General features: G+C 39.3%; 89 protein-coding genes (1 of these 89 cut by a window edge). 7 read left to right on the top strand and 82 right to left on the bottom strand.

What is annotated here, in order from left to right:
- The 3 genes in view from F4694_RS15120 to F4694_RS15110 are tightly spaced (at most 18 nt apart) and all read right to left on the bottom strand, a layout consistent with a single transcriptional unit that may run on beyond the window.
- Positions 1-18, bottom strand: partial view of a 2-keto-4-pentenoate hydratase gene (locus tag F4694_RS15120; protein ID WP_179599363.1) — the 5' end (the start) only. 765 nt of this gene lie to the left of the window's left edge; only the first 18 of its 783 coding nucleotides appear in the window; its start codon is at positions 16-18; the stop codon falls past the left edge of the window.
- Between the two features lie 18 nt (positions 19-36).
- Positions 37-813, bottom strand: a complete 777-nt coding sequence (locus F4694_RS15115) for a 2-keto-4-pentenoate hydratase (RefSeq protein WP_179599361.1) — start codon at positions 811-813, stop codon at positions 37-39.
- Between the two features lie 16 nt (positions 814-829).
- Positions 830-2,293, bottom strand: coding sequence for an aldehyde dehydrogenase (locus F4694_RS15110; protein WP_179599352.1), 1,464 nt, complete (start codon positions 2,291-2,293; stop codon positions 830-832).
- Between the two features lie 237 nt (positions 2,294-2,530).
- Here F4694_RS15110 and F4694_RS15105 point away from each other — a divergent pair, with 237 nt between their 5' ends.
- Complete coding sequence (locus F4694_RS15105) at positions 2,531-3,307, top strand: IclR family transcriptional regulator (RefSeq protein ID WP_179599350.1); 777 nt, start codon at positions 2,531-2,533, stop codon at positions 3,305-3,307.
- A gap of 23 nt (positions 3,308-3,330) precedes the next feature.
- On the top strand, positions 3,331-4,269 hold the full coding sequence (locus F4694_RS15100) for an amidohydrolase family protein (protein ID WP_179599348.1): 939 nt from the start codon (positions 3,331-3,333) through the stop codon (positions 4,267-4,269).
- Positions 4,270-4,530: 261 nt separating this feature from the next.
- Here F4694_RS15100 and F4694_RS15095 read toward each other — a convergent pair whose 3' ends face one another.
- From F4694_RS15095 to F4694_RS15070, 6 genes are all read right to left on the bottom strand, one after another.
- The gene (locus F4694_RS15095) at positions 4,531-5,286 is read right to left on the bottom strand and encodes a cyclase family protein (protein WP_179599346.1); all 756 of its coding nucleotides are present in this window, start codon (positions 5,284-5,286) and stop codon (positions 4,531-4,533) included.
- Positions 5,287-5,336: 50 nt separating this feature from the next.
- A complete protein-coding gene (locus F4694_RS15090) occupies positions 5,337-6,107 on the bottom strand; it encodes an SDR family NAD(P)-dependent oxidoreductase (protein WP_179599344.1) in 771 nt (256 codons plus the stop codon).
- A 291-nt stretch (positions 6,108-6,398) separates the two neighbouring features.
- Complete coding sequence (locus tag F4694_RS15085) at positions 6,399-7,304, bottom strand: fumarylacetoacetate hydrolase family protein (protein ID WP_179599342.1); 906 nt, start codon at positions 7,302-7,304, stop codon at positions 6,399-6,401.
- Between the two features lie 91 nt (positions 7,305-7,395).
- Entirely contained in the window at positions 7,396-8,340 is a 945-nt protein-coding gene (locus F4694_RS15080; protein WP_179599340.1) for a VOC family protein, read from the bottom strand.
- A 35-nt stretch (positions 8,341-8,375) separates the two neighbouring features.
- Positions 8,376-9,482 carry an alpha/beta hydrolase family protein gene (locus tag F4694_RS15075; protein WP_179599338.1) on the bottom strand — a complete coding sequence of 369 codons (1,107 nt, stop codon included), beginning with the start codon at positions 9,480-9,482 and terminating at the stop codon, positions 8,376-8,378.
- A 59-nt stretch (positions 9,483-9,541) separates the two neighbouring features.
- Positions 9,542-10,672, bottom strand: a complete 1,131-nt coding sequence (locus F4694_RS15070) for an FAD-dependent monooxygenase (protein WP_179599336.1) — start codon at positions 10,670-10,672, stop codon at positions 9,542-9,544.
- 548 nt (positions 10,673-11,220) lie between these two features.
- Here F4694_RS15070 and F4694_RS15065 point away from each other — a divergent pair.
- Entirely contained in the window at positions 11,221-12,570 is a 1,350-nt protein-coding gene (locus F4694_RS15065; protein WP_179599334.1) for an MFS transporter, read from the top strand.
- Between the two features lie 56 nt (positions 12,571-12,626).
- On the opposite strand, the gene F4694_RS15060 is transcribed toward F4694_RS15065, so the two are convergent.
- Together F4694_RS15060 and F4694_RS15055 are read right to left on the bottom strand one after the other, a co-directional pair.
- Complete coding sequence (locus F4694_RS15060; protein WP_179599332.1) at positions 12,627-14,378, bottom strand: sigma-54 interaction domain-containing protein; 1,752 nt, start codon at positions 14,376-14,378, stop codon at positions 12,627-12,629.
- A gap of 15 nt (positions 14,379-14,393) precedes the next feature.
- Positions 14,394-16,151, bottom strand: a complete 1,758-nt coding sequence (locus F4694_RS15055; protein ID WP_179599330.1) for a sigma-54 interaction domain-containing protein — start codon at positions 16,149-16,151, stop codon at positions 14,394-14,396.
- A 264-nt stretch (positions 16,152-16,415) separates the two neighbouring features.
- On the opposite strand from F4694_RS15055, the gene F4694_RS15050 reads away from it, so the two are divergent.
- Positions 16,416-16,610, top strand: a complete 195-nt coding sequence (locus F4694_RS15050; protein WP_179599328.1) for an H-type small acid-soluble spore protein — start codon at positions 16,416-16,418, stop codon at positions 16,608-16,610.
- 428 nt (positions 16,611-17,038) lie between these two features.
- Here F4694_RS15050 and F4694_RS15045 read toward each other — a convergent pair whose 3' ends face one another.
- From F4694_RS15045 to F4694_RS14985, 13 genes are all read right to left on the bottom strand, one after another.
- Complete coding sequence (locus tag F4694_RS15045; protein ID WP_179599326.1) at positions 17,039-18,151, bottom strand: CapA family protein; 1,113 nt, start codon at positions 18,149-18,151, stop codon at positions 17,039-17,041.
- 39 nt (positions 18,152-18,190) lie between these two features.
- Positions 18,191-19,555 (bottom strand): amidase, encoded by a 1,365-nt coding sequence (locus tag F4694_RS15040; protein WP_179599324.1) that lies wholly within the window; start codon positions 19,553-19,555, stop codon positions 18,191-18,193.
- Positions 19,556-19,666: 111 nt separating this feature from the next.
- A complete protein-coding gene (locus F4694_RS15035) occupies positions 19,667-21,430 on the bottom strand; it encodes a M28 family peptidase (protein ID WP_179599322.1) in 1,764 nt (587 codons plus the stop codon).
- Between the two features lie 154 nt (positions 21,431-21,584).
- Positions 21,585-23,645 (bottom strand): sigma-54 interaction domain-containing protein, encoded by a 2,061-nt coding sequence (locus F4694_RS15030; protein WP_179599320.1) that lies wholly within the window; start codon positions 23,643-23,645, stop codon positions 21,585-21,587.
- Positions 23,646-23,770: 125 nt separating this feature from the next.
- Positions 23,771-24,874, bottom strand: a complete 1,104-nt coding sequence (locus tag F4694_RS15025; RefSeq protein WP_179599318.1) for a zinc-binding dehydrogenase — start codon at positions 24,872-24,874, stop codon at positions 23,771-23,773.
- A gap of 36 nt (positions 24,875-24,910) precedes the next feature.
- Positions 24,911-26,266: an amidase gene (locus F4694_RS15020; protein WP_179599316.1), complete on the bottom strand. Its 1,356-nt coding sequence runs from the start codon at positions 26,264-26,266 to the stop codon at positions 24,911-24,913.
- A gap of 16 nt (positions 26,267-26,282) precedes the next feature.
- A complete protein-coding gene (locus F4694_RS15015; RefSeq protein ID WP_133368720.1) occupies positions 26,283-27,734 on the bottom strand; it encodes a sodium:solute symporter family protein in 1,452 nt (483 codons plus the stop codon).
- Positions 27,735-27,913: 179 nt separating this feature from the next.
- Positions 27,914-29,158: a M20 family metallopeptidase gene (locus tag F4694_RS15010; protein WP_179599314.1), complete on the bottom strand. Its 1,245-nt coding sequence runs from the start codon at positions 29,156-29,158 to the stop codon at positions 27,914-27,916.
- Positions 29,159-29,366: 208 nt separating this feature from the next.
- Positions 29,367-30,794 carry a sodium:solute symporter family protein gene (locus F4694_RS15005; RefSeq protein WP_133368722.1) on the bottom strand — a complete coding sequence of 476 codons (1,428 nt, stop codon included), beginning with the start codon at positions 30,792-30,794 and terminating at the stop codon, positions 29,367-29,369.
- 108 nt (positions 30,795-30,902) lie between these two features.
- Positions 30,903-31,586, bottom strand: a complete 684-nt coding sequence (locus F4694_RS15000) for a hypothetical protein (RefSeq protein WP_179599312.1) — start codon at positions 31,584-31,586, stop codon at positions 30,903-30,905.
- A 107-nt stretch (positions 31,587-31,693) separates the two neighbouring features.
- Positions 31,694-32,893 carry an MFS transporter gene (locus tag F4694_RS14995; RefSeq protein WP_179599310.1) on the bottom strand — a complete coding sequence of 400 codons (1,200 nt, stop codon included), beginning with the start codon at positions 32,891-32,893 and terminating at the stop codon, positions 31,694-31,696.
- A 4-nt stretch (positions 32,894-32,897) separates the two neighbouring features.
- Positions 32,898-33,983 (bottom strand): mandelate racemase/muconate lactonizing enzyme family protein, encoded by a 1,086-nt coding sequence (locus F4694_RS14990; RefSeq protein ID WP_179599308.1) that lies wholly within the window; start codon positions 33,981-33,983, stop codon positions 32,898-32,900.
- Between the two features lie 125 nt (positions 33,984-34,108).
- Positions 34,109-34,891 (bottom strand): aspartate/glutamate racemase family protein, encoded by a 783-nt coding sequence (locus F4694_RS14985; RefSeq protein WP_133368726.1) that lies wholly within the window; start codon positions 34,889-34,891, stop codon positions 34,109-34,111.
- 100 nt (positions 34,892-34,991) lie between these two features.
- Between F4694_RS14985 and F4694_RS14980 the strand changes: the two genes are divergently transcribed.
- A complete protein-coding gene (locus F4694_RS14980) occupies positions 34,992-36,245 on the top strand; it encodes an MFS transporter (protein WP_218895675.1) in 1,254 nt (417 codons plus the stop codon).
- A 46-nt stretch (positions 36,246-36,291) separates the two neighbouring features.
- Here F4694_RS14980 and F4694_RS14975 read toward each other — a convergent pair whose 3' ends face one another.
- From F4694_RS14975 to F4694_RS14760, 45 genes are all read right to left on the bottom strand, one after another.
- A complete protein-coding gene (locus F4694_RS14975) occupies positions 36,292-38,037 on the bottom strand; it encodes a M28 family metallopeptidase (protein ID WP_179599304.1) in 1,746 nt (581 codons plus the stop codon).
- 18 nt (positions 38,038-38,055) lie between these two features.
- Positions 38,056-39,198, bottom strand: a complete 1,143-nt coding sequence (locus F4694_RS14970) for a M20 family metallopeptidase (protein WP_179599302.1) — start codon at positions 39,196-39,198, stop codon at positions 38,056-38,058.
- Between the two features lie 25 nt (positions 39,199-39,223).
- Positions 39,224-39,682: an Lrp/AsnC family transcriptional regulator gene (locus tag F4694_RS14965; protein ID WP_179599300.1), complete on the bottom strand. Its 459-nt coding sequence runs from the start codon at positions 39,680-39,682 to the stop codon at positions 39,224-39,226.
- 240 nt (positions 39,683-39,922) lie between these two features.
- Complete coding sequence (locus F4694_RS14960) at positions 39,923-40,909, bottom strand: ROK family glucokinase (RefSeq protein ID WP_179599729.1); 987 nt, start codon at positions 40,907-40,909, stop codon at positions 39,923-39,925.
- A gap of 125 nt (positions 40,910-41,034) precedes the next feature.
- Positions 41,035-42,222: a levoglucosan dehydrogenase gene (locus tag F4694_RS14955; protein ID WP_179599298.1), complete on the bottom strand. Its 1,188-nt coding sequence runs from the start codon at positions 42,220-42,222 to the stop codon at positions 41,035-41,037.
- Between the two features lie 130 nt (positions 42,223-42,352).
- A complete protein-coding gene (locus tag F4694_RS14950) occupies positions 42,353-43,174 on the bottom strand; it encodes a sugar phosphate isomerase/epimerase family protein (RefSeq protein ID WP_179599296.1) in 822 nt (273 codons plus the stop codon).
- Positions 43,175-43,631: 457 nt separating this feature from the next.
- Entirely contained in the window at positions 43,632-44,432 is an 801-nt protein-coding gene (locus F4694_RS14945) for an SDR family NAD(P)-dependent oxidoreductase (RefSeq protein WP_179599294.1), read from the bottom strand.
- A gap of 148 nt (positions 44,433-44,580) precedes the next feature.
- Positions 44,581-44,874: a putative quinol monooxygenase gene (locus tag F4694_RS14940; protein WP_179599292.1), complete on the bottom strand. Its 294-nt coding sequence runs from the start codon at positions 44,872-44,874 to the stop codon at positions 44,581-44,583.
- Positions 44,875-44,912: 38 nt separating this feature from the next.
- Complete coding sequence (locus F4694_RS14935; RefSeq protein ID WP_179599290.1) at positions 44,913-46,193, bottom strand: MFS transporter; 1,281 nt, start codon at positions 46,191-46,193, stop codon at positions 44,913-44,915.
- A gap of 72 nt (positions 46,194-46,265) precedes the next feature.
- Positions 46,266-47,237 (bottom strand): sugar phosphate isomerase/epimerase family protein, encoded by a 972-nt coding sequence (locus F4694_RS14930; protein WP_179599288.1) that lies wholly within the window; start codon positions 47,235-47,237, stop codon positions 46,266-46,268.
- Entirely contained in the window at positions 47,234-48,412 is a 1,179-nt protein-coding gene (locus tag F4694_RS14925) for a Gfo/Idh/MocA family protein (RefSeq protein WP_179599287.1), read from the bottom strand. Before F4694_RS14925 ends, F4694_RS14930 begins: the two co-directional genes overlap by 4 nt.
- Before the next feature lie 427 nt (positions 48,413-48,839).
- Positions 48,840-49,847, bottom strand: a complete 1,008-nt coding sequence (locus F4694_RS14920) for a LacI family DNA-binding transcriptional regulator (RefSeq protein ID WP_179599285.1) — start codon at positions 49,845-49,847, stop codon at positions 48,840-48,842.
- Between the two features lie 519 nt (positions 49,848-50,366).
- On the bottom strand, positions 50,367-50,489 hold the full coding sequence (locus F4694_RS32205; RefSeq protein WP_257029268.1) for a hypothetical protein: 123 nt from the start codon (positions 50,487-50,489) through the stop codon (positions 50,367-50,369).
- Positions 50,490-50,740: 251 nt separating this feature from the next.
- Positions 50,741-52,189 carry a purine-cytosine permease family protein gene (locus F4694_RS14915; protein ID WP_179599283.1) on the bottom strand — a complete coding sequence of 483 codons (1,449 nt, stop codon included), beginning with the start codon at positions 52,187-52,189 and terminating at the stop codon, positions 50,741-50,743.
- 165 nt (positions 52,190-52,354) lie between these two features.
- The gene (locus F4694_RS14910; protein WP_179599281.1) at positions 52,355-53,395 is read right to left on the bottom strand and encodes a M29 family metallopeptidase; all 1,041 of its coding nucleotides are present in this window, start codon (positions 53,393-53,395) and stop codon (positions 52,355-52,357) included.
- A gap of 15 nt (positions 53,396-53,410) precedes the next feature.
- Positions 53,411-54,232, bottom strand: coding sequence for an alpha/beta fold hydrolase (locus F4694_RS14905; RefSeq protein WP_179599279.1), 822 nt, complete (start codon positions 54,230-54,232; stop codon positions 53,411-53,413).
- Positions 54,233-54,310: 78 nt separating this feature from the next.
- The gene (locus tag F4694_RS14900) at positions 54,311-55,822 is read right to left on the bottom strand and encodes a 4-hydroxyphenylacetate 3-hydroxylase N-terminal domain-containing protein (protein WP_179599277.1); all 1,512 of its coding nucleotides are present in this window, start codon (positions 55,820-55,822) and stop codon (positions 54,311-54,313) included.
- Positions 55,823-56,016: 194 nt separating this feature from the next.
- Positions 56,017-56,892, bottom strand: a complete 876-nt coding sequence (locus F4694_RS14895) for an FAD synthetase family protein (protein WP_179599727.1) — start codon at positions 56,890-56,892, stop codon at positions 56,017-56,019.
- Positions 56,893-57,009: 117 nt separating this feature from the next.
- Positions 57,010-57,669, bottom strand: a complete 660-nt coding sequence (locus F4694_RS14890; protein ID WP_308806349.1) for an isochorismatase family protein — start codon at positions 57,667-57,669, stop codon at positions 57,010-57,012.
- 67 nt (positions 57,670-57,736) lie between these two features.
- Positions 57,737-58,225 carry a flavin reductase family protein gene (locus tag F4694_RS14885; RefSeq protein WP_179599273.1) on the bottom strand — a complete coding sequence of 163 codons (489 nt, stop codon included), beginning with the start codon at positions 58,223-58,225 and terminating at the stop codon, positions 57,737-57,739.
- Positions 58,218-59,012, bottom strand: a complete 795-nt coding sequence (locus F4694_RS14880; RefSeq protein ID WP_179599270.1) for a maleate cis-trans isomerase family protein — start codon at positions 59,010-59,012, stop codon at positions 58,218-58,220. The genes F4694_RS14885 and F4694_RS14880 overlap by 8 nt, the downstream gene beginning before the upstream one ends.
- A gap of 56 nt (positions 59,013-59,068) precedes the next feature.
- Positions 59,069-60,574, bottom strand: a complete 1,506-nt coding sequence (locus F4694_RS14875) for a 4-hydroxyphenylacetate 3-hydroxylase N-terminal domain-containing protein (protein ID WP_179599268.1) — start codon at positions 60,572-60,574, stop codon at positions 59,069-59,071.
- Positions 60,575-60,805: 231 nt separating this feature from the next.
- A complete protein-coding gene (locus F4694_RS14870; RefSeq protein WP_179599266.1) occupies positions 60,806-61,573 on the bottom strand; it encodes an isochorismatase family protein in 768 nt (255 codons plus the stop codon).
- 333 nt (positions 61,574-61,906) lie between these two features.
- Positions 61,907-62,029, bottom strand: coding sequence for a hypothetical protein (locus F4694_RS32200; protein WP_374757427.1), 123 nt, complete (start codon positions 62,027-62,029; stop codon positions 61,907-61,909).
- Positions 62,026-62,256 (bottom strand): hypothetical protein, encoded by a 231-nt coding sequence (locus F4694_RS14860; RefSeq protein WP_218895674.1) that lies wholly within the window; start codon positions 62,254-62,256, stop codon positions 62,026-62,028. Before F4694_RS14860 ends, F4694_RS32200 begins: the two co-directional genes overlap by 4 nt.
- Before the next feature lie 263 nt (positions 62,257-62,519).
- Positions 62,520-63,347: a hypothetical protein gene (locus F4694_RS14855; protein WP_179599262.1), complete on the bottom strand. Its 828-nt coding sequence runs from the start codon at positions 63,345-63,347 to the stop codon at positions 62,520-62,522.
- Between the two features lie 31 nt (positions 63,348-63,378).
- The gene (locus tag F4694_RS14850; RefSeq protein ID WP_179599260.1) at positions 63,379-63,651 is read right to left on the bottom strand and encodes a ferredoxin family protein; all 273 of its coding nucleotides are present in this window, start codon (positions 63,649-63,651) and stop codon (positions 63,379-63,381) included.
- A gap of 2 nt (positions 63,652-63,653) precedes the next feature.
- Positions 63,654-64,952, bottom strand: coding sequence for an FAD-dependent oxidoreductase (locus F4694_RS14845; RefSeq protein WP_179599258.1), 1,299 nt, complete (start codon positions 64,950-64,952; stop codon positions 63,654-63,656).
- A complete protein-coding gene (locus F4694_RS14840; RefSeq protein WP_179599256.1) occupies positions 64,945-65,928 on the bottom strand; it encodes an electron transfer flavoprotein subunit alpha/FixB family protein in 984 nt (327 codons plus the stop codon). The genes F4694_RS14845 and F4694_RS14840 overlap by 8 nt, the downstream gene beginning before the upstream one ends.
- Positions 65,929-65,953: 25 nt before the next feature.
- Positions 65,954-67,903: an oxidoreductase gene (locus tag F4694_RS14835; RefSeq protein ID WP_179599254.1), complete on the bottom strand. Its 1,950-nt coding sequence runs from the start codon at positions 67,901-67,903 to the stop codon at positions 65,954-65,956.
- A 35-nt stretch (positions 67,904-67,938) separates the two neighbouring features.
- A complete protein-coding gene (locus F4694_RS14830; protein WP_179599252.1) occupies positions 67,939-68,940 on the bottom strand; it encodes an ABC transporter permease in 1,002 nt (333 codons plus the stop codon).
- Positions 68,941-70,437 carry a sugar ABC transporter ATP-binding protein gene (locus F4694_RS14825; RefSeq protein ID WP_179599250.1) on the bottom strand — a complete coding sequence of 499 codons (1,497 nt, stop codon included), beginning with the start codon at positions 70,435-70,437 and terminating at the stop codon, positions 68,941-68,943.
- A 68-nt stretch (positions 70,438-70,505) separates the two neighbouring features.
- A complete protein-coding gene (locus F4694_RS14820) occupies positions 70,506-71,621 on the bottom strand; it encodes a sugar ABC transporter substrate-binding protein (RefSeq protein WP_179599248.1) in 1,116 nt (371 codons plus the stop codon).
- A 222-nt stretch (positions 71,622-71,843) separates the two neighbouring features.
- Positions 71,844-73,319: a sugar ABC transporter ATP-binding protein gene (locus tag F4694_RS14815; protein WP_179599246.1), complete on the bottom strand. Its 1,476-nt coding sequence runs from the start codon at positions 73,317-73,319 to the stop codon at positions 71,844-71,846.
- Positions 73,320-73,459: 140 nt separating this feature from the next.
- Entirely contained in the window at positions 73,460-74,269 is an 810-nt protein-coding gene (locus F4694_RS32835) for an AraC family transcriptional regulator (RefSeq protein ID WP_179599244.1), read from the bottom strand.
- A 149-nt stretch (positions 74,270-74,418) separates the two neighbouring features.
- Positions 74,419-75,597, bottom strand: a complete 1,179-nt coding sequence (locus F4694_RS14805) for a substrate-binding domain-containing protein (protein WP_179599241.1) — start codon at positions 75,595-75,597, stop codon at positions 74,419-74,421.
- Between the two features lie 218 nt (positions 75,598-75,815).
- Positions 75,816-76,661, bottom strand: a complete 846-nt coding sequence (locus F4694_RS14800) for a sugar phosphate isomerase/epimerase family protein (protein ID WP_179599239.1) — start codon at positions 76,659-76,661, stop codon at positions 75,816-75,818.
- A 168-nt stretch (positions 76,662-76,829) separates the two neighbouring features.
- A complete protein-coding gene (locus F4694_RS14795) occupies positions 76,830-77,864 on the bottom strand; it encodes a zinc-dependent alcohol dehydrogenase family protein (protein ID WP_257029250.1) in 1,035 nt (344 codons plus the stop codon).
- A gap of 37 nt (positions 77,865-77,901) precedes the next feature.
- On the bottom strand, positions 77,902-78,873 hold the full coding sequence (locus F4694_RS14790) for a sugar phosphate isomerase/epimerase family protein (RefSeq protein ID WP_179599237.1): 972 nt from the start codon (positions 78,871-78,873) through the stop codon (positions 77,902-77,904).
- Positions 78,870-80,048, bottom strand: a complete 1,179-nt coding sequence (locus F4694_RS14785) for a Gfo/Idh/MocA family protein (protein WP_179599235.1) — start codon at positions 80,046-80,048, stop codon at positions 78,870-78,872. Before F4694_RS14785 ends, F4694_RS14790 begins: the two co-directional genes overlap by 4 nt.
- A 225-nt stretch (positions 80,049-80,273) precedes the next feature.
- Entirely contained in the window at positions 80,274-81,254 is a 981-nt protein-coding gene (locus F4694_RS14780) for an ABC transporter permease (RefSeq protein ID WP_179599233.1), read from the bottom strand.
- Complete coding sequence (locus F4694_RS14775; protein ID WP_179599231.1) at positions 81,235-82,731, bottom strand: sugar ABC transporter ATP-binding protein; 1,497 nt, start codon at positions 82,729-82,731, stop codon at positions 81,235-81,237. Before F4694_RS14775 ends, F4694_RS14780 begins: the two co-directional genes overlap by 20 nt.
- Positions 82,732-82,790: 59 nt before the next feature.
- Entirely contained in the window at positions 82,791-83,963 is a 1,173-nt protein-coding gene (locus F4694_RS14770) for a substrate-binding domain-containing protein (RefSeq protein ID WP_179599229.1), read from the bottom strand.
- Between the two features lie 208 nt (positions 83,964-84,171).
- Positions 84,172-85,167 (bottom strand): LacI family DNA-binding transcriptional regulator, encoded by a 996-nt coding sequence (locus tag F4694_RS14765; protein ID WP_179599227.1) that lies wholly within the window; start codon positions 85,165-85,167, stop codon positions 84,172-84,174.
- A 202-nt stretch (positions 85,168-85,369) separates the two neighbouring features.
- The gene (locus tag F4694_RS14760; RefSeq protein ID WP_179599225.1) at positions 85,370-86,086 is read right to left on the bottom strand and encodes a LytR/AlgR family response regulator transcription factor; all 717 of its coding nucleotides are present in this window, start codon (positions 86,084-86,086) and stop codon (positions 85,370-85,372) included.
- A 190-nt stretch (positions 86,087-86,276) separates the two neighbouring features.
- Here F4694_RS14760 and F4694_RS14755 point away from each other — a divergent pair, with 190 nt between their 5' ends.
- On the top strand, positions 86,277-88,841 hold the full coding sequence (locus F4694_RS14755; protein WP_179599223.1) for a substrate-binding domain-containing protein: 2,565 nt from the start codon (positions 86,277-86,279) through the stop codon (positions 88,839-88,841).
- A gap of 379 nt (positions 88,842-89,220) precedes the next feature.
- Here F4694_RS14755 and F4694_RS14750 read toward each other — a convergent pair whose 3' ends face one another.
- The 11 genes from F4694_RS14750 to F4694_RS14700 all read right to left on the bottom strand — a co-directional run bounded on the left by F4694_RS14750 (position 89,221) and on the right by F4694_RS14700 (position 108,502).
- Positions 89,221-90,258, bottom strand: coding sequence for a cytochrome d ubiquinol oxidase subunit II (locus F4694_RS14750; protein WP_179599221.1), 1,038 nt, complete (start codon positions 90,256-90,258; stop codon positions 89,221-89,223).
- 12 nt (positions 90,259-90,270) lie between these two features.
- Positions 90,271-91,632: a cytochrome ubiquinol oxidase subunit I gene (locus F4694_RS14745; protein WP_179599219.1), complete on the bottom strand. Its 1,362-nt coding sequence runs from the start codon at positions 91,630-91,632 to the stop codon at positions 90,271-90,273.
- Positions 91,633-91,761: 129 nt separating this feature from the next.
- The gene (locus F4694_RS14740; protein ID WP_179599217.1) at positions 91,762-92,253 is read right to left on the bottom strand and encodes a DUF6803 family protein; all 492 of its coding nucleotides are present in this window, start codon (positions 92,251-92,253) and stop codon (positions 91,762-91,764) included.
- A 255-nt stretch (positions 92,254-92,508) separates the two neighbouring features.
- A complete protein-coding gene (locus tag F4694_RS14735) occupies positions 92,509-94,254 on the bottom strand; it encodes an alkaline phosphatase D family protein (RefSeq protein WP_179599215.1) in 1,746 nt (581 codons plus the stop codon).
- Positions 94,255-94,608: 354 nt separating this feature from the next.
- On the bottom strand, positions 94,609-99,072 hold the full coding sequence (locus tag F4694_RS14730; protein ID WP_179599213.1) for a coiled-coil domain-containing protein: 4,464 nt from the start codon (positions 99,070-99,072) through the stop codon (positions 94,609-94,611).
- Positions 99,050-99,796 (bottom strand): DUF6063 family protein, encoded by a 747-nt coding sequence (locus F4694_RS14725; protein ID WP_179599211.1) that lies wholly within the window; start codon positions 99,794-99,796, stop codon positions 99,050-99,052. Before F4694_RS14725 ends, F4694_RS14730 begins: the two co-directional genes overlap by 23 nt.
- Positions 99,796-101,307 carry a hypothetical protein gene (locus F4694_RS14720; RefSeq protein WP_257029258.1) on the bottom strand — a complete coding sequence of 504 codons (1,512 nt, stop codon included), beginning with the start codon at positions 101,305-101,307 and terminating at the stop codon, positions 99,796-99,798. The genes F4694_RS14725 and F4694_RS14720 overlap by 1 nt, the downstream gene beginning before the upstream one ends.
- A complete protein-coding gene (locus F4694_RS14715; protein ID WP_179599207.1) occupies positions 101,298-102,362 on the bottom strand; it encodes a Wadjet anti-phage system protein JetD domain-containing protein in 1,065 nt (354 codons plus the stop codon). The genes F4694_RS14720 and F4694_RS14715 overlap by 10 nt, the downstream gene beginning before the upstream one ends.
- 302 nt (positions 102,363-102,664) lie before the next feature.
- The gene (locus F4694_RS14710) at positions 102,665-104,143 is read right to left on the bottom strand and encodes an MFS transporter (RefSeq protein ID WP_179599205.1); all 1,479 of its coding nucleotides are present in this window, start codon (positions 104,141-104,143) and stop codon (positions 102,665-102,667) included.
- 144 nt (positions 104,144-104,287) lie between these two features.
- Positions 104,288-106,081 (bottom strand): beta-glucuronidase, encoded by a 1,794-nt coding sequence (uidA, locus tag F4694_RS14705; protein ID WP_179599203.1) that lies wholly within the window; start codon positions 106,079-106,081, stop codon positions 104,288-104,290.
- A gap of 126 nt (positions 106,082-106,207) precedes the next feature.
- Entirely contained in the window at positions 106,208-108,502 is a 2,295-nt protein-coding gene (locus F4694_RS14700) for a glycoside hydrolase family 3 C-terminal domain-containing protein (RefSeq protein ID WP_179599721.1), read from the bottom strand.
- A gap of 211 nt (positions 108,503-108,713) precedes the next feature.
- On the opposite strand from F4694_RS14700, the gene F4694_RS14695 reads away from it, so the two are divergent.
- Entirely contained in the window at positions 108,714-109,961 is a 1,248-nt protein-coding gene (locus F4694_RS14695) for a helix-turn-helix domain-containing protein (RefSeq protein WP_257029249.1), read from the top strand.
- 77 nt (positions 109,962-110,038) lie between these two features.
- Here the strand turns inward: F4694_RS14695 and nasC are convergent, their stop codons facing one another.
- Entirely contained in the window at positions 110,039-112,189 is a 2,151-nt protein-coding gene (gene nasC, locus F4694_RS14690) for an assimilatory nitrate reductase catalytic subunit NasC (RefSeq protein ID WP_179599199.1), read from the bottom strand.
- A gap of 41 nt (positions 112,190-112,230) precedes the next feature.
- A complete protein-coding gene (nirB, locus tag F4694_RS14685; RefSeq protein WP_179599197.1) occupies positions 112,231-114,597 on the bottom strand; it encodes a nitrite reductase large subunit NirB in 2,367 nt (788 codons plus the stop codon).
- Positions 114,598-115,343: the final 746 nt, after the last annotated feature.

Below are 115,343 nucleotides of genomic sequence, written 5' to 3'. Positions count from 1 at the left end.
TTCCTTATATTGACTCATTAAAAATTCTCCTCCGTTCTAAAAATGGACACTTACCTGCCCAATGTGTGCGAATCTTGCCGTAAATGTATCTCCAGCACGCGCTTCTACCGCTGCCGATAAGGCTCCTGAGAGAATCACTTCACCAGCGCGCAATGGAATATCAAATTCTGACAGCTTATTGGCGAGCCAAGCAACACAATTTGCTGGATTGCCTAATGCGGCCGCTCCAACTCCTGTATTGACTAACTCACCATTTTTATAAAAAGCCATTCCGATTAGTTCAAGATTAGCGTCTTCAACCTTAACCGGCTTGCCTCCAAGAACATAAAACCCAGACGAAGCATTATCTGCAACTGTATCTGCTAGCTTTATCTTCCAATCCTTTACTCTACTATCGACGATTTCAAGCGCTGGAACAATATACTCGGTTGCCTGAAGAACATCTAGAGCAGTAAGATTCGGTCCACGTAATTCCTTTTTTAAAATAAAGGCAATCTCCGCTTCTACCTTTGGCTGTAACACTTTATCGGTGGAAATAAGACCTCCGTTTTCAACCACCATGCTGTCTAATAGGTGTCCATAATCCGGCTCATCCACACCTAATAGATTCTGCATGGCAAGGGAAGTTAGTCCGATTTTTTTTCCTACGATTTTCTGTCCCTGTTCTACCTTTTTCTTTATATTTTCTAGCTGAACATAATAGGCTTCCTTTAGGGTCAGCTCAGAATCAATGGAAGTAAGCGGTACAATTCCAACTCGAGTGGACTCTGCTTCCGCCAGGTTTCTTGCAAACTCTTCTATTTTACTTGTCAAATGTCTTACACCCTTTCTACAGTTTAATCGTTATATTTGATAATTCTGAGTAGAAATCAATGCTATGCATGCCGCCAGTTCTTCCGATACCGCTATTTTTCATTCCGCCGAATGGGGTACGAAGATCGCGTAAGAACCAAGTATTGACCCAGATAATTCCTGCTTCAATTTGATGAGCAACACGGTGGGCACGTCTTAAATCATTGGTCCAGATGGTCGCACTTAATCCATAATGGCTATCGTTTGCTTGCACGATCACTTCTTCTTCCATATCAAATGGCATTACCGTCACGACAGGTCCAAATATTTCTTCACGAACACAACGGGAATTGCGGTCCAAACCAGTAATAATCGTTGGCTCTAAATAATAACCTTTCTCGAATCCTTCTGGACGTTTACCGCCTGTAAGAATGTTCGCACCATCATTTCGAGCAATCTCAATATAGCTATTTACACGATCATAATGTTCCTTACTGATTAATGCGCCAACCTTTGTATCTTCATTTTCCGGTTGACCAACTTTTAGTGTTTTTACTTTTTCAACAAATTTCTTTAAAAATTCTTCATAGGCTGGGCGTTCCACATAAATACGTGAACCGCATAAGCAAACTTCACCTTGGTTAATAAAACTGGATTTAATCGTCGTTTCAACGACTTCATCAAGGTCTGAGTCGGCAAAAATAATATTTGGATTTTTACCGCCTAATTCAAACGATAGTTTTTTCAATGAACTGGATGCTGCTTTCATAATCGCAGAACCTGTTCCTGGTTCACCAATAAATGAAATTGCATCGATATCTGGATGTTCTGAAATCGCTCCGCCTGCAGAATTTGGACCAAACCCATGTACAAGATTGACAACACCATCTGGTACTCCAGCTTCCTTACAAATCTCCATTAACACTGTTGCTGTCATTGGCGTCCATTCAGCTGGCTTAATCACAGCTGTGTTCCCCATCGCAAGACAAGGTGCTAATTTCCAAGTAAGTAATAGTAATGGCAGGTTCCAAGGTTTAATAATGCCAACAACCCCAACAGGACGGCGGTACGAATAATGAATCGCCTGGTCATCCTGTTGATTGGCATCCGTGTTAACAGAAATCATATAATCGGCAAAAAAGTGGAAGTTGTACGCGGCACGCGGGATATCGACGCTATTTGCCAGCCAAAATGGTTTGCCGGTATCCAATGATTCTAAACGGGCTAATTCTTCTTGTCTTTCCAAAATTAAATCACCGATTCGACGAAGAATTTTTGAACGTTCTCCAGTTGTGATATTTTTCCACTTTCCGGTTAATGCTCTGCGTGCAGCTGCTACTGCATAATCTACTTCTTCTTTTCCACCTTCAGCAACCGTTCCTAACACTTCTTCTGTGGCTGGGTTAATATTTTCGAATGATTTTTTATTTTGAGATTCAACGAACTGCCCATTAATGAAGTGTAAGCAATTAATCGCTTTTACTTTTGTTTCTACTTGCATGTCCTGATTCCTCCTAATTGGAAAAATTTTATTAATATTCACAATTTGATGGTAACGCTTCCCAGTTTCACATACAACGCTCGTGTTGCTCTATATGCAACAAGTATGAAGAATTTTAAAATAAATTTTAATAGTTCAAATTATTTTAATTTTCCCTTTTCTTTTAAAAAACTTTCTGCTATATTGCGTACTATAGAACAACATTGTTTTCTATTTTGAAACAAGGATGTGAGTCACTTGGAACTTAAAAATCAAGAGGATCAATATCTTTCCTCTGTTAAGAATGCGCTAAGAATATTAAAAAGCTTTACGATGGATGAGCCTGAAAAAAAAGTTAGTGATATTTCGACCTCACTTGGACTTAATAAAAGCACGGTTAGCCGAACGATGGCAACACTGGCTAGTGAAGGCTTTGTTCACAAAGACCCTGAAACGAAAAAATATAGTCTTGGCCTCTCACTTCTATCGTTAAGCAGTATCGTTAATAGTAATACAGATGTTTACCGAGAATCTTACCCAGTTTTAAACCGGCTTGTTGAAAACCTTGGTGAAACCGCTCATATTTCTGTTATAGATAAACTAGAAGTTATTTATTTACAAAAAGTAGAATGTAATCATCCCGTAAGATTCTTAACCCATGTTGGCCGAAGAAATCCTCCACACTGTACAAGCTCTGGTAAAGTGCTGCTTGCCTATGCAGATGAGGAACTGGTTAACGCAGTCCTCGAACAAGGCTTAGAAAAATACACAAAAAATACGATTACAGACCCCATTAAACTCCTTGCTAATTTAAAAGAAATTAAGAAAAATGGTTATTCTACTAGTTTTGAAGAGCTAAATGAAGGAGTGAATTCCATTGCTGCACCCGTTTACGATTATAGAGGTAAAGTGATTGCAGCCTTGTCAGTTGTCGGGCCGAAACAAAGAATTCAATCTCATAAGGTTCAAGGTTTTGCCAAGAAAATAATAGCCGCGGCAAAGGAAGTCTCTGATCGAATGGGATACAGAGGCTAATTTTATAAAAAGGAGCTTATCATATGCATGACTTTCATACTCATTTTATCCCATCTGATGTTATTACCTGGCTAAAGGATAACAAGAAAAAAGTAAATGCCAAATGGATTCGAAAAGAAGAAAACAAAGATGAGTTTTTATTTATAAACGAAAAATGGGGCTTTGAACTAAAAAAAGCCTTTACTGACAGTGAAATCTATTTAACCGAACAAGAGAGCGCCGGCGTAATTCATTCTGTCGTTTCTCCTATCCCACAGCTTTTCCTTTATGATTTTCCTGATGAAATTGCAACCGATATTTCAAACGTTTACAATCATTCATTGGCACAGTGGTCTAAATCAGCATCCCAGAGAATCTCAGCATTAGGCACCGTACCCCTTACGAACCCAGACAAAGCAGCCCAAGTCTTACAAAATGCCATGAATCTCGGATTAAAAGGAGTCATTATCGGTCCTGGCCTTCCTGGTCAGATGTTATCAGATGATTATTTCACACCATTTTTTGAAGAAGCAAATCGCCAAAAAGCAATCGTCTTTATCCATCCATTGTTGTGTGAAGACCCTCGATTAAATAGAAGAATGATGCCCAATTTAATTGGGGTGCCCTGGGAAACGACTGTTTGTGCGACGGATCTTTTATTAAGCGGACAAATTGACAGATACCCAAACGTAAGAATCCTTTTTGCCCATGGCGGAGGTTTCTTACCTTATCAGATTGGCCGGCTGGACAAAGGGTATGAGCAGTGGAAACTTGTATCCTCCAACCTTACTGCACACCCGTCTGAATACTTGAAACGCTTTTGGTATGATACTGTATTGTGGAATAAAGAAAGTCTCGAATTCCTGGTAAAAGCAGTTGGTGCAGACAGAGTTGTTCCAGGATCTGATTATCCATTCGACCTTTCTGTATGGCCGCCTGAAGGAAAATTCCTAAACGGCGTAAATTCTTTATTAGATAGATAAAATGAATGACTAAAGGCACTGGAATAGATAAATTCTGGTGCCTTTAGTCGTTCATAGACTTCTAGTTTAGATAGTGGTGTTGATAGCAGAATCTTCTGAAATCTTAGGCGAAACTTTTACTGGTGCAGTTTCCTTAAGTAGGAACGATAATAAGAAGAAAATTATAAAAAGTATAGGGCAGTATGATTTATTAGAGAAATATACAATTTCGTTTACAGTGATATCAATACTATATATATTCAAATCATTTATAGAGTCGCTTTAATCTAATATAGCTACTGCACGGGTCCAGCCTCCGCTTGCACCCTTAATTTTCACTGGGAAAACCGAAACCTTAAATCCATATGGTGGTAATTGATCCAAGTTTGCTAGTTTTTCAATTTGGCAATATTCTTTCTCTTTACCAGCATAATGAGCTGCCCAAAGTACACCTGGGCGTGGATTTTCCTTATAATCCGCTGCTTGAATGGACAGTGGAGTATCCCAGCCCCAGCCGTCTGTCCCCATCACTTTTATGCCTTGATCAATTAGCCAAAGAGTGGCCTCAGCCGATACCCCTACATGTATTTCACTATAATTGGGTTCGTATCTATTTTTATACGCATCACAGCGAATCATCACAATATCAAACGGCTTTAATTGATATTCTATTTTTTGTAATTTTTCCTGAAGGTCCGAAATGGTTACTGCATAACCAGCAGGCTTGTCGGTAAAGTCAAGTACAACCCCATCATTGAAAAACCATTCAAGTGGGAGCTCATCGATGGTCCTTGCAGGTTTCCCTTCTGCTGTTGGCCAATAATGCCATGGTGCATCGACATGGGTGCCGGCATGGCTTGTTAGAGACAGAAACTCCCCGGCAAGTCCCTTTCGCTCTGGAAAATCATTCGGTGTGACACCAACCAGCTTTGCTCCAAATTCAGCACCCTCTTCATGCGTTTCATATCGGATTGAAAATGGAAGTGGATCTTTTAACTCTTCTTCGATTGAAACACTTAAATCTATTATTTTAGACATACGTCGCCCTCCGTTTTTGTTAGCTATTTATTAATGAGGATTTTGTTCTACTATGCAAATGCACCGCCATCAACCGGCATGGCATGGCCGGTAATAAAAGACGATTCATTCGAACTCAACCACAAAATGACATCGGCTACCTCTTTAGGCTGACCCATCCTCATCATCGCCTGCTCATTTGTAAACTTTTCTCTTAATTCCTGGTTACTTCTTAAATTCAAACGGCCATCCATAATCATCGGTGTGTCAATTGCGGTTGGACAAACAGCATTCACGCGAATATGTTTCGTTGCATATTCAAGTGCGGCTGTTTTCGTTAACCCAATCACGCCATGCTTCGTGGCTGAATAAGGAACATTATTGGGATGTCCTTTTAAGCCGGCAGCAGAGGAAACATTAACAATTGTTCCTCCACCTTGTTTCAGCATTTGGTTTAATTGGGCTTTTACGGAATACCACATGCCGGTGAGATTCACCGCTAACACTTGATGCCAGCGATCCTCCGGATACTCATGTGTTGGAATACTTACACCACCCGTTATCCCTGCACAATTTACCGCATGATCCAGCCGTCCAAAATGCTCCACAGCTGCTTGAACCATCGCATCCCCATCAGCACTTTTTGAAACATCACTTTTAATAAAAAACGCATCTCCACCAATTGATTCAATAGAAGCTAAGGTTTGCTGCCCACCTTCATCATTAATGTCAGCTACGATAACTTTTGCTCCTTCCATTGCAAAAGAAATTGCTGTTTCCTGTCCGATTCCTGAACCCGCACCACTGACTAAGCAAACCTTACCTTCAAATCTTTTGGGCATTGAGTCTCCCCCTCATACAAGATAAAATGAGACCTTACCAATTAAGCATTTATGCCGATTGATGTAGTACGTTTTTTTCATGGGGCCTTTACCTGTCAAATTTTGAACAGATTGGGCTTCATGAACCCCTCATGAGGACCATTTCTACGAAACTCCCGTGATGTTGGGTCTCATGAGCCTTCCATGAGGACCATTTTTATCAAATCTCCAATATATTGGACCTCATAAGCCTTCCATGAGGACCAATTCTATCAAATTCCCCTATTCTTCCCCACCTACCATCTCCTACAATTAAACAATCCTGCTTTTTAATACGCCAAGTCCCGTAATTTCCAATTCTACTTCATCACCAGGCTCAAGCCAGCGGTACTTGTCAGTTCCCAATTCTAAAACGCAGCCAAACCCGACGGTTCCTGAGCCGATGATGTCGCCGGGATACAAGGTGACGTCCTCGGAAGCCCGCTCGATCATTTGACCGAATGAATAGTAAATGTTTTTAAAATTCCCATGTGACCACTTTTCTCCGTTTACCTTAGCCGTCATTTCCAGGTCAAAGACATCATCAATTTTATATGGCTCCAATTCATCTTTTGTAACAATCCATGGACCTATAGAAGTAGCAAAATCTTTTCCCTTTGCTGGACCGAGTAAAACCTTCATTTCCTGAGCCTGCAAGTCTCGGGCAGACCAATCATTCAAAATCGTATATCCGAAAATATACTCCTCAGCTTCACTTGCTTTAATGTTTTTCCCTTCTTTTCCGATGATACAAGCCATTTCTAATTCATAATCCAATTTCACACACTTCTTAGGTCTTGCCACATCTTCACCGGGTCCCCTCATGACATTCGGGTTTGAAAAATAAAAGATTGGTACTTCATACCATTCTGGGGCAACCGTGTTTCCATGTGTTGCGGCTGCGTTTTTTACATGTGTTTCAAATGCAACATAATCCCGGAACGTGCATGGATTTGGCAGCGGCGCAAGCAATTCTACTTCTTCAATTGAGTAGGTTGGATGAACCTTTTTTTCTATTGATTGGATAACTGGCATATAGGCACCTTGGTGTTCCAGCAATTCGCGAATACTAGCTGGTAATTTCCCTTGACTAGCAAGCTGCATATCCACTACTTCCTCGCCGCGCAGCCATCCAGCACGTTGTTCACCTTTTGGATTTCGAAAAGTAATAAATTTCATATTCCACATCTCCTAATCTATTAAAACTAATAAAGGACATCTACTTAGACGTCCTTTATTACGTTCATTGAACCTCTAAAAAATGATAGATTTAAGCTTTTTCTTTGATACTATCAAACTGTGCAGATTCAAAAATATTGACTTCATCCCACGCATCGTTCGGATTTTCCTCCACCTTCCACATCTTAGGACCGTAATCTGGGGCAAAGTACAGTGGAGAACCGCCATAGATTTCAATCCGATTGCCGCCTGGTTCAATCGCATATGTCGTAAACGCCTCACCTACAGCATGTTTAAATGGTTTCATCTCTAACCTGTAACCGTTATCAACAACGTAATCAGCAGTCTCAAGCACTTGATCTCGATTTTCCACTGCAAAACATAAATGGTTCAGCTGTCCATGTTCCTTCCTAAAATCAGCAAATAAGGCAATTTCATGTGATAAGCTTGAAACAGCTAGTAAAGAACCAACCTCTGTACCATTAGGAATAACAATTCCTTCATTGTGTTTAAAACCTAACTCTTTATAGAAATTTGTGTGACGTGTTACATCACTCGTCCATAGTGTCACATGGTCTAATCGTCTTACAGAGGCGCCGCGGCTTGGATTTTTTTGCGGACGCGATCTCCATTTACTTTTCAGATGATCTGGGATTTCAGCTAGCTCTACATCCCAAAAAATTTCTTCTAAATGTCCATCTGGAGAGTAATATTGATAGGCTCTTCCATGTCCGAGGTCTCCATCAATCCAGCCTTTACCGCAACCCATGTTCTCGATGTATTGAACGGCATCCAGTAAATCTTCATCACTTTCCGCACGCCAGCTAATATGTCCAACCCCATTCGTTTTTGCTTCTGTTATCTTTAAACTGTGATGAAAAAACTCCCCCCATGCACGCATGTAAACAGATTGACCAATTCTACCGGATTCCTCCATTCCCAATATATCCTTGAAAAATTTTACAGACTCTTCTGGTTTTGGACTTAAAAGTTCCACGTGGGCTAATTGAGAGATAAAGTGATTTCTTTTTGGCATGATTTTTTTCCTCCTAATAAATGAAAATTATTTTTTTAAGCGTTCAATTGAAGTTTGAGCCAATCGTACATCTCGTAAGTCTCGGTAACGTTATCCACCTGGCAATGAGCGGAACCCGGATTGCTTTTAGCGACAACCTTCAACCATCTTGGGCAGGTTAAATCATTGTATAGATTGTAAGCATTCTCGACAGAGACCTGACGATCATCTTCACCATGAACAATGTAGGTTGGCATACTAATTTTTTCTGCTACCCCTCTAAGGTTAAAGAGGTCTAACTTTTTCCGTGCCTCTTCCATTGATTCGGTACCGACAACATGCTGAAGAATCTTTGCTAACGGATGGTTATCCGGGCGCCTTGCCCATACTGATTGATAATCATAAACAGCACCCCAAACGGCACATGCCTTGAATCGTGGTTCAAAGGCTGCTGATCTTGCTGCCATATATCCACCCATTGAAACAGCCATGATTCCAACTCGATTTGGATCGATATCAAGGTTTTCTGTAGCCCATTCATATGCAGCAGTACCTGCGACATTGTAATCGTAGCGAGATGAAATATGGTTTAACCTTAATGCTCCTCCTTGACCTGGACCATCAATTGCAAGGAGAGCAATTCCCCGTTCATTTAACAGCTGTGCAGGACCAAAATAAAGTTCCTCTGCAGTCGAATCAAGTCCGCCAAACATAATCACTAATGGTGATTCTTTTTTGCCTGGTACAGCGAAAAAGTATCCTGGCAGAAAAGAGTTTTCATAGGGAACTTGTACTGCCTTTGGCGGGTTTTCAAGCATCTCCGCTCCTTTTCTAAAGGATTCCACACCTTTTAAATAGGTTGGTATTTTTCTAGGATCATCCGGCTGAAGGAAAAACTCAGCGGTTCTGATATAGTTGGAAGCCCGCAAATAGGCCGCTCGGGCTGTTTCAATCTGTTCTTTGTCCTGGGCTTCATTTGCCACAGCAAGTGTCCGATTGCCAGCTCCCATCCATGCATAATGGAAACTATCCGTATCACCCAGCGTAATATTTCCGGCTGCTTCTAGAATTTCGTTCACTTCGCCGCCTCCAAAATGGGCTTGGCTAAACATCCTTACAATTTGATAAGACCACATATAATGTTCAGGAAAATAATGCCACATAATTACTACACTCCATACTCTTTATAATTTTTTGAGTCCTTACGTTGTTCTGAAGTCTTCTAGATGACCTCTGTCATTCTAATTAGACTTTGTGCCACAATGGCGTTCGGGTTGTTCTCTTTTGGCAGTCTGCCTTCTAATTGCAAAAGTTCCCAATTAACCAACGTGTTGGAATTATCAACAACAAATTTACAGCGTTCATAACGTCTTTCCATGAATTCATTTAAAACATCTACTACTGGTTCGTCTTTTTGCAGCAATTCCGATAAAACGAGGGCATCCTCAATTGCCATGGCAGCGCCTTGTGCTAAATGGGGAACGGTTGCATGGGCTGAGTCACCGATTAATAAAACCCGGTCCCGATACCAAGGTTTCTCGACAATAAGGGTTTCAAGCGGACGATACACCACTTCCTTCGGATCTGTAATTTGTTCGCTTAATTCTGCGATTAAGCCGCCAAATTCCTGGAAGGCCTCACGCATAAGAACATGCAGCTTTTCCTCTTGCTTCCATGGGTTTCCTGGTTCCGCGGTAACAACAAAAACATAGCAACTATCCTTTGTCATAGGAACAATACCAGCTTTTGCTTTCTGCCCATAAAACATCGTAATGTTCTCGAGGTCAGCCGGACGCTTTAGGGTATAACGCCAAACAGCTTGTCCGACAAATGTTGGTTCAATATCACCAAACACCATATTACGAACCTTCGATCTAACACCATCAGCCCCAATCACAAGGTCATATGTGCCTGAGGTACCATCGGTAAACTTTGTATAAACAAAGCTGTCTGCATTTTCAATCATCTCAACAGTAATGCCCATTCGTATCTTTGTTCCATTTTTAAGGGCAGCTTGAAGCAATATTTCGTGAAAGTCTCTACGCGGTATACCTCCTGTCATATTGAACTGCCCGGATGGATGAATAGGTGCATCAAATATCATATTTCCCTGAGAGTCCCGGATATGTAAGGCAGAGTGTGTTGTTCCCACCGCTAATAAATCTTCTGTAATCCCAAGTGCATCAATTGCCCTTAGTGCATTAGATTGAAGGATGATACCAACACCATAAACATTCCATTCCCTTTGCTTCTCAACAATCTCTGTTTCAATACCAACTTTTTGCAACGCGATCGCCGTCGCAAGCCCGCCAATGCCGCCTCCAACAATAAGAACCTTTTTTACTTTCGACATGAAAACCCCTCCTTTTATATGTCTTTAGGATTCAAATATAACTGCGTCAAAAAAATTAATCTTCACACTGTGTAGATAGTAAAAAGGTGTGTGAATCCTATACCAACTAACATTGCAAGAAGCGTGCCAAAACAGAAAACGCTGTCATTTGTAATATTTCAAAAAATGAACAGTCAATTTGTCGTGATTTTTTGTCCGAAAACACTACACATGTGTTTGAATTGTCCGAAATCAGTACAACAAACCAACACAGGGATCGTTAATTTTTATTAATGCCCGAAGATTGTACTTACGCCCATCCAAAAAAGAAGCCGGATAATCCCCGCTTTTTTTGAATTTTTGATGGTTCAATGGAACTAATTTAGTATTAATATTCCGAAAAGTTTAAATTATTTATTGAAAATAAAACTACGAATGTTTATAATCTCTAATTAGAGAACTATATTAACTATAAGTAAAGTGAAAATAGTGTTAACCGACAACAAATACGAATTCACTTTTACTTTCGTAAGCGTTATCATTTCATTTTTTTAAAAAGGGGAAAAAATATGACACCGATTAATTCTACTGAAGTTATTGCTAACAGCAAATTTAACCGCTTTCATTTAGGGTTACTATTCTGGAGTTTTATCATTATCTTGTTTGATGGCTATGATCTGGTGGTCTATGGAACGGTTTTACCAAGCTTGATAAAGGAATGGAATCTTTCATCGGTGGAAGCAGGAGCCATTGGGACCTATGGGTTATTTGGGATGATGTTTGGAGCAATCTTTTTCGGTACTCTAGCTGACCGAATTGGCAGAAAGAATGTAATTGCTATAACATTAGTACTGTTTAGTTTATTTACCTTCCTATGCGGCTTTGCCAAAACCCCTACTACTTTCTCAACCTTTCGTTTCATAGCTGGCTTAGGTTTGGGAGGAATCATGCCAAATGTTATCGCTTTATTAACGGATTATGCTCCTAAAACGATGAGAAGTATGATTGTAAGTATCGTATTATGTGGGTATTCTGTTGGGGGAATTCTTGCTCCCTTAATAGGAATCTTCTTAATGCCTACATTCGGATGGGAATCAATCTTCTGGTTTGCGGGACTCCCTCTAGTATTTTTGCCTATCATGTATAAACAGCTGCCCGAAACAGCCAGCTATCTTATCCGTACAGGTAAAAAGGAAAAATTGATTGCAACGCTTGCTAAGGTAAGCCCCGAATCGCATTTTAGTTTAAATGATGAGGTTATTGACTTAAAAACACAAGAAACAAAGGTTCCAATATTAGGATTATTTAAGGAGAAGCGTGCCTTCAGTACGGTGTTGTTTTGGACAGCGTTTTTCAGTTGTTTATTAATGGTTTATGGTTTGAATACTTGGCTTCCAAAATTGATGATGGAAGCAGGCTATGGTTTAAATTCAAGCTTAGGCTTTCTTATTGCACTCCAAGGCGGAGCAATTATCGGAACACTCATAATCGGAAAACTTTGTGATAAATACGGTTCAAAAAAAATGCTCGTTCCCATGTATGCCTCAGGTGCTGTGGCTCTGACACTCCTAGGATTTGGAGGAAATACATTAGTAATCTATCTGTTAGTAGCCGTCGCCGGAGGTGCAACCATTGGTGCACAAAATATTGTTCAGGCTTACGTTTCTCAGTACTATCCGCCATCTATTAGATCTACAGCATTAGGGATGGCTTCAGGAGTAGGCAGGACCGGCGGAATGCTGGGTCCCCTTTTAGGAGGATTTCTATTGTCAGTTTCTTTACCCATTCACTTAAACTTTATCGCCTTTGCGATCCCAGGCTTGATTGCAGCAGCTGCCCTCTTTATGGTTCCATTAAAAAATGCCTATCAAAATGATAACGTTGCCAAAGATGAATCTATTAAAGCACATGTAAGTTAATACATTAAAAGAGTCTCCCTTGTAAATGGGAGACTCTTTTAATGTTTTATGGAACTCTAAAGTAATTTATACTGATACATTTTTTCATATAAGGTCGATCTCGCGATTCCGAGCTGTTTGGCAGCTTTGCTTTTGTTTCCATTTGACGCTTTAAGGGCGCTGATAATTAATTGCTGTTCCATGACAGTCTTAGGCTTTTGTGCTGTCTGATTAACAACATGTTCGGTCTGAACAGGGATAGAAGACACATTTATATTTTCTAGCTCCAACAATCGCTTTGGCAGCTGTTGATAGTCAATTTCTCCATTGGCAAGGATTACGGCACGTTCCATAGTATTTTCCAATTCTCTAATATTCCCCGGCCATTCATAGTTTTCAAGAACCTCCATGACGCGGTTCGACAGATGGGGTACTTCCCTTTTTTCTCGTTTCGCTGTCTTTTCCATCAATTTATGTATAAGTAATGGAAGATCTCCTTTACGATCACGTAACGCAGGCACAAATAAATTAATGACATTTAGACGATAGTATAAATCATGTCTGAAACTGCCTTCTGCCACTTCATGCGCCAAATTTCGATTTGTAGCGGCAATGATCCTGATATTAATCGGTATCGGTTCATGTCCGCCGACTCTCGTAATCGACCTGCTTTGAATGACACGAAGGAGCTTAGACTGAATCTCTAACGGCATTTCTCCAATTTCATCAAGGAAAACGGTCCCGCCGTTGGCTCGTTCGAACTTTCCCATTCTTCCCCCTTTGTGTGAACCGGTAAAGGAACCTTCTTCATAGCCAAATAATTCACTCTCCACAAGATTCCGGGGGATAGCGGAGCAATCTATGACAATAAACGGCTTATTTGAACGGTTGCTGTAATTATGAATAGATTGCGCAATGAGCTCCTTCCCGGTTCCACTTTCACCTTCAATTAAGATACTCGAGTCCTGTAATGCCGCTTTTTTCGCTAATTGGATTAAGTCCTTCATTTCTTCACATTGATATATTATATCGTCAAAGTGAAAAAAACTCTTTGTATTCACAATCATTTCTACTTCTTTTCTAATATCCTTAAAATGAAAAAGAACTCCGATCGGATCATTCAAATTATCATAAAGGGGTACGGAAGATAGAAGAAAATAATATTGACCCTTATTAATTTTAATTTTGATTTCTCTGTCTAGGATTGGCTTTCTTGTATTCAGGACGTTTAACGAGAATGCCTGATTATCCAAAACCTCAAATATTGGTTTTCCTAGTACTTCTTCTGCTGTTACACCAAGCATTTCCGCTCCCACTTCATTAAGTAACAGAATGGTCCCGAATTTATCGACGGACAAACTGCCTGCGCTTACCGTTTCTGTAATTTGTTTCATATGATCGTTCTTTAAAAAAATTTCTTGAAGTTTTATGTGAGTTTCAAGCCGTGCGCTTATAAAACTGGCCAACAATTCTAAAATAAGAAGCATCAATGAATCTTGTTTAGCAGTGGAGGTACAAACAAGTAAGTATTTCAGTTCTGATCCCAGAATAATCGGTGAGGAGTAAAGATATTCTAATTGACCATCCCTATGTACTCCGATGTCCCGGTCATCATAGCATATCGTTTTATGGATTAAGGGTAGCTTATTGGGCAGGTTTACTGCACTGCCACTATCTACTACTACCTCCTCTAAAACAGGGTCATAATGACAAATATAAGAATAATCCAAGCCGATAATTTCGAGCTTTGAATCTATTTCATTATCGTTTTTAACTTGCTCAAAAACCTTTTTAACCTCTTCCACCACAAGGCTGGCCTGAATATTCATATCGCAAACACCCCCTTATTGAAATTCATTCACGCATTCGATTTTATATTTAGCTATTTTTTCATATAAGCTCGATCGTGAAATCCCTAATTTTCGTGCAGCCAAACTTTTGTTTCCATTCATCTTCTTTAGCATATTAATAATTAACTCCTTTTCCATCTCTTTAACAGAAACCGCCCTTTTATCCGTAAGACTTATAGGTTCAAACATTCTCTTTTCACTTATCTGATCTGCATGAAGAATATATTTTGGCAGGTGGTCAGGCTCAATCACATCGTGTGCAATTAGGATTGCCCTTTCAATGACGTTTTCTAATTCTCTTATATTTCCGGGCCATGAATAACTTTCAAGTATGTTCATTGTTTCCAATGAGATGATTGGTGAATAGCGGTTCGTTCGATTTGCTGCAACTTCAACCAATGTTTTGGTCAATAAAGGAATATCGCCTTCTCTTTCTTTTAATGGCGGGACAGTGAGCTGCAGGACATTTAAACGATAATAAAGGTCTAAACGAAAATTTTCATTTTCAACTTCAGTCTCGAGATGTCGATTCGTCGCAGCGATAATTCTTACATTGCATGGGATAGGATCATACCCTCCAACTCGTGTAATCGTACGGGTTTGAAGAACACGCAGCAGCTTTACCTGAATTTCTAAAGGCATTTCCCCAATTTCATCGAGAAACACAGTTCCTCCATTTGCTACCTCAAACTTTCCAAGCCTGCCTCCTTTACGTGCACCTGTAAAAGCACCATCTATATAGCCGAATAACTCACTTTCTACTAAATCTCTTGGTATCGAGGAACAGTCAATAACAATAAACGGTTTACCTTTACGCTGGCTATGATTATGTATGGCCTGGGCAATTAATTCTTTCCCCGTCCCGCTCTCACCTTCTATTAAAATATTGGATTCTGTTTTAGCAGCGACTTTTGCGGTCTTTACCAATTCCCTCATGGAGCAGCTTTTATAAATTAAATCCTCAAATTGAAATATAGGATTGATGCTGACAAAACTCTCTAACTTTTTCATGATGATTTTCATTTCTCTAAAGGTTACGACAATCCCAACAGGAAGTCCCTTTTCAAATAAAGGAGTGACTGAAAAGATAAGATGAATCTTTCCTTTCGGCAAATCAAAAAAACCCTCCCGATTAACCCAATTTTCTTTTGTGTACAGCGTTTCAAGGGGTGAGGGTTTAAAATTAGAAAGAACATCGACAAGAAGCTGGCCTATGATTTCATTTTCACCAATACCAAGCATATTTGACCCTGTTTCGTTTATAAATGTGATGATTCCTTTTTTATCAACAGTCAAATATCCTTCATCGATAGTGTTCGTGATTTGCTTCTGATATTTACTCTGTAAAAATAGGGATTGAAGATTAGGCTGGGTCACTAGTTGATAACTTAGCTGTTTTGCAAGGATGTCTAAGATGAGAATGAGTTTCTGATTATCTTTTTCAGGATATTTTACCATTAACATATATTTATGTTCACCATTGTGTGAAACCGGACAGGTATATATCCATTGGGATTGAGATTCCTCGTAAGATATATCATCTGAATGGATGTATTCTTCCCACTTTACCTGATTCACCCTATCACTCTGATTTTCATCAACTATGATTTTTTTCTTCAGGATATCGTATTGGCAATAGTAGCCATCAAGGTTAGTCAGCAGGAAGATTTCCGTAAGTCCTGTTTCAAAACTTCCGATTGATCTGCAAACTTTCTGAAAGCAATCTATTAAAGGCTGTTCTATGGTAATCATTCTATATTCACCGCCTCTTGCAATAGTTTTTCGGGTTGAGGACACTTAAAGTAAACGCTTTCAAATAGTAATAATTCCATATGCACGAAAGAAGTATATCATATAATCTGACTATTTTGAAATATCATTAATCTATCAAAGACATTTGAAAATGCCTTGGCCTTCATTTTCTATCTCTAATGAGAATTTTCTTCGAGTTAACTCCTACCTAAAAATTAGAATATAAAATTGCTCTATCGGAAAGGATAGTTTTGAGGTGTTCATATGAATGTAAATCGTGCCAAAGAAATCCTATTATCCGACCAAGAAATTGCTGTTCACTATCATGGAATTCCAGTCTGGATTGAGAACATAGATGAGACGTCAAGCAAGTCGGTTGTATCCGAAAGAGGAATACATAGTGAAAGACAAATCGTGCAGATTAATGATTTGGAAGAAACAGGAGAGTATTATACTTGAATAGGTACGATTTCAATGAAGATTAAAAAAATGGAACATTCGAACCAGAAGTTTGAATGTTCCCTCTTTAGCATTTAGTTTATTATCCGTTCCCTCATCGTAGGAATATTGTTTTCCCACTTGTTGAGAAAACCAATAGGTTTGACCTGTTTTGTACCATCTCAACCATGTTTAATTTGGGGCTTATTTTAACCCCAGCTGCTTTCTTTGTTTGTCTTTCCAGCTTGTTTCATCTTAATCACTTCCCACTTTATTTCTTCTGGGTAATGAACTCTCGTGCTCATAGAAAAACACCCTCCTAAGAATCATATTGTATAAATACGGTTCAGGGGGGTGTTTTTTCCTTGTGTCATTTATCTGAGTCTCTACAAATCATTAGTCGGTTGGTTTTTATATTAGACATCATGCATTCAAATTTAGGCAGTGTTTTAATTATTGCTATTCCAGACAACTTTATTATCTTCAATTATGGTTACCGTACCACGCTGATTATTAAACTCATTTAATCGATTGGCAATGTCTAAACAATCTTGGATGCTAGTTTCAATTGCTTCACCAATTTCACTGATTACTGCTGGATGGATCGTAACCCGTTCAACACTAAGTCTTTTATTAGAAGTAGTTAGTTTGATTTCTGCAATACAGCTTTGGCGGTTTTCTGGGAGCTTAGGAGGGAATTTAATGGTACAGGAAGACATATCCAGCCCTACTCCTGAGTATTCGTAATGAGAAATGTAGTTTCCAAGACTGTAAAGCACAGGCACTTCTTTTTTATCTTTGCCTTTGAATGCTTCCATTCCATATGGAGCATGTGCATGGTGCCCAAGTATAATATCGACACCAGCATTGGCTGCACGCTGCGCAATGATTGGTTGATATTCGGCAATCACACCTTGATATGGAACACACCACTGAGGCGGTACACCCCAATGAAGAGCTAATATAACGAGATCTGCTTCCCTATTCGCCTCCTCAATCACTTTTTCAAGTAATACTAGATCTTCCTCAAACGGTACTGATTTAATATACGGAGCTGTTCCAGGCTGCTCCAAATCAAGACTTGGTCCTAATTCATAGAAGGATGTAACCCTTACACCCGCTATACCTGGACGATTGTGCATGGCCTGGAATCCTGGTGACAACGTAGTGGCCCAAGATAGGAATGCAATTCTATGATCGCCTGCTTGAAAATATACAGGTTTGATGGCTTCTTCTAGATTCCGGCCTCCTCCAGCATAGCTTACGCCAATTCGATCCAGTTCTTCTTGTGTTTGAAAAAGTCCCTCTGGGCCCCAGTCCATCGTGTGATTATTAGCAATCGAAACGGCTGTAGGATTCAACTCTTTCAGCCATTCCCCTGCTTCTATTGGCTGTTGCAATCGAAATTGCTTATCAGCGGGAGCACCCGGTGTATGCATGATTGGCGACTCCAGATTTCCAATTCGAATATCCGCAGCATCCCATACACCCCTAAATAATTCCTTTCCAACTTTCTGCGATAGAGTAATATCACCTACAGCAGCAATAGTGATTGATGACATATGGACAACCCCCAATATTTATTTTTAGAAAAATGGCCCTTAAATGAGCGGCCGTTTATATCCTCCATTGGCTGTTTGGAATGTATCGGCGATACGATAAATGGTTGCTTCATCATGGTGACGCCCGATGAACTGAAGACCAACAGGTAAGTTTTCAGATGCCGTAAGGCCGGCGGAAACCGTTAATGCAGGATTACCCGCAATGTTAAACGGAATGGTTCGTTGGAGATAATCATATGTTGTATCTTCAAATGATGGATCACGTTCCGATGCAGGACTTGGTGAGGTTGGGCATACAAGTACATCGAAACGATCGAATAGACTGTCGATTTTTTCAGCAAACTTTCTTTTCTTAGCAAGTGCTTCTACATAACTTACAGCTGGTATCTTGAATCCTTCTGCCAAAACGATCTTGGTTCCTTCTGCGTAATCGACTGCACGTTCTGGATACCACTTCTTATGATGGAAGGATCCTTCTGACATCAATATTGGAAGAGCGATTTCGTCTATGTTTGCAATTTCAGGTATTTCGATGTCCACGACTTCAGCACCTAATTCATCAAGCTGATTAATCCCGGCATTCACCAGTACTCTTACCTCTGGATGAATGGCAGATAAGTCGATTAAAGAACGGATAACTCCTACTTTCATACCTTTAATCGAACCGGTAAAAATAGAATTAAAGTTTACTGGGATAGAAGAAATACATTCCAATACAACGGCATTATCGCGAACGGTTCTCGTTAACGGCCCAATATGATCCAATGAATGGGATAAATGGAATAATCCCTCACGCGAAACTCTATCATAGGTAGGCTTTAAACCGACAACCCCACAAAATGAGGATGGCAGGCGAATTGAGCCCCCTGTATCGGTTCCAATCGAGGCGAACCCAATTCCGGCGGCTACCGATGATGCTGAACCCGTACTTGAACCTCCGGAAGTTCTATTGACATCCCAAGGGTTATTACACTGACCATAATCAGGATGAACAGAACCATAAGCAAATTCAAGCATATTGTTTTTACCAAAAATAATCGCACCCGAAGATTGTAGCGCTGTATATAGATACGCATCCTCATCTGGAACATGGTTTTGTAGTATTCTTGAGCCTAATGTCGTTTTGATTCCCCTAGTGCTAAAGATATCCTTAATTGATACAGGCACCCCGTACAATTTGCCGACAGCTTCTCCCTTAAGAAATACTGCTTCTGCATCTTGAGCTTTCTTTAGGGCTGCTTCTGCCAACACTGTAATAAAAGCATTTAACTTAGGCTCGAGTTCATCCAAACGTTCCAAAGTTGCTTTTGTTACTTCAACCGGTGATACCTCCTTACGGCGATACAACGTTCCAATTTCATCGATTGTTTTAAATAGTAAATCTTTTGCACTTGTTATGGCCATGTCGGTTTCTCCTCCATTTGTCAGGCAGGTCTGGACGAGCCTTAAATGCTACATTCTTTCTCCTAAAAAGGAGTGTCAGCAAGCTCCTGACACTCCCAGCAGCAGACACTCTTAAGATAGTAATTCCCGGGCTTGTTGAATGGCCCAAATGACACGGTTTTGGCCGCGAGTTAAATGAGTTTTTAAAACCTTATACTCATGAGTTCCTTCTTGTACCTGTTTAAAGTTTAAGGCAGGTGCAATGTCTGGCAGGGCTGGAACATTAAGAGCAGGATCATGCCAGAATTTCCCACGCTTTGTGAAGTTGATTGGAACCAAGATTCTCGCTAATTTTTCAATGACTTCATTTGCTTGTTTTACTACAGGGTTGCTGATCTCCAAACCTTTTAATGTGTTTGCTTTGTCATAGAATGCTAGTAAATCTTCGCGAAGTGCAGACACTTCATTTAATGCTAGAGTAAAATCAAAATTGGAGCCTGCTGCGTCCTGATAGGATTTAATCGTATTCTTAAACTCATCCGCGGTCTTCACAAAATTAAATGGATGAATCGTGCTATTAACTGCACGTAACACCCCAGTAATATAGACTTTAATGTCCTTTACAAGGATATCTAAATCCGCTACATGCATTAAATCTTCTTCTGTGTGCCATTCAATGTTTGCTCCACACCCACCTACAGGATAGTAGCCTTTTTCTTTTAGAAGCTCCTCTGGAATGCTGGAAGAAAGCATAAAGAAGGAAGTAATACCAACGTTGTTAAATGAATAATCACCTGCACGAAGTGGTCTTGATCCTTTTGAAGGAAGATTGACAGCATCGGTAATAACATCTGTACAGAATTCATCGACTTCGCTCATCCACATCATATACTCATAAGAAGTAGCCCAGCGGCATCCTGGAGAGTCACAGTTCACCTGTGCAATACAATTTTTATCTAAATCTAATCCGAATTGGTCAACGAACCAGCTCGAACCGGCATATCTGCCCGTTGAATGACCTGTCCAAACTGCAATTCGCACACTTCTCTTTAACTTGTCGCGGTGCTTATAAAAAATCCGTGCCATTTCTAGTAATGCAGCATTCCCGGTAGCATTATCTCCGATTCCTTCATGCCAAGAATCTAAATGGCCATGTAGGAGAACATATTTTTCTGGTTCTTCTGTTCCTTCTATAAAAATATCGATTACTGGACATTCCATCCAGCCTTTTTCAAGATATGTCTTGAATTCAATCGTTAGGCTTTCTTTTTCAATTAATGCTTTTAACTCATCGCCATCGTTTTTATTGATCGCAAGGACCGGGATGGTTGGTTCGTTATTCATGTTTTCTAAATCCGGTGCTCCCCAGATTGGTGTACATATGCCCTCGTGAATGTTTTTGCCAGGGTTGATGAAAATCATCGCATTTACTCCCTTTTCGGCAAATTCCCTTACCTTTCCTGGCATCGCATACCCTTCAGTAAGGACAATTTTTCCTTGTAAATCTCCTAAGTCGCCATCTACTGCCGTTCCAAAAATATCATTAATGCCTTTTGCATATCCAGTAGCTATGTAAACAAGCTCGCCACTGACCGAATTATCACCGGTTGCAACTGAGAAAGAAGGTGTTTTAACTCTAATTTCTTTTTCAAAGGGAGCCGTTACTTTTAGATAAGCCTTTTTTGGAACGCTTAAATATAATTCAGGGTGATGGACCTTATGAGGTACACCCCATTCTTGTAAATAATTCGTTAAGAAGTCAGCGGCAATTCTTTCATCTTCACTACCAGATTCACGAATTAACGTGCTGAATCTTTCCAGGACGGCTTTGGGAACCTCCATACTAATTTCATCAAATAAGCTTTTCTCATGAGCAATATTTGTAACAGTTGACATTGATTTTATCCCCTTTCTTGGATACATGGTTTCATATACTATTAATGCAAGTATTGTGCCAATTTACCAAATTACAAAAGTCGTAGAAATAAAGAACTCACCTGCGACAAAGGCTGCCTATTTAGGGTCTAATAGGCTAAAAAAGGCTGTCCTATTAGGACAGCCTTTTCATAACTTTTTCGTTTTCAGTTATGATTCTTTGCATTTGTTTCATGGTACTCATACCCATTTGGGTTAATCTGCTCCCCTGGCCTTTTGTTCCAGATTGAATAAATCCCAGATCCCTCAATGTTTCCATTCTGCGCCGAACTTGTTGATCCGTTAAGAGGACTCCTTTTTCCTTAGCATACGAAACGATTTTCCCTCTGCCTATGCTCTTCCGCTCCTGCATGGCTTCAAGTAAACTACATAGTATTGTATGAAAGTCTACCAAATCTCCTTCTTTAGTCAACTGCAATAAGGTATCATCTATTTTAACAGTTGGTCCTGTCCGGTGAAATTGTTCCGGTAAATCAAGATGAGTGATAAAGTTATTTTCCATCACCGTAATCATGTATTGAACAACACTTGCCAACTCCCTTACGTTACCAGGCCAATTATAATTAACTAACTCATTCAAGACATCATCCGATATAGCGGGAATAGTGGGACAAAACTCTTCAAAAAAATGAGTGATTAATTCCGGAATATCCTCTTTTCGATCTCGAAGAGGCGGTATGCGCAGCGGCAATACAAATAACCGATAATAGAGATCCTCGCGAAAGCTTCCTTCTTCGACCATCTTTTTTAGGTCCTTATTTGTTGCGGCAATCACACGGACATTGACTGGGATAATACTTCTCCCCCCAACCCGCATCACTTGTTTCTCTTGTAAAACGCGTAAGAGCAGAGTTTGCAGGTTTTTAGGAGCGTCCCCTATTTCATCAAGGAAGATGGTACCATTATGTGCTAATTCAAAAAGTCCTTGTTTACCACCTTTTACTCCGCCAGTAAATGTCCCTTCTTCATATCCAAAAAGTTCACTTTCCGCTAATGATTCAGGTAGCCCGGCAAAATTCACGGGAATAAATGGGCCGTTATGACGGGATGATAGTTGATGAATAGAATGGGCAAACAATTCCTTTCCAGTTCCATTTTCCCCTAATATTAATACGGTCCGGTCTGTTTTTGCCAGCTTGTTAATAATATGCAAGATATCCTTCATTCGCTGACTTTTACCAATGATATCTGATATCGAATACCTTGAAGAAAACCCCTTTTTTTGTATCTTCTTTCTGATTTCCTGCTCCAAAGCCTGAATCCGTGTTACATCCTGAAAAGCTGTGACGTCTCCACTATTTTTTTGATCCACTACAATGGAACTATTATTGATAATTAATTTTCTTTCGTTAAAGGATATAACATGGTTTTTTTGCGATAAATCATCATTTATGTAGGAATCCAGCTTCAATTTTGGAAGTATTTCTGAAACTTTCTTTCCAATGATCTCATTCTCTGAATGATGCATACCGAGCATTGATTTTGCGGATCTGTTTATTTTTATAATCTTCTTTTCTGCATCTGTCGCAAGAATTCCATCATGTACAGTGTTTAAAATCGCATCTAATTGATGATTGAGATGGGCAACCTCTTTAAAGGAATGTGAAAGGTTTCTGCTTAATTTTATGATTTCTTGAATGTATCTGGCTGACTGAATATTGGCTCGATCGATATTGATGTTTAACTTAAGTGAAAGTTCAATGAGGGTTGAAAAATCTAATGGGCGCAACCCGATATCGATCATTCTTTTTATCCCTTTTGGAACCATTTCAAGTGCCTCAGGAATAATGGCGACCTCTACTTTTTGATACGTTTTGATTCCAGGGTAATAGGGATAGAACTTTAATTCAAAACCGAGGTTTTCCAAAATTTCGATCGTTTCAGAGGCAGTGGAGGCTAAGTTATTCACTACAAGGCATTTAGTTCCTGCCGGCAAAGAGATTAATTCTTCTAGTCTTGCAATATTTATCGTCCTTCTAGCAATTAAGACTTTTTCTTCGGGGTACTGGTCGTCTTGAAGCTCTTTATTAGAGAGCAATATGATATCAACGTTTTCATGATCTTGACATTGCTCGCGTGATAAAATGGTCACTTTTCCATTAAAAAAGTCAGAAATTTGATTAAAAAACAATTTATATGTACGATTATCTTTCGTGACCGCTAAAATCTTAGGCAACCTATTCTCCCCCTAATTCAACCTATCTTAAAGGATATTGTAAAGTTTTTTGATTTTTTAGTCAATGAAGACTATTCAAAAAAATAAAAACAGCCAAGCGGCTGTTTTTACCATTACAATTTTTATTAACTTATCTTTATTACTATTTTTCCAAAATGCTTTCTCTCTTCCAACTCTCGCTGTGCCTCAGCAATTTCCTCGAAAGGATATACTTTATGAATAGTTGGGCGTAATTTTCCGTTCCAAATCAGGTTCGTCACCTGCAAGAAATCTTCCCAATTCCCCATCGGTGCGCCTAATATTTGACGGTGACGCTGATAAATTTCTCTTATGCTTAAATCAGGCGAATCACCAGCTGTTGCTCCAGATAGGACGATTTTCCCACCCATCTCTAGGCAGCGCAAGCTTTTCCTTATGGTAGGGGCCCCTACAGCATCAAAAGCGGCACTGACCCCCTGTCCATTGGTCCATTCCATTACTTCTGCTTCCCAATCACCATTTGAATCAAACACCGCGACAGCGCCTTTTTGACGTGCTTTTTGACGTTTCTCTTCCGTACTGGCAATTCCGATTACAGTGGCGCCTGCTGCTGCGGCAATCTCCACCTGGGCCGATCCCAGACCTCCAGATGCTCCAACTACAAGGACCACGTCTGATGGTTTTACCTGGGCAACCGTCATAACGGCTCTCCATGCAGTAGTGTAAACAACTGGAGCAGCTGCAGCTACCTCAGATGGAATGTGAGCAGGTACAGGTATAATATTGCGTGCAGGGGCCACTACATATTCAGCCAAACCGCCCCAAAAGTGTTCCCCCAATATTTGATAGTCATGGCACATACTTGGTTCTCCACGTCGGCAAAAGCGGCATTCATTACAACCGATAGCTGGATTGATGATAACTCTTTCTCCTATGGCAGGTTCGCCTTTCTGTCCAGGGAGCCCTTTCCCATAATATTCAACGGTTCCTACAATATCTACACCCGATATATGCGGTAATGTGATTTCTGGGACCCCAGGTCCTTTTAAGCCCTCTCTTACAAAAATGTCAAGGTGATTTAATGCAGTTGCCTCAACTTTAAGTAATACCTCTCCAAGCCCCGGCACGGGAGTTGCGATTGATTCATACTTTAGTACTTCCGGTCCGCCATGTTCCTTGATGACAACAGCTGTCATGGTATCAGGAACATGGTTAGGTTTTGTGGTATTAATTGAATCGTTTTTTAACATGGTATCCCCTTCTTCCGCCTTATCCATTTCTCTCATCTAAAGTGGAGGCTGCTTGTAGCCGCCTGTAGATTGTTGGAAGGCATCACCTACACGATAAATGGTTTCTTCATCAAAGTATCGTCCAATGATTTGCAGCCCCACCGGCAGATTTTCTGAACCAGTATTTCCTGCTGACAGAGATAGAGCCGGATGTCCACTCATATTAAATGGAATCGTACGCTGAGAAATATCGATATTTCCATCCTCAAAGGAAGGGTCCTTTTCAGTAGCAGGATATGGGACCGTTGGACAAATCAGCACATCCACCTGTTTTAATACTTGATCAACTGCTTCTGTGAACGCCTTTTTCTTCTCTAACGCTTCCAAATAGCTTACTGCTGTAACCCTATAGCCTTCTCTTAGGTTGGCATAGGTGTTTGGAGAATAATCTTTTTCCCTCGAATCAAACCATTTTTGATGATACGTCGAAGCTTCTGCAAGGACAATAGGCAAGGCAGCTTCTTCGATTGATTCAATTCCTGGAATCTCTACATCGTAAAGCTGAGCACCTAATTCCTTAAGTTGCTGAATGGCAGATACCATTAACGCAGATACTTCCGGATTCATAATAGAATCGGTTAATGATCGGATGACGCCCACTTTTATCCCGCGAATCTCTCCCCAGGAATCGAAATTAAAGCGGCGGGAAGAAATGTGCTCCAGAACAATTGCATTATCTCGGACAGTCCTAGTTAGCGGCCCGATATGGTCTAAAGAATGAGATAAAGGGAACAACCCTTGTCGAGAAACCGTTTCATAGGTTGGCTTCAGCCCAACAATACCGCAAAAGGAAGATGGAACGCGGATGGAGCCTCCTGTATCCGTTCCGATTGAGGCATATCCAATCCCTACGGCAACTGACGCGCCTGACCCAGTACTGGATCCACCAGCTGTACGGCTTACATTCCACGGATTATTGCATTGACCATAATCTGGGTGTACGGACCCGTAAGCAAATTCAAGCATATTATTTTTCCCAATGATGATGGCACCATTATCCTGTAATGCACTATAAACAAAAGCATCTTCTTCTGGAACAAAGTCCTTCATAATTCTTGATCCAAGTGAAGTACGAATCCCTTTTGTCATAAAAATATCCTTCAATGATACAGGTATCCCAAATAACTTACTGGCATTTTCCCCTTTTACGAAAATCGCTTCAGCTTTTCTTGCTTTCGCCATAGCTTGCTCACCAAGGACCGTAACAAATGCATTTAGCCTTGGCTCCAATTCCTGTAAGCGGTCTAAAGTTTCTTCCGTAATCTCGACCGGAGATACCTCTTTTTTTCTATATAATGTACTGATTTCTTCAATTGACTTATAAAGCAATTGCTTCGTATCTGTTGAAGGCAATGCAATTTCCTCCTTTTTATCCTGCTATTGTGTTTCCAGACTCCGATGCTTGGACATCTTTAAAAAATGGTTGTAATGCTTGTTTTGATACCGGCTTCGTTAGTAAGCTGACAAACACCATTCCTAATAGACTTACCGGTACACTGATATAAACAGGATCCAATCCAAATGGGTTGCCAAGTGATAACCAAAGTATAGCGCTGCCTATTCCGCCAACCATGGAGGTAATAGCACCAGCTTTTGTTGCCCGTTTCCAGTACAACCCTAACAAAATAGAGACTGCGAAGGATGAACCAATCAGGGCAGCTGCATTAATCCAAATTTGCTGAATTAATGGCAGCGGGTTTAACGCAAACGGTATTGGTAAAATCCCCATAATCAATACCACTATTCTGGTAATCTTTAATTGTTGTTTGTCGCTTAATTTTTTCTTCATTACATTTTTCATAATATCATGAGAGATTGAACTTCCAAGCATCAACAAAACGGCACTTACAGTAGACTGAATCGCGGCTAAAATCGCAGCTAAAAGCAATCCACCCAATACTGGCGGCAATAGATCCATGGCGATTGTAGAGCTGGCTAAATCAGGTGAAGTTAAATTAGGATATAAAACTCTTGCACTAACCCCAAGGATGGCGATAGAAACCGCTACAATTGCCTGAAAAATAAAAGATATACCTACTGCACGGCGGATAGTTTTATTATCTTTTATTGAATAAAAACGAACAGCAATAATAGGATATCCGATCATCATGATAAAGAATGACAGAGCGACTGCCGTTAAAGCCGATGAAGGCATTCCGGTGGCAACAAGATTCGGATCAATCGAAGATAATGTTTCATTTAATTTACTAAAGCCCCCCGCCTTTGATACTGCAAAAGGCACCGCAATCGCAAATCCTAGAGCAAAGACAATCATTTGGAGCACGTCTGTATAAGCAATGGCAAATAACCCGCCCATTACAGTGTAAGCAATAAATATAAATGCAATAATTAATACACCCCATGTAATAGGGATATCGAAAACAACATTTAATAAATACGATCCTCCAACTAATTCAGCTACTACTGTCATCCCGTAACAAACTAATAGAATAAGAACAGAAATCACTCGGATGGCATTACTTTCATAGCGGGTTCCTAATAGGTCGGGAATGGTTAAGGCCTTATTAGAATTAAAGAATGCTTTCATTTTAGGTGCAATAAAGATGGCCATGATGACCCATGAAGCCCAAATGGCTGGCCAAATCCAAGCAAAATTATAGCCTACTTGATAGTGGAAGCCCACCGTTCCAATGGCTGTACCGGCACTCATCTGAGTGGCTGCAAGCGTCATACCTCCAACCCAGACCCCTAATTTCCCACCAGCCGCTAAGAAATCCATTTCATTTTGGATGCGAGATTTCATGTAATATCCAATCCCAATAACAGCGAGCATATAAGCGACAAGAACAGCGATAGCCATTATTTTTTCTCCTCCTTTTTAGTGATCGCTTCGGTGACAACAAAATAGGCGATAATGAAGACACCCATTGTGATCCAAATAAACCAATTAGATGCCGATAACCCCAAAAATGTACCCATTCTTCCCCAACCCCTTTTTGTAATTATTTCTATATTCCGAAAAATTAGGATATAATTCTGCTATTCCGTGACGAATTCTTTTGTTCCACAAAAATTTTTAGCAAGAACCGTTAAGATTTTTGTCGTTTGGATTAAATCCTCGATTTCCATGAACTCATCATAACCATGGAGATTATTGTTGTTTGTACCAGGGCCATAATTAATACCTGGGATTCCATTTTGAATAAACCAGCGTGTATCTGATTGCCCCAACATTCCTACTACAGGAAGTGTGGTTCGTGATACCTCTTGAATGGCCGATTGCAATTCCTCAATTAGAGGTGAATTCGCTTCAGTTACGGTTGGATTGGTTTGAAAATCCGGCACTCGCTCTACCTGGATGTTCATCTCTGGATCTTCCATCTGAAGCCTTTCGATCATAGTAGATACCCGATTATAAATATCATCAAGGGTTTGTTCTGGAATCACCCGAAAGTCCACCTCAATCTCACAGGTCCCAGGGACAACATTCACCTTGGTTCCCCCATTGATAACTCCAACATTGACGGTTGTATAACTCATTCCCTCAACTTCTGATGGTTCATTTTTTAATTGTTCTTGCAGGTTAGTTAATTCTAGTATGACTTTTGCCATTTTTTCAACGGCATTTATTCCCTTCCATTTGAAGGCTGCATGAGCAGGACGGCCTGTTGATTTAATTCTTAACTGAAGAACTCCAGCCATAGCGCGAACGATATGATTGCTGTAGCCTTCCACGACCACCATATCACCGGTAACTAATCCTTGACCAGTGACATAACCTGCTCCTAGAACACCGCCAGTTTCTTCATCACAAGTAGCTGTGATCACAATATCACCGTAAAAAGGAATTCCGGACTTCTTTAACGCCACAGCAGCCATAATATAAGCGGTTAATCGCCCTTTGGAGTCTGTTGCACCTCTTCCATATACCTTACCATTAGCAATGGCTCCTGAAAATGGCGGGTAGGTCCATTGTTCCAAGTCTCCTGCTGGAACTGTATCAATATGAGAGTTAAAAATTAAATTTTTCCCTCCTCCATTCCCCTTCATGACAGCAATAACATTTTTCCGAGGTGTTGGCAGATTTAATTTCCTCGTCTCTTCCTCAGGCACATTGACTACCTTTACCTCAAATCCTAACGATAATAGTTCCTTTTCTAGAAAGTTACAAATTTCCTCATAGTTTCCTGGTGGATTTTCACTAGGAATTTGAATCATTTTTTGCAATAGAGATACGATTTCATTACCCATCGAATCTACTACTTTTTCAATTGCTACATTCATGGTTGCACCCCTTTCTCTTTACAACAATATTAATGCAAGTTCTGTGCCAATCTGATAACAAGGTTTTTATTATTATATATTAAAGTTTCGATAGGAATTAGGTTCATTTAGGTGAGGATTCACGGCCTACTTTTTAACCTAAACGAACTTATATTTGTTTCAAATGACAATTAAAAAAGGGGAAAGAATAACTCCTCCCCTCATGCATTTACTTCACATCGTCAAAGAATGGCTGAAGCGCTTCTTTCGGCACAGGTTTCGTAACTAGACTGACAACAATAAATGAGATGAAGCTGACCATGACTCCAGGTATAACCTCATTAATCCCCAACGGATTACCTGCTAAATACCAGAACAATGCTGTGAAAAAGCCGCCGATCATCGAAACAATTGCACCCGCTGCTGTACCTCTTTTCCAGTTAAGGCCTAGAATTACCGTTGCAAAGAAAAAGCTCGCTGTTAAGGATGCCTGGAGAACGACTATGAATTGAACAATGTCCAACTGTCTTAAGGCCAAGAAAATTGGGATAATTCCTAGTACTAGTACCGCAATTCGGTTTACCTTCATTTTTTCACTGTCACTGGCGTTAGGCTTGATCATCGTGGCATAGAAATCATGTGAAAACGCGGAAGCAGATACCATCATAATTCCGGAAACTGTACTCATTATCGCTGAGAGGATTGCTAAAATAATCAAGGACCCCACAACTGGCGGAAGTATATTAATGGCCATGATGGTAGAAGCAATATCAGGTGTAGGCATATATGGGAAGAGTGCTCGAATGGCCATGCCTGCTGCTGCTACAGAAATACCAACAACTGCTTGGAAAATAAATGAAAAGCCGATTGCTAATTTAACGGTCTTCCTATCTCTTAATGTATACATTCTTGCTAACTCATATGGCGCTGCGGCCATTGCAAACCCAAAGGCTGCACCAAAACCAAGCAACTCCTTAAAACCGAAATGCCAGCTTAACATATTAGGACTAAATTCGGCTAAGAAATTCCCGACAAATTCTGTTCCACCTGCTTGATTAAAGAGCAATGGAAGGGCAGCAAAAAAGCAGCCAGCCATGATAATCGCCTGAACGAAATCACTATAAGCCGTTGCCCTCATTCCGCCAATCATCGTATACAGTAAAGTGATTCCAACGGTTATGATGGCTCCCCAGATGAACGGAATTCCGAATAGTGTCTGAAAAATATTTCCTCCAGCTTGGTACTGTGCAGTTAGGTAAACGGTATAGGCTACTAATATTAAAAGGGCTGATATTCCCCGAGCCGCTTTACTATTAAATCTAGTACCTACATAGTCAGGTACCGTTAACCCTTTAAAAGCTTGGAACTTAGGTCCGACCAGGGTAGCCGCAATTAACCAGCCGAACCAAAGACCAGCCCAAATCCAAAGGAAGCTCCCGCCAGTTAAGTAATGAATACCAAGTGTTCCAACAAATGTACCTGCACTCATTTGTGTTGCTGCAAATGCAGCACCACCTACTAAAGGCCCAATGGATCTCCCTGCTACCAAGAAATCCTCTGTTCCTTTGTTCTTGGTTCCCGACCAAATTCCGATACCAAGAATGACAGCAAAATATAAAACCAACACCACATAAAACGTCGTACTTACTTCAAACATTCACGATCCCCTCCTTTTAGTTATTTTTCACTTTTAACAGCCCATAGGAAATATCCAGCAATCCAAACAACGGTATAGAGGACAAAAAAGGTAAAGGGAGCACCAAGATTAAACATTTACTACTTCACCACCCTTACTTTTTCTTTCACTGATGATCCAAGCCAAAATAATTCCCAAGATGACAGCCAATCCGAAAAAGGTATATAGATTTGAAGTTGTAAATAACCCTGCAGGGGAAGAACCTGTTCCAAGATTTACGTAACTTGGAACGTTCATCATATCTTCTTTGACCATCCCCGAATCTCCAGAATCAATGATTGGGAATGATTCATGCAGATATTTCCCCTTTGGCAGATTGATACTTAATGAGACTACATTACCATTTCCAGCTGTATTAACAGCCGGTACGACAAGTGGAATTTTCTCATTTCTCGTATCTGAAAATTGATAACTTACCGTATAGGTAAATTCTCCTTTACTGCCTTCAGGAAGAGATACTAGTACTCTATTAACAGAATTTCCTTCGTTTAACTCATAGGTAAGCTCTTGATCCTCTCCATTAATCACTAAATCTTCAAACCGCGCACCCCCGATTTTGGTTACGATATGCTCTAATGTTCCCTCAGGGATTGCTTCGGAGTTGGCGATTGTTATTTTTTCCGTTACTTTGATAACATCTTCATACATAACTTCAAGGTTGGCGCTTTTTAAAACCGGCGTTGCTTCTTCTGCCGAAACGGTATTAATCGAAAGCAGCATCACGCCAAATAGCAACATGATTATTCTTTTCATTTCACTTCCCCCTTCATTTCGCTTTTGATCGTTTCAAGAATCCTAGTATCTTTTCTTGACACTAAATTCTGTTAGTTATGAATAATCTGGAAACTAATTCTAAAAAATTAAATACTAATTTCTTTCTCTGATTCTATGACTTGATGATTTTCAAGCTCACCGAAAGTGAACATAATTCGAATCAGACAAGCAATAAAACTGACAATCCAGATTATTTGGAAACTCCCGAACGTATCATAGAGCATACCAAATACATATCCAGAAATCGCTGATCCTAATTGACCAACCGTGTTCATGATACTAATAAGCGATCCCGCGCTACTAATATGAACCATTTCAGTGGCGAGAGTCAGCATCGGGGCTAAAGACCATGAAATAGCGATGCCAATCACAAAAGCTGTACAATATATCCCCGTGTCGTTTAGGAATATCAACCATAAACAACATCCTGCCGCTAAGATCGAACCGATGATGAGAGTTGATTTTCTTTGCCCTACTATATCAGAAAGTTTACCTGAAAGAGGGGCTCCGATGATTTGAGCGATCATCATAATGGCCATGATCAGACCGGTCTCTTGCTTCGTATATCCCATAGCCGCTTCCAAATAGGTGGGCATCCAGGCCAGAAAGCCATAAAGTCCAAATAAGCCAAAAAAGGAAATTCCCAAAAGACGGTGGATTTTTTTATCTTTAAACAAATTCAAGAAAACCCTAGGCTGGACTTCTTTCTTTCCCTGTATTTCTGATGTGTTTTTACCCTTTGGCACCTTTAGGAATAGCAGCAATGTTGGCAAAAGGAGAATAGATAACATAAGAAATAATGTGTTCCATTCTACATAGATTGATAGAATCGGAAAAACAGTTAAAGTTAATAACGATCCAGCAGCTGCGGCACCTTCTAGTATGCCAATGCTTAATCCCCGTTTTTCTTTAGGGCTATGGATTGAAATTAGTTTTATCGCTGGAGAAAAGATCATGGCTGCTGAAGCCCCCATAATAAACCTTAAAATAAGGGCAATATAAAGTGAATGCGTCATTGAAAAGATCATCGATGAAATCATCATTAGAGACAATCCTAGCACGATTAACGATACAGGTGAATATCGGTCTGCAAGAGTTCCTGCAGGAATTTGGAAAATTGCGTATCCAAGCAAAAAGGAAGATAAAAGCCCTCCTACTTGAGTAAATCCTACATGATACATATCTTTTAGATCGACCAGAAAAGGAACGACTTCCATTCGATGAGATAGAGCTAAAAAATGAATAAAACTGACGAAACAGACCATGAACCATTGAAATTTATTCAAGGTACTACTCCTCCATAATCTCATCGAAAATATCTTCCATCCCGAATCCGTTACCCTTCGGTATATCCATCACTCCCTTAATCTCTACCACTCCAAAAGGGTCGTCCTTTAAATAATAAGGACCAACCATTTCATGCGAGTAGTTCCCAGGTAAAATAGTGGAAAGATGGAGACTTGCATAGGTTCCAAGCAGAGTATCCCATGGACTGATTAACACACATTGAAGACCTATTGCTTCTGAAAATTGCGCGATTTGAACAGCTGGTGTGATACCGCCGCATTTGATAAGCTTAATACCGATCAGGTCGATGGCTTCCTTTTTTGCAAGCTCATACACATCCTTTAACGTATGGGCACTCTCGTCGGCCATGATTGGAATAGATGTTGCACTTCTAATTTGTCTTAATCCATCATGATCCCATCCGGGGACTGGTTGTTCAATGTAATCAATCTTATATGGTTCGATTTCTTTAATCACCTGGACGGCCGTTTTCACTTTATATCCCTGATTTGCATCAATTCTTAAATGAATGGCTGGACCTATTGCCTGTCGAATTTGTGAAATGGCTTCGATATCTTTTCGAAAGTCGCTGCCAATTTTAATTTTCAGCGTATCAAAACCAGCTTCCGCCATTTCTTTTGCGGCTCTTGCCATTTCCTCCGGGAATTCATCCCCTAATACGTAGGCCACTCTGACAGGCTGTTTCCTTTCACCACCTAAAAGCTCATATACGGGAGTTTTCAACCTTTTTCCTTGAACATCCCATAAAGCAATATCAATAGCCGATTTTGCACCAGTTGCATTCCCGAGAATGATTCCCATTGAATGGTGTATTTCTCTTAACGCATAAACCGGTTTTCCAATAATGGCAGGGCCAAGTTTTTTTTCCACTAAGGCCTTCATTGTTTCAACAGTCTCTCCAGTGAAAAAAGGTAATTCGGATGCTTCCCCAAGACCTGTCAATCCTGTGTTGGTGGTGATTCGAACAATAAGATGGGATTGATATGGAGGCATTTTCCCATATGTCATTTTAAAAGGGACATTAAAGGGTGTTCGTACGATCTTTGCCTCTACCTTTGTAATGTACAAAAAGCTCCCTCCTTCCTCAGAAATGGAAAATGTAAAATCATGATCTTTTATTTTGGTGCATTAGGTTGTTTTAGGGTTGATTAGACTTTTTAACAATAACCTTTTTCTTGAATAAGGGTATTCCATTATTGGACGATTTTGTTTTTCTTCACAAGCAAGCCTTTAGAAGAAGTAACCGTTCCTGTTGAAATCTTCGGCGGTGTAAGGTAGGCAAGCTTGGAGTGTGATAGCCCTGCTCCAACCAATGCTTCCGCCATCTTTAATGAGGTTTTGCCAGGATTGATAACAGGCACACCTAGTGCTTTAGACATTTCTTCTGCAACATTAAGGAAGCCCATTGACATACAGCCTAATACCAACGTATCTGCCCGGTCTTCCTGAATCGCTTTTTTTCCCTCTTCAATTAGCTTTTGGATCGTTCTTTCACGATCGTTGGCAAGTTCGAGAACAGGTGTATTTATGGCACGCACGGAAGCTAGCTTCTTACCAACCCCTGCTTTTTCCACTAGGTGATGCAGTGGATTTATAATGCTATTTGTAACGGTTATGATTGAAAACCGGTAACCACACATTGCTGCTGCCATTACACCCGCTTCACCAGGTCCCACTACCACCATTTTGCCCGTTACTTCTCTAACTGCGTCCAAACCTGGGTCTCCATAACAACCTAAAATGGCTGCATCATACCCTTTTTTCTCCATCTCCAACATAAGATCTACAGTATTCGGTATACTTAGGTATTCCTCATAAAGAGATTCAATGGACGCGGGGCCTTCATCTACATCGACGATATCAACATGTGTACCAGGCGCTGCATAGGAGCGCAGGATTTCTAATCTTCTCTCCATTTCTTGACGTCCTGGTTCCGTCCTACTTATCGGTCCTGGCAGTACATAAACTATTTTCATAGTCATTCCTCCTTTTTCGTTTTCGTTAGTAATACTTGCAAGTTCTATGCCAGTTTTAGGACATCAAGTTCGATTGGCATAAAAATTGCATTTTAATTTAATGAACAGTACAAATATAAAGGTTGTGAAGCACATGAAACAAGATCTCAATTTCTATATCAAGGAAAAAACAAGCCAATTCTGGAAGGCTACTATAGCACTAAGTTTCGGTTCTTTCCTCGTATTTTCAAATTTACATTTTACACAGCCGTTACTTCCGTTAATATCCAGAGAATTTGAAGTTTCTCCCGCAATGGCAAGTTTAACCGTTTCGCTTGTAACATTGTCATTGAGTTTGTTTTTATTATTAGTTGGCCCTTTTTCTGACCATATCGGCCGAAAAAACTTAATGTCTTTCGGGCTTTTGTCATCATCTTTATTTTCCCTTGCGATCTTTTTTGTTACCGACTTCTGGTTCCTTCTATTTTTACGAACACTCCAAGGGGTCACATTAGCTTGTTTGCCGGCTATTGCTTATGCCTACATTGCAGAAGAATTTGAAAAAAAAGCCATAGGAGTTGCAATCGGTCTTTATATTAGCGGAAACACCATTGGGGGAATGGGCGGGAGAATCATCGGTGGATTCACTTCTGATTTATGGGGATGGCGATACGCCTATCTAACAATGGGGTTGATAGGTATTTTCTGTTTTCTGTTATTTGTTTTTTATTTACCTAAATCAAAACATTTTTCCCCCAACTCTTTGGAGCTTAAGGAAGTTTTAGGGCATCTTATTATCCATCTAAAGAATCACGAACTAAGATCGGCGTATTATATTGCTGGAATCATCTTTTTTATTTTCATGGGGTTGTTTAATTATTTATCCTACCATCTGCACGGGGCACCGTATCATTTATCTTCCAGCATAATCGGTCTATTATTTCTATCCTACCTTGCCGGAACATTTAGCTCGACATTATCCGGGAAACTGGATGCCGTTATGAGTATTCCTATTCGGATGTGTGCAGGTTTCCTCATTATGTTAGTGGGTGTTTTGCTAACGCTTTTTAGTTCGCTTTTAATGATTTTAATCGGCCTTATCATTGTCTGTTTTGGTTTTTTCTTCGTACATGCAGCCGCAACAAACTGGGTAAGTATCCTGGCGAAAGAGGCAAAAGGAAGTGCCTCCTCTCTCTACCTATTTTTCTATTATGCAGGAGGAAGCCTGGGGAGTTATGTCTTAGGGTTTGTTTGGGAGTATTTTGGGTGGTATGCGATTGTAACGGTTACTATCTTGTTACTATTGGTTGGTTTAAAAATTACACTTGGTATGGTTGCGGTACAAAAGAAAGAAAAATTAAAAATGACTATGTAAAAAGGGAGAAATGGATCGACCATTCTCCCTTTTTTTTATACAATATTTAGTTATTTATTTGCTCAACGGCGAGGTTAATGGTCCGGATTGCTTCTAATAGGGCAAAGTTTACTTTATTGAGATTGCGTTTTAATTCGGTTAGAACTAAATGATATTGATGACTTCCTACCTCCAAGTCTGCTAATTTCTCACAATTCGCTAGTAACGGGATTGGAGGCTGCTTTAATGCTGTATCATGGTTGAATATGTCCCCTTTTACATAATTAAGGGGAACTAAAATATTGGAAAGTTGTTTTAATGTTTTGTTAGCATGAGTAACTTGTGGGTCTGTATGTGTCGCTAGCAAACTGCCAAACTGTGTTAAGTTATCTTTCAATTCCTCGATCCGGTTATTTGTAATACTAAAATTCAGGTGGCCATTTGTTTTGCTTTGATAGTCCTTCAGGCATGTTTCCAATTCTTCGACCGCTGCCAATTGGTTAATGGGCAAAATCTTATTAGTACATGCTTCATACACGATAGATAAATAAATTTTGCAATCACGGGCAAGATTTTCTGGAGAAATCTTGTCAAGTGTATCTTCTGTTGTATGCCACCACCAGCCAAATCCGCCGGCTTTTCCTGCTCCAAATAATTGAGAAAACGCTTCTGATGCTGGATTATTGGACTGAGGCTGTTCAGATAACCCCATAAAAAGTGACGGAACACCAGGCCCCCAGAAGGATTGATCCCCTGCTCTGCCAAATCGTGATCCTTCAAACTCATCTCCGGTTAGTTCCTTAATTGATCGTTTAGCAAGATCCCTAGTCTCAGCCATACAATTAGCCTCTGTTAATATCGTTGCTCCTTTGCCGCCAACTGAATCAATATTAATATGAAGAACACAATTTTCGTGAAGGTCTTCCCAATGTTCATCACAATACAAAGCAGAACCTGCATAACGGCCATGCGAGTGGCCTGACCAGAAGGCAAGCTTTAAGCTGCGACGAAGATTGTCTTTATTTAGGGCAAGTATTCGTGCAACTTCCAACATCGTTGCATTTGCTGTTCCATTATCCATTACCCCATAATGCCATGAATCAATATGGCCGCTAAATAATACAAACTGATCATTCTCGTCATTACTTGGAATCTCAGCAGTTAAAGTGGGAATTTTTCTCCATCCTGTATCAACCTTAGTTTTTAGCCATCCTTGACAATTGGTGTGATTTTTTACATTGCTTTTCATCTTTTGTCCATCATGAAAATTGACCGATACAACTGGAATCTTTGGCAAATTGTCATAAGTATGAGGTGTTGGGTTTCCCCATACTGGTGAAACGATCATTTCATGCGTATATTCAGCATTTATAAAGATAATTGCTTTTGCTCCTGCTTGCTGAGCTTGAAGTACCGCTCCTGGAATAGCGAGACCATCTAGCAGGACTATTTTTCCGCTAACTGGATTTTTTTGATAGTCTACACTTACTGACTTACCTGAATACACAATTTCCCCTTCTAACCCTGTTTCATCCGTAGAAACGGCCATTGAATGAGTAATGGCAGGAAAGCTTTGACCGTTAACCTTTAGCTCCGTTTTTCCTGGAAGACTAATGTAGGCATCATTAAATGTTAACTCTGTTGTTAAGCCAAATTCTTCAAGCTTTGATTTTGCATAATAAAAGGCACGGAGCTCTTCCTCCGTTCCTGATAGACGAATTTCTGAAGCAACGTTTTGAGTATATTCCATTAATAGATCCTGATTTACTTCCCCAAGCATTTGGCTTTTAATAGATTCTAAATTGACCTTCATCAAAAATCCCCCTATTGGTTAATTTGCTAACTCCTTAATCAACAAAGCTAATAATGCACTTCTTTTCGGCATTTGAGAAATAATGAGATGTTCATTAAGAGCATGTGCCCCGTCACCAACTGCACCTAAACCATCCAGGGTTGGAGCAAATGGTGCTGTAAAGTTCCCGTCACTTCCTCCACCTGTTTCTTTCTCTTCCAATTTAAAACCCAGATTTTCCTTGGCCACTTTCTTTGCCATGTTAAAAAGTGAAATAACTTGATCTGTTCGTTCAAATGGAGGTCGATTAATACCGCCGGCTACTCTAACTTCTACACCAGCCATACTTGGCTTCAAATTTTTGATGATTGGTATGATCCGGTCAAATTCTGCTTTCGTTTTTACACGTAAATCGATATCTGCTTCCGCTTCTGCTGCAATCACATTCACGGTTGTTCCACCTGTGATTTTACCTACATTGACGGTGGTTCCTTTGCTATAATCAGTTAATTCATGTAAATAAGTTACTTGTTTGCTTAATTCAAGAATAGCGCTTATTCCTTTTTCAGGTTCCACTCCGGCATGAGCTGCTTTACCTTTAACATTTAGTTTGAATATTCCTACACCTTTTCTAGCAGTCTTTAATGCGCCTTGCCTCGATATTGCTGGTTCTAATACCAACACGTATTTACTTTTTTTTGCTTCTTCTTCTATTAGTTTTTGAGAGGATGGGCTTCCCAACTCTTCATCAGATGTACATAGAAAAACGACCTTTTTGTTTAATTTTGCATTTGTATCTTTTAGTGCTTGCAGTGCATATACCCCCTGGACAATACCGCCTTTCATATCAAAGACTCCCGGTCCATAGGCAATATCTCCTTCAGTTTTAAAAGGAATTTTTTCCAAAATATCCCCTTTTTGCCAAACTGTATCATAATGTGCCAGGAGCAGAATTTGTTCGTCGCCATGTCCAAATTCCCCTCTGACATGATTACCAAAAAGCTCATTTTGAATAATGGATGATTTCCCAGAAGTTAATTCTTCAAATAAGTCAGCAATGAAAATCGCCAGTTCATCAGCTAATTCTTTATCACGAGTAGGTGATTCTTTTTCTACTATTTGTTTTAATGTCTCAAGCATCTCTGCTTGATTTTCCTTTAGAATTTCGACGAGCTCGTTCATAGTAGCCCCCTTTTCTGATTCTAATTTATTGAGAAGATTGTGAACCAACATCCCAATCATAGCTCTGCTTAAAGATTTCCAAAATCAACGAAGACTCTATCGATTCAATACCATCGATTGCGCTAATGCCATTCTTCATAACCCGATAAAGTTCCTCATTCGAGGACGTAATTACTTCCACATATAAGTCATAGACACCCGTTGCGGCGGCTACAAAGCGGACCTCTGGAATCGCAACTAGTTTTTTTATAACATGGTCTAATTTCTGATGACGCACCTTCATTCCAAAGATGGTCACACTAGGACTTCCTGTCTTAAACGGATTGACTACACCTACAATTTTAAGAATTTGGTTTTCTATCAGTCTTTGAACTCTGTTTCTTACGGTCCCGACAGTAACACCTAGTTCCTCTGAAATGTCAGTATAGGAAGTTCTACCATCCGTTTGTAACCTTTTAATGATGTCGAAATCTAGTTCATCCAAATTCAGTGGGGCTTCTTCAACCTTTTTAATGGAACTCAGCCTCCTTTAAAAATTCAAAATTTTCATTTAATTACATAATAAATTATAAATTTTTCAATATCAATTATTAATTTTTTATTATTTTCAAAAAAATCAGCTCCAAAAACTAGAGCCGATTTACTATTTTCATATGTTTTAAGGGGTTTGTTCATTTGATTTCAATAAAACTACCCCCTATTTATTCCGACTAATCCTTGCACATTATTGGAGTTTAGACGTATTAAATAGTTTTTCTTTTGCCAACCATGCTCCCCCAATCACCCCTGCATTATTGCCTAGTGTGGCAATAACAATCTCTACACCTTGTGCCACTCTCGGAAACGCAAATAAAACAAATTCCTCTTTTAAAAGTCCCAACAATGTGTCACCCGCTTTCGAAACACCGCCTCCAATGACAATTTTTTCAGGATTCAAGCCATTAGCTAAATTCGCCAGAGCCAATCCTAAATGATAGGCAACCTGATGAATGACTCGCTTGGCGAATTCATCCTCTTCGTTAGCAGCATCAAAAACTTGTTTTGCAGTTATCGTTCGATGATTCTCATAATAATCTCGTAATGGACTTATAAAATTGGCAGAAGTTAACTCCTCTATTGCTAAGCGGACAATGCCTGTTGCGGATGCTACAGTTTCCAAACATCCCGATTTCCCGCAATTACACGGTGAACCGTTTTTAGGAACAGATGTCATATGACCAATTTCACCACCGGCTCCATTTACACCATGCACAATCTCTCCATTAACGATAATTCCGCCTCCAACACCCGTTCCTAATGTTACACAGATTAAGTTTTTAGCCCCTTTGCCAGCACCTTTCCACATTTCACCTATTGCTGCAATATTAGCATCATTGTCAACAACTACCGGCAACGATGTTTCCCGCTCGAGAATAGCTTGTAAAGGGAAGTGCTCCCAGCCCAAGTTAACAGCCACTTCAATGGAACCGTCCTCCGCATTAACAGGACCCGGGGCTCCAATTCCGATACCGATTAGTCGGTTTTTGGTTTGATTTAATTCTGTTAACTTTTGATCTATCGATCTTGTAATAGAAGTGGGGATATGTCGGCCGCTATCTCTTTTGTCAGTATCGATTTCCCAGCTATAAAGGATATCGCCATTAAAACTGATAAATGCGATTTTAATTGTCGTACCACCTATATCAACACCAACTAACCATTTTTCTTCCATAACCATTCACTCTCTTCCCCTTTATATTTGTGATTTTCTTACCCTAAAAAGTACCTAATTTATAAGATTCTTTATTTATTTCTACAAAAGAGGCTCCTCAATTGAGAAGCCTCTTTTCATATATTTTATTTTGCAGTTACTGCTGTTTTTTCAATATTTACCCATTGACCTTTTTCAGCTGATTCAAGGATTGCATCTGCAATTAATTCAATTTGGTAGCCATCATTGAAGTTTGGTGAAAACTCTGTATCTTCAGCAATTGCTTTAAACAAATCATATGTTTCAATGATTTTTGTTTCACCGTAACCAATACCTAGAGCAGGGATTGGCCATAATCCTTCACCATAAGGAGTGGCAGGTCCTGTATAAACCGTTCTGAAGCCTTTTGCATCGCTTGGATCATCAGCGAAGCAAACTTGAAGCTCGTCACGGCGCTCATAGTTAAAGTATAGAGAACCTTTTTCACCGTGAATTTCAAAGGTTAGGAAGTTGTTACGCCCCCATGCATTACGTGTTGCTTCAATCGTTCCAATAGCACCATTATCAAACTTAACCATGGTAATCACTTCATCGTCTACATCGACTGCCGCTTTTGGTACATCATTTCCACCGTTTTTCACTGTACCTAGTTTATCAATACCGCCAGTTTGAACTGGTCTTTCTGGAATCCATGTTCTTGTCATCGCATTTACATCTGTAATTTCACCAACAAGGTAACGGGCAAAATCAACTACGTGTGTTCCGATATCGCCTAGAGCACCAGAACCAGCGATTTTCTTTTGGAAGCGCCATGATAATGGTGAATTTGGATCAGCAGACCAGTCTTGTAAATACGTTCCACGGAAGCTTAGAACTTTTCCAATTCTTCCTTCTTCAATATATTTTTTCGCAAGCGCAACCGCCGGTGTTCTTCTGTAGTTGAAGGCAACTGCATGTTTTACACCTGCTGCTTTTACTGCTTCTAACATTTCCTTCGCTTGTTCAGCACCTAATGCCAATGGTTTTTCGCAGATAATATGTTTACCTGCTTTTGCTGCTGCAATTGCAATTTCAGCATGCGTATTATTTGGAGTAACAATATCAATAACATCAATTTCCGGATCGTTAACGACAGCTCTCCAATCTGTCGAATAATTGTCAAATCCTAATCTTGCTGCTGCGTCTTTTGCTAATTGTTCGTTAACATCTACTACTGTATGACGGTGAGGGATTGCTGGTGCTGGCCAGAAAAACATTGGCATTCCTGCATATGCAAGAGAATGCGCTTTCCCCATAAAGCCTCCGCCAATCATACCTACGTTTAATTTTTTCATTTTAAGTTCCTCCCTAGATTAATAAAATTTTTATAATAGTGCTGCAGAAATGGTATGTTTCTGCGACTAATTTTCTCTAAGTTTTATTTAGCTGTCTTATAATTCTGTATCACGACATTAATTATTAATATTAAGCTTGATTTACTTTTTCAAATTGAGTTAAATAGCTGCGGCTGATTTTAGCCCCTTGTTTGGGATCTGCATAGCTGTCTAACTCTACTGTAATCCAGCCATCATAGTTTGCTTCTTCTAATATTTTGATCATTTCAGCAAATTTTTGATGACCTTCCCCTAAAGGTAAAAACTCTCCATTTTTATAATCTTTAAAATGTACATATTTAATACGATCTACATATTTTTTGATAACTGAAACAGGATCTCCACCACCTGCTTCAATATGCGCTGTATCTGGGCAAAGATTAATCTTTGTTAAAGGCATTAATTTATCTAACTGTTCAGGAGCCTGAACGTTGGTTCCCAAATGAGGGTGATAACTTGCAATAAGATTATATTTTTCAGCAATTTCTACTACTTTATTAAGAGCATGACCAAGAGCTGTATAATCGCTTTCAAGGATTCCGTTTGTACGCACCGCTCCGCCGCCAACAACAAGATGCAGAGCACCTACTTCTGATGCGAATGCAGCTACACTTTCAATTTTCAATATCTCTTCTTCTAAAATATCAGGAAAAATAAAATTCCCGCCTGTATATACGCCTACCAAAGTTAAAGAATGATCATTCATTAATTTTAATAACTCATCTTTTTTATCCTTATATTGCATAAGATTTCCGTCAAAAATTTCAAAACCAGTATATCCTGCTTCTGTTATATCCTTTAATGCTTCTTCTGTTGATCCATTGGCAAGGTAGTAAAGATCCTTAACAGAAGTAACACCTGCTGGGTGACCAACTACGCCGCCCCATGTATTTGTTTGATATCCTAATTTCATGCGATTACCTCCAATATGTTGGAATTTAGTATGCCATATTTTATAGTAGATAAGTCGAAGCAAGTACACCTCTGAGAATAGTAATCGATTACATTTTTTGATAAAAAAATGTCTTTTCTTTTTTTAACAATTATAACACTAGGCTATTTTTTGCATTTAATAACAAACTATTAAACACTTAATAATGTAATCCATTACATTTTTCTTTACAGATTAGCAACTGCCTTCTAAAGGGAACAATGAATTATTCTCGCTTTATTTAAAGCAACCAATCACCTGAAAAGAACAAAGATTTTTGCATCCCTTACATGAATAAGTGTAATCGATTACAGTCAAAAATGCAACCCTATATTTCAATTGTCACACAATGTTCACCAAACGTTTATTAGGCGGCTTTATTCCACCACAGTTGTCGTTTCTCTTCCTTCTTCAGCAGGGTCTAATGAAACTTTTTATCTTAGAGACTTGCAACTGATCCACCATCAACTCGAAGGTATACCCCATTAATAAAAGAAGCCTTGTTTGATGCAAGGTAAACAACAGCAGATGCAACTTCCTCAACTGTTCCTGGGCGTTTCACTTCAACATGCGGACGATTTTTCTTTAGAAATTGTTGAATAGCTTCATCGTAGCTTATATTCAGCTTTTCCGCGTTACCTTTTAACAAGTTCTCCAGCATAGGTGTCATAATAAATGCCGGCGATACCGTATTAACGAGAATTCCATCTGCAGCATACGCCTTTGATAAGCTTTTCGTAAAATTATTAAGTGCCGCTTTGGAAGCATTATAATGTGGTATAAACGCATCCGGCTGCTCTGCACTTTCAGAAGAAATATTGATAATTCGTCCGTATTTTACCTTTTTCATATAAGGGATAACGGCCTTCGTCACTCGTACGCTGCCAAAAAGATTGACTTCAAAAAGCTTCTGCCAGTCCTCTATTTCTAAAGAATGGAAATCATCAAATCGATTGACTACACCGGCATTATTAACAAGAATATCAATTGTTTTGTAGCGTTTAATCGCTAAAGAGACAAGATTATCCACATCGGCTTGTTTTGTTAAATCCGCTGGAACAGCGAGCACACTCCCGCCAATTTTTTCAATATCCATCGCAGCTTCATTCAGAGCTACTGCCTCACGGGCACAAATAATAACATTCGCACCTTCTTCCGCCAACGCTATTGCAATGGCTCTCCCGATACCTTTACTACCGCCTGTCACAAGTGCAGTTTTATTTTTTAATTCCAGATTCACTTATATCCCTTCCTTGCTAGGTTGACTTATTATGATAGAAACTAATTTTAGTTTATATTCCGACGCTAAGCATAAACGATTTACATGACCAATTAAGGATTAACTCGAACTGATACTCGGCTGAGTTAATCCTTCACTTGTCCACTATTTATTTTTTAACTGATGCCTCAAACAATTCTACATGGATTGGTTCAGAAATTAATGTTTCAATTTCCTTTACAAATTTCTTAAAGTGAGACGTTTCCTCATGCTGTTGAATCGCTTGTTCATCCTTCCATTTTTCAACAAAAATAAAGCTATTAGCCTCTTCCGGATCCTCATAGTAATGATAACTAATATTTCCAGACTCAGCTTTAGAAGGTTTTGTTACAAGTCTGGCCTCTTCAAGAAATGCTTCGCGATGCTGCGATTTTACTTTAATGTTTGCATGAATGATAATCATGGTTCATCCCCCTTAACTTGTTCCTTTATTCAAAATGATTAACCTGCCTGTTTCTCTAATAGAATTCCTTTTTCATTTTGTTTCTCTTCAGAAGGAAGCTTCATAAATTTCATTAAATAGGCACCAAGAAAATACGTGCCTGCGAAAATCCAGATAACTCCTTCTGCACCGATAAGTCCGATAAATAACCCAACGATTGCCGGTGCAATAAAGTAGGACATTCCAGCACCAAAGCTTACAATCGCCATCGCAGACCCTTTTTTCTCAGGTGCCAACGATGCTACCAAAGCTGAAAGTGGGACGAAACCACAGAGAACAATTCCCATGATAATACCAACAATATTCAAGGCCAAGAAACTGCTGCCAAAAACTTGCGGCGTGTAAAGCATAACCAGTAACATGACACCCATACCAAAGCTACCAAGCCATTGAATCGTTTTGCGCCATCCTAACCATTTATCACTAATGTAAGGAATGATTAGGTTAAATATGATATTTGCAAACCACATGGTTCCCCACATTTGCAGAAACTGTTCAGTGGTGAATCCATGTTTATCAGACAAATACATCGGGAAAAAGATAGGCAGTGCACCGATACCTGTCGAATTGATAATCCGAACCACTCCACCTATGGCAACTTTCGGTTTTTCTTTACAAATCGTAAATCCACTCAATAAGCTTTTTAACTTTTCCTTTGGATCTCTTGTTTGTTTTTTTATTCCCTCGTCTTTCACCACGCTAATGCCAATAATTCCACCAACTAATACCCAAGCTATTGCACTCCACATCAACCCGATATATCCGATCTTTGGAAGCATGTAGGCTGGGAAATAACTTCCCACTACATACAGACCGCCGCTCCAAGCTGCCCAAAACAGACCAACAGCTGTAGCCAAAATGCGATCCGGACTGCGATAAGTGACCCATACTAAGAAAGAGTAGCAAAATAAAGGATAACCCAAGCCGCGAATACCATAAGTTGGTAACATAATAGCGTAACTGTTTAGCTTTAAACCGAATTCAATAAATAGAACTTGACCAATTAACCAAGTGACCAATCCGATAATCATTACTTTCCTTGGTCCCCACATCTCTGTGAATACACCAGAAAAGTAAGATGCGATCGCCAACACCGCTCCATACACTGCAAAAATAGTAGCAGATTGTTGAACAGTCAAACCCTTTTCGATAAGATATGGTGACAACCATGCGTGTTCAAGACCGTCACCAGCCATAAAAATTAATGTTGCAACAAATCCCCAAACCACTCCCATAGGAAGGCCGCCGAGAGTACGTTCCCCACCCACAACCGCTTTCATTTTTAACACCTCTATTTTTATTTTTTATATTGGGCGATTAAGAGGAGCCCCCTCCTAATCATGTTTTCGAAATTATGCCCACCACATTTCCGTTAATTGCTCTTTAAACAAGGTTCCCTTCAACAGCGTGATTGCTTTCATTAAGCCTTCATCGATAGATGCAAGCATATCCTCGTGTTCAATAGAGAGAACATAATCGTATCCAACAGCACGCAGAGCGCTTACAATATCCTTCCAAACTTTTTCATTATGACCATACCCAACCGAGCGGAATGTCCAAGAACGATCCAAAACCTTACTGTAATGTTTTGTATCTAATACACCATTCACCTTGATATTCGATTGATCTAAGTAGGTATCTTTCGCATGGAAATGGAAGATGGCATTTTCCCGGCCAAGTTTTTTAATGGCTTCAACCGGATCAATTCCTTGCCATACAAGGTGACTTGGATCGAAATTGGCGCCGATGCTTGATCCTACATTCTCTCTTAGTTTTAGTAATGTTTCCGGGTTATAAACAACAAAGCCCGGATGCATTTCAAATGCAATTTGATTGATTCCATGAAGCTCTGCGAATTTAGCCTCTTCTTTCCAATACGGAATCACAACTTCATTCCACTGCCAATCAAGGACTTCCGCATATTCAGGCGGCCAGGAACAGGTCACCCAGTTTGGATACTTAGCACTTAGATGATCTCCTGGACAGCCGGAAAATCCATTAATTACTGGTACCTCCAACTGCTCGGCCAGCATCACCGTTTTTCTCCAAACGGTATGGGCCTCTCTGGCAATCTTTACATCAGGATGAAGAGGGTTCCCATGGCAGCTTAGAGCACTAATGGTTAATCCCCTGCTTTCAATGGCCCGTTGGAACAATTTGATTTTTTCAGGGTTATCTAGTAGTTCGTCCGGATTACAATGGCTGTTCCCAGGAAAATTACCTGTCCCTAACTCGACGGCTTCAACTCCCATTTCTGACAATTTATCGAGCATAGCCTCGAAAGGAAGGTTTTGATAGAGAACAGTAAATACACCTAGCTTCATACTAATACCTCCTGATTCGCCTGAACTTTCACCCATTTTTGCTGCTCATGACTTTCTAGAATAGCGTCCGTAATGGCCATTGAAATATGCCCGTCTTCAAATGTTGCAAAATTAGCTTTATCCTTCAAAGGATCTTTGCCTTCACGAATGAACGTATAATAATTGAACATCATATTTTTCAACGCATCCGGCCACCCTTCATTATGTCCGCCTGGATGATGAATCGCATGTTTTGCTTCCGGTGAAAACAGGGCTGGATCAGCTAGAAGTATTTCATTTGGCTTATCCCTGTGTCCCATCCATAATTTTTCAGGCTCTTCTTGATTCCAAAAAGCAGAGCTTTTGCTTCCATTGATTTCAAAGTTTAGTCGATTTTTTCGTCCGGCACTTACTTGTGAAACGGTAAATACTCCTCGTGAGCCGTCCTCAAACCGAACAAGAACGGATGCATAGTCTTCTGTATTGATTGGAACATCCTCATACTCTGTTACTTCAGTGCTTTGCGCACCGAAAGTAGCGACATTTGCTTTTGGTTTCTTTCTTACCGGAATAACAGTTGCTAAATCGGCAAATACTTCAACTATCTTTTTGCCAGTAACAAATTGAACGGTGTCACACCAATGAGAACCGATATCTGCGACAGCCCTTGATTTGCCTCCCACATCCGGTGCTAAACGCCAGTTATAATCTGTCTCATACAATAACCAATCCTGCAAGTAGCTTCCGTGTACCAAGTTCACTTTCCCAAAGTCACCGTTAGCGATTTTCGCTCTTAGATTTTGTACACTTGCATGCTGTCTGTAATTAAAGTTCACACCATGTACGACACCTTGTTTTTGAGCTAAAGCCAACAATTCTGCTGATTCCTTGCTGTTCATCGCCAGTGGCTTTTCTGATACTACATGCTTACCTGCTAAAATGATCTCTTTATTAATCGCAAAATGAAGATGGTTTGGTGTGCAATTGTGAATAACCTGAATTTCAGGATTCTGAAGCATTTCGCGGTAGTTGCCGTAGGCTTTTGAAATTCCAAGTTCAGCAGCCTTTCTATCGGCTTGTTCTTGGCTAGTCTCGGCTAAGCCAACGACTTCCACGAATCCAAGTCTTCTGATTGCTTCAATATGTGTCGGGCCGATAAAACCTGTCCCTATGATTCCTACATTTATTTTTTTCATTTTATTTCATCCTCCGAAATCGAATATATTTAAAAGCCGTGCGAACACTGTAATCGATTACACTTTTGAGTAAAAAAATTAAGATTTTTATTATTAAAACCATTCAACAACTGAAACTTTCATTAGTTAACATATAAATTAAATGTAATCCATTACATTTATGTCGAAAAAAATCCTCTTATTTGCTGTTTACATACGGATGTTTGACTCTTTTTTCGACATCCTTATTGTAATCGATTACAGAATAGATTTCAATATTTTTTTTTAAAACTTCCTTGATTCTTTTTTGAAAGAATCTATTTTGGAATGATTTAAATTCGTTTCCCATACTATAATAACGATGAAAAAGGAGTGATCCTTTTCAAGAATTACTCCCCATTTGCTTTTCATTAAATTTTATTTATTGCTTCTAACAAAAATCAAAGAACTACCCATCTATGGTAAGTTCTTTGCATGAGTTACGGACAATCAGTTTGTCAGAAAGAATGAATTGATTTTTTTCTAATTCTTCATCATTAATAATTTTTAGCAGTAAATGCATCGCTTTTTGTCCCATATCGAATGTTGGCTGTGCAATCGTTGTAAGGGCAGGTTCAAAAATCGATGCAAATTTAATATCATCAAAGCCAACAACAGATAAATCTTCAGGAACTCTTACACCTTTAGATTTAGCGGCTTTAACTGCTCCCATTGCCATTTCATCATTTCCGGCAAAAATAGCTGTCGGGGGTTCTTCAAGTGACAAAAATTTCATCATTAAATTAAATCCACTTTCAAAAGAAAATTCGCCTTCCTGTACCAAACTTGGATCTACTGATAGGCCATGCTTTGCCATCGCTTGATGAAATCCTTTACATCGGTCCCGGCCAACGACAACATTTAAGGGTCCAGAGATATGTCCTATTCTCTTGTGTTTTAAGCTAATTAAATATTCTGTTGCCTTTCTTGCACTGCTAACATTATCAATTGAAACTGTAGGCAGCTGGGTGCCCTCATAGTATTCACATGCCAATACCACAGGGTAATCATGGGATAATTCTTCTAATATCTTTTGATCTGTCCTTGCTGTTAATAAGATCAAACCATCTGCTTTTTTCTGACCTAAAATAGTTAAATAACTGGTTTCAGTGTCCACATTGTTTCGAGCATCTCCAAGAAGAACCTGATATCCGTTTTCGATTGCAACCGATTCAATTCCCCGCAGCACCGCAGAAAAAAAAGTATTGGTTATGTCAGGAACAACAACAAGAATAGTTTCTGTTTCAGATCTTCTCAATTGTCTTGCCAGCATATTGGGTTGGTAATTTAGTTTCTTAATTGCTTCTAAGACCTTTTCAGCTGTTTCTTTTTTTACAGTCCCTGTATTACTTATCACCCGGGACACTGTGGCTGTTGAAACATTTGCCATTCTTGCAACATCCGCAATTCTCACCATGCATTTCTTTCCCTTTCAGTGTTTCTTTTACATTTATTGTAATCGATTACATTAAAAATTACAATAATTTTCGTAAATCAGCCATAAAACGGTATCATTTAAAAACATTTTTCCCCAACAACCTGAACTTAAATGTATATCAGCCTATAAAAATTGGGCTTGCACAACATAAACATCTGCATTGTATAAAAAAATCGCGATTAGACCCTACTAAGGGTAAGCCTGTATTATTATCAATGTTTTAAAAAAAAACATTGTAAAAGGCGGTAGTTTTACAATGACTAAATTCCTGCTCTTTTTCTTATTATTTGGGTTAAGTATAGCCTTTGCTTTCCTAATTAATTCTTCTGATGGTAGTAAAAGTTTCCCTGGCCATATAAAAGAACCTTTTCTTTTATGACATTACCTGAATACCTCATTTCGTTCGCCTTTCTACTTACCATGATCATTCCGCCCATTTTATCTTTTTTTTTAAAAAAGAGAGACACAAGAAAGGCATGATTTTTACTTGTTGGGTTTTTAGTTATGATAGCAGTCAATCCGCTCAACATTGTTGAGGTCCCAGCCTCCACCTGGAAGGCTGAAAGGGTCTGCCCCCATCTCACTGCTGCCCTGGACGCTTGAGTGTCCGTGAAATGGCATCAATCCGTTATGCTTTCGCCCGATATGTCACCGCAGCAGCGCCAGATTGGCCACCTATGGAATTGGACTGACCCAGTGTTTTGGTGCAGGGACTTTTGAAATTTTTTGCGGCACCGGATGTAATGTTTTTCCGATTCGCTTACCTCCTTGAAAATATTCCAATAAAAAACAGAATCATCCCTAATAAAAACGAACTCCTTTTAAAAAGGAGTTCGTCTACCATCATAAAATTAATGGCTTCCCTAAATAATTTAGGGTACTATATTCTCAGCAACTTCACTAGATACTTCTCTTGAACGATATGGAAACAAAGTCGTTAAAGCGTAGTATACAATTGCCCCAACAAGCGCAGATGAAGTAAAACTTAAATCAATGCCGCCGACGGCAGATACGAATGGACCGGTGAAAATGCTGGTGCTTGTAAACAACAATCCCACAATCAATCCAATCGTCCATGAAATAACAGCAGGAATATTAAATCCGCTAGAGTACCAATAGCTGCTTGACTTAGAACTATTGTGTAAATCTAATGGTTTATAACGCCCTTTCACCAAGTAATGTCCGACAAGATTGATCGCTAACCAAGGTGACACACCCACGATAATGATAATAACAAACCCGTCGATTAGGTGTATCATATTGGACACATCCTGAACTCCGATGAATACCAAGAGAAAACCGACAATTGCCATAATTATGGTGGTTGTTACCCGTTTAAGCGTCCATCCGAGGGACTCGAGAGAAAGTCCGGCACTGTATAAACACAAACCACCGTTCGGCAGAGCACCAAATATCCCTGCAATTGTAATTGGAGCGATCCACCATGATGGAGCCCCCCCAATAATTCCTGTTACGAATGGAGTAGATAAATCCTTCACCGTTGACATCATAAATGATGCTGGTACCATTGCTAACCAACACCCGACAAACATTCCCAGGGATGTGGCCCCTGCCAATTTCGTCGAACTATGACTATTGGGAATATATCGACTATAATCCCCAACAAATGGTGCATACGAAATAGGTACCGAAGCAATTACCAGCATAGCGAGCGCCCAAGTCGGCCAAAAACCTCCTAATAAATAATGACCACCTTCGTAACTAACGTTGAACTTTGAAGCAAATATAAACACAGATAGAATGACAATACTTCCTACCAGGTAGGTTCCTATTTTTTCAAACAAAACTACTACTTTATGACCCATTATTGCTACTATTGCGGTTATGACACTGACAATGATACAACCTATCAATAATGTACCGGTTCCTTCTGACCAGCCAAACAACCGGTGACCTCCCGCGACGAAGGCTTGAGCCCCTGTCCAAACCATAAGAGCATAGAAACCAATCGCTATTACAATATTAAGAAGCGAACCAATAATTCGGCCCTTTACCCCAAAATGTGCTCCACTTGCTAGTGCTCCATTCGTACCTGTTCTCTGTGACAAAATGGAAATCGGTCCGATTGCAATGGAGCCAATCGTAAGCCCCACCGTCATTGCCCAGAATGCTGCCCACCAGCCAAGTCCGAACACAATCGGTAATGAACCGATTGCCATAATGCCAAAAGCAAACTGCGAACCACATAGGACATAAAATACATTGGATGCCTTTGAATTCCGCTCATTCTCCGGAATCATATCGACACCACGTATTTCAATTGAAGAATGTTCTTTCATCTTAACCGTTTGGTTGCTCAAAATACATACCTCCGTTTAATGGTCATAATTTCTTTAAAAAGTACCATCTCTCGCAAAGAAGTTGTATTAAATCGCAGTAGAGTGATTCCATCTTTATTCAGTTTTTTCAATATTCAATGATACAAAATCATCCTTTTACCGTAAGGGAATAATGAGTTTAGTCAATCAAGCCAGCTGTGGTTTAACAGCTTTCATCTCATCGATCACAATGTCTCCATCTTTTACAATTAATTTACCGTCTAGATATAAGGTACAATTTTTCATTGGTAAATCAAGATGGCACGGGGTATCGTTGTTCCCCCCTAATTCGGAGTTTGGACCTAACGAGAATAAGACATTTCCATAAAAAGCACGCCCATCCATCCCAAACACTTGATCATCGAATGCGAGACTATGCCATTGTGCTCTTTCGTTAAGCCCCCAGCCAATGTGAGATATCGCGTAAGCTCGCGGGTCATTAAAACTTTCGATATAATCCCTCATCAGCATGGCGTCAAAACCGCCTTCAATGTCCGTAACAAATCCACCTTTTATCGTTAACTTTACTTGGTCTTGAAAATATCGGTTAAACGGGAAAAATATGTCCCCTTTATCCAAAACTACTACCCCGTTAACTCCGCCATCATTAGATGTCGCAGCAGAAAAACAACTTGGCAAGTGGTCCCATCTGCCTGGTTCATCAGCAAAACCGTATTCCGTAAGGATTGGATATTGACCTAGCTGATAGGTAACATCGCTGCCCGCCTTATTGGTGAATCTTAATTCTTTTGCATTCCTTAATAATTGAGTTGCATATAGCACTCTCTCTTTGTCGCTTTCCTTTGGAAACATTCTTTTAATTACATCGAAAGGTTCGACAACCAGCAGAATTCTTACTCCTGCATCCTGCAGTTCCAATTGTTCTTTAGAAAAAAGGAGGAGAACTAAGTCAATGACAAGGTCGGCCTTCTTCAAGCATTCAACTGCAACTCGGTTATCGGTTAACGGTGTAATGCCAAACGAACCAGAAGCTCCTTGTTTAGCTGGCGGCAGTTTCAATTCAAAGGCGTTCGCCCCGATCTCGGAAGCTGCTGTCAGGAACGCTTTCGCATAATCTGCTCTAATCTCGCCAGAAGTTAATACCGCCATCGTTTCTGACCGCTTTAATTTACACAATTCAAGTTGTTTTTTAAACAGGGAAACCATTTCTTGAAATTCAACAGTCATTTATTAACACCTCGTTTATTTTTTTGTAATTCCTTCAATAAATGAAACAATATAATCAACTGTTTGTTCTGGTGCATCTTTATACACCATGTGGCTTACTCCTTTAACCCTTTCAACCTGCATCGAAGTGTTGATCGTTTTCAAAACCTGAAGTTCGTTTTCACGAATGGTATCTCCATGTTCTGCCGCTAATAGGGATGCAGGGACTGAAAGCATTTTGATATATACTTGAAAAGGCTCCAATAACAGAGATTGGTAGGATTCAATAATCGCTGGCAAGCTATTGTTTCGATATTCTTCCGCTCTTTCAGCTATTTGTTCTTCTGTAAATGAAGGAAAGAAGCTGCGGAATAATTCCATATCCCCTTGATCAACAGCCTCCTTTTGTTTTAAAAACATCGACAATGGATTAGGATAGATCTCTCTCTGTCCTGGTCCGTTAATAGGAGGATCGATTAATACGATGCCGGAAATGAGAGACGGATATTGGCTGCCAAATGCAGCCGCAATCCGTGCTCCCATGGAGTGGCCAACCAATACGGGAGCAATGGGATTATCTATTAAAGCGTTTACAATATTCAGTAAGTCCTCTGTATAATCTTTTAATAGATAGCCTTCCTTAGGACGATCGGACAGCCCTCTGCCCCTGGCATCCATTGATAAGGAATAGTAGTTTTCAGGCATTAAATTTAGGACTTTTGCAAATGAAAGGCTGTAACTAGTAATTCCCGGCAAAAAAATGACGGGGGTACCGGCCTTATCTCCTTTAGTAATGAGGTGAATTTTTGCATTCAGACCGTTTACAAAAAGGTCCCCAAAAGAATGATTTTGCTTCATATTTATATCTCCTCTCAGGCGAACGAACCTAAATTAAGCTCTATTCTTCTATCAAGCGACTTCCATTTTCACTAGTGATTACACTTCATATGGAAGACCAATAGATTTACGTATTTGGTCCATAAAAGGTGTTCGGTCGTATTCATGATATAGACGCTCACGAAGCAATGGAGCTGGGAGTGCATTGACGTTTTCAAAAAGTCCAACACGACCTGCATGAGAATCTGTGGTAATATCCCAAATAAAGTTCATCAATAAGTTTTTCTGCTTGGATGTTAAATCCCGTCCAACGAGAAGTTCCTCCAGTTTCCCGCCAATAAATGGATGATCATAGTCTTTTTCAGAGAATCTCATGACCAATCCCTGTCCGCATAATTCCTGAAGATGATGGATAATCCGCGGATAGTGTGTAATACCATAAAGTCGCCCGGCGGTAAGCATATTGACATCTGGCCACATCACGTCATCTTCGGTTAGTTTAGCTAGTTCCTCTGAGGCCAATACATATGCTCTCAAGGTTTGAGCATACTGAATCACTTCTGATACGATAGAACGTACACCTGGAATCTTCCCTGTTCCCAAAGCATCAACAATCAGCTGGGCAGCTCCGGCATACATTTCCGCTTTGGTTGCCAATCGAGAGAGAATATGCCAGTGCGCTCCTAATACAACCCCTCCATATAATTCATTAAGTTCTGGTACTCCATAGTTAAAAATTCTCCACTTTTCCACGAAAACGTTATCAAAAATCAAGAAGGAATCCATTTCTTCTCCTCGTGATTTAACCGGGTGATCATAGGTACTTGCCGCATCGCAAGAGACTGTTTCACGACAGACAATGTGAATGCCTGGTGAATTTATCGGTACTGATAACCATAATGACTCTTCAGGTAACAAACCAGGACGCATCAGATTAGAGAGGATCATCTCATTTCCTTGGGACGAAATGGAACCTACCGCTTTCGCTCCGCTAATATAGATTCCTTCTTCCGTTTCCCTCACCACCCGGAGTAAAGCAGGAGTAGAATCGCCGCCTTTTATTTGGCTCCCCAATTCAACATCAAACAGGCGGGCACCAGCTGCCGCGGCTTTTGAACGGTCATTTTGAGGATCAACTAATACCTCAGGACCCATCAAGTTATTTTTTTGAGCATAGTCAATATAGTGGAGGACATTATCTGCATATTCAGGCCTTTTGCTGCGGAACTTTGAAAGATATGCCGCCATTCCCACAGGCACGAGAGGCGCCAAATCAAACGGGCGGCCAAACACCCCGAAGGTTTCCTGAGCAATATAATCCGTTAATTCCCTTCGGCTCTTCAAATCTTCTTTTGTTCTAGGAATCATCCAGGCTTTGGTCACTCGTTCCCCTATGTCTGACCTGATGTACGTAAGCTTATCTTGTGTTTCTGGGTTATGCTGGGCATCAAAGATGTTAGCCATAATATTTATACCACCGCTAGTGGCTGGGTGAGTGGTTACATCCTGAATCAATTCGCCCTTATAATAAACGGTCCTGTCATCACGAAGACTCTCCTTATACATCTCGCCTGTTTTTAAATACTTTGAAACTACCGAAATCTTTTCCATCCTTCTCCCCCTAAAAAATATTTACGAGAATCCTTGCCGATCAAATTTGAAGTTATCGAAGTTTAAACAGCTTATTATATTAGCCTCAAGTTGTTAAACTTGTCGAATTTATCATAGATAAAGTCTAAGGTGAGTATCAAAAAGTGTCAATATTCTAATAAATTCTCACAATATAGTATAATGAAATGAACAATTTAATTTAGTATAGAATGACGCTGGTTAGCTATTTCTAATTCAATTTCCTCAGGAACTGCTGTAGACACAGACTGAAGAAACTCTACCGTAACCTTATCTTTAGAAAAACAATTAATCGCAGCCTGGTCTAAATTTATTTCAATAAATTGATTGGTAGGGAAAATAATTGCTTTAGTAAAGTATTTGTTAGTAGAATTTTTCAAATTGACCCAATACTCCCCTGCAGGCGGCAGAATAAGGGCTGCATCTGGCACAAATAGTCCTCTATAATCATTCAACCTCTGGACAATCCTGCCGCACATTTCGTGTTGTTTACCCATAAGATCAGAAGCAAGCTTAAGATCACCATTATTTATCGCCTGGCGCACTCTAGTGCTGGAGATACGCTCATCAGCCAAATGAGTAAATTCGAAAATATCCGTCTCAAATCCCAATCTGGCACCTGTTTGTTTTAAAACTTCGGGGGTTCCTGAACCTTTAAAGCCAAACCTAAAGTCCTTTCCAACAAAAAATTTTTTAGGGTTTAAACCCAATAGAACGCTGTCAACAAAATCATCGGAGCTAATGGTTGAAAAGCTATTATCAAAAGTATATTCAATGAGGATATCGACTCCAAGAGCAGCTATTCTCTCCGCTCTGATGTGCGGACTGGTAATAAGAGACGATGGTAATTCAGTGTTGCTAAAAAAGGTTTTCGGTAGAGGATCAAATGTTATGACAATCGTGGGGTAGTTATTTTTTTGCCCCTCCCATACAGTGCTTGAAATTAATTGCTGATGGCCTTTATGTACGCCATCAAAGGAGCCAATCGTTATATAAGAGCCATGTTCTAATTCTGTTAAATGCGGGTTGAATAGATTTTTATAATATTTCAGGACTTTCCCTCCTCACTATCTATTGTTTTAGTTATAAGGGAATCCAACCTGGCCTTCTTTTTCATCAATCAAAACGTTTAAGGCCAAAAGCGTTGATTGAAAAATTTATTCTTTTATTTAAGCTGTAAATGAACCCTTGGGATATTTAGCAGATACTGTTGTTATGATTTTCTCGGTAGTTAATACATCGGCATATTTCTGGCGCATATCGATAAGACTTTGTTCATGGGATGCTAATGAACGATCCCCTACCGCATCCTCCACAACGATTGGTCTGTATCCGTATTGCAGCGCATCAACAGCTGTAGCACGAACACAGCCACATGTTGTACAACCTACAATTATCACAGTATCAACATTCTGTGCATTTAGACGTGCAATTAAATCGGTCCCAAAAAATGCTGATGCATATTTCTTAACAATTAAGCCGTCACCATAACGAAAATCTAATCTGGGATCGACATTCACTGCACTGGTACCTGCTTTTAAAGTCTTTAACCCCTCCATCTTTTGGTACCATAATCCTGAATCAGCAAATGTATCATCATCATAAGAAATGGTAGTAAAGAATACTGGTAGATCCTTATTACGGATAATTTCCAAAAGCGCATTTACTTTATTTATTTGCGGGGTTAAATCGGAACCCATAGGCATACTAGGATCAGTAAATCCTTCAATCATATCAACAACGATCAACCCTGGTTTCTTACCAAAACCCAATATTTTTCCAAAACCTCTTTCTTTATAAAAATCCTCATCACCTTGCTGATGCACCACAACAACGCTCCCTCCACAACCCTCCAAGACTAGTAACATACCAATCTTGGAAAGTCATTCACTTGAATTAGTTCCTTACAGCTGTATTAAATTCTCCAAATTGTCTATCAAAATGAAGCAATGGTGATTTAGATTCACCTAATATCACATCTTCCACGAACCCGATAAAAATAGTATGATCACCAGCTGTCACTGTTTGTTCAACTCTGCAATGAACACTGGCTAGAGCATTTTTGACATCATAATTAAAACTGCCCTTACTTTCTGCAAACTCCTCAAAAAACTTTGGTGCACCTGCTTTTGCTCCAGATCTTGCTACTTCAATTTGATCCTCGGCAAGCACGCTGACACTGAAACGTTGGTTATTAATTATCGCTTGTGTACTAGCTGCTTGTGTAGCTAGGCTTATTAAAATTAGAGGCGGCTCCATTGAAATTGAACAGCACGCACTAACAGTTAAGCCCCAAGGCCGGCCCTCGATTTCAGTCATGACAATTGTTACTCCAGTAGCAAGCCGGCTCATCGACTCTCGAAATTTATTTTTTACTTCATCCATTATAATTCTCCTCCTTAATTGGAAGTTTAGAGATGATATCCCCTGATAGCAGCTTACCTGCATTTGGCACATACGGGTGCAGATCAAGAGTTTTAAGAATGTTGTATACGGTCGCAACAGCTGCTGAAAGCACTGGTTTTCCGATTTCATTCTCAACAAGCTGAATTGCTTCTAATGAAGGCATCTGAACACAAGCAGATAAGACAACCGCATCAGCTTGGCTAATATCTAATTTTTTTACAATCTCTAGCAAACGCATAGGGTCTTGACGTCCAACTTCTAAATTATCAGGTATTTCCAGACTAATCGAATCTGTTACTTGTATGCTGCTTGCCTCAATATAGTCAATCACCTGTTTCGTTAAAGGCTTCATATAAGGGGTAATAATAGCGACTTTTTGAGCTCCTAATGTTTTAATGCCATCTACCAGAGCACCAGCACTGCTAATAACCGGTGTAGCTGCTCCATTTTCTTTTGTTGCATTAAATAGGCGCTGTTCAGACTCCATATGATAACCGGGCCCCTGGCACATAATAGCGACAAGGCATGCATACGCAAGAACATCGCATCTGGCATCCGAAAGTTCGACAGCACAACGGTCACTTTCTACATCCATTGCTTTTAATTCTTCTTTTGTAACATGTTTCATTCGCATCCTACTTGAGTGAAAAGTAAACGACAAATTCGGATCAACTTGTTCTCTCCAACGAAGCATTGCTGGAATTTCCGTTTCCATCGTTGTATTGGAACTAGGAACAACTAATCCTATTCGGTAATTTTTTTTCATTTACACGCCTCCAAAATAGATAGAACCTATTAAGCTATTGTTCTTATAAACTTCACCTACAAAGGAAGTCCGATCGACTTACGAATATGGTTCATAAACGGTGTTCGATCATATTCATGATACAAACGCTCACGAAGCAGCGGTGCCGGCAAAGCATTAACGTTTTCAAATAGAGCGACGCGGCCTGCGTGGGAATCTGTAGTAATATCCCAAATGAAGTTCATCAACAAGTTTTTCTGCTTCGAAGTTAAATCGCGTCCAACCAGTAATTCCTCTAATTTTCCTCCAATAAAAGGATGTGCATAATCTTTTTCAGAGAATCTCATGACCAGTCCTTGTCCGCATAATTCCTGGAGATGATGGATAATTTGCGGATAATGCGTGATACCATAAAGGCGTCCAGCTGTAAGCATATTTACATCCGGCCACATAACGCCATCTTCAGTCATTTCAGCTAATTCTTCCGAGGCTAGAACATAGGCTCTTAACGTTTGAGCATATTGAATAACTTCCGATACGATAGAACGAACTCCTGGAATTTTTCCTGTTCCAAGTGCATCTACGATTAGCTGAGCAGCACCGGCATACAATTCAGCTTTGGTAGCTAGACGGGATAACACGTGCCAGTGTACTCCTAATACAACGCCGCCGTACAATTCATTGAGTTCTGGGACACCATAATTGAATATTCTCCATTTTTCTACGAAAACGTTATCAAAAATTAAGAAGGAATCCATTTCTTCTCCTCGTGATTTAACCGGGTGATCATAAGAACTGATAGGTTCTGAAGAGACCGATTCACGGCAGACAATGTGAATTCCTGGTGCATTGATAGGAACAGCTAACCATAGAGATTCTTCCGGTAACAGCCCTGGACGCATAAGATTGGAGAGAATCATTTCGTTACCTTGGGAAGAAATCGAACCTACTGCCTTTGCACCGCTAATATAAATCCCCTCTTCAGTTTCTTTCACTACCCGGAGCAAAGCAGGTGTAGAGCTGCCTCCTTTTATTTGGCTTCCTAATTCAACATCGAATAGGCGGGCACCCGCAGCGGCTGCTTTGGAACGGTCATTCTGAGGATCTACTAGTACTTCTGGACCCATCAAGTTATTTTTCTGAGCATAGTTGATATAGTGAAGAACATTTTCTGCATATTCTGGCCTTTTACTGCGGAATTTCGAAAGATGTGCCGCCATACCCACTGGAACAAGAGGAGCTAAATCGAATGGTCTGCCAAATACGCCAAAGGTTTCCCGAGCTACATAGTCAGTCAATTCTCGGCGGCTCTTAAGGTCTTCCTTCGTTCTGGGAATCATCCAAGCTTTACTGACTCGTTCACCTGACTCTTGATTGATATACGTTAGCTTATCCTGAGTTTCCGGGTTATGCTGAGCATCAAAGATCTTAGCCATAATATTGATACCGCCGCTAGTAGCTGGATGAATGGTCACATCTTGAATTTTTTCACCCTTATAGTATACTGTCCGGCCATCACGAAGACTTTCCTTGAACATTTCACCCGTTTTCAAAAACTTTGATACTACCTGAGTATTTTCCATTTGTACTCCTCCTAAAAATAATAGAAAATCATGAACACCGATAGTTTGAAGTTATCAAAGTTGTATTATTTCACCAAAAGTTGCATTAAGCTACCAAACTTACCAAAGCTTTCATAGTTTTATTCTATCTCACGGCACTATTAGTGTCAATATTCAATATTATTAAATTTTTCTAAAAATAAAAAAACCATGATTACCTGAGGATAATCATGGTTTTATTCAAATGCGCTCTCATGGTTTCATACCTTTAAGAACCTTATCCAGATTCATTACATCTGCATACCTTGCGTTTAAATCTACTAATGTTGAGTTCTGTAAGGTTTGATTTCGATCTCCTACAGCCTCTTTAGGAATGATAACTCTATAACCTCTTTGAAGAGCATCTACTGCAGTTGCTCTTATACTCCCACTTGTAGTAGTCCCAGCTAATATTAATGTATCAATTTGTCTGTCTTTCAAGAAATCATCTACTTGATCATCGTACAAAGAAGATATATATACAGTCGCGTTAATCAAATCATATGGATAGTCAGATAAATCTGGATGAATATTGACCCATGTGCTTTCGCGGTCTAAAATTTGAAGCGAGGGGAATTTTTCACACCATAATCTAGAAACCTTATTTTTAGTTTCATAAATCGTTTTACTAAAGATTATCGGAATCTTATCGTTAAGAGCTTGTTCGATAAGTTGTTGGGTGGCAGTGATTTGATGATTCATTTTAATAGCTAATTGGGAATGCGGTTCAGTAAATGCTATGGTAAAATCACGAATTAACAGAGCAGGTTTTGTACCAAATCCAATTTGTCCAGAAAACCCCTGATTAGAGAAAAGCTGTTGAACCTCATCAAGAATATATCGTCTTTGACCGCCAGGGGTATAAATAACCTTTAAGCCATATTCTTCAATATTTCCAGTTTTCTCCATCCGCCTTAATGTACTCGGCGACACTCCCAATAGCTTGGCAGCGTCAGATATATTTAACAGGTTTTCAAACATATGTAATCCTCCCGGCTTAAGTCAGCAATAAACTTTCTAAAGTTACAATAAATTATCCATTATGTATTAAACTTACCATCATTATAGCATAGCAAAATAATCACTGGAACTTATTCCCTATAAATAGTAGAATATTCTTGTGTTTTTCCTGCGATGCGTTTGCTTACTAAAATATTTTCACTATCTCTTATAACTTATGAACACATAAGAGGCTTCTCACAATCTTGTGAGAAGCCTCTTAATTCGGGGAGCTTTTATCTATCCTTTGTTATTTTCTAATTTTAATTTTTGCAATTGCTTTGGATCTCAAGATTCACTATTTGCCAAGTGAAATTAATACAGCTTTCGTGGTGTTCCGAACCCCCCCATAAGGGTTGGCGTGACAACGATTGAGTCCCTGAAAAGCTCTACAGTTTCAGCAGCGAGTACTTCAACCATGACAGAATCGGTTATCAACGGTAAATGTGGACCATGCTGCTCAATCGCCCCTTTGGGGTTAATCTGACCGCTCCATTATCTTTTGAAACCTCCATGGCCTCCGACGACGTTAGAAACCTAATAAAAGTCATGATGGCTGCTTCGCCTGCAGATTCTATCGCTCGATTTCCAGGAATAACTGCATCATGAAAAGTGATTTTCCCTGCATTGCGCTTTTCCTCTGCATACTCACCGCGATTGATCAATTGGAGTCGCATACGCTCCCTACAAATCATGCCTATTTCGTTTGTACTATGATCTCTCTCTTGTAATCGGACACATTTTGACCTTTAATAATTTTCCATAAATAAAACTAACACCATTAGGAAGCTCCGAAACCAAACTATCTTGCTAATATCATATGACTATCTTGAATACCTAAAAAAAAAGCTCTAACCTTCCTTCTTTTTGGAAAATTAGGCTTTTTTTCGTTAAGGATTACAGAAGCTTCTTTTAGTCTCGAAACCTTTTATTTAGGGATGATTTCCTCCTTTTTTAAAAAGTTAATAAATTGCTGTGCTATTTCTTTTGGTTCTCCTACTAATCGATCCAAGTTTCGTTGCTTTACCCCGCCAGATAATATTTGTTTAAGTCTGTTGCTTGCCCCGCCCTTACTATCAGGCATAAAGATTTTTTTGGGTCTCGGGCTTGGAATTTGAAGTGTTAACCGTTCTGATTTATTAGGAATTCTAAACTCATGTTCTTTAATCCTGATTTTAGCTCCACTAAGTAAATGGGGAACCGAAGAAACTTCCTCAATATTCATGGTACCATCACACATCACAAATGCCGGGAAAGTAAAGGTAACCTTTTGTCGTTGACCTCTGCCAAGAGTACGTGTAGCAACACCGGTGCCATCTTTTAGTTGCTCAAGGAAAATGGCAGCTGTTATTAAAGTTGCACCTGCTAGAGAGGCAAGAGTCGCCCCTGCACCATTTGTACCCGCACCCTGTTGTCCCGATAAAATCAGATCAAATTTTTTCTCACTCATCAATTGATCAATCAACTGCACAATCTCAAACATTTGCTTACCATCTTTTAACTTTATCAATTCTGCTTGATCCGCCCCTAAAGCTAATACACTCCGCAGCATATATTGATTATTACCTATATAAAATACGTGAATAGTAGAATTAGGATTTTGATTTTTCAGTTTAGCTGCTGTCTTCATAGCTGCAAGATCTGAATCATCTAATGATAGAATCTTATTTAAATGGCTTATTGTTTTGTTATCTTCTGAAAAAATTGGATTTCCAACAGGATCTATTTTTTCCCGAATTAAGACAGCGATATTCAATCTTAATCGTCCTTTCTCTATGGCATGATTTTTATCCCAGCCGGAAACGTACCCCAGCTCCCCCGCGTGGATAGGACCAGGTAACTGCTCCAGTGTCACAAGAAATGCGGCAAGCACCACATTCTAAACAGCCATCAACAACAAATCTTAATTTTTCTGATTCTAACGTAAACCGTTCAGCCGGGCAGATATTAAGGCAAACTTTCATGCTGCATGTTGTGTCACAAATCGAGGTATTGACTTTAATATGCGGTGTTTCATCTGTAGAAAAATTAACGCGTAATAGTTTTTCAGTTATATCCATGTTTACATGTACCTCCAAACATCAAATCCGTCTTTCATTAACTGCCATGTGGATACATTATTACCTCGTATAGTACTTTTTACGGCTTCCGCTATATTTGGTTGAATTTCATCATCAAAGCCAAACAACTTTTTTGCGATCCCTTCCATAACGGCAGGATATTGATTGCCCATTCGTGGGTTCCCTAAGACTTTATGGGTTTTTCGATACTTTTTAAGATTTTTACCGACAAACGATTTATCGATTTTAGTTTTATAAGAGGCTAATTGTTTTGTTGATACATCTCCCGTTCTTATCGCCTCTACTGCCGTTTTCCCAGCTTCTATTCCGGAAGCGATCGCATAGTTCATCCCCTGTATGCTGAAACCATTATTAACGACAAATCCTGCTGCATCCCCCGCTACTAAAATTCCATTACCATATAAATCAGGAACCATATCTAGGCCAATCTCGGGTACCAAGTGTGCACTATATTCTACTAAACTTGCTCCTTCAATTAGTTTTTTAATTTGCGGCTGATTCTTAAAATTTTCTAAAATGGATCTGGCATTTGTTGAAGTATCGCCCACGGAACCTAAATTCACCACAACTCCAATAGATAAAGTATCTCTGTTGGTATAGAGGAAGGCCCCTCCAAATACTCCATTTAAAAAATTACCGACAAACTCGTAAGCGCATCCTTCGTTTTCTCTGATTCCAAAACGTTCATTAATCGTATTGACAGGCAGTGACACAATCTCCTTAATTCCTAAACCAATTTCCTTTGGTAATACATCTCGTTTTCTCAACCCCGCCTTTTTTGCAAGTAAGGAATTAACCCCATCCGCACAGATAACAATATCAGCTTCTAAGTAACCATCAGAGTGGTGTGTTTTAACTCCTTTTACAAAACCTTCTTCAATAATGAGATCTTCAACCAAAGTATTTGTTAATAAAGTGGCTCCCGCTTCTTCCGCCTTTTGGGCAAACCAGCTATCAAATGCATTTCTATTTACCGTAAAAGCTTTTTTATCCTCTAATTCTTTTTCTACTTCAAACTGCATTAAGGAAAGAGATTTCTCCGAAACCATCCCTAATCCTTTTTTGGCCACCCACCGTTCAATCGGGGCTTCATTTTTCCAATCCGGAATAAAATCATCGAGGACACTAGAAAATAATACACCGCCTGTTACATTCTTTTCCCCAGGGATAATGGCTCGTTCGATGATACATACAGCTAATCCCTCACGTGCGATTTCGATAGCCGCAGCAATACCTGCCAACCCAGCACCTACAATGATGACGTCGAATTTATTAGACAACCTGTTCACCCCCTAGTTCTTCAATTAATGCAGGTAAGACTTCATAAGCATCACCTATAATCGCAATATCCGCAGCTTTTAATAAAGGAGCGTTTGGATTTGCATTAATTCCCACTATAACCCCCGACTCCTTAATACCAATGAGATGGTGCGGTGCTCCAGAAACACCAACCCCTATATAAATCTTAGGAGCGACAATACTCCCTGTTAAACCAATGAGCCCGCTATGCGGAAGAAAGCCATTGTCCACTACTACACGACTTGCACCGAGCGTGGCACCGATAAGCTTAGCAAACTTTGAAACCAGCTTATATCCTTTTTCGGTCGCAATGCCGTCACCCATCGCAACGATTAATTCGGCTTCCGTTAGGTTAATTTCTTCTGGGTTCGCCTTAAACAAATCCACAATTTTAGGGGCAATGGCACCGCTCATCTCTTGTATTTGCTTGGGCTCGACTTTTTTATTTCGACCAAGTGGGCTTTTTCTGCCCGTACCACTTGGGATAATCGTTGCTAAGCAGACGGCTGTTCCTCTCATCATGGTGCGTATTTCATCTACCTTCCCGGAATAGGTTGTTTGATGAATTTTAAATATATTTTTATCAATTGATACTTGTCTGCAAGAATGAAAAAATATACCGTTCAAAGTGGCAGCCGCTGTCCCCAATAAACTTTCACCAAGCAAATTATTAATAGCTAATATAAGCCCAACTTTTGAGCATGTTCCTATTTCCTTAACTGCTTCTCCTGCTAACTGTCCACATGGATCCTCATACTTTGTAAAGGGAATCTCCCAGTACTCATCCACCCCCGCAGAGTTTAATTGCAGCTGAGAAATCGTTTCACGGTAGGCGGTACCAATTAAGGTACCACCTAATTGATCGGATAGTTTTTTAGCATCCTTCAGCACATTTTTACTGTCTTCCGTTATTTTTCCTTCTTCCCCTTCGAGAAAAACAAGGACATTATTCATCATCGTAATCTCCCCTTATGGCAGTCCTTTAAAGTGCGCGGCCGAGCTCCTCTGCTTCCCAAATGACTTGTTCAATCATCCTTGGAGAAACACTATCGCCAACACGGTATACTTCTGGGCATTTGCCTTTAAGTGCAAAATACAACTCAGCAATAGAAGAATTATGGTTCGCATAAACAAATGTATCATACCCATCAATTGTCACTTCTTCTTCGGTATAACAGTTTTTAATGGTTGCGCTATCACCTTCGATGGCTGTTACTTCATAGTGCGGTGTCATTTCTACATCCAATGCCATAATGCGTTGATAAAGCATAACCCTATTGCCTGGTTCTAAATTTTCACCAACAAAGGACATTGGTGTAACAACATTTACATGTTTGTCTTGTGTTGCCAGCAGTTCTACTACTCCTGCCGCTTTGTAATGCCCGTTATAATCGATAAATAATACTCTATCGCCTACTTCAGCATTACCTTCGATCACATCATATACATTGTAAACATTTTCTTGGTCCGCTCCAGGTATATCTAAACCCAATGGACGTGACCCAGTCGCAATGATGACGGCATCTGGATTAAGATTCATTACTGTATTTTCAGCTGCTTCAGTATTGTACATAATCTCCACACCAAGTGATTGAACACGCTTGATTAAATGAGAGGTAACCCCTTGGAATTGATCTCTGAATGGGAGCTTACTTCCTAATAGCACTTGCCCGCCCAATTTGTCATTTTTCTCAATGAGCGTCACCTTATGGCCTCTTAACGCAGCAATTTCACTCACCTTCAAGCCGGCTGCACCACCGCCGACAACCACAATTGATTTTTTCTTATCCGCTTGCAGCAACGTTCCGATTCCAAGTTCCCGTTCCTTGCCTACTGCCGGATTATGAATACAACGAATTGCCTTGTCCTGCATGACTTGATAGATACAACCATCATTACAAGCAATACAGTTTCGAATGTCTTCTACCTCACCTTGCAAGGCTTTGTTAGGAAGCTCCGGATCGGCGATTAATGCCCGAGCCATACCTACCAAATCGGCATGTCCGTCTGCTAGAACCTTTTCTGCTTGAATCGGGTCATTGATACGTCCAAAAGCAATTATCGGCAGATTAATCACTTCTTTAAGGGCTGCTCCCATATAGACAGCAAATCCAGCAGGTACAGAAGCAGGAGGAATTTCCATATAAAAACTAGAGAAAGTGCCTGCATCAGTATTGATATACGTAACTTGTCCTGTTTCCTCAAATGCTTTCGCCAGCTCTATACCATACTCGAGGTCATATCCCCAAGCAGTGAATTCATCCAGACAAAGGCGAATGCCAAGCGGGAAGTCATTCCCTACTTCATTCCTAATGGCTTGGATGATTTCCATCGGTAACCGAAGCCGATTCTCAAAAGAACCGCCATATTGGTCGGTACGACGGTTGAAATACTCGGAAACAAACGAGCGTAAGAGACCATCATGGGCTACTTTTATTTCTACTCCATCAAAACCAGCTTGCTTAAAGTGAAGTGCGGTTTTCGCAAAACCTTCAATTACTTCTTGTATATCTTCCAATTCCATTTCTTTTGTATTGAACGGGCTGGAAGGCTCAGGCATTTGTGTTGGGGCCATTAAAAGTTGCGGCGGATTCACTAAAGTCGTATGACCGCCATGGTTGATTTGCCCAAAAATTTTCGAGCCATGTTCGTGAACAAGGTCTGCGTATTTACTTAATGCAGGAATAATTTTCGGATCCCATCCGTGAATGAACCGTTCTGACATTTTTCCTGAACGGGTAGCAGCTATCGCATACATGATAATTAATCCAGCACCACCCTTCGCGCGCTCAGCAAAGTAGTACGCATCCCGTTCTGAAGGCATTCCATCTTCATTACATAGAGCATTAAAATGCGGTAGGAAGACGATTCTATTTTTTACGGTCACGTTTCCAATTTTAAATGGTGTAAATAGATAATCAAACTGACTCATTACAAAGCCTCCATTTTTAAAAGTGTTAGAAACTCTTAAGCTTCTTCTCTACGAACCCAAATATCTAAGATGACCGCCAATCCAATAATCGCACCCTTAATCATCAATTGATAGGCATAGGTCATACCTAATAGAGTTAAACCATTACTTAGTACGCCAATGATAAGGGCACCGCCGAGAGTTCCAAGAACAGTACCTTGACCTCCGCTAAACTTTGTTCCTCCCAATACGACTGCGGCAATCGCATCAAGTTCCCAGCCTGTACCGGAATCCGGAAGACCTGCTGATAGACGCCCGGATAAAACAACCCCGCTAAATGCTGATAGGAAACCGCAAATAACGAAAACCATAATTTTTACTCTACCAACATTCACTCCAGCTAGTGAAGCTGCAATCGGACCGCCGCCAGTTGCATAAATATGTCTCCCAAAAACAGTTCTGTTTAAAGTGAAATGGGCCATAATTAGAATCGCAGCAAGATAGATTAAGACAACCGGGATCGGTCCAATATTCATGGTTGTTAAATCAACATACGTAGACGAGTTAATCGTAATCGGTGCTGAACCAGGACTTGACGCTAACGAAAGCCCCCTTAATACAGACATGGTAACTAATGTGGCTAAAAAGGCTGTAACCCGAACCTTTACGACCATCATCCCATTAAATAACCCAATCAACGCACCTAAAACAAGAGATAAAGAGATTACCAGAATGGGATCCATCCCTTTTTGAAGTGTGATCGCCGCAAACATTCCAGTAATTCCAATAATGGATCCAACTGATAAGTCAATTTCTCCAGCAATGATGACATACGTCATCCCAAAAGCCACAATTGCAATCATTGCCATTTGACGAATGATATTCATAAAATTACTAAAGGTCAAAAAATAAGGAGAAAGATAGCTAAAGACAAACGCTAGTATTATAAGCCCTATAAATATAATGGCTTGTGATGAGGTTAACATTTTTCCTATCTGTAAAGCCTTTTTGTTATTCGTTTTTGAATTGATGGATTGTCTTTCTACTCCTAAACTCATTTAAACCCCCCCAGTTGCATAATATAAAATATTTTTATCCGTAATCTCTGAATCTTTCAGTACCTTCTTTACCTTTCCGTCATAGAGAACGATCGTACGGTCGGCCAGTGACACAAGCTCTGGTAATTCGGAAGAAACCACGATAATGGACATGCCTTGTTCGGTTAATTGACGAAATAACATTTGTAATTCTGTTTTTGCTACAATATCAATTCCTTGAGTCGGTTCATCAAGCAATAGAATTTTTGGGTTCAGATTTAAACATCTGGAAATGACCACCTTTTGTGCATTTCCTCCACTTAACTTCCCAACCTTTTTCTTTGGATCACCAGGACGGATGTTTAAATGATCAATGTTTTGTTTGGCAATCCTGTCCTCTTCCCTAAATTTAATGACACCTTGTGGGAATAGGTGAGGAAGATTGGTCAAGGTAACATTTTCTTTTATTGACATACCAGGAATGATTCCTTCATTTCTTCGATCTTCTGGGACCATAATAATCCCTAATCGAATAGCATCATGAATCGACTTTATCCTTACAATCTCACCATTTAATTGAATGGCTCCTGAGGTGATTGGATCGATTCCTGAAATCGCCCTTAAAATCTCCGTCCTGCCGCTGCCTAATAACCCGGCAATTCCTAAGATTTCACCTTTAAATAGATCAAAACTTAAATTGCTGAATTTTTGTCCTGACAGATTGTTTACCTGTAAGACAGGACCTGCCTCTTTACTGATTTTTTTGCTTTTTTCTGATGTATCATAAAGCAACTCATTATCGCCTATCATCATGTTAATGATTTGTGTAGTGCTAGCCTCTTTAGTTGGTATGGTGTGAATTTTTTTCCCATCTCTAAGGACGGTCAGCCGATTGGATATTTCAAAGATTTCATCCATGCGATGTGATACATATATAATGGCTGTACCTCTAGAGGTTAACGTTCGAATAATCTCAAAAAGCTTTTCCTGTTCATCCTGCGTTAACGCTGTAGTGGGTTCATCCATGACAATTATTTTTGCATCACTGGAGATAGCTCTTGCAATCTCGATTAGCTGCCTTTCCCCCATACTTAAATCCTTTACAATCTGGGAAGGGGATAAATTCATTCCTAGACTTTCAAGAAGCGTTTGTGCCTCTTTTTCCATTTGTTTATCGTCTAATCTGATATCCTTTTTCTTTTCTCTTGATAAAAATAAATTTCCGGCTACAGTTAGATTCGGCAATATACTTAACTCTTGGAAGATCATGGCAATTCCCTGTTCTTGAGATGAACTTCTTGAGTTAATATGTACTTGCTTTCCATCTATTAAAATACTTCCGTTTTCAGGGCGATACACTCCTGCAAGAATTTTCATTAAGGTTGTTTTCCCTGCTCCATTACCACCCAGCAAAGCATGAACTTCTCCTTTTCTCAGGTCAAAGTCGACATTATCGACAGCCTTAAAACCCGAAAAAACCTTTGTTATTTGTTTCATTTCAAGGATATTTTGAACCAAGAATTACCCCTCCTAGAAATGTCTCTGGGTTAGATCTTTTCTAACCCAGAAACAAAGTTTTAACCGAATTACTCAGCTAAAGTTTTTTGAAATACTGTCTTATATTGTTCTTTCACATTCTCTGGTGAAGTAGGTAATGTTGGAACGGTTACATATTTAGGAACTTCGCCGCCTGCAAGTTTCTTTAACAAGGCTAAAGTCTTGTATTTTCCTTCTGCATACAAGTCTTGAGAAGATGTGAATACCACAATCTTATTTCCCTTTTCCATACCTTGAGCTAAATGGTCACTTAAGTCATGTGTTACGACAAAAACATCATCACGTCCAGAAGTTCTTACCGCTGCTTCCATCCCTATTGCCGGTGTTTCATAAACGCCAAATCCTCCGACTACATCAGGGTGTGCAGTTAAGATATTTTCAAATTCTTGCTGAGCCTGGTCTGCAGTATCTGACTGACCCCTTGCCACAATGTTATATCCTTCTTCACGAACGGCATCTTCGAACCCTCTTACTCGTTGTTCACAAGTTAGAATATAGGCTCTTAAACCCATCGTTGCTAAGGATTTACTTTTAATTCCTTCTTCCTGCAGCTTTTTCACTAAAGCTTTTCCTGCTTCAAATCCGCCGCCATATCCATCTGGATCTACTAAACTAGTAAATTCACCTTGGTTCGGAGGCCCCCCGCCAAGGACAATCGGAATCTTTGCTTCATTTAATTTCTTAACTGCTGGTCCAAATGCAGCTGTATCTACCCCAATCGCTACGACACCATTTACTTTTTGAAGGATTAAGGATTCAACGTCACTCATTTGCTTATTTAAATTTCTTTGTGCATCCGTTTGAACATATTTTCCGCCAAAAGATTCAACAGTCTCTTTAATCGCCTGGCCAATTACCTTCTCTGACGCAATGTCCCCAAAGTGTACAGAATAGCCAATAAATGGTTTCATCGCTTTAATTTTCTCAATTTCCTCTGGTGTTAATTCCAGACTTTCTACACCTGCTGCCTTTCCTAATACCTTTTCTTCCTTTAAAGGCGGCAAAGCTGCTAACCCATTAGCGGCTTCCTTTTGTGCCGCCGGAGTTTCTTTCGCTGCTTCTTGATTTCCCCCACAACCTGCTAACAAACCAATCATCAGTAATGAACTCCCTAAAATTGATGCAAATTTTTTTCCTTTTTTCATTTTATATCTCTTCCCCCCTGAAAAAATAATGATTACTACAATTTCTATAGTACAAGGAATGGAAATGATAAAAAATTAATAAAATTGCGAATAAAAATACATATTATTGTTAACGCTTTCATAAGAAATAGCAAGTGCCCGTTTAGCAGCGTATGGGCTGGAGGGCTTCTTGAAATAAAAAAAGCCTCTCCATAATTTCTAATGGAAAGACAAAAAAGTTTTTTATTGAATAGCAATTCTCCTAATTCTTTCTTCAGATGCTTGGGTATGATGAATCTCATCAACAATTTGCCCATCACGCAAAACTAAGATTCTATTGCACAAGCCGATTAGTTCGGTAATGTCGGAGGAAATAACCATGATCCCCTTCCCTTTCTGTGCAAGATCATGAATTGCTAAATATAATTCACATCTTGATCCGATATCAATCCCTCGAGTCGGTTCATTTAATAATAGCAATTCACTGTCTGCGACCAACCATTTCCCTAGTATTACCTTTTGCTGATTTCCGCCGCTTAAATATTTAATTTGACCATGGATATGTTTTAATTTGATATCTAGTTCCATTACTTTTTCTAATGCAGTATCTTGCTCTTCATTGATCTGAATAACTTGCCATCTATTGAATTTATCCAAACTTGGCATGGTAAGGTTTTGTGATATATCCATATTCGTCAAAAGACCCTCTTCTAGACGATTTTCGCTAACGTATCCAATATGCTTATCTACAGCCTCGTAAGGATGCTCTAGTTTAATTTTTTTACCTCGCCAATAAATATGGCCTGAATCTTTTGTCACTTGTCCAATGATGATTTTAGATAACTCCGTTCGGCCTGATCTTGATAAACCCGTTATTCCAAGTATTTCGCCTTCATATAACGAGAAGTTAATATTTTTTAATACCGGAGCCCGTGACAAATTCTCAACCTGCAGCATCTCTTCCCCTTGATGATCGAAAATAGGCGGGAAATAATGACGAATATCCTTTCCGATCATTCGTTTCACCATTTCGCGTTTATTTACGGTTTTGATTTCGTTCGTACTGATATGCAGGCCATCTCTTAAAATAGTCACCCGGTCACTTATTTTTATGACTTCATCCAATTGATGGGAAATAAAGATAATTCCTATTCCTTGCTTTTTAAATTCTTTGATTAGGTTATACAATCGGTTCCGTTCTACTTCATTTAAGTTTGCCGTTGCTTCGTCCATAAGTAAAATTTTTGATTTCTTACTAAGAGCTCTAGCAATGGAAACGATATATCGTTCACCAGGATCTATCGAAGAAACAAGTTTATTGGGGTTCATTGGGCACCCAAGAAGTTCTAATAAGCGCCTTGCTTCATTCTTCATCTTAATAAAGTTTGGAATAAATCCAAATAGTTTAAGATAGTTGCCTAAAAAGATGTTTTCAGCAATACTCATACTTCGAACTAACATTGGTTCCTGGTAAATCGTTGAAATACCTAATTTTTGTGCTTCCTGAGTGGAAGAAATTTTTACCTTTTCTTCATTTATATAAATCTCTCCCTCATCAGGGGAATAAATGCCGGCAATCATTTTAATTAAGGTGCTTTTACCAGCTCCATTTTGTCCGATAATCGAATGGACTTCACCTGCTTTTAATTCAAAGTCAATTCCATCTAAAACTTTTGTACCAAAAAATGATTTATGAATATTTTTCATTTCTAGAAGCATAAATCCACCTACCAACTTAAATACATATTTAATTACCAAAAGTTTACATGATAAAATAACAAAATATAATTAAAAATATTGCGGAAAAAACTACATATTTTTACCTTGAGCAACACTATATTCAAATTACAACCATTTATCTATACTTTAATCTTTCTATATTTTCCCGGCGGACTCCCTGTAATTTTTTTAAAAAGCAGATTGAAATAATTAGCATTTTCATAGCCTATTAACGATGCTATTTCTCTCACAGAAAGGTTAGAATGCTCTAGTAACCTTTTTGCTTCTTCTATACGGCACTGAATCATGTATTGAATTGGTGGTAACCCCACTTCTTCTTTAAAAACATGAGATAAATGGTAGGGGCTTACATAAACTAAATTGGCTAAATCGTTTAATGTCAGTTCTTGCCGAAAATTTTCTTCTATATATTTTTTTACTTCTAGGCACACTAAAGAAAGGGAAGGATGATTGGCATTTTTCAATAGACGAGTAACTTTAATTATAACGGTTTGTAATATAGAGGATATAATATCTTGATATCCAGCATGTTTCGTGTCATATTCACTTAAAATAGCGTTTAAGCAGTTATTAATCTCCACTTTTTCTTCTTGCAAATGAATAATAGGAATATCAGTAGAATCAGATAGACAACCTTTTTCAATACCATTAATGTGCAGATTTGAAAAACTGACAGATATCCCTTTAAGAGGGTTGTCAACGCAAGATTTTCCTTCGGTATTACTAAAAGGATTAAAAATGATAAGATCTCCTTCTTGTCCGACAAAATGCTTTTCTTCAAAAATAAAATGTCCAATACCCCCTTGGATGTAAATAATCTCCGTATAGTCAGTATCGTAATGTTTTTTATACCAATTAGGACTGTTGTGATTGATTTCATTTGTAGCAATAAATCGAGGAGCATTTAAAATAATAGAGGATTTCCCCACGAGTATGTCCCCTTTCAGTATAAAATGAGCACCCTAGGTAGTCCATTTATGACCAAAGGTACACTCCGACTGCTTTATTTGATTAATTAGGAGCTTTTATTAGTAAAAGAGGCTCTAGAAATTGAGCCTCTTTATTTTATAGCTGGTTGTTATTTTGCTGCGCCTTGAATGGATTCAGGTGCCTCTTGATGGTAAACAAGTTTCCAGGCATCCAATACATTTTCCTTCGTTACATTTAACGCCGGGACAGCTACATATGACGGGGCATCTTTACCAAGTAAGGCATAACCGGCTAAAATCGCTTCTGAAATTCCCTGATCATATGGCAATTGAGCACCCAGCCCTTTAATCATTCCGGCTGAAGCAATATCCAATGCAACGTTTGTCCCTAAATCAATGGTTGTAATCACAAAATCTTTCTTTCCTGCCGTACGCGCTGCTGCCAAAGCACCTTCAGCCGGAACGTCCCAAACGACAAACATTCCATCGAGATCACGATTTTTGGTCAGCATTCCCGATGCCACTTTCTCACCATCGTTAGGTCCTATGATGCCGCCTCGTTCCACAATTTTGATATTCGGATATTTTTCCTTGATTGTTTTTTCAAAGGCTTCTGTACGCTGTTTTGTTACAAAGTAATCAGCATCATGATAAATGACACCGATTTTTCCTTTTTCACCGAGTTGTTTGGCCATGATATCTGCTGCTTGAACACCATTTCCGTAGTTGTCAGCAGAGACTACACTCACATAATCCTTGCCAGCTTCTAATCCTTGTGGTTTATTATCCATAAACACGACTTTCACTCCTGAATCCGCCGCTTTCTTAAAAGCTGAGGCAGTTGAAACAGGATCTACTGGAATCCCAACAATAATATCTGGCTTTTTAGCTAAAACAGTTTCAATATCGGATACTTGTTTCTCAGCCTTGAACTGAGCATCTGTTACTGCCACTACTTTAATTCCCATTTTTGCAAAAGTTGCTTTTAATCCTTCGATTTGAGCAGTTGCCCAGTCATTACCAGCATAGTGCATGACAATTGCCGCTGTGTATTTACCTTCTTTGATCTTTTGTACTTCTTCTTCCGTAAGCTGCAATGTTTTCGCTGAAACTGCAGCTTCTCCACTAGGCCCTTTACTTAGGATTTCTTGATCAGGAATCTCTTGATTTATGGTGATTGGACCTGAACTAGCAGTTGTTTCTTCTGTTTTAGTGTTTTCTGCCTCTTTACTTCCGCCGCTAGTAGTGTTGCTATCCTTGCCGCATCCGACAAGTGCGATACTAGTAATAAATAGAATCATAGTGATAAAAGATACTATCTTTTTCATGATTTTCCCCCTTAGGTATATAATTTTTTTACACTTTGATAGAAGTATCGAATGCTTATTGCTTTTATGTATCGCATCCTCTCCTCGGGTGTAATCGATTACATTTTTAGTTAAATAAAATACATGCATTCTTATCTATAAGTAAAAATTCACTGGGCGAATCAGCAATTCTTCATACCCTTAGTTCGCCCAGTATTCGCTTTTAACTTAGAGTTATTTTACTCCCAGCCAATTTCTTTCATTTTCTCTTTTAAGTATTTAATCGATTCTTTCGCAAACCAATCTGGTTCAGACGCTCTCGCATTGAATCCAACTTCCATTGCTAGATATCCATCATAATTGATATCTTTTAACGCTCTTAATACCGCATCATAATCACATTTTCCTTGTCCAGGAGGCAGGCGGTCGCTGTCAGCGATATGAACATGATGGAGCTTATCTTTCATGCGGTATACATAGTCACTTGCTACTTCATTTCGATATAATGCATGGAACGTGTCAAACATGACCTTGACATTATCCATACCTGACTGCTCTGCTAAAAGAAGGGCATCATCAGCTGTTTCAATTAAGTTGCTGTCTGCAGGAGTTGGTTCAACCACAAGTGTCACACCAAGATCCTTAGCATATTTGGCTACTTCAATTAAGCCTTCTAAACTGTAGTTCCAAGCTTCTTGCTGTGAAGTTCCAAAAACCACCCAGCCTGCAATCCACATAACGGTTGGGCATTCCCATTCATGCGCTAAACGAACAACTTCCTTATAATGTTTAATCGTAAATTCTCTTTCTTCCTTTAAAGGAGAGCTTGGGTTCATCCCTGGACCGCCGCCTGGTGCGGGAAGCATCGATGAAACCTTTAAGTTCTTTTCCTTAAGCAATTTTTTGATTTCTTGTCTTCTTTCAGGTGATAAATAGTCTGGCCAGGCATGCGGGGCTGCACAGCCAATTTCAATCGCATCGTAACCAAAAGAAGAAAGACGGTTGATAACTTCCTCTAATGGATAAGAAGAAAGCCAGTTTGGAAAACTACTATAAACCCATGTATTAAATGAAATTCCTTTCATAGTGAACAGCTCCTTTTATAAGTAATCGCTTTAATGACAGCCTATCCGACAATATGGGCAGCTGATTCGACAGTAATGCCCTGCCATCCGACAGTAATATCTCTTTGTGCGATAGTAAGGACGAATTATCCGACAGTAACGCCCACCTTCTATCGCTTTCCCCTTTTCTTACTCCCAAACAAAGACCGCTTTTTCAGTTTTTCTTTCATCAAACATACGGAATGCTGTTTCTGCTTCTTCCAATTTAAATTGATGTGTCACTAGTTTTTCAACAGGCAGATTTTTTCTCACAATGAATTCTGCTATTTCGTCGAACTCTTGAATTGGGAAGTACCAAGAACCCATCACGGAAATTTGTTTACGGATTAACTGCTGACTAGGCTTGATCGTTGTTTCTTTGCTTTCACCAATGAATGCCACGCGGCCGTGCGCTCTCACACAATCTAGTGCATCATTTTCAGCATATGGGCTTCCGGAGCAATCGATCGCTGCGTCTGCACCGGCACCATTTGTAATACGGGCAATTTCTTCTTTAACATTCATCGTTTTACCATTGATGGTGTAATCTGCACCTAATTCTTTCGCAAGCTCCAATCGCTCATCCAGCATGTCAACTGCAATAACTGTTGCGCCTAATCCTTTGGCGATCATCACACCGGCACCACCCATTGGGCCCATACCAAAAATAACAAGGTAATCTCTTCCGGAAATTCCTAATCTCTTTTGAGCGTGATAAAGTGTTCCTACTGCATCTGTTGACACGGCAGCTGTTACAAAGCTCATACTATCTGGAAGTCTCATGCAATTTTCAGCTGGAACTACCATATACTCAGCGTCACCGCCATGAGAGTCAAAACCGATGCACTTAAATTCTTTACAGAACATTTTGTAGCCACTCTTACAATGAGCACATTCACCGCAGCCTAATGCTAAGTAAACGGCAACCCGATCACCAGGCTTAAAATTAGATACACCATTACCTACTTCTGTAATAACTCCCGCAGGCTCATGTCCAGGCACCGTACATCCACATTTTGTACCTTCAAAAACAGATGTTCCGTAGTATAAGCTCATATCACTGCGGCAAATAGCAGACGCCTTTAATTGAATGAGTACTTCTCCTTGTCCTGGTGTTGGGACTTCAACCTGACGAATTTCTACCTTTTTGTCTCCTGGAAAAAATACTGCTTGCATTGTTGTCATCGTACTGCCTCCAATAAGTTAGTTTGAATCATAAAAATTAAGCCCACCACATATCAGTTACTTGTTCCTTAAACATGGCGGCTTTTAATAGAGATATCGCTTTCTTTAATCCCTCATCTGTTGAAGCCAGCATGTCTTCATGTTCAATGGAAATGACATAATCATAACCAACCGCTCTTAAGGCGCTCACAATGTCTTTCCACATTTTTTCATCCGAGCCATATCCTACAGATCTAAATGTCCATGAACGGTCTAAAATTTCGCTGTAATGCTTTGTATCTAAAACACCATTTACACTAATATTGGCTTGATCTAAATAAGTGTCTTTCGCATGAAAATGGAAAATCGCTTTTTCACGGCCAAGTTTTTTAATGGCCTCGACCGGGTTAATTCCTTGCCAGATTAAGTGGCTTGGATCAACGTTTGCGCCAATATTTTCGCACGTCTGCTCCCTTAACTTCAGTAATGTTTCTGGATTATAGACCACAAAGCCGGGATGCATTTCAAAAGCAATTTGATTAATGCCGTGCTGTTTTGCGAATTTCGCTTCCTCTCTCCAATAAGGAATCACGACTTCGTTCCATTGCCAGTTCAACACGTCTAAATATTCCGGCGGCCATGAACATGTAACCCAATTTGGATTCTTGCTGCTTAGATGATCACCCGGACAGCCGGAAAAACCATTGATAACAGGAACCTCTAAATGTTCTGCCAGTAAAACGGTTTTTCGCCAAACGTCATGTGACTCTTTGGCTATTGTTACATTCGGATGCAGCGGATTCCCGTGGCAGCTTAAACCACTGATGGTCATTCCCCTTGTTTCAAGCGCTCGCAGGAATGCTCTGGTTTTTTCAGGTGAGGCAAGCAATTCATCCGGATTACAGTGATGGTTGCCGGGATAATTTCCTGTCCCCAATTCAACGGCTTCAACACCCATACCTGCTAATTTATCCAGCATTTCTTCAAATGGCAGATTCTGATACAGCGGAGTAAATACACCTAGTTTCATGCTAGAACCTCCTTGCTTGCCTGAACCTTTACCCATTTCTGCTGCTGATGGCTCTCCAAGATCGCATCTGTAATACACATGGAAATGTGGCCATCTACAAATGTCGCAAACTTATGCTTGTCTGTTTTCAGGCTCTTTCCTTCGCGAACAAAAGAGTAGAAATTTAACATCATATTTTTTAATGCATCCGGCCAGCCTTCATTATGCCCACCTGGATGATGGATAGCTGATCTTGCCTCCGCTGAGAATAACGCAGGGTCTGCTAAAAGGACTTCATTCGCTTTATCCCGGTGTCCGATCCATAATTTTTCTGGTTCTTCCTGGTTCCAGAAAACAGAGCTGTGGCTTCCGTTGATTTCAAAGCTTAGTCTATTTTTCCGGCCGGCACTTACTTGAGATACCGTAAAGACTCCTCTTGATCCATCTTCAAAGCGAACTAGAACGGATGCATAGTCTTCTGTATTGATTAGAACATCTTCATATTCCATATCTTCTTTATTCTTGGCTCCAAATGTAGCTACATTTCCTGTAGGCTTCTTTCTTACTGGAACAACAGTTGCTAAATCAGCAAATACTTCCACGATCTTTTTACCTGTTACAAATTGGACAGTATCGCACCAATGGGACCCAATATCCGCTACCGCCCGTGATTTCCCGCCTACTTCCGGCGCTAAACGCCAGTTATAATCTGTTTCATACAATAACCAATCCTGCAGATAGCTTCCGTGTACCAAATTCACATTTCCAAGGTCACTTTTTTCAATCATCGCTTTTAAGTTTTGGACACTGGCATGCTGTCTGTAATTGAAGTTCACCGCATGGACAACGCCGTGTTTTTCTGCTAACTCCAGCAATTCCGCTGATTCTTTACTATTCATTGCCAGCGGTTTCTCTGATACTACATGCTTTCCTGCTAAAATGATCTCTTTATTAATTGCAAAGTGAAGGTGATTTGGTGTGCAATTGTGCACGACCTGGATTTCACTGTCTTTTAGCATTTCACGGTAATCAGCATAAGCTTTCGGGATTCCAAGCTCAGCCGCCTTATTTTCAGCAACTGCTTGGCTTGTTTCTGCCAATCCAACTACATCAACAAAGCCAAGCCTTCTGATGGCTTCAATATGTGTTGGGCCAATAAAACCAGTACCAATGATACCAACTTTAATCTTCTCCACTTTTCTTCCTCCTGTTCAAAAAGTTAATCGTGTTGTCAAAAGTTGAAACTTTGATGTTTTTTGTTCGCCTAATCTCTTCATTCCACGAACTTTGATGAGAATTCTGCCAGTTATATCATTAATCCGGCTGATTTTCGGGTGAATTCCGCCAGATTCACAATTGTTGGGGTCCAACCATATTTTTTTATAGCAACAATCGGTGGTATATGACGAACGTTCTAATAATTATCGTTTCATTGCTTTTTTACCAAATGCCACAGCCAAGATAATGATAATTCCTTTGATAATCATTTGCTGGCTGACATCCAGACCCATAATAATCAAACCGTTGTTGATCGTACCGATCATTAACGAACCAACCAGTGTTCCGATAATCGTTCCTACACCACCAAACAAGCTTGTTCCCCCAAGGATAACTGCAGCGATAACAGAAAGCTCATCCCCTTCACCGAAGGAAAAACGTCCTGCATTCATACGACCCGCGTAGAGAAGACCAGCTAAACCAGCCATTACACCAGTTCCAAGGAATACCATCAGCTTAATTTTCATTGTCTTCACACCTGAAAATCTTGCAGCGCTTTCATTTCCGCCTGTAGCAAGCACCTGACGGCCAAATGCTGTTTTACGAAGCAACACATGGGCGATAACCGTAAACACTAGAGTCCAAATTAGAAGAACCGGAATTGGACCAATGTCACCAGATCCAAAAATAAAGTTGAAATTTGCATCTACAATTGGAACTGGTGCTGTGTCTGTAACCCACATCGCAAAACCTTTAACCGCTCCCATTGTTCCCAATGTTACAAGGAAGGAAGGAATGGCTACCTTTGTAACAAGCAAACCATTGATTAAACCAACCACAAGTCCCGTACTTACACCGCCGATGAGTCCTCCCACAATGCCATAACCGGCTTGGATCGCCAATGCACCTACAAGAGAAGAAAGAGCGGCAATGGAACCAACAGAAAGGTCAATTTCACCTGTACTGATTACAAATGTCATTGCCAACGCCATTAAGGAAATGGTAGCAGTTTGTCTAACAATATTTAACAAGTTTCCTGATGTTAAAAACCCTTCATCACCTAAGCTGATAGAAAAATAGATTAATACTCCTACGAAAGCGAAATAAACAATATAATTGCGCCATTCGAAGCCTTTCAATGCCGGAGCTGCCGGCTTTTGTATATTAGAAACCTTGGATTGCATATTGTAATTCCTCCTCTGTTTTAATCTCTTTGCGTGTCATCTCCTTCTTTATTTTCCCATCATGCATGACGACCACACGGTCACTCAAGGCAAGCAGTTCTGGGAGTTCAGAGGAGACCACAAGGATTGCCTTGCCAGTTTCGGCCATTTCTCGAATAATTTCAACGATTTCTGTTTTTGCACCAATATCCACACCAATGGTTGGTTCATCTAGCATCAGTACGGTAGGGTCATTCGCCAGCCATTTGGCGAGAACGATTTTTTGCTGATTACCGCCTGATAACAGTCTTGCTTGTTTAAAAATATGATCCGTTTTAATATTGAGCTTTTGAACAAAATCATTACTAATGTCATTTGATTTTTTATTATCTATAAAAGCTCCTTTTTTAACCTTCGAAAGAATTGGAAGAATCATATTATCTTTGACACTATGTTCAAGAACCAAGCCTTGCATTCGGCGATCCTCCGGTATCAAAGCAAGACCGGCATCGATTGCATTTCTTGGATTATTAATCCTTTGTTTTTGTCCGTTTACGTAGATTTCTCCACTCTCAATCGGATCAATTCCAAACAGACTTCGAAGTAATTCTGTTCTCCCGCTTCCCATCAGCCCGGCAATTCCGACGATTTCACCCGGCTGAATTTTAAGATTGATATCTTGAACATTTCCGGCTGTTAAGTTTCTCACTTCAAATATCGGCGGTACGTCAGTAGCGTAAGCACGTTCCTTCCATTCAAATGCTTGGTCAAACTCCATACCGACAATATGTTGAATAACGGTGTCAAGATCGGTTTCACTGCATGTTTCAGTTGTGATATACCGCCCATCACGTAATATTGTAATTCGGTCACATATTTCAAAGATTTCATCCATCCGGTGTGAAATATAGATGATGGAATATCCTTTTGCTTTCAATTTGTTAATAAAGCTAAATAATACTTCTGTTTCATTTTTAGTTAATGAAGAGGTTGGCTCGTCCATGATAAGAATTTTCGCTTCTTGGGAAAGTGCTTTGGCAATTTCCGTCATCTGCCAATAGCCAACGCCAAGGTTTTGCACAATATCAGTTGGTTTAATATCTACGCCTAATTCCTCTAACAGTTTTTCCGTTTTCTTTTCACAATCTTTGTCATCGAGCAGTCCTAATGAGTTTTTCTTCTCACGTGTAAGATAGATGTTTTGGGCAACGGTAAGGGTTGGAATTAAGCTAAACTCTTGGAAAATCATCGATATATTATTTTTTTGTGCTTCTTCATAACTTTTAATACTCACAGGTTTTCCGTCAATCAGAATGTCGCCGCTATCTGCGGTATAAACACCTGTTAAAATTTTCATTAACGTCGATTTCCCGGCACCATTTCCCCCCATCAAGGCGTGAACTTCACCTTTTTTCACGGAGAAATTAACATCTTTTAATACGGGAATACCGTTAAATGATTTACTAATATTTTTCATTTCTAGAATAGGTTGTTCCATCCAAGTTCACCTTCTTTTCGTGATAGAGGCTGCTTTTCGGGCAGCCCCTATCCTATTTTTTATTTCATTGCATCTTGAACTGTTTTAGGTGCTTCTGTCCCGTAGATCAGCTTCCAAGAATCTAATACATTATCTTTTGTGACTTTAATCGATGGCGAAGCAACATAAGCTGGTGCTTCCTTACCTAATAGTGCATAACCGGAAAGAATCCCTTGTGCAACACCTTGGTCATATGGCAGCTGAGCTCCAAGCCCTTTTACGATTCCATCCTGTGCAATTGAAATTGCAACGTTTGTTCCCAAGTCAACAGTTGTTACAACAAGATCATTTTTGCCTGCAGTGCGGGCAGCTGCCATAACACCTTCAGCAGGTACATCCCATGGAGCAAAGATTCCATCAATATCTTTATTTCTTGTAAGCATCGCAGAAGCTACTTTTTCAGCATCGTTTGGACCGGTAATACCGCCTTTTGCTACAATCTCAATATTTGGATATTTTTCCTTGATTCTTGCTTCAAAGGCATCCGAACGATTTTTTGTTACAAAGAAGTTTACATCGTGATATACAATACCAACTTTACCTTTACCACCTAGTTTTTCAGCCATAACGTCCGCTGCTGTTGCTCCATTACCCGCGTTGTCACCAGATACAATACTGATGTAATCTTTTCCAGGGGCAAGGCCTTCTGCAGCTCCATCCATAAATACTAATTTAACCCCTTGTGCAACTGCTTTTTTATAAGCCGGTGCTGTAGAAACGGCATCAACTGGAACTGAAATCATGATGTCAGGTTTTTTTGCTAAAACCGTTTCAATATCATTTACTTGCTTTTCTGCTTTAAACTGTGCATCTGTTACAGCAACTACTTTGATACCCATTTTCTTAAACGTATCCTGCATCGCACCTACTGCGGCATTCATATAGTCAGTACCAGAATAATGCATAACAATGGCTGCTTTATATTTTCCATCTTTAATCTTTTTTAGCTCTTCTTCCGTAAGCTGTAATGTCTTTGCTGAAACAGCTTGTTCACCGTTTGGACCTTTATCTTTAACTTCTAAGTCTGGAATTGCTGGATTGATCGTTAATGGACCTGAAGCTGATTCAGAATAGTTTTCATTCTTTTTTGTCGTTGCTTGATCACCTGAAGTAGATTTATTGCCGCCGCATCCCGCCATTACGATACTTAAAATCAATAACAATAATACCGAAAGTGAAAAACTCTTTTTCATTTGATTAACCCCCACTATTTTAGTTATTTAGTTGAAGCTCGTTATTTTGTTGGTACCACCCTTAGAATCTAAAGTGTGGCACCACCCCCTTTTCATAAATTGAAAGTTTAGTAAACTCTATCTAGTAATCGTTTACATTAAAGAGATAGAATAGGAATCTCATGGCCTTCCAAAAAAATGCAAAGGATTACATTTCTTATTAAAATTTTTAAATAGTTCTGACAGACTCCCTTACAACCAACTGGTCAGCTAAGATAATTTGCTCGCGTTTGACTTCCTCTTTGTTGATGAGCTTCATTAGTAATTCCATCGCCTTCTCACCAATTTCGAATGCTGGCTGTGCAATCGTTGTAAGACCCGGTTCAAATATGGAGGAAAATTTTAGATTATCAAAACCTAGAACCGAAATATCCTCAGGAACCTTAAGACCCTTTGATTTAATCGCCTTAATTACTCCCATTGCCATATCATCGCTTGCAGCAAATATCGCTGTTGGGAGTTGGCCAAGAGCGAAAAACTTCATCATGAGATTAAAACCGCTATCAAATGAGAAGTCACCCTCCTGGACTAACACCGGGTCAACGATAAGGTTTTTCCTTGCCATCGCCTGATAAAATCCTTTGAGGCGGTCTCGGCTCAATACGATATCGAGAGGTCCAGTGATGCAGCCAATTCTTACGTGTCCCAAATCGATTAAATATTCCGCTGCCTTTCTGGCACCACTGATATTATCAATCGAAACAGTTGGGATCCTGGAGCCCTCAATATATTCACAAGCCAGCACCACCGGAAAACATCGGGCCACCTCTTCAACGGCTGCTGCATCCATTCTGGCGGTTAATAAAACCATTCCATCTGCTTTTTTTTGCTGCAGGATGTTTAAATATCCCTTTTCTCGTTCCACATCATTACCTGTATCACCTAGTAAAACCTGATATCCGTTTGCCACAGCGACAGCTTCAATCCCCCTTAACACCTTTGAAAAAAAGGGATTTGTAATGTCAGGTACAACAACTAGGATCGTATTCGTTTCGAGCCTTCTTAGCTGGCGCGCTAAGAGATTAGGCTGATAATTCAATGCTTCAATCGCCTTTAACACTTTTTCCGTCGTTGTTTCCCTTACTGTTTCAGGCTTTGTTAATACTCGAGATACTGTTGCAGTAGAAACATTAGCCTTTTTTGCTACATCCACAATCCCAACCATCTTTGTTCTCTTTTCCTTTCCTGTTTCTATACTTGGATTGTAATCGATTACAAAATTGTCGTCTAATCGCCTTTAGACATGCTTTTTGTCCATTTGGCTGCTAATTTCTTTCATTCAGAAAACCCTTTCATTCATTCGAACAAAAAAAGCATTTTTTTTAAAAAATAAGACCCAGTAATTTTCCATTACTGAGCCTTACTTTTTACAACGATTTACATTTTTGCAACTCTGCAAGTTTATTCTTCGAAACCTTTGCAGTCTCTTCATAATTTTTAAAATAGGCATTGTACGATTGGCCAGACGCTTCAATTTTCGTTAAATGTTGCAAATTGATAATATAAGAACGATGGGAGGCAACAAATCGCGAATCAAGAATTTCTTCAAGGTCGGTTAACGCTTCATTTAACTCAATTTTTTGATTAACCGTATGAATGACGGACTTTCGGTCAGCTCTTTCAATAAAAATAATCTCCTCTAACGGAATAAAAGAATACTGGTTACGCTGTTTGATCATTAAATCCTTTTTGACAGGAGCAGCTGGCGTAACCGTGCCCGTTTGCTTTGAAAAGACTGCTGCCCGCTCTAAAGCGGAATAAAGCCTGTCTCGCTCAATCGGTTTCACAATGTAATCGATCGCATTCACCCCAAAGGCTTCCAGCGCGTATTCATCATGGCCTGTGATAAAAATAACCTGCAAGGTTGGCAGAATTTTTTTACACGATTTAACAGCTTCCATTCCGTTCAATAAAGGCATGTTAATATCAACTAACACGATGTCGGGCTTTTCCATCATTACCTTGTTGATTAAATCCTCACCATTTACTGCTTCTCCGACAATTTGATAGTTCGGAACAGATTTAATCAGATGCTTTAACAATTTTATAGATGGTGCATTGTCCTCTGCAATCAAAACTTTCATAAATCATCCCTCATGTAATTATGTTTGGTTTAAACTATATCACATAACGTATTAACTAGATAATATGTGAAAAAATGAAATAAATGGCTTCTTATTTTTTAGTTAGCAGCCAATCTAACCGCTTACAGTATAAGACAGTATATCCGGCTTAGGTAGTTTTTTCTAATCGAAAGGGAATGGTGGAGAAAAAATGGAAATCTTTTATAAAGATAATTTATATAAGGAAGTTCTTCGGACCATGTCCGAATGTGTAATGATTCTTGAAAAGTCGGGGAAAATGGTTGCCCTAAATGAAAATGTAGAAAAAATACTGGGGATTAAATTAGAGTTCTTAACAGAATCCAGCTTGATGCAACTAGAATATGTAAATGAAGACGGATCACCGTTACCCTATTCTCAGTTACCAGGAATAATAACACTTAAGGATGGTATTCCTTTCCATGATTTCATATTAGGTATTAACGACGGGAATAAGGAACCTAAATGGATCTCAGTCAATTCAACGCCTCTTAAAATTTGTGATAATGAAGAACAGGCTGCCCTTGTTACCATTTCTGATATCACCGAACGAAAAAACATGGAAAATGCCTTAATTCAAGCTAAAGAAGGGGCAGAAAAAGCAAATATAGCAAAATCCGACTTTCTGTCTAAAATGAGTCATGAACTCCGTACACCATTGAATGGAATCCTTGGTTTTGCACAGCTATTAGAAATTGAAGAAACCTTAAATGATGATCAGCGTGATTTTGTCCAAGAGATTTTAAACGGAGGGAGACATTTATTAAGTTTAATTAATGATATTTTAGATTTATCAAGAATAGAAACGGGCCAGATAAAAGTGTCGATCGAAGAGATTGATCTTCTGACGATTATCAATGAATGTATCAATATCGTGCAGCCGCAGGCAAACATGAAGAGAATCAGTATACATAACCAATTGGATCAATGGCAAAACATATTTGTTCTTGCAGATCCCATTCGTCTTAAACAAATCTTTCTTAATCTTCTCGATAATGCGATCAAATATAATCGGGAAGGCGGCAAAGTCATGATCTTCTCTTATTTCAAAGGAAACGAGCAGGTCATTCATGTTGCGGATACAGGGGTCGGAATTTCAGTTGAAGAATATCAAAAGGTATTTGTTCCCTTTTACCGAATTGAAGGGACACAAGAAGAAGGTACAGGTATTGGATTGTCTTTAGTAAAACAGCTCGTCCAGCTAATGGGAGGGCAAATTAGTGTAACGAGTCAAAAAGGTTTAGGCACTGATTTTTGCTTTAGCCTCCCTCTTCCCCATGATTTAAAGCCTGTGATGAGATGGGGTGAAGAGGTTGAACTTACTAAGGAAAATATCCGGAAGGCTGATGACTACCGTTTGCTGTATATTGAAGATAACGCGTCGAACGTAAACTTAGTAAGGAACATCATGAAATCGCAGCCTTCCTATACGCTTTTATCTGCTCGTTCCGGAAAAGAAGGATTAGAAATGGCAGGGAATGAAAAAGTGGACTTGATTCTGCTTGATCTAAACCTTCCCGATATCCATGGCTATGAAATATTTGATAAGTTAAAAACAATAAAACAAACAAAAGATATTGCAGTAATTGCTGTAAGTGCCAATGCGCTTCCGCAGGATATTCAATATACATTAGATAAAGGGTTTGATAATTATGTAACAAAACCCTTTAATGTAAAAGAGTTTTTGACCATCATAAGAGAAACGCTGAATAGTACGATTAACCAAAATATTCCGGATGATGAAATTTTAAGCACAGGGCCGCATGGAGAGGAGGCTATTTCAGCCAAAACACTCCAATTATCGTTGAAAGACCTGAAAAAGCTTAAGGAAATGAATTGTAAGGCAGCTGTTGCCATGCACTATACTGACAATGATTTTTCAACGGCGATCATTAATGGTTTGAAAGATACTTTTGAGAAAATGGGTATTGAAGTTGTTGCTGTTACGGATGCACAATTTAAACCTGAAAAACAATTAACAGATATCGAAATTATCATGGCTAAAAAACCAGATGTTATCGTTAGCTTACCGGTTGATCGGGTTGCAACTGCTCCCGCTTTTAAAAAGGCTGCAGAGACAGGAATCAAACTAATTTTTATGGATAGCGTGCCTGAAGGATTAGAATTTGGCAAAGATTATGTGAGCGTCGTTACATCTGACAACTATGGAAATGGTATATTTGCAGCCGAGATTATAGGTAAAGAACTTAAAGGAGAAGGTAAGATTGGTGTTATTTTTCACAATGTTGATTTCTTTGTAAATAATCAACGTGTAGAAGCATTCGAAACTACGATTAAAGAAAAATATCCTAATATTAAAATTGTTGTACGTACTGGAATTGCCACTCCAAACGATGCGGAAAAAGCAGCCTCTGTTATGTTAGCAAAAAATCCAGATTTAGATGGTATTTTTGCCATTTGGGATGAACCCGCGAAAGGAGTACTAGCTGCAGCACGTAAAGCAGGGAAAACTGATATAGTCATTACGACCGTTGATTTGGGAAGTAATGCGGCATATCAAATTGCTTCTGGAGGTAATATTAAAGGTCTTGGAGCGCAATTACCTTATGAAAATGGTGTTGCACAAGCAATTATTGCGGGATATTCATTACTTGGTAAGGAAGTAGCTCCTTTCTATGTTGTACCAGCGATGAAAGTAACAAAAGAAAATATCTTAAAGGTTTGGAAACTCGCTTATCGTCAAGATCCTCCGGATGCCATTTTAAAGTACTTTTAATTAGCTTGATTAATGTTTTATTTTATTTCCTCTATGTATGTTTCTAAGCTCATATTTTACAGTATTTGAAAAAGCTCTAGATTGGACTAGAGCTTTTTTACGATAACTGTCTAACTCCTGCGCCCAGCCCTTCGATGCCAAATAACCTCCATCCAAAAAGTAAAAGAGCGACTTTCCGGGTGGATAAAATTTACTTGTCGGGGATTAAGAGGGCGCATGTGTTTTTCTTATCCAGTATACTACTACACCAGTTCACTCATTTCAACTTGTGCTAAATCACCTGCTACTTTAACACTGATACGGGTAGCGTTGCCAGGTATGTAGGCAAGGGAAAAATCCTCTATATCGACAATGACCAGGCTATCCGGATGTGATCCTACTAGTTTCCCTTTTGCCTCAAATAACGTTTATCATTCATAAATAAACTCCAAAAGTAAATAAAACCGGGGAAAAGGATTGCGAAGCCGACGATATACGTGATAAACACCGCTCTAAAGGAGTTAGGGTCTGTAAAGGCGGACTCAATCGTAACATTCGGATAGATGATATATGGCAAATGGGCCTTTCCATAAACGTAGCTTGCAATCAGATATTGAATTGTAACCGCAATCACAGCCAGTCTTGGCATGCCTCGTTCCCCTTTTTGAAAAGGGTTTCGCGCATATAAACCGTACCCGATAATTAAAAAGAAGCCGATCGAGATCAGTAATAAAGGAAGATCCTCCATCATTTTATTGTATATCCAACCGACTTCATTTTTTAAGGTAATCATAATTAGCAATGCCATAATTAATGATATCGGACCAAGAATCTTTCCATCACGAAGGTACACTCGGTAAGCCTCCATTTCATTCGAAGCCTTGGAATAATCCGCTAATAATAATGAAGAGAGAAACAGTGTACTCGTGATAGCAAACCCAATAAAGGCATATTCATTGGGGCTCGAAAAAAGTTTATTAAGGTTTAAATTCACAGTACCATCTGCAAAATCAACATAGTGTCCATGCGTAATCGGCAAAACGCTAATTAACAGGCCAGGAATAATAATACCTGCAATACCAGAAATGTAAGTGAGCGGCTTTTTATATTCCGTAGCTATATTTGAAAAAACTAAAAAGGCGCTTCGTAATGCAAGTAATAAAAGGATTAAGCTGCCGGGTATGAGTAGAATCGTCCCTAGAATATTGGCCGCACTTGGAAAAAGGCTGTAAACAGCAACCACCAACGCAACAATAAAGGTATTTGTTACTTCCCACGTAGGTGATAAATAGCGATTGGCAATGTTCGTTGCTTTCGTTTTTTCCCGGTTAATGTAAATCATTGACCAGAAGCCCGCTCCAAAATCCATGGTGGCCATAACAGCATAGATAAACACGAACCCCCACAGCACGGTAATTGCAATAAGAGCATCAGCCATTTGTTTCTCCTCCTATGAATTGGAACTAAATAATGGGGTGCCTTTTTTCTCTGCCCGCTCAATATCATCTAATTCTGTGTTTTTTCTAAAGAAGTACAGTAATACAAACACTACAGAAAACCCTAAGATCATGTAGACAATGATAAACGAAACAAATAGAGCACCTAAGTTGGTTGCGGTCGTAGCCGACTCTGCAGTTGATAAGATGTGGTAGATTACCCATGGCTGACGACCTGAACATGCAAAAATCCATCCACATTCAATGGCGATCACAGCCAGCGGACCTGTCGTTACCAGCCCCCATAGCATTAGTTTTGGATATTGTGTTTTTTTAAATAATTTTTTCCAGGCGAAAACAAGTAAAGGAACCATGATAAGAGCTGAACCAATGAACACCATTCCATTAAAAAGAGTATGGATGAATAATGGCGGCCATAGCTCCTCTGGATAATCATTTAAGCCGACAACTACCGTATCAAAGCTGTTCCCCGCGAGAAAACTTAACGCCCAAGGAATCTCAATTGCCCCTTTTATTTCTTTCGTTTCCTTGTCCGTAAAACCACCAATCGCTAAGGGTGCATGGGATTGTGTTTCGAATAACCCTTCCGCCGCTGCTAACTTTTCCGGCTGGTACTTATGTAAGTATTGAGCGGATTCATGTCCATTTAGAGCGGTGAGAAAAGCAAAGATACCACCTACTACTAGACTTAGAACCAGTGCTTTTTGATGAAATAGATATACTCTCGAACCGATTTTATTTTTCATCATTTTAAAAGACGCAACAGACGCAACCACAAAAGCTCCCACTACATAGGCAGATAATGCCACATGGCCGGCTGTTACAAAGAAGCTGGGGTTAAAAAATGCAGCCCAAGGATCAATGTCTAGAAATTTTCCATCTTCATAGCGAAATCCTGCAGGTGTACCCTGAAAGGCATGGACATTGGTAATTAAGACAGCAGAGGACAGAGCACCAATGGCCACCAGAACTAAACTAGCAATCCGCATCCAAGGAGCGATTCTTTCTGCTGCATAGACGTAGATAGACATAAACAATGCTTCAATAAAAAAGGCATAGATTTCGATTTGGAAAGGAAGGGGCATTACTCGACCGATCACTTCCATAAAACCAGGCCACAATAACGATAATTGAACGCCTGCAATCGTACCAGTCGGGATCCCAACTCCGAGTAAAACGGCGAATGCCTTTGTCCAGCGTTTCGCCATTACAACATAATCCTGATCCTTCGTTTTTTGATAGAGAAGCTCTGCAACTAAAATCATGAGCGGCAAACCGACGCCTATCGTGGCAAATATAATATGAAAAGCCATTGTCGTTCCAAATAAGGAACGGGCTATTAATAAATCACTCAAATTGAATTCTCCCCCTACGTATCATGTTCTTAATAATTATTTCCAAAAGAACCATTAATATGTAGAGTTGATGATTTCTCAATACAAAAATCTCACCTTCCATCCTGAAGGTGAGATTTTTATTTATATTTACATATTATGACCCATACTTGGCATGTCAGAAACGATGGTTGGATCGACCATTCCAGTGATCATGGCAATGTGTGCGAAGATTAGAAACATACCAACAAAGATCGCATGAACCTTTAATTTTTCTTCTTGTGATTTGTTTTTATGAATAATATTTAAATCCAAAAGTGCCATTCCTAGCAATGGAATTATGCCAAGTAAGTAAAACCCTACTGCTACTACATCAATCCATCCGTGCCATTCTCCGTTTGATGTTATCGGAATAACAGCATTAAATAATAAGTAAATAAAAATACCAGTGAAATAAATCCCTACAAAAATAGAGGTTACTTTGTTAACCAATCTTAATTTACCAGTTAGATTCCTAGTAAATAAAATAGCTAATTCTGTTACAGCAATTGTTTCCGCACAGATAACCGGAATCGCCATAAAAATAATCAGATTCCACGGTTGATTATCTGCTAGTAACCCCATATAATGTGTCATGTTCATACGCTTATATCCTCCTAAAATCTCTTTTGTTTTGTTTCGCTGCAGATTGATTGTAGGTTTAGGATATAAAGATACGATGAAGAAACTGTGACAAAAACATGACAGATACTCAGCTTGATACCTTAGTACCTTTCGACTACTGATTACTATTAATGAGCATACAAAATAGAGCTGACGGTAATCCCCCGCCAGCTCTATTTCTACTAATTTTTTTATTTAACAGCGGAAAGCGCAGTTCTTTTACTGTCCATAAAATTAATTCGTAATGGCTTCTCGTTTGCGCTTTTTCTCCATTTGCTTTTCGTGCGCGCGGGAGTGGGCACGGTGGCGGTCTTCTTCCACTTCATTCGACATTTGGACACCCATAGGCACTGTGGTTGCTGCAATTTCTTTGAGCCCTTGCTGATCTTTCTCAAAAACAAATGACGCTCTTGTTGAAATATCTGCACCCTGCTCAGTTACAAATGGGACGACACGGTAATCTGCACGCCATTGTTCAGGAGTGACCCGGCAGCGAACGTAACCGCGGTAATTATTAAAAAATTTAATATGCGGGTTATCAGCTAAAGATTTGGCCGTATCTGCACGCCAATCTGATCCGTCTCCACCCGAAGTAATCGATGTTCCAACAAATTCTGCTCCAAAAATCGGAGATTCTGGATTGTTGTAATCTGTCGTTAGGTTAGAAGCCCAGCTTGCATGAACATCTCCAGTAAGAACGATAACATTGTTGATGTTATTGCCAGCAACAAAATCGGTAATACGCTGACGCGCGGCCGGATATCCATCCCATGAATCCATACTGAATTTGGGTGCTGTGATGCTTCCTGATTTACGCTGTGCAAAGAAAATCTGTTGCGCAAGGACGTTCCAATGAGATTTTGAGTTTCCTAGATTACCCAGCAGCCATTTTTCTTGCTCTGTCCCAAGAAGAGTGCGTTTTGGATCCAAGGATTCTGGTGTATGAGCTTTTGATCCATCCCCATTTGCCTGGTCATCTCGGTACTGACGTGTATCAAGTACATAGAAGTTGGCCAAATCACCATATGTAAAATCCCGGTATAATTGCATGCCGCCATCGTGAGGCAATGACGACCTCCGGAGTGGCATATGCTCGTAATAAGCCTGGTACGCAGCTGCACGGCGCTTGATAAACGCCTCAACAGACTGGCCTTTTTCTGGAATGACATTTGCATAATTGTTTTCCACTTCATGATCATCCCAAGTAACAATCCATGGGAATGCAGCGTGTGCAGCCCTTAGGTGTTCATCTGAACGATATTGAGCATGACGATTGCGGTAATCTTCAATCGTGATAATTTCATCGCCTTTGTGTGCACGGACATTGCCCGTTGGTGAAAGATACTCGTTCGTTCCGTATTCATATATGTAATCACCGAGGTGGAATACAAGATCTAGATCCTCTTTCGCCATATGCTTGTACGCAGTAAAATAGCCGTGTTCATACTGCTGACAGGAAGCAAATGCGAACGTCATGCTTGCTACGCTGGCACCTGCTGCCGGTAAGGTTTTTGTTTTTCCAACAGGACTTAGTTCATTTCCGGTTTTGAAGCGGTAGAAATAAACGGTATTTGCCTGCAAGCCGCTCACTTCTACATGGACAGAATGTGCGAGATTAGGAGAAGCATGCTCTGTTCCTCGTTTGATTACGTTGCGGAAGTTTTCATCTGTTGAAAGCTCCCAATTAACGGGAACGACGTGAGCAGGCATGCCTCCACCATTTAATGGATCCGGAGCCAACCTTGTCCAAAGTACGACACTGTCTGACAGCGGGTCGCCGGAAGCAACACCAAGCGTAAAAGGATAATCACTGAAATTCGGAGCCGCATCTACTTTAAATCCTCCCAATGATTGAGCAATGGTCAGCCCAAGGGATAGCCCAGCGATCTTGCCGGCTCCATGAAGAAAGCTGCGGCGGTCTAAATTCTTTTTCAAATTTTGTTCGTTAAACTTCCTAATCATTTCATCCAAATTTGTCATAATCTTTCCCCTCTCACATTACATATTTCTACTACGGCTTTGATTATAACTAGAATTCGTTAAAATATTATGAAGATTGTAAATAGAAGAAAAGTATGATTTCCGATAGATGGTTCATATATAATAGGCCTTTTAATTTAGATAAGAATTAAAAATACAACAATAATTGTGATTTCTTCCAATCAACGGCAAATTCTATCGTTTTTTTATAGCTTATTTCACCTGTTTTTCTTAATATTATTTTCATAAAAAACTTACAAACTATCATCTTCGTTCCCCCTTACACCAAAAAAATCCCACCTTCCATACAGAAAGTGAGATTGTTTCGTTTAGTTCTCTCGATTTACCATTGTGTTATTTTACCTGAGCAACTTCCTCTCCCTGGTAAATCCGAAATGCTGGAACAATTGTGTCGGAAACAATTTCTTTTCCTTTTTCACGAATGAAGTCCAATTTATAATAGGCATCAAATCGTTGGCTGATTTCCGTTTTAACTAGTTCCGGCGGAGTAACCACGATAAATTGGAATTTCAGTTTTTCCGCTACGGCGAAGATCGGATCAAGGACATGTACCGATGCCGCTTGTCCGAACGGATTATCACAGACTAACGGAACCCAGCTTTGATCGGTTTCGCTTTTAACCGATAATAACATCATCATCATGACCATTCTGGCGGATAACTTTTGTCCTCCACTGCCATCCGATTTCGTTTTAGATCCTTGATTAATCGTCTGCCAGGTGGAATAATGCTCTCTTTGCGGCTTCCCGTACATAAAGGCATTATCCGTTCGCATGTTATAGACAAGCAGTTCAGGATATCGATTTCGGAGTGATACAAATAATATTTGCTCATCACTGATCAGCTGTTTGATTTCTTCGTCTAAAGCCCGGTTATGATCGTCAATCATATCAAATTGTTTCGTAATTTTGTTAATCGCAGAAACAAAATGCTGCTTCAGCAGTGGTTCGATATCTTCAGGCTTTTTAGGTAAAATATCTTCTTTCAGCTGGACGAGCGGAAAAGATCCTCGTTCATTTTTCAACTTCATTTTCGCCACCATCGAACGAATCGCCTCTGAAATGCTCATCACTTTCATGCTGGCACGGCTAGCCCAGAAGTTTTGCGCCTTCTCTGCCCTTTCCTTATCGCGTTCCAATTGCTCCAATCCACTTTGTGAAAAACGCTTCATATTTTTAACAATGCTTTGGATATGCGTATAATGCCTTGTGTCCAAATGGTCTAGTGTGGTTAATACTTCATTTTTAAAACGAATCTCCCAATCTTTACCTTCAATCGTAAGCTTTAAATTGCGCAATGATTGGTCAATTTTCGCATGCTTTTCTTGACCTTCTTCTTGAATACCTTGATGTTCTTCACACCAGGACAAGATACATGCTTTTCCTTGACTCTTAATTTTTTCTACATCATCATTCGTAAATACGGCTGCTTCCTCTTTTAGGATAACAGAAAGTGTTAACAAATCCCCTTCATAACCTGCAATATTCGTTTCTGTTACTTTTTGAACTTTCTCAGCCTTCTTTACTTCCTCTTTCGTTACTTTCGTCTGGTCTTTTATTTCTACTTCTTTAACTTCTAAGTCAAGGTCTTCCCAGGCTTCTGGCTGTTTTTCATGCTTTTCTACTTTTTTTCCTAATTTTTCACGTTGTTCAATTGCATGCTTTAAGGAGGTTTCCGCAACAGTTACCGCCGTTCCTTGTTCACGTTCTTCTTTTTCTGCGGTCTTCGCTTCCTTCTGAGCATTTTGCAGCATGTTTTCTAAAATACTGATTGGTTCCTCTGGTTCAGCTGCATTTTTCCAATCCTCATCATGAGCATGGAGTTTTTTCTCTAATTTCTTCTGCTGCTTTTGTTCTGTTTCTTTTCTTGCTTGAAGAACGAGTAATTCTCTTGCTTGTTCTTCCTTTGATTTTTGCAGTTGTTTTAACTCTTCAATACTTCCGTTTAATTCTTGTAATAAATGTGTTGAAAGCTTAGGGACCTCTTCACTTTGATCTGCTTTTTGTTCAGCAGGAAAAACAGCTTCTTCTATAAATAAAGAAATCTCCTTAATATTTTGTTCGGTTGTAAGTTTCCATTCCAAGTATGTTTGATTCCACTGGTTTTGCAGTTCAACGGTATGCTGGTGCTCTTTGCCTATTTCTTGCTGCTGAGAATCTAAGGCATCCTTCTGTTTTTCTTTTTCGAGTTTCACCCGCTTGTTTTCTTGATGCAGTGTTTTTTCTTGATCAAAACCTTCTAATTTCTCTACATCTTTTGTAAGTTTTTCTATCTTCCGGTTTGTCTTTTCTAGCTGTTGTTTTAACTCAAGTTGTAATTCTCTTTCCTTTTCTTCTTGTGTCTTAATTTCCTGTAGTTTCGTTTTGAGAGAAAGGAGAGTGTTTTGTTCCTGAACAATAGTCTTTTCGAAATCGCTAGAAAGCTCACTGGATGAAAAACGATCGATTTCTTTCAAAATACGACGCAGGGACGTTTCTGTTTTTTCAATTTCAGATAGTATATCTTTCTTGTCTTCTATTTGTTTAGCAATGTTTATTTTCCAGCTGGTAAATTGATTTTTATCGGTTAATAGCTCTTTCTCTGTTCCGTTGATGATGACAAAGGATGGCTTGTGCTGTTCATTGTTCATTTCTTCACGCAAGAAAATCGGAACAGGGCTTTTAAACATTCTTCCTGAAAGAACCTGCTGGTTTATTTTTTGCCATTGCTGACCGCTTACGACCAAACCATACGGGAGAAGTGGATAGGTGTTTAATGTATTTGCGAGTTCTTCGGGACTTAATGATTGCAGAAATTGAGTACCAAAAAAGACATCAATTCCAGTTTTCTCATCAATCCAGTCCTTTAATTCCTTTACATCTTTATTGGCAATCCAAAAGGGCTCATCGTTTAAGGAATGATCGAGTTGTGTTTCCCAAAGTTCTTTTTTCATTTGTTCCGCTTGTTGGCGGTTATTGCTCAATATTTCTTCTATTTGTATTGAATACTTCGATAAGAGTGAGTGAGCAAATGGTGCTGTGACATCATCTAATAAACCATGAAGCTTATCTAATAGCTTTGCTTCTTTCTCTCTTTGCTTTTCATTTGCTAGATTTAACTCCTCAAGTTTTTCTTCTGAAAACTGAATCGATTGGACGAGCGTTCCGTGTGAAGTGGCTAACTTGTTTTGCTTTTCACTCGACTCCTTATCTTTTGTTTGCAGATCTACTAATGTTGCTTTTTTATCTTCAATTTGTTTCAAGAAACTCTCCGTCAATCCCTTTAAGTCATAGGTTAAGCGGTCACCAAATTCTTTGATGAGTGCTGCTTCCTTTGAATCAAAGTTATGCATTTGCGTATATAGAAAATCAATTTCAGTACTAAGCTGTGCAATGTCTTTTGTCTTCTGTTTATCTTGCTGAGACAGTTCCTTTGCTTTTTTAGATAAAAACTTTTGATACCCTAAATACTGCTTAATCCCTTCTTGTATCGATAAGAAGGAATGCTCCCATTGCGATCTTGCTACTTGTTTAATTTCATCCATTCTTTGATTCACTTGCTCTAAACCGCTGTTTTGTTCCAATGTTGCAATCTGCTGAGAAAGTGAACGAATACTTTGCTCGTTTTCATTCCATTCTTTTAATAAAGCTTGAAAGGCAAGCTGTTCTTTTCGTTCCAGTTTCTCTTTAACAATCCCTTGCAGGGAAGTATGTTTTTCCTTTTCTTCGACTAATTTCTTTTCCCAATCCATGACCTCTCTGTGAGCTTTTGCAAACTCTAAATTATCCTTTTGATAACGTAAATCGGCCTGCTTTAGGATTAGTTTCTCTATGTCTTTCTGTATAGCAAGCAAACCTTCCTCTTCTGTTTGCTTTAAATGCTCTAACGCACCAAGAAGCTGTTTGCCTGTCTGGATACTGGCCAGCACAATTTCTTTATGTTCTACCCCTTTAGCTAAGTGCTCTTCAAATGGGACAATGTCTTCTAAAAACTCTTTATGGGCTTGCTCTCTTTTCAAAAGTACAGGCAGGTCCTTCGCAATACTTGCCTGACTCTTAAAAATCTCCACAAGATCGTTTTTTTGATGTTCGGTTCGATGTAACACCTGACTCACAGTCGGGATGATTCGTCTTTGGAACAGGGAATGATCATCCTCAGCTCCCTCGAAGTATTTCCCAACACCGCCTTCATCCTTGTTAATGTCCTTCATAATATCCCAGTCTTTACGGTTAATGCCGTATGTATCAAGGATGCGATAGTGCTTCTTCGTATCTCGGTAAACGTCATATCCATTCCATTTTAAATAGTCTTTCAAGCTTTCGGTATCAGCAGCCTCACCATTTTCATAAAGCGGAATATGCTCAAGCGCTGCCTCTTCCTTCCGTTCAAATTCTCTTGTATAAAAGGTTATATTAGGGAGAATCTTAGCTTCCTGTTCCAATGTTTTATTTTCGTTTTCTTCACTCATCGAAATCCGTTGCTCAGCTGAAAACATTCCTCCGGTTATCAAATGGCGGCGGTCCGCTCCGTCCAATTCCCACTGAATGAGAACATGAAAGGTATAGGGTATAAACTGCTCTTTATTATTAAAAAAGAACTGCTGATAATAACGATTGTTTTGCTTTCCCCAAGAGGTTCCGGGTTTAAGAATTTGGAAAATGGTCTGAAGGAACACACCTTTTCCGCCGCCATTCATCATCGCTATCAGACCATTAGTTGATGTTTCATCATTATGAAAATTAAACGTGGTATCTTTATATTGCTTTTGCATGCCATCATACTTCAGGCCGACAATTCTAATTCGATGGATTTTCGGCATGCTCATCCTCCTCAGCTGTCATTAACTTTTTAAAAAGTTCATAACGGTCGTAATCGTGATACAAATATTCAATCCGCTCAAAAAGCTCATTCTTAGGAATAACCTTTGCGATATCGTCCCGATCCAATATGACGATAAGCCCCTCTGTCTCCAATAAGCGCATAGCGCCGGCAATTAAACCGATTCTGGTTCGTTTATTGCCCTTCTTTAACCCAAAATCGTCACTATCGACCTCCATGTATTTCCATGTGGTCACCACTTCCTTCATATCAATTCGCTCTTCTTCTCCGAAGGTTGGTTGATGTTTGAGTATGCTCTCCCATTTAATGATGAGATCATTCACTTGGCGTTCTAAAGCATAGAAGCTAATTCCTTCCCGCTTCGTTCGGATTTTTGTCGCCTGGTTGCGGTCGATGGCCGCTAAAAAAGACATAATGATGATGCTTATAAGATGAAAATGTTTTTTCGTTTCAACTTGCTTATGCTTATCTTTCAAGTGGGTAAAATTCGTTGCAAAGACCGAACCAGTTGGCTGAACCACTAAATGAATACGTTTAGGTGCTTCAATGATATATGTACCGGATTCGTCTGCTAATAAAAGTACTGTCTGTCTTACTTCCGGATCAAAATAGGTTTGGAAGTGTTCACTATTTTCATCAATTACTTTTTCTTTTAATAGAGTAAAATAGACAGCTGATGCTTTTTTGATTGTTTCTGCATTCATCACTTATTCTCCTCTACACATATTTTAAAAGGGGTGATCTTCATTTGATACCATAGAAATGGTTCTGCCCGATGGTCAAAGATGGTATAAATCTTTAGGCCTTCAAACATCTCAAATTGTGGATATTCCTTCATTAACTTATAAAGAAGAATTTCCCTCTCATCGGTTAAGGTTTCTTCCTTTCGATGGAGCACCTGGACCTTCAGCGGCTTTTTATCGAACATCATCCACAAATCGATCGTTTCAGATTCTTCAAACCATAAATCCTGCACTTCTAATGGCAGCTCTTTTAAATCCTTTAATGAAAACTCACCGTTTGTTTGTAAAAACTGAAATACATAACTCCATGCTTTAATAACAGAATCCCAGTTCGTTACCCGCAGTCGAGTAATACTTTCTTCTGGCTCTTCTTCAATAATCGCGTCGGTTACTTGTTTTTCATTGAGTTCTTGCTCACCCCAAATCCAATCAAGCGGCAAGATAAATTCATTCTTCGGTGAGAATAAAGGAGAAAGCACTTTTTCTATGACGGAGAAACCCTGAACGCCTTCCTTCATTACCCAATTTTCATAAATATGCTCTCGAAATGAAACGAGACTGTTTTCCCAAAACAATGAAGGGTCTTCCGCTTTTAATTTGATCTCATAAGAAATATTTTGAATCACTAACTTCGCAAACCGATCATGCAACTGCCTTGTATGGCCAATTTTTTCCTGGAGAAGAATCAATTCTTTCTGTATATAATCATCCTCTTCATTTCTACGTTTTGTCTTTTCTATCATACTAGTAATCGTACGGAAGTGAATTTTCTCTTCTTCAAATTGCTTTTCAATTTCAACTCGATTGTCGGCCCTTTGCCATTCTTCTTCGATCAATAAGATTTTGGGATTGTTGATCATTTCCTTTTGGAAAGAGAATTCATTCGCCATTAAGCGGTTTACGCGTGAAATGAGGTGATCGAGGTTTCGAGTAGCTTTTCTAAAATTACCGTTTTTAATCAACTGCATACTATAGAGTTGTTCAATTGTAATGGAAAATTCTTCAGCCATTTCCCTGCTCATAAAAATCATTTCTTGAGCGACATCTGTCAGTTTATAAACTATCGATCCGCCCATCTCTAAATTCGTATATAATTCATCCATGGTTACATATCGAAAGACCTGTGTCTCCCAGGATTGTCGTATTTCATCGTAATATAAAGCTTCGAATGGTTTACTATACTCTTCTTTTCCCTGATATAATAGTCCGCTTGTAATTCGCTCAATTTGTTTATCATCAGCTAAAAGCTTCATTTGTTTAATAGAATCTTCCACCATATACTTGATATCTGACTTACGGCGATGATCATCATCATTTAACTCTCGATAAAAGATGGTGAGGAGCACTTGCATGAGAATGGTTTGGATATGAGGTTTCAGTTCCCCTACTTCCATTCCCCTGCCAAGCTCAAACAGTGGATTTAATTGCTGCATTCGCTTGCCAAATCCTTCCCATGATTCGTTCACATCCATCTCCTCCATGTTTCAATTGTTAAGACTTCCTGCGGGATCCGTTTATTATCCTGCCATAATTGCGAAAGAAGGTTTTGCTCCTCTTCGGTAAACCATTGAAAGAAGGCGTCACGGTATTTGAGATTTTGTGTTTGGCCTTGCTTTTGGTCGTTCCTTTGTTCTAGACATTCTAGCATTTTGCGATAAATTTTTAAGGCTGGCTGAATGCAGCAATCCGAATATTTTTCCATAAGCCGAATGAGGATTCCGTATCCCGCGGCATCCAAATCACCAGCGTAGTAGAAGAGATAGTTTTTGGCAGGAAACATTCGAAAGAAAAAGGAAAAGCTCCGTTCTATTTTCGTTCCTTCTCCATAAATAATTAGTTCAGGTTCATAATCTAGTTGATTAGCTTCCAATAGCTTAATAGATGTATGAAAGAAAGATAGATTCTCGACAATCAGTACCCGCTGAATATCATTTATTTCTTTTCCCTGTTTCATCCAAAATACAAATGGTTCACCGTAGTTCACCATTTTTAGCTGGTCCTCTGATACTCCTATTCTAGTAAAAAAACCTTTTCCTTCAGGAAAGCTTTCATCGTCTAGTAAGAATTTTTCATGTCCAAAGAGCTCTAGGCTTCTTTCCTCGACGGACACGATTTCTCGTTCCTGACTAGTTTGCAAAAATGTATATACATTTTGAATGCGATCCCATTCGTCTTTCGTCTGCCATTCGGGATGTCGTTCATAATAGGAAAAATCAAACTGATCACTTAATTTCATCATCGCCAAACGATCCCATTTGGCACTTTGAACTTTTATATTAACCCAGTAATATAAAGGTAAGGCTGGTGTTCTGCCATTATATTGATTATTTTGAATAGGGATAAGTTGCCCCTCAATTTGTAAGGTTTCAATCGCACGGTAAAACAATGAATAACCATCCATTTCAAAATAATCATCCATAAGCCTGCGCAACTGAATTTCTAAATCGTTAATATTAATCTTCTTTTTCTGTTTAGGGTGTTGAATATCAGCAATAAAACCTCTCACCCTTGTTTCAATGATGTCCATTATAATCACCTACTTAAATCTGTCTAACTTCATAGAAATCTACTCCTGTTATCCAATTAGGACATCCTTTTATTATAAACTAGTTGTAGTATGGTTGGTAAATGAAATTTTCTTAATATAATGACTCGGCTGTATAAGAATAAATAAAACTTTGTCAATCTCACTAAGGACTGGAGTATCGGTCGGGAAATTCTGATTTTCGGAAAGGGACGCTCCTTCGAGGTGTTAGTATGAAGCACGTTGTTAAAATACAAAAAACTCCCAGAAATATTTAATTTCTAGGAGAAAAACCGTTTTCATTTTTAGCTTGCTGCAATTTCATCTTTTTTAACTTTTGCTTTCTTTTGTGCAATTCCCTTTTGAATCTCTTCCATTCTCTTCGCATCAAGGTTATAGAACCTCATAGCTGTAATCGATACTATTAAGCAAAGAGCTGGTATTCCAAACGCTAAGACTAAAGTTGTCACAAACAATGGTGTTGTTAAGGCATCCCCAACTTCAGGGAATTTCGTTTTGTAGCCAATAATTGCGACAACTGCTCCTACAATGGTAGGTGCTAAAGATGAAACGAGTGAATCAATAAAAGAGAAAATCGTTCCCAGCATACCTGGTACATAACGTCCTGATTTATGTGTTTCATAGTCTGAAACATCTGCGATCATAGGAACGACTAGTGTTGTTGGAATATTTGCAAACCCTATTGCTATTGAATATAAAACTAAGAATAAGATAGTCGTAAATCCAATATCCTTAAGTGAGATTGCTGATGGATTATCAATAAGCAAAAATAAAGCAATTAAGGCTGCAAAGGAAAGTATTCCGATCCACGCAGAAGTTACATATGATTTTTTTAACCCAGTCTTTCTTGCAATATTAACAACATAAAATGTAATTAATAGAGTTGGTACAATTGTTATCATACCAACGGTACCACTTAGCGTATAATCACCTAGTAAAATCCCAAAAAACATAACACCTACTACATTATAACGAGCAATACCCATCGCTAGTTTATCAAATGAAGCTGAAATGGAAAGCATTTGTAATGGCCTGTTACCTTTAATAACACCCCAGTACTCTCGTAAAGTTGTCTTTGTTCCTTCCTCTGCTAATCCATAGAATTCCTTCTTATCTCTTGACCATATACCTGCGATAGCAAGTACAGCACATATACCTGAAACAATAAGCCCATAACTATTCAATTCCATAAATAAAGGTAAAGTAAAATTACCGTGCTTAGCAATTAGAGAGTTTGAAACAAAAATTTGCCCGCCCGTGAAAACTCCAATGTTATAAATACTATCAAAAATGGCATAAAGCGGTCGCTGCTTTGGATGATTAGTTAATACCGTTTGACCTGCTTTTGTAACGCTTGCTTGTAATGAATAACCAATTTTATTAATAATTAACATAGCGGTAAAGAAAATAAACTGCATCGATTCTGGTAACATATGCGTTACAGTATAAATAATAATGATTGTACCAGCCGAAATTATATTTCCCAATACAATTAATGGCGTATACTTACCAAACTTAGACTCTGTTTTATCAATGATATATCCAATGGCAGGATCAATTACCCCATCAAATAGTCGTGCTGCCATTAAAACCGAACTGATTATCATAACAGCAAGTCCTGCAATCCCTGTAGCATAATAAGTGACAAACGCTAGGATAAACGCATGAAGATTAGTTGATGTGTTGTTTAGGGTAAAAAAGGCTATTTGCCATAGTTTTGCTTTATTAGATATTTCCACATTATTACTTGCTGAATTTGACATAATCATTACCCCCTTTAGAAATAAACCGCTATCATTTAAAAAGATAAAAAATAAATTCCCCTTAGCGAAAATCCTTTATGAATATTTACAATGCCAAAGTGATGACTTAGTCACCCCTTTGACATTGTAAAACCCCTTATGTTCTTAACCTTTATAACCAAAGTCCGGTATTTTTGTCCAACGTCTGCGTAACTCGTGTGCAGCATATTTTGGTTTCCTGTCGCGGGTAAAAATACCTTTTTTGTTTCCTTGAACACGAACAATTCCTTGTCCCGTTGCAAAATCAGCAAAGTTCCAAACCTGCTCGCCTACGAAATGATTAAATTCATCAAACACTTCATGGTTTGCTCTATAGAATTCTACTTGATATTCTTCCGTAAACATAACCGGTTCTACGTCGTGCAAGCCCGCTATCGTATCAGCACCATACTCGGTCATCATAAATGGTTTATTAGGGCAGCGATTTAGCCAGCCATTCAATTCTGCGCGAAGTTTTTCTTTAGCTGAGACCAAGTCCCCGCCATCAACATACCAGCCATAATAGCGGTTAAAGGCAAGAACATCCAGTAATTCCGCTACTTGATCCTTTTCTGGTGAAGATTGTATTTCAGTCACAATCGTAACAGGACGTTTTTGTGGGTCAAGTTCTTTTGCCAGCTCAACCAGGGGCTTAAAGTATTCATATGCTCCCTTTTCTTCAGTTGCAGCTTCATTAGCTATATTCCACAGAACCACAGAAGGATGGTTTTTATCACGTAAAATTAGTTCCTTAATTACCTGTTGGTGATGCTCAAATGTTTTAAGCTCCTTCCAGGTATCCCGTTTAGTTCCGCCGAGAAACACAACTAACATATTTAAGTGCATACCCACTGCTGGTACTTCATCAATGATGACAAACCCCTCACGGTCAGCAAGGCGCATGATTTCTTCTGAATATGGGTAATGGGCTGTACGGAATGAATTTGCCCCACTCCACTTCATCAGATTGAAATCCATAACATTAGCAGCTTCATTAAAACCTCTTCCATGAATCGGTGTATCTTCGTGTTTACCAAAGCCTTTAAAGTAGAATGGCTTTTTATTGATAAGGAACTGACCATCTTTTACTTCTACTGTTCTAACACCAAACGGCTGTTCATAAATATCGACAGATTCCTCATCCTTTTCCACTTCAACCTGTAGTGTGTATAAATAAGCATTTAATGGCTCCCATAGTCTTACATTGGGGATGTTAATTTTGCCGGCAACTCCTTCTGCCTCACCTACTACAACACCAGATTCGTCTACAGCTTTTACTTTTACTTTTACTTGTGCAGTGCCAGCTATCTCAATTGAATAGTGAACCTGTCCATCTATTTCCGTTACAATGGTTACATCCTTAACATAAGTAGTCGGTGTAGTATATATTTTCACTGGACGGTGCAAGCCAGCGTAGTTGAAGAAGTCAAAATTCGGCTGATTGCGTATTACTTTGCCAACTCCAGGAACATCCTTTTCTATTACTGTGCCAACAGGCAAAGTTGAGTAATCAAGAATATTGTTGACAGCAACCGTTAATCGATTTTTTCCTTTGTGTAAAAACTTATTTATTTCTGCTTCGAACGGTAAAAAACCGCCCTTATGTTCGACAACAAGTTCACCATTTACGAAAACCTTAGCTAGATGTGTTGCGGAACCGAATCGCAAAACCACACGCTCAGATTGAAGGATGGCGGGGACAGAAAATTCCCGCTCATACCATACCCAGCCAACATGATCGCGTATACTGGCATTTACTCCAATATCATTAAAGGAAGATGGTACAGCCATACTGATCGTGTCTGTTAATCCGTTTTCATACCATTTTTCCTGCAGTCCTTCACCTTTATCTAATTTAAATTTCCAGATACCATTTAAGTCGATGATACTGCGAGTTTCAGTAATAATTGGGTATAACATTCTTGATTACTCCCTTTTTCTTCGTTTTTTCTCTAACCAAAATCTTTGTTTAATAAAATTATGAAAAGTGGTTCATTTCATTTAAAAGTTAAAGACCTAAGATTTAATTTTTAGTAATCATTTCTTTTAATGGCTTACAAAATTAGTTGAATTAAGTTCCTTAATAAATTCAGTTAGTTTGTCTTCGGTAATGTCTCCACCACTAAAATTCATAAGAGCACGCAAAGGCATGTATTTTAACATCGCTTCCATCATTTCTGCACCCTCTCCGTGATCTGACCCAGTATCAAATAATGGACTTCCTTTTGTTAGCTCTCTAATTAGAGCATTAGCTTTTTCACCTAGAATTGGATCAGTTAAAAGATCTCCGACAGTCGAATTTCGGTGAACCTCCAAGAAAACTGGGGAAGTAGAGTGAACCATAATTTTTTCTGTTAGTTCAATTTCTCTGGATGATTTCCCCACCAAAATTTCAAATTCTCCTGATTCTACATACCAATCCTTCAAATCCGTGTTGTAATATGCAAATGCGCGTTTATCCAATTTAAAGGAAATAGTTTTGTCTTCCCCAGGCTGTAAGGAAACCTTTCCAAAGCCTTTTAATTCTTTTTCAGGACGAACTACACTGCTTTTTATATCTTTTACATATAACTGAATGATTTCTTTCCCAGGCACTTTTCCTGTATTTTTCACATTTACGGTAACTGTGACAGTTTCTGTATCTTTTATTTCTTTTTTATCAATTACAAGGTTTTTATAATCGAAGGTTGTATAGCTTAAACCATATCCAAATGGAAACAGCGGCTCAATCTGTTTTGTATCGTAATAACGATAACCAACAAAGATGCCTTCTTTATACTCAACTTTATCCCTCTCTCCTGGAAAGTTGAGATAAGAAGGGTTGTCACTTAATTTTACTGGAAAAGTTTCGGCTAGCTTTCCACTTGGATTAACCTCTCCGAATAGGATGTCTGCAATGGCACCTCCTAGTGCCTGACCTCCCAGGTAACCTTCCAGCAGCCCCTTCACCTTATCAAGCCATGGCATAACAAGCGGTGCCCCATTACTTAGTACAACAACTATATTCTTTTGTACTTCCGCAACCGCTTCCACTAAAAGACGGTGATTCTCCGGTATATTCAGGTGCTCTCTATCATACCCTTCAGATTCATATCGGTCAGGAAGACCTACAAACAATACGGTAACATCGGATTTTGCTGCCGTTTTCTTTGCCTCTTCAATTAATTGATCATCGATTAAATCCTTTTCAAGATGATAACCTTCCGCGTATAAAACGTTCACATTTTGACCCGCTGTTTTCTCTATTTCTTCATAGATATTTTCAAGCTTTGTCGGGTTAATGTGTGAGCTTCCACCGCCTTGATATCTTGGTTTTTTCGCAAATGAACCAATAATCGATATGGTTCCTTCTTTCTTTAACGGCAGGATATTATCTTCATTCTTTAATAAAACCATACTTTCACTTGCTGCTTTTCTTGCAAGCTTATGATGTTGTTCTTTATCATAGTCAGCGTTTTCTTTCTTGTTTTCTACTGCCATTAAGATAATACGTAGAATTCTTTCAACTGCCTGATCTAGTTTATCTTCTGAAAGCTGACCATTTCTTACAGCATCGATGATTTTCTTTTCACCAATCCCACTGCTTGAAGGCATTTCCAGGTCTAACCCGGCAACTAATCCGTCAACAGGTTCATTAACCGCCCCCCAGTCAGAAACAACAAATCCTTCAAAGCCCCACTCATCTCGCAGGATATCCGTTAACAGCGTTTTATTTTCTGATGCAAAATCTCCATTGACCTTGTTGTAGGCGCACATCACAGTCCATGGCTGCGCTTTCTTTATAGCGTTTTCAAAGCTAGCCAAATAAATTTCCCGCAACGTCCTTTCATCCACAATCGCATCAGTTGACATTCTTCGGTGTTCTTGATTATTTGCAGCGAAGTGCTTAAGTGATGTCCCAACCCCCTCACCTTGAACACCCTTGATATGGGACGCAGCCATTTCTGATGAAAGGAATGGATCTTCCGAAAAATATTCAAAGTTTCTGCCACAAAGGGGTGAACGCTTAATGTTTGCTCCAGGACCAAGAAGTACCGCCACATCCTCTGCCTGGCATTCCTTTCCTAATGCAACCCCAACTTCATATATTAACTCTTTATTCCAAGTACTAGCTAAACCGGCTGCAGATGGGAAACATGTGGCAGGAACACTGTCAAACAGCCCTAAATGATCTGCTCCCATTTTTTGTTTACGGAGCCCATGCGGACCATCGGTTACCATTATCGAGGGTATTCCCAGTCTTTCGATACCTTTTAAATTCCAAAAATCTAATCCAGAACAAAGACCAGCTTTTTCTTCCAAGGTCATTTGTGAGATTAATTGTTTTATATCTTGATTGATCATAATAACCTCCAAAAGGATTGTTTATTTCGTAAACGCTTTCCATGACTTGATTATAGGGAATAAAGATTTATAATTATGGTACATTTCAAATATTTTTTGTGTATTTCAAAGACAAAATTTTACTATTTATTATTTTTAGATATTTGGTATTACTCTGTTTTTACCGATTACCTTTATACATTCTTATAAAAATGGGGAGAAAATGAATATGAACTATAATGATTTAAGCTATATTTGCCAGCTGATATATGATTCGTTTCATATACCGGTTTTTTTTATAAATGAAAAGAAAGAATTGGTATTTGAATACAGTGCATCCTTTAGACATAATCCTTTATATCCATCTAAAGAGCAGATGCTCGTACAGCTTTTTAACGAGAATGAACCTTTTGAATTTCCAGTTTTTCAAACTACTGAGTATATGGAACGTTTCTGTGGGATCAGAATTTATGATCAGAACGAATTTAGAGGAAACGTTATCGTTGGTCCAACCATTAATTCTGTGTTTACGGATGATATGTTAACTCCCATCCTATCAGAGGCATTAGGGAAAATGAGGATTGGAAAAGAAGAAGAGATGATTTTACGAGACTATTTCCAGTCGCTTCCTGTCATTTCAAATCTTAAATTTATCCAACTGAGCATGCATTTGTATTACATGATCTATCAACAAAAGTTGGACATTGCAGGTATCATCGAAAACAATAAAACGAATGAAAGCATTTCATTGACCACTGAGGATCCGTCGATAAGTATCTCAAAAAGACGTCAAGATGTGTCTTTTCATCACGATTTAACTTATGAAAAAAGAGCACTTCAATTTATTAAAGAGGGACGAAAGGAAGAATTTATTACACACTGGAAATTAACAAATGAGGATAATCAATACGGGATTTTGGCTAAAAAGAGTCAGCTTCGGAACAAGAAAAACTTCGCCATCACCGTTATCACTCTTGGTACACGAGCCGCCATGGAAGGTGGATTACAGGAAGAGACTGCCTATACTCTTAGTGATTTATATATACAAAATATTGAGGAACTTAATGATAGTGCTAGTGTTGAACATTATATGGTAGAGGCATTAAGTGATTTCGCCGAGCGAGTTAGAAAAAATCGACAAACGAAATACTCAAAGCCAATTAATCATTGCATAAATTATATTTTTAACCACCTTTATGAACATTTACCAATAGTAAATCTTGCTGAATTGAATAACATGCATCCAAATTATTTATCTTCCTTATTTAAAAAAGAGGTTGGAGTATCACTCCCAGAATATATCCAGCGATCAAAAATAGATGAAGCAAAATCTTTACTAACATTTTCTGATTATTCAATTTTGAAAATATCTTCCCTATTAAATTATAATGACCAAAGCCATTTTACTAAGACATTTAAAAAGTTTACAGGAATCACTCCAAAACAATATAAGAATCAATCATTATCAAGTAAGTAAATAATAAAAACAAAAAAATGGGGCGAGATCCTATTATCTTTACCCCACTATCCATCCAATTTATTTACTCTACTTAATTAATGAGCATTTAAATCCAGTACAGACCTTACTTTTACTGCACTTATTTTAAATCCTGGCATTTTGCATACAGGATCGAGATCTTGTGAAACTAATAGATTCACATTTTGTGTGTCGGCCCAATGAAAAGGAACAAAGACTGTATCCTGACGAATGGTTTCCGACCATATACTCCTGACAACAATACTACCTCTTTTGGACTCAATCCTTACTAAGGAACGATCTTCTATCCCGTATTTTTTAGCCGTAACAGGGTGAATTTCTACAAAGGATTCTACATTTCTAGCTGCCAATGCCGGACTTTTTCTCGTTTGTACACCTGTTAAATAGTGTGCCATCACTCTTCCCGTTGTTAAATAGAGGGGATACTCCACACTCAACTGTTCCTTAGCTGGGTCTGGACGATTTGGAACTGCCACCATCTCTGCTCTGCCATCAGGGTGGGAAAACGAAGTTTCAAACAAACGAGTTGTCCCTTTATGTTCAAGCCCCGGGCATGGCCAAAGGATCCCTTCTTCCTTCCGGAGACGATCATAGGTGATACCGTAATAATCCGCTTTTCCTCCACGGCTAGCCACACGTAATTCATTAAAGATATCTTCCGCGGATGAAAAGTTAAAGTAATCTCCTTTTCCAAGAACACGAGCTACCTCGCAAATAATTTGCCAATCGTGTTTCACTTCTCCCGGACAAGGATAGCTAGCTTCCCTTAAAGTCACCCTTCCTTCCACATTCGTCATTGTTCCTTCATCCTCTAAATAAGAGGAAGCTGGTAAAATGACATCTGCTAATTTCGCAGTCTCAGACACAAACAGATCTACCGCTACTAGGAATTTCAATTTTTGTAATGCTTTTTTTACAAATAGTGCATTTGGATTAGAAACAACTGGGTTCGAGCACATTAAAAACATTCCAGTAATCTCACCATCATTGATTTTTTCCATCATTTCAAATGCAGAAACACCTTTTCTAGGTATTTCATCCTTTTCCACGCCCCAAACGCTCGCAATGTAAGTGCGGTGTTCTTCATTTTCGATTGACCTGTATCCTGGCAGTTGGTCTGCTTTTTGTCCGTGTTCTCTTGCACCCTGACCATTACCCTGTCCTGTAATGGCTCCAAAACCACAATTCTGCTTGCCAATTTTACCAGTCGAAACAAGAATATTCAGGAAATTACGAACGGCTATTGATCCATCCGTATGCTGCTCCACCCCTCTTGCAGTGAAAATCATTCCGGTTTCTTCTTTTCCAAACTTGCGAGCGGCTTTTTGAATTTGCTCTTTTGGAACACCTGTTATTTCCTCAATTTCTAGTAAATTCGTAGATGATAGATGTTGTTTGACTTCTTCAAAATTCTTAACCCGTTCATTTATAAATGTATGATCAACATAGTTTTCCTCGATGATCACCTTTAACAGCCCGTTTGCTAAAGCGGCATCTGTTCCAGGTTTGATTTTTAAATGCAAGTCAGCCATTTTGGTTGTCGCTGTTTCGCGTGGGTCAATGGCAATAATATAAGCACCATTTTCCTTTGCTTTCTCAAAATAGGGCATGATTGTAGGCTGACATTCGGCGATATTCGTCCCCGCAAGAATAATACATTGAGTATATGGAATTTCCTGCAGGCTATTGGTAAATCCTCTGTCGACCCCAAACGTTTGAGTGGCCGCAGAAGCCGCTGCTGACATGCATAGCCGACCGTTATAATCGATATATCTCGTTTTCAATGCGAGCCGAGCAAATTTCCCAAGTAAATAAGCTTCTTCATTTGTGATGGACGCACTCCCATAAACAGATAAGGCATTCAGCCCATCTTCCGCTTGAATTCTTGTAAAGTTAACTTTGATATGTTCCAATGCCTCTTCCCAGCTAACACGGACAAACTCTCCATTTCTTTTAAGCAATGGATATTTCAACCGTTCGTTATGAAAGCTATGTTGATGGGCATTCATCCCCTTCATACACAATCGGCCCTCAGAAGTAGGATTATTTTTTCCAATCGTTACATATTTTTTCCTGGTAACAATCGATTGTTCTAGCAGCTGCATTTTACATTGCATACTGCAAAATGGACATTGTGTATCATATCTTTTTTCTGACTTAACTTCCTGCTGCTTGGAGCGGAAATATTTCAATAACAATTCCGTCAACAGTCACTCCCCCTTTTTTGCGTATTATTATAATGAACTTTTTAAAAGCCATTTTTCGCTACTAAATTCTTTCGTAAAGCAATCTCCTCTGCCAAATGCTCGAGCAGCTGCTGGCGTAGTTCAACATCAAATAAAACTTCCCTTACATGAACTAATCCGACTCTTTCTACCCATTGCCATGTTCGCTCTAGGTAATTAGCAGTCTCACGATAATATTGAACAAATCCTCTGATTAACTCCATCGCTTCCTCAGTAGTTGCCGCAACACATAATAACTCACCTGAGCGAACATTCCTCCCGCTGCTTCCGCCGATATAAATTTCCCAGCCCCGGTCAACCCCAATGATCCCAACATCTTTTGTGGTCGACCCTGCACCATTATGCAAGCAAGAGGATATGCCCATTTTGATCCGATAAGGGGTAGTCAGGAATTCTAATTGCTTTTCGAGGCTTATTGCAAGCTCAATAGATGATTTTTTATCACATGAACAAATATGTTCCCCAATACATGTTTTAATGTTTTGGACACCATTAGCCTGCGTCGAACTCAAGGGCATGTTCAATTCTGCCCATACATCAGACAAATCTTCTTTTTTAACACCAAGTAAATGAATTCTTTGGTCACTTGTGATTGCGACATTATCTATTTGATATTTTTCAGCTACATGAGCTATTTTTTTTAATTGCTCAGGATTTGTGATTCCTCCATACATTTGTGGGATAAGTGTATAAGTCCCATTTGATTGAATCACTGCATTCATTTTTTCGTTAATAAAAAGGGCTTGTTGTCTACTCTCATACTCTGGATTGATCATCCCTAAATAATAGTTAATCGCCGGACGGCAAGTAGAACAGCCTTCACTATTTTTCCAATCTAAGACTTTCATAACTTCCTGTATGGTTGTTAATCCTTGCCTCTCTATCTCCTGAACCACTTCATCATCATTTAATGTTGTACAAGAACATAGACACGACTTTTCTTCTGAGATTTTCTCTACTTCATTATTCTGTATATATGACAATAGGTCGGACACGAGTGGTTTACATCCTCCGCAGGAGGTTGAAGCTCTCGTACATTTTTTGATTTCCTCAACAGTAGTTAACCCTCTTCGTTGGATAGCCTCCTGTATAGTTCCTTTCGTCACACTATTGCAATTACAAATAATCTTACTGGTGGGAATGGAAGCAATAGAAAAATCATCGTCCTTCTCCTGTGCAAAGAATGAAACCTTAAATATATCGGACACATCCTGATGTTTAAGAATCATATCGAGCAGTTTGGTTCGTTCTTTTGTATCACCAAACAACACAGCACCGATAATCCTATGATCCTGAAAAACTACTTTTTTATAAACCCTTTGAACTTCATCATAAATCTTTATAGATTGGATTGAAGAATTCTTATCATGAATGGCTCCTACTGAAAACAGGTCAATACCTGAAATCTTCAGCTGGGTGGAGAGGACACTTCCTTCGTAGCCTTGACCTTCTATACCACAAATCCGTTTTGCTAATACCTTACCTTGTTCATACAGAGGCTGTACTAAGCCATAGACCATTCCTCGATGCTCAACACATTCTCCAACAGCGTAAATGTTCGTTTCGCTCGTCTCCATATAATCATTTACTAGAATGGCACGGTTTGTTTCAATTCCAGAATTTTGCGCGAGTTGAACATTCGGTCTAACACCTGCAGCCATCACAATCAAATTTGCTTCAACTTTAGTTCCATCTTTGAAAATAACACCTTTCGCACCAATATCTCCAACGATTTCCTTGGTCTCTTTTTGGAATAGGAATTTCATTCCTTGACTTTCCAATTCTTCTTGAAGCATTCTTGCAGCAGTTTCATCTAACTGCCTCTCCATTAAATAACTGCCAATATGAACAACATTCACATCCATCCCAAGATTAAGAAGGCCCTTTGCTGCCTCTAATCCCAATACCCCTCCACCAATCACCACTGCTTTTTTATTTTTTTTAGAAATCTCTATCATTTTCTGACAATCTTCCATTGTTCTGAACGTAACCACTCCCTGTTTATCGGTACCTGGAATCGGAAGTGAAAATGGGACAGAGCCAGTAGCGATAATCAGATAATCGTAAGAAACCATTCGATGTTGATCCGTCTCGACAACCTGTAAATGTTTATCAATTTCAATTACTGTTTCTCCCGTAAACAAATTTATTTGATGATGCTCATACCATTCACGATCATGCAGCGTAATATCTCCAAAAGAAGTGCTCCCCTGTAAAATCGAGGATAAAAGAATTCGATTATAATTGACGTGGGGTTCACTTCCAAAAATAGTAATCTCAAAACCTGTAGGATCAAGCTTTAAAATTTCCTCTATACAGCGGACTCCAGCCATCCCGTTTCCAACTAATACCAGCTTTTTTTTACCCATTTTAAACCTCCAGCTGTTATTTCATCTGACATTAAACTTAATGCCATCAATTATCACATAAAGTCAAAATAAAAAAATGAAACACGTTACATTTCCTTACATACTTGTTTTCTCTCAGCGAAAACAAGTAGGGATTGTATTGTATTAAGAAATCCTATGTTTTCGCAATGTTTGTTGCTGTTTTCACCCCTGCGAGACCTGCATTTGGACTTCGTTCCCTTATTTAGGGGTTACTTTGTTGGAATAAGACCGGTATTCGGACAGGATTGTCCCCAATAAGGGGGATTTCTCATTAAGAGTCCCATTGAATTGTCCTCAATAAGGGGGATTAAGGACTAATCTCATTAAGAGTTCAATGGATTTGTCCTCAATTAGGGGGATTAAGGACTAATCTCGTTAAGTGTCCAATCGATTTGTCCTCAATAAGGGGGATTAAGGACTAATCTCATTAAGAGTTCAATGGATTTGTCCTCAATAAGGACGATTAAGGACTAATCTCGTTGAGAGTCTCATAGATTTGTCCTCAATAAGGGGGATTAAGGACTAATCTCATTAAGAGTCCCATTGATTTGTCCTCAATAAGGGGGGATTAAGGACTAATCTCATTAAGAGTTCAATGGATTTGTCCTCAATAAGGAGGATTAAAGACAAATCTCATTAAGAGTCCCATTGATTTGTCCTCAATAAGGGGGATTAAGGACTAATCTCACAAAGATTCCCATTGATTTGTCCTCAATAAGGGGGAT

The sequence above is a fragment of the Neobacillus driksii genome, from assembly GCF_013409995.1.
GTDB classification, from domain to species: Bacteria; Bacillota; Bacilli; order Bacillales; family Cytobacillaceae; genus Neobacillus; species Neobacillus driksii.
This window is presented reverse-complemented; position numbering and strand designations above follow the sequence as displayed.

Excerpts from the sequence above, each read along its gene's own strand:
- F4694_RS15110 (WP_179599352.1), bottom strand. The coding sequence starts at position 2,293 with ATGCAAGTAGAAACAAAAGTAAAAGCGATTAATTGCTTACACTTCATT.
- F4694_RS15100 (WP_179599348.1), top strand. The coding sequence starts at position 3,331 with ATGCATGACTTTCATACTCATTTTATCCCATCTGATGTTATTACCTGG.
- F4694_RS15095 (WP_179599346.1), bottom strand. The coding sequence starts at position 5,286 with ATGTCTAAAATAATAGATTTAAGTGTTTCAATCGAAGAAGAGTTAAAA.
- F4694_RS15090 (WP_179599344.1), bottom strand. The coding sequence starts at position 6,107 with ATGCCCAAAAGATTTGAAGGTAAGGTTTGCTTAGTCAGTGGTGCGGGT.
- F4694_RS15085 (WP_179599342.1), bottom strand. The coding sequence starts at position 7,304 with ATGAAATTTATTACTTTTCGAAATCCAAAAGGTGAACAACGTGCTGGA.
- F4694_RS15080 (WP_179599340.1), bottom strand. The coding sequence starts at position 8,340 with ATGCCAAAAAGAAATCACTTTATCTCTCAATTAGCCCACGTGGAACTT.
- F4694_RS15075 (WP_179599338.1), bottom strand. The coding sequence starts at position 9,482 with ATGTGGCATTATTTTCCTGAACATTATATGTGGTCTTATCAAATTGTA.
- F4694_RS15070 (WP_179599336.1), bottom strand. The coding sequence starts at position 10,672 with ATGTCGAAAGTAAAAAAGGTTCTTATTGTTGGAGGCGGCATTGGCGGG.
- F4694_RS15065 (WP_179599334.1), top strand. The coding sequence starts at position 11,221 with ATGACACCGATTAATTCTACTGAAGTTATTGCTAACAGCAAATTTAAC.
- F4694_RS15060 (WP_179599332.1), bottom strand. The coding sequence starts at position 14,378 with ATGAATATTCAGGCCAGCCTTGTGGTGGAAGAGGTTAAAAAGGTTTTT.
- F4694_RS15055 (WP_179599330.1), bottom strand. The coding sequence starts at position 16,151 with ATGATTACCATAGAACAGCCTTTAATAGATTGCTTTCAGAAAGTTTGC.
- F4694_RS15050 (WP_179599328.1), top strand. The coding sequence starts at position 16,416 with ATGAATGTAAATCGTGCCAAAGAAATCCTATTATCCGACCAAGAAATT.
- F4694_RS15045 (WP_179599326.1), bottom strand. The coding sequence starts at position 18,151 with ATGTCATCAATCACTATTGCTGCTGTAGGTGATATTACTCTATCGCAG.
- F4694_RS15040 (WP_179599324.1), bottom strand. The coding sequence starts at position 19,555 with ATGGCCATAACAAGTGCAAAAGATTTACTATTTAAAACAATCGATGAA.
- F4694_RS15035 (WP_179599322.1), bottom strand. The coding sequence starts at position 21,430 with ATGTCAACTGTTACAAATATTGCTCATGAGAAAAGCTTATTTGATGAA.
- F4694_RS15025 (WP_179599318.1), bottom strand. The coding sequence starts at position 24,874 with ATGTTAAAAAACGATTCAATTAATACCACAAAACCTAACCATGTTCCT.
- F4694_RS15015 (WP_133368720.1), bottom strand. The coding sequence starts at position 27,734 with ATGGCTATCGCTGTTCTTGTCGCTTATATGCTCGCTGTTATTGGGATT.
- F4694_RS15010 (WP_179599314.1), bottom strand. The coding sequence starts at position 29,158 with ATGAATGTAGCAATTGAAAAAGTAGTAGATTCGATGGGTAATGAAATC.
- F4694_RS15005 (WP_133368722.1), bottom strand. The coding sequence starts at position 30,794 with ATGTTTGAAGTAAGTACGACGTTTTATGTGGTGTTGGTTTTATATTTT.
- F4694_RS15000 (WP_179599312.1), bottom strand. The coding sequence starts at position 31,586 with ATGAAAAGAATAATCATGTTGCTATTTGGCGTGATGCTGCTTTCGATT.
- F4694_RS14985 (WP_133368726.1), bottom strand. The coding sequence starts at position 34,891 with ATGAAAATAGTTTATGTACTGCCAGGACCGATAAGTAGGACGGAACCA.
- F4694_RS14980 (WP_218895675.1), top strand. The coding sequence starts at position 34,992 with ATGAACAGTACAAATATAAAGGTTGTGAAGCACATGAAACAAGATCTC.
- F4694_RS14975 (WP_179599304.1), bottom strand. The coding sequence starts at position 38,037 with ATGAAGGTCAATTTAGAATCTATTAAAAGCCAAATGCTTGGGGAAGTA.
- F4694_RS14970 (WP_179599302.1), bottom strand. The coding sequence starts at position 39,198 with ATGAACGAGCTCGTCGAAATTCTAAAGGAAAATCAAGCAGAGATGCTT.
- F4694_RS14960 (WP_179599729.1), bottom strand. The coding sequence starts at position 40,909 with ATGGAAGAAAAATGGTTAGTTGGTGTTGATATAGGTGGTACGACAATT.
- F4694_RS14955 (WP_179599298.1), bottom strand. The coding sequence starts at position 42,222 with ATGAAAAAATTAAACGTAGGTATGATTGGCGGAGGCTTTATGGGGAAA.
- F4694_RS14950 (WP_179599296.1), bottom strand. The coding sequence starts at position 43,174 with ATGAAATTAGGATATCAAACAAATACATGGGGCGGCGTAGTTGGTCAC.
- F4694_RS14940 (WP_179599292.1), bottom strand. The coding sequence starts at position 44,874 with ATGATTATCATTCATGCAAACATTAAAGTAAAATCGCAGCATCGCGAA.
- F4694_RS14935 (WP_179599290.1), bottom strand. The coding sequence starts at position 46,193 with ATGAAAGCGGTTGTGGGTGGGGAACGTACTCTCGGCGGCCTTCCTATG.
- F4694_RS14930 (WP_179599288.1), bottom strand. The coding sequence starts at position 47,237 with ATGAAGCTAGGTGTATTTACTGTTCTCTATCAAAACCTTCCTTTCGAG.
- F4694_RS14925 (WP_179599287.1), bottom strand. The coding sequence starts at position 48,412 with ATGAAAAAAATAAATGTAGGAATCATAGGGACAGGTTTTATCGGCCCG.
- F4694_RS14920 (WP_179599285.1), bottom strand. The coding sequence starts at position 49,847 with ATGGTGAGAATTGCGGATGTTGCAAGAATGGCAAATGTTTCAACAGCC.
- F4694_RS32205 (WP_257029268.1), bottom strand. The coding sequence starts at position 50,489 with ATGCCATTTCACGGACACTCAAGCGTCCAGGGCAGCAGTGAGATGGGG.
- F4694_RS14910 (WP_179599281.1), bottom strand. The coding sequence starts at position 53,395 with ATGACTGTTGAATTTCAAGAAATGGTTTCCCTGTTTAAAAAACAACTT.
- F4694_RS14905 (WP_179599279.1), bottom strand. The coding sequence starts at position 54,232 with ATGAAGCAAAATCATTCTTTTGGGGACCTTTTTGTAAACGGTCTGAAT.
- F4694_RS14900 (WP_179599277.1), bottom strand. The coding sequence starts at position 55,822 with ATGGAAAAGATTTCGGTAGTTTCAAAGTATTTAAAAACAGGCGAGATG.
- F4694_RS14885 (WP_179599273.1), bottom strand. The coding sequence starts at position 58,225 with ATGGATGAAGTAAAAAATAAATTTCGAGAGTCGATGAGCCGGCTTGCT.
- F4694_RS14880 (WP_179599270.1), bottom strand. The coding sequence starts at position 59,012 with ATGAAAAAAAATTACCGAATAGGATTAGTTGTTCCTAGTTCCAATACA.
- F4694_RS14875 (WP_179599268.1), bottom strand. The coding sequence starts at position 60,574 with ATGGAAAATACTCAGGTAGTATCAAAGTTTTTGAAAACGGGTGAAATG.
- F4694_RS14870 (WP_179599266.1), bottom strand. The coding sequence starts at position 61,573 with ATGTTTGAAAACCTGTTAAATATATCTGACGCTGCCAAGCTATTGGGA.
- F4694_RS14850 (WP_179599260.1), bottom strand. The coding sequence starts at position 63,651 with ATGGATATAACTGAAAAACTATTACGCGTTAATTTTTCTACAGATGAA.
- F4694_RS14840 (WP_179599256.1), bottom strand. The coding sequence starts at position 65,928 with ATGATGAATAATGTCCTTGTTTTTCTCGAAGGGGAAGAAGGAAAAATA.
- F4694_RS14835 (WP_179599254.1), bottom strand. The coding sequence starts at position 67,903 with ATGAGTCAGTTTGATTATCTATTTACACCATTTAAAATTGGAAACGTG.
- F4694_RS14830 (WP_179599252.1), bottom strand. The coding sequence starts at position 68,940 with ATGAGTTTAGGAGTAGAAAGACAATCCATCAATTCAAAAACGAATAAC.
- F4694_RS14820 (WP_179599248.1), bottom strand. The coding sequence starts at position 71,621 with ATGAAAAAAGGAAAAAAATTTGCATCAATTTTAGGGAGTTCATTACTG.
- F4694_RS14815 (WP_179599246.1), bottom strand. The coding sequence starts at position 73,319 with ATGCTTCTAGAAATGAAAAATATTCATAAATCATTTTTTGGTACAAAA.
- F4694_RS14805 (WP_179599241.1), bottom strand. The coding sequence starts at position 75,597 with ATGAAAAAGATAGTATCTTTTATCACTATGATTCTATTTATTACTAGT.
- F4694_RS14800 (WP_179599239.1), bottom strand. The coding sequence starts at position 76,661 with ATGAAAGGAATTTCATTTAATACATGGGTTTATAGTAGTTTTCCAAAC.
- F4694_RS14795 (WP_257029250.1), bottom strand. The coding sequence starts at position 77,864 with ATGACAACAATGCAAGCAGTATTTTTTCCAGGAGACAAAAAGGTAGAA.
- F4694_RS14790 (WP_179599237.1), bottom strand. The coding sequence starts at position 78,873 with ATGAAACTAGGTGTATTTACTCCGCTGTATCAGAATCTGCCATTTGAA.
- F4694_RS14780 (WP_179599233.1), bottom strand. The coding sequence starts at position 81,254 with ATGCAATCCAAGGTTTCTAATATACAAAAGCCGGCAGCTCCGGCATTG.
- F4694_RS14775 (WP_179599231.1), bottom strand. The coding sequence starts at position 82,731 with ATGGAACAACCTATTCTAGAAATGAAAAATATTAGTAAATCATTTAAC.
- F4694_RS14770 (WP_179599229.1), bottom strand. The coding sequence starts at position 83,963 with ATGAAAAAGAGTTTTTCACTTTCGGTATTATTGTTATTGATTTTAAGT.
- F4694_RS14765 (WP_179599227.1), bottom strand. The coding sequence starts at position 85,167 with ATGGTTGGGATTGTGGATGTAGCAAAAAAGGCTAATGTTTCTACTGCA.
- F4694_RS14760 (WP_179599225.1), bottom strand. The coding sequence starts at position 86,086 with ATGAAAGTTTTGATTGCAGAGGACAATGCACCATCTATAAAATTGTTA.
- F4694_RS14755 (WP_179599223.1), top strand. The coding sequence starts at position 86,277 with ATGGAAATCTTTTATAAAGATAATTTATATAAGGAAGTTCTTCGGACC.
- F4694_RS14750 (WP_179599221.1), bottom strand. The coding sequence starts at position 90,258 with ATGGCTGATGCTCTTATTGCAATTACCGTGCTGTGGGGGTTCGTGTTT.
- F4694_RS14740 (WP_179599217.1), bottom strand. The coding sequence starts at position 92,253 with ATGAACATGACACATTATATGGGGTTACTAGCAGATAATCAACCGTGG.
- F4694_RS14735 (WP_179599215.1), bottom strand. The coding sequence starts at position 94,254 with ATGACAAATTTGGATGAAATGATTAGGAAGTTTAACGAACAAAATTTG.
- F4694_RS14730 (WP_179599213.1), bottom strand. The coding sequence starts at position 99,072 with ATGCCGAAAATCCATCGAATTAGAATTGTCGGCCTGAAGTATGATGGC.
- F4694_RS14725 (WP_179599211.1), bottom strand. The coding sequence starts at position 99,796 with ATGAATGCAGAAACAATCAAAAAAGCATCAGCTGTCTATTTTACTCTA.
- F4694_RS14720 (WP_257029258.1), bottom strand. The coding sequence starts at position 101,307 with ATGGATGTGAACGAATCATGGGAAGGATTTGGCAAGCGAATGCAGCAA.
- F4694_RS14715 (WP_179599207.1), bottom strand. The coding sequence starts at position 102,362 with ATGGACATCATTGAAACAAGGGTGAGAGGTTTTATTGCTGATATTCAA.
- F4694_RS14710 (WP_179599205.1), bottom strand. The coding sequence starts at position 104,143 with ATGTCAAATTCAGCAAGTAATAATGTGGAAATATCTAATAAAGCAAAA.
- uidA (WP_179599203.1), bottom strand. The coding sequence starts at position 106,081 with ATGTTATACCCAATTATTACTGAAACTCGCAGTATCATCGACTTAAAT.
- F4694_RS14695 (WP_257029249.1), top strand. The coding sequence starts at position 108,714 with ATGAACTATAATGATTTAAGCTATATTTGCCAGCTGATATATGATTCG.
- nirB (WP_179599197.1), bottom strand. The coding sequence starts at position 114,597 with ATGGGTAAAAAAAAGCTGGTATTAGTTGGAAACGGGATGGCTGGAGTC.